Raw genomic sequence first — 83,828 nt, 5'->3', positions numbered from 1 at the left:
AGTGGGAGCAGGCCGCCGTGGCCGAACGCGAGCCCGGCGAGCAGGTAGAACGGGATCGGCGAGATCCCGATCCGAGCCGCGAGGTGTCCGATGATGCCGAGGCAGAACAGGACACCGCCGAGCTCGATGAAGACGGATGCGATGTCATGCACGCGGTCGCCCCTTCCGTGTCAGGTCAGCCGGTGCGGAACAGGTCGGCGACGGCGGCGGTGTTCTCCGGGGTCCCGACGACCACCACGACGTCGTCGGGGGCGAACAGGAAGTCCGGACGAGGCGAGGCGAGAACCTCCTGGTCACGCACCACCGCGACGATCGACGCCCCGGTACGGGTCCGCGCCTGCGTGTCGCCCAAGGACCGGCCCGCGTACGGAGAGTCCGCCGAGATCCGAATCCGCTCACCCACCAGGCCCGCGAACACCTTGTTCAGATTCGCCAGCTTCTCCACGATGTGCGGCGCCCCCAGCAACTCCGAGAGCACGTCGCCCTCCTCCGCGGTCAACGCGACCGAGTCCGCGACCGCGTCGGGGTCGTGCGCGTCGTAGATCACCAGCTCGCGGCGGCCCTTGTGATGCGACACCACCCCCACCCGACGCCCAGCCCGGGTCGTGAACTCATGCCGCAACCCGATCCCGGGCAGCGCGGTCTCCTCGATCTCCACCGGTTCGCCCTTCATCGGCGCTCAGCAGCCGTGCTCGTCGCGGAGACCTCGGCGCCGGGGGTCGGTCTGAGCACAGCGCCGCCGCCGAGCAGCGGCTTGGTCAGCAGGCCGTCGGCGGCCCGGTCGGCAGGGCCGCCGGTCGTCCGGTCAGCGGGGCCGCCGGCCGGAGGCAACGGCAGCCCTTCGCGGAACGACTTCCCCTCCGGGGTGTAGCGAACGGGCCGCGACAGCGAACCCGGGCCGAACCGGCGAAGATCCCTGCGCTGGTCACGCAGGACCACGATCGCGGGCACGGCGAACAGACAACCGAGAAGCAGGACCGCGATCAGCACACGGCCCCATTCGAGTCCTGAGTGCAAGATTTTCCTCCATGACGATGCGCCTGGACGGCCGCCCGTCATGGACGGACAGCACCAGGCAAGGCGTGGGTGGCCGCATCAGGGCCCGCGCGGCGGGAGGTCGCGCGTCAGCCGACGCGGCTACGACGGCCCGACCCTCGAACGGTCGGCCGGCAGGTGAGCGTGGAAGGGCGCACAGCGCGCGACAGGACGTCGCCCGCGGCGGCAGCACGCCGTCAGCGTCTCGTGACACCGAATGGCGTCGCTCGCGCGGAATCCGGGCACAGCCGGACGCGCGGCAGGTCAATCTGCGGGGCGACGCCCGTCAGCAGGCAGCGGCCCGCGCCAGGCTGGCGGGTGGGCCACGGGCACCCGGCACGCCGGTGCGCTGATCCGGCCGGCCACCACGACCGACGCGTCGCCGCCACCAGACGTAGCCGGGCAGCAGGAGCGCGAGGAGCTCGGCCGCGACGGCCGAGGCGCCCGGGTGATCCTGGGCCAGCTTCGCCGACACCGCCGAGCGGCCGTCCACGCGGGGAAAGACCACATCCGCCCGGGCCCCGGGGCCCGGGACCGTGGAGACGACAGCCAGCGCCCGGTCCGAGACACCCATACCGGAACCAGCCCTGCTCGCGTCCGCGCCCCACAGGCCGACCACGAGCAACGCCACCATCCAGAGCGCGCCGAAACCCCGGCGCCGGATGGTGACCATTCGCCCAGGATAAACCAGGCCGCGACGCACAGACACGGACCGCGAAGTCCGGCGGGGGTCCCAGCCGGCCGCCCGTCAGGGCAGGGCGGCGGCCTTGCGGAGCAGGACTGACCGTTCGTGGGTGTTGCGGCACAGCCGGGCGGCGAGGGTCAGCTCCGCGCGGGCCTCGTCGGTCCGGCCGAGCCGGGTGAGCAGCTCGCCGCGGACGCTCGGGAGCAGGTGGGACCCCGACAGCCGGTCGGAGGCGACCAGCTCGTCCACCATCTCCAGCGCCTCCTGCGGCCCGTGCGCCATGGCGACGGCGACGGCCCGGTTGAGCTCGACGACCGGCGAGGGTGCCACCCGGCCGAGCGCCTCGTAGAGCAGCACGACGCGTTCCCAGTCGGTGTCCGGGACGGACGACGCCGACGCGTGGCAGGCGGCGATCGCGGCCTGCAGCCCGTAGGGCCCGAGGCCGCGCCCGACCGCCGAGGCACGGGCGAGCGCGGCCCGGCCGCGCCGGATCGCGGAGCGGTCCCACAGCCGACGGTCCTGGTCCGCCAGGAGCACCGGCTCGCCGTCGGGCCCGGTGCGCGCAGGGAAACGCGCCGCCGTGAGCTCGCACAGGGCGAGCAGGCCGAAGACCTCCGGTTCGTCGGGCAGCAGCGCGGACAGCATCCGGGCCAGCCGGATCGACTCGTGGGCGAGCTCGGGACGCAGCAGCCGGTCGCCGGCCGTGGCCGTCGAGCCCTCGGTGAAGATCACATACAGCACGCTCAGGACGCCACCGAGCCGCTCGCGCCGTTGCTCGGCCGGTGGCAGCTCGAACGGCACTCCGGCCGCGGCGATCGTCTTCTTCGCCCGGGTGATCCGCGCCTGGATGGTCGGCACGGGGACGAGGAACGCCCGGGCGATCTCCTCCGTGCCCAGGCCGCCGACCGCGCGCAGCGTCAGGGCCGCGCGGGCTTCGGGCGAGAGCACCGGGTGGCAGGAGATGAACATCAGGGCGAGCGTGTCGTCGTCGATCCGGTCGGGGTCCCAGGGCAGGTCATCGGACCGGCCGTGGGGTGTCGCGCCGGCGTTGGCCTCGCCTTCGGTGAGCTCCCTGGCGAAGGTGGCGTAGCGCTCGTCGAGGGCCGACCTGCGGCGGAAGCTGTCGATGGCACGGCGCCGCGCGGTCGCGAGCAGCCAGCCCACCGGGTTCGCCGGCGCCCCGTCGCGGGACCAGCTGACCAGGGCCTCCGTCAGGGCCTCCTGGGCGACGTCCTCGGCGAGGGCGAAGTCGCCGGTGTAGCGGGCGAGCGCGGCGACGATGCGTGGGGACTCGATCCGCCAGACGGCCTCGACGGCCCGCCGAGCGGACTCGCTCGGCGGGCCGTCGGTCGCCGCGGGCATCAGACCTGGCCGGTCCGCTCGCGCCACGCCAGCTCCTTGATGACCCACTCGTTGTCCTGCGGGAACTCGTCGATGGTCGGCACCCGGCGGATCTCGCACTTCGAGCCGGTCATCGCCGGCAGGCGCCTGGCCCACTCGACCGCGTCCGCCTTCGAGGCGACATCGATGACGTAGAAGCCGCCGAACAGCTCCTTCGTCTCGCCGTACGGGCCATCGGTGACCACCGGCGTCTCGCCGCTGAAGTCGACCACCACACCCTGGCTGGGGTCGTCCAGGCCCTCGGCGGCGACCAGCACCCCGGCCTTGATCATCTCCTCGTTGAACCGGCCGACCTTCTCCAGCATCTCCTCGAACGGGGTCGCCATCATCTGCGCCACGGCCTCGTCGGTGGAGCGCATGATCAACATGTATCGGGGCATCGCTGTCTCCCGTGATCTCGGGGCCGCCGCTCGACCCGCTCACCCGTAGGTCGAATGGCATCGCCCCGGATCGACACGCGCAACTCAGCGCGGCCGGCGAGTTCGTGTCTCCCGGGGACCGGGGGCGCGGCTAGGCCTTGCGGGCGACAGCTCCGTGGCTGCCGATCGGCCGCGGGCTGGTGCCGGGCTCGGGCCGCCACAGCGGGGTGGACACCACACCGGGCTCGACGAGGTCGAGCCCGTCGAAGTACCTGGCGATCTGCGCGGGTGTCCGCGGGTAGTACGGGTCGCCGGCCTCCTTGCGGCGCCGCGCGGCCTCGATCGCCCCCTGGGCTTCCTCGGCGCTGGCGATCGTGCCGTCGTTGACGACCAGGTAGCTGCCGGCGGGAACCGCGTCGACCAGCCTGGTCACGATCTCGCACGCCTCGTCGGTGTCGGCGACGTTGCCCAGCACGCCGAGCATCATCAGCCCGATTGGCCGGGTGAAGTCGAGGACGTCGCCGGCCGCCGCGAGGATCGTCCTGGGGTCGCGGACGTCAGCCTCGACGTAGGCGGTCACGCCCTGTGGAGTGCTGGTCAGCAGGGCGCGGGCGTGGACCAGGACCAGTGGGTCCCGGTCGACGTAGACGACGCGGGCGTCCGGAGCGATGGACTGCGCGACCTCGTGGGTGTTGCCCGCCGTGGGCAGGCCGGTGCCGATGTCGAGGAACTGGCGGATGCCCACCTCCCCGGCCAGGAAGCGCACCACGCGGGCGAGGAAGCCGCGCGACTCACGGGCGACGTCGATGATCTCCGGGTAGACCTCGCGGACCTGCTCCCCGACCACCCGGTCGACCGGGTAGTTGTCCTTGCCGCCCAGCCAGTAGTTCCACACCCGCGCCGAATGCGGCACGGTGGTGTCCAGGAGGGGCAATGGGGCCTTGTCCGAACCAGGTACCGCGTTAGCCGCCACTCGCACTCCCCGGAACAAACCGCCTCGCCAGCCTGCCCACCGTAGACCATCCGGGAACGGAGGAAGCGGCGGCGCCGCCACGTGTTCCGCGCGGAGACTCCGGCCGGTCGGGATTGTTCACCGCCCAGCCCGCGAGCTACTGGACCCTGGACAGCGGCAGCCGCACGGGCGGCGGGAGCGGTGCCCGCACGGGGTTGGCCTGGAACGACTGGAGCATGAGGGCGGCGAAGCGCCGGGAGGCCGCCACCCGCATCCCGACGGACTCGGCCCTGATGCCCTCGTTCGCCATCAGCGCCAGGCTGATGTCCTCCAGCACGAAGTCGTCCCGCAGGAATCCCGCCGCCTTCGCGCGCCGAACGAGCTCGATCAGCATCCGCAGGGCACGGTCGCGGTCGGCGGCGAACTCGGCCGTCTGGGGCAGCCGCGAGGTGAACGCGCGGGCGAAACCCCGGTCGAGGGCGTGCAGCTCCATGAGCTTCTCGATCACCAGGGCGAACCCGCGCCACGGGTCGTCGGCTGCGAGCCCCTCGTCGACGATCGCCGAGCACAGCGCCATCTGCTCGGCGAAGGCCGCGGCCTCCAGCGCCTCCTTGGTCGGGAAGTGCCGGTAGACGGTCGCGACGCCGACCCCGGCGCGCCGGGCGATCTCCCGGATGGGCACGTCGAGGCCCTCGGCGGCGAACGCGGCGCGGGCGACCGCGAGGATGCGCCCGCGGTTGTCGCGGGCGTCCGAACGCAGCGTCGCTCTCACTTGGACCGTCATCGCTCTCACTTTAGCCAAACGGACGGGGTGCTCCGTTACGGTCGGCCGGACCGCAGCAGATCGAGGACCAGCAGCAGCTCAAGGACCAGAGGTCCAGAACCGGAGACGACCGTGAAGGCAGTAGCGATCCAGGCGTTCGGAGACCCCGAGGGGCTCGCCGTCGTAGATCTCCCCGACCCGAGTCCGGCCGAGGGTCAGGTGCTGATCGCCATCGAGGCGATCGGGGTCGGCGGCGTCGACGCCGTGATCCGCAGCGGGGCCGTCGCCGCCTACGGCTTCCAGCAGGGTCACATCCTCGGCGGCGAGATCGCGGGCACCGTCGCCGCGGTCGGGGACGGCGTCGACCCCGCCTGGGTCGGGCGGCGGGTGTGGGCGTTCCTCGGGCTCGGCGGCGGCTACGCCGAGCTCGCCGTCGCGCCGGTCGAGGCCCTGATCCCCCTTTCTACGGATATGTCGGCCGTCGACGCGGTGACGCTCGGGACCTCGGGACGGGTGGCCCACTTCGGGCTGCGGCACGCCCACTTCGCGCCGGGCGAGTCCCTGCTCGTGCGCGGCGCGGCCGGCGGCATCGGGGTCATGACCGTCCAGCTCGCGGCGCAGGCGGGAGCGGGCGCGATCGCGGTCACGACGTCGTCGCCCGAGCGTGGAGCGCGGCTGCGCGCGCTCGGCGCGACCCACGTGCTGGACCGCGCCGGGGTGGGAGCCCACGACGCGCCGGCCGGCTATGACGTCATCATCGACGTCATAGCCGGCCGGGACCTGCCGTCGTTCTTCGCGCGGCTCAACCCGAACGGGCGCCTGGTGGCCGTCGGAGCGGTCGCCGGTGACCCGCCGGCGGACTTCGGCCTGCCGATGTTCGCGGCCTTCCAGAAGTCGCTGTCGTTCGCCACCTTCAGCGCGAACACCGTGCCCGAGCCCGACCAGCTCGCGGTGACCGCCGAGCTGTTCACCACCGCGGCCCGCGGCGAGCTGCGCTCGGTGGTCCACGAGACGCTGCCCCTGGAGAAGGCCGTCCTGGCCCACCAGAAGATGGCAGCCGGCGAGGTGTTCGGCCGGATCGTGCTACTGACCTGACCGACGAGGTCGGCGCGCCGGCATGATCGCGGTTTTGGCCCTGACGTGGTCGCAAAACCGCCACGGCTACGACCACACGAGTGCCAAAACGGCGATCTTGCTGCTCTCCGGGCGAGGCGCGAGCAGGCGAATCCGCGCTAGTTCACCGGAATAGTTGGAATTTGGGTCGCCTTGTAGCCAGGGGCGCGTGAGCAGCGCTGGCTCCGTCCGACCACGACAGGAATGAGGACGTCCATGTCCGAGGCCCCCGTCATCTCCCGGACCACCGAGCCCGCGTACGCCAGCCCCACCGACGTGGCGACCCACGGCCCCTACACGATCAGGCGGGACCCGGCGGACACCCGGCCGCTGTACCGGTTCACCGGGCGGATCACCGCGGACGGGTCGAGCGGGTTCCCTGCCGAGCCGGGCCGCTACCACCTCTACTCCGGCTGGTTCTGCCCGTGGGCGCAGCGTGTCCTGCTGCAGCGCGCCCTGCACGGCCTCGAAGACGTCATCAGCCTTTCCTACGTCGACAACACCCGCGACGCCCGTGGCTGGGGGTTCCGCGAGACGTACGGGCCTGACCCGGTCAACGGCTTCACCCTGCTGCGCGACGCCTACGACGCGACCGAGCCGGGCTTCGACGGTCACGTCTCCGTCCCGACCCTGTGGGACCGCGAGACCCGCCAGGTCGTCTCGAACGACTTCGTCAGCCTGGGGATCGACGTGGCCACCCAGTTCGGCCAGTGGTCGACCGGTGCCGACACCTATCCCGAGCACCTGCGCGCGGAGATCGCCGAGCTCGACGGGTGGATCGGGCCGGCGGTGAACCAGGGCACGCATCGGGCGGCGCACGACGAGGCGGTCCGCGCGACGCTGCTGGACGCGTTCGCGCGGCTCGACGCCCGGCTCGCCGACGCCGACTACCTGGTCGGCGGCCAGCTGACCGAGGCCGACGTGCGGCTGTGGGTGTCCCTGGTCCGTTACCGCGGCCGCGTCGGCGACCTGGCGACCCTGCCGCCGCTGTCCGACTACCCGCGGCTGTGGGCCTACGCCCGCGCCCTCTACCAGCTCCCCGCGTTCCGCGCGACGACCGACTTCTCCACCTTCAGCGAGCCCGCCGCCGTCCTGACCGACTGGGACGTCGCGCCCGCCGCGTAGGCGACACGCCCAGGCGCGGGCTGGCCACCGTCCCCGCGCCTGGGCGAGCCCGGCTCAGTGCACGCCAAGGTCTCAGTGCACGCCAAGGTCTCAGTGCACGCCAAGGTCGGCGCCGAGGTCGAGGTCCGCCAGGAACCGCTCGAAGGTCCGCGGGTCGGCGCCGGTCAGCTCGCGCACCGTCGGGGTGACCGCGGCCAGGCTCCCGTCGGCGATCTCGTCCCACAGCTCGGCCACGTCGGCGGCGAACGACGCGGGAACGCCCTGCGCGACGAGCCGGGCCGTCATCTCGTGCGGTGGCAGCTCCAGCGACCCGACCGGCCGGCCGAACGCGGCCGACAGCCTGGCGGCGATCTCCGCCTGGGTCAGTGCCTCGGGACCCGTCAGCACGAAGGTTCCGCGAGCGGGCTGGGCGCCGGTCAGCAGCACGGCAGCGCACGCGGCGATGTCGTAGCAGTCGATGTACGACACCCGGGCGCCGCCGGCGATGCCGAGCAGGTCGCCGTTCTCGCTGAACGCGCCGGCGCCGGTCAGGAAGTTCTGCATGAACCCGCCCGGTTGCAGCACCGCCGACGCGACCGGCGCCGCCGCCAGGTGCTGCTCGATCTCCCAGTGCGCGCCGGCGGCGAGCTTGGCGCCCTGGCGCGCGCCCCAGACCGACACCTTGACGATCGCCTGAACGCCGGCCGCGACCGCCAGGTCGATCGCGGTGATCTGCTGGGCGACCATCGGCTGCCGCGGGCCGGCGGTGGGGACCGCGCCGGCGCCGTTGAGGAACAGGCGGTCCACCCCGACCAGCGCCGCCGCGACCGAGTCCGGGTCGTCGAAGTCGCCGGTCACGACGTCGCAGCCGAGCTCCCGGCCCTTCGCCTCGTCGCGCGCCATCGCCCGGAACGGCACGTCGAGCTCCTGCAGGCGCCGCACCAGCCTCGTGCCGATGGACCCCGTCGCGCCGGTAATGAGGATCATGTCGCGCTCTCCGCTTCGGTAATCTGAGGGTGCCTCGAGAAAGGATATTGAGGGTGCCTCGACTTAACAAGACGCGGGGCGGTCCGCGATGACCGGCGGCCCGCCGACCCGGCGGCGCGCGCCACGCGCCGATGCCCGGCGCAACGCCGAGCTGCTGCTCGCCGCGGCCGACGCCGAGTTCCGGGAACGCGGGGTCGACGCGCCGCTCGAACACATCGCCCGGCGGGCCGGCGTCGCGATCGGCACGCTCTACAGCCACTTCCCGAACCGCCGCGCGCTGCTCGGGGCGCTGCTGCGCGACCGCAACGAGGAGCTGTTCACCCGCGGCGCCGAGCTGCTCGCCGCGCCAGCGCTCCCTGGAACCCCGCGCGACGCGGGCGAGGCGCTCACGGCGTGGATGCGGATGGTCGTCGAGCACGCCGCCGCCTACCAGGGCCTGGCCAGCGTGCTCGTCGACGGCGTCGGCGACGAGGCGTCGGAGCTGCACGCCAGCTGCGTGCGGATGGACGCCATCGGCGAGCGCCTGGTGGAGCAGGCCCGCGCGGCCGGCCGCATCCGCGCCGACGTCGCGGGTCGCGACGTCTTCGCGCTGATGAACGCGGCCGCGTGGCTACGGGAGCACGGATCGCCCGAGCAGGCCGATCGCCTGCTGGAATTCACGGCTGCCGGTATGGGCCTTCCGCCGGCCGAGGTCAGGCCGTGAGCCCAGCAGCGTTACCCACTACATCTATGGGAAAAGTAGGAGTACGCTGCCCACCATGCCGCCGTCCCCAGTCCTCCGCCGTGGCCTCGCGCCGCTCGGCGCGGGATCTGCGCTGGTGGCGGTCCCGCTGACCAGCCGACGCGCCGTCGACCTGATGCGGGTCGCCAGCCGCCTCTGTCGCTGACCAACCGCGACAGCCGGCCGGCTCCGGGAGCCAGCCGGACCGCCTCCGCTCAGATCCTGAGGCTGCGACGCAGGACGTCCAGCCACGCGCGACGACGCGATACCGCCACCTCACCGCCGCCCTGCGCGACGGCGTGTCGTGGGCGCCGGACCCATTCGGGCATCCGTCACGGACCCACTCTCGACCCGTCCCGAACGTGAAGAGGGCTCGGCATGCTCAACCAGATACACAGCCTCGGAAAGCTCGTGCGGGCTCCGGTCGGCCGTCCCCCAGCCTCGGCACTCGGTGTCGCGCCCTCGTCGAGACCGCTGTCGGACAGGTTCGGGGTCGAGGTGCGCGGCCTCGATCTCGCCAGTGCCACCGCCGAGGACACCTCGTCGCTGCGCGGGCTCCTGCTTCGCCACGGCGTCGTGGCCGTCCCGGACCAGATCCTCGACCCGGACCAGCACATCGCGCTGGCCGCCAGGTTCGGCCGGGTGACGCCGTCGAGCGCGGTCATCCCGGGTCTCAACCGGGCGTATCCACAGATCAAGGTCATCGACAGCCGCAGGTGGGACGGCAGCCTCGACGCCTGGCACAGCGTCATGCAGTACATGCCGGAGCCGGCCGCGGTGCTGGTGCTCTACCTGCGGGTCGCCCCGCCCGGCGGGACCACGCTGCGGTGGCTGTCCCGGGAGTCCGCCTACGACGCCCTCGACCCGGACCTCAAGGCCCGGTTGCGCGGGGTACGCGGGGTGCACCACGCCCCAGCCCTGGACGAGTACCTTCGCGCGTTCGGTCCTGGCCGCTGGAACGGGCGCACGATCACCCGGGTCGATCCGGTCGAGCACCCGGTCGTACGCGTTCACCCGGAGACGGGCCGGCTCGGCCTGTTCATCGACCCCTGGAGCACGCAGGCCCTCGTCGGCGTGCCCGCGGCGCAGGGCCGGCGGCTGCTGGACCGCCTGGTCGACCACCTGACCAGCCCGCAGCACGAGGCCTCCTATCCGGCGGAGCCGGGGACGGTCGTGCTGGTCGACATGAGGTCGACGCTGATGCGGGCGACCGACGCGCCGGGCCCGCGCATCCTGCACCGGGTGGGGGTCTACGACGTGCGCCCAGCCGAACCGGTGGACGACCGTTGGTGACGGCCTCTCCCGATCTCGATACTGGTCGGGTGGCCCGCACCGATCCGAACACCGTCCAGTCCGTGCTGCGGGCGGCGAGCCTGCTCGACTGCTTCGCCGACGGCCAGCGGGACAGGACCCTGACGGAGCTCGCCTCAGCCACCGGGCTGACGACCAGCACGGCGTATCGCCTGCTGCGGACGCTCACCCAGGCTGGGCTGCTCTGGCGCGAGCCTCAGTCGGAGCGCTACCTGCCCGGTCCGTCCCTGCTGCGGCTGGCCCGGTCCGTGCTGGACGGCGGGGACGTCGCCAGCACCCGCGAGGTGGTCGAAAGCCTGGGCGTGCGGACCGGGCTCCCGGTCACACTGGCCGTTCGGGTCGACGGCGAGGTCGCGGCCGTCCTGGGCGCGGCCGGCGACGGTTCCGGCCTGCCTGACCCGCGGGGGCTGCCGCGCCTGCCGCTGCACGCGACCGCGCTCGGGAAGGTGCTGCTCGCCTACGCGGCACCCGACGGCGGACGGGTGGCGGACGGGACCGCGCGCGGGGCGTCCGGCTCCCTGTCACGGTTCACGGACGCGACGATCGACTCGGCCGAGGATCTCGCGGCGGAGCTGGACCGCACCGTCGCCAGGGCCTACGCGTTGGAAGACCTTGAGTACCAGGCGGACCAGCGGGGCGTCGCCGTCCCGGTCCGGGGCGAGGACGGGCGGGTGGTCGCGGCCCTCGGCGTGGTCGGCACGACCCGGTCGCTCCCGCTGGACGCCATGGCGCGGCTCGGCCTCGAACTCGCGGCGGCGGCGGGCGCGCTCAGCCTGCCGCGCTCCCTCGTCCCCGGCCGGCCGGCAGGCCTCGCGAGCCCGGCCACGCCGTAAGTCCACTCGATCAGTGGTTTTTGCCGCATCGCGGGAATTAGGTCTTTACCGGCGCTCGCACAGCAGGTAGCGTGGATCTCAGAAGGAGGCCATTGTGACCGTCGACCGCGACTTGACGTCGCAGGACCGCCGCCGCGCTCATACCGGAGCGCCGCGGCCATCCGGTCGCGTCCTTCTTCTGACCAGACGACGCCATGTCGATCTCATGCGCAACAGTGGCGCAGTCTGTCCGTAGCATTTAGCTCACGTTTTCGGCGGGCCCCGCAGGCCCGGCCCCTCTGACTGCTTCCGGGCCCGATTTTCTCGGTCATCGGTAGCTGGCTGGAGCGCCCAGAACCTGCGCACCGCCGCGCCCTTCGACGCGCGGGATTCCCCGGAACGCGGTCCTTTCGCCAACGGTCTCCGCGGTTCCGGCGACCTTTTCCTGTCATTCCGTCATGCGGTGACGGCTGTTACCCGCGTGCGGTTCACGCTGCCCAGAAAGAGAACGCCATGGACCTCGGACTGACCGACAAACGCGCCATCGTGACCGGCGCGAGCCAGGGCATCGGACTGGCGATCGCGCACGCCCTGGCGGCGGAAGGCGTCGACCTCGTGCTGGCCGCGCGCTCGGCCGACAAGCTGGAACGCGCCGCCGAGCAGGTGGCCGAACGCCACGGCCGCAAGGTGTTCGCCGTGGCGACCGACACCGGCGACGACGAGTCGGTCCGCCGCCTCGTCGACGAGACCGTGCAACGGCTCGGCGGCGTCGACATCCTGGTCAACAACGCCTCGAACCAGACCGCGGGCTACCCGTTCCCGCCGCTGGCCGAGACCACCGACGAGGCGTTCTGGGCCGACGTGAACATCAAGGTCGTCGGCTACCTGCGGACCAGCCGGGCCGTCGCGCCGCTCCTGACCGCGCAGGGCTGGGGCCGGATCATCAACATCAGCGGCCTGGGCGCCCGGCAGACGCACTCGATCGTGCGCACCATCCGCAACGTCAGCGTCGCCGCGCTGACCAAGAACCTCGCCGACGAGCTCGGCCCGCACGGGGTGAACGTGACGGTCGTCCACCCCGGGGCGACCCGCACCGAGACCAACGCGGCGCTGCTCGCCGACGCGGCCGGCGCCGGCGCGGACGCGAGCCCGGACAGCATCCGGCGGGCGGTCAACACGTCGATCGGCCGGATCGTCGAGGCCCACGAGGTCGCCGACGTCGTCGCGTTCCTGGCCTCGCCCCGCAGCGTGAGCATCACCGGCGACGCGATCGCGGCCGGCGGCGGCCTCGTCGGCTCCGTCTACTACTGAGCCGGCGAGCCGATGACCCCCCGATCCACCTCCCCCACGGCGACGCCCGGAGCAGGCAGATGACGACCTTGGAAACGTTCGACGCGCCCGGTGCGGTCGCCGCTCCGGTGGCGCCGCGGTCCGCCGAGCTGCGCAGCCTCCTCACGCGGCTCGCGGCCGGGGAACCCGACCGCGAGCACGACGCCCGGCCGCCCTGGGAGCAGTTCGCCCTGATCCGCCAGGCGCGCCTGGGCGCGTTGCGGCTGCCGGCCGCGTGGGGCGGCGGCGGGGCCTCGATCCGTGAGCTGTTCGAGACCGTGCTCGACCTGGGCGCGGCCGACCCGAACATCGCGCAGAGCCTGCGCAACCACTTCCTGATCACCGAGGGCCGGCTGCGCGCCGCGGCCGGCGCCGAGGACCCACTGCTGGCCAAGGTGCTCGGCGGCGCTCTGTTCGGGGCCTCGTCGTCCGAGCCGGGCACGCCCAACATCGGCCAGCGGGAGCAGGCCCATTCCACGGTCGTAACGCCCGACGCCGACGGCTTCCGGCTGGACGGCACGAAGGTCTACAGCACGGGGAACCTGTACGCGGACTTCATCGTGGTCTCCGCCGGTACGGCCGACGGCGCCAATACGCAGGTGGTCGTCCCGGCCGACCGCGACGGGGTGATCCACGAGGACGACTGGGACGGGATCGGCCAACGGCTCACCGGGAGCGGCACCACCCGGTTCGCCGGTGTGCGTCTGCATCCGGAGGACTTCCTGTCCGGCCAGGACGCCTGGTCGGACAAGGGCTCGGCGTATCCGGCGACGTTTCCGCAGCTGTGGCTCACGACGGTCATCGCGGGAATTCTGCGCCAGGTCGCGCAGGACGCGGCGGCCCTCGTCCGGGACCGGGTGCGAACCTTTTATCACGCGCCGGCTGAGCGGCCCGTCGACGACCCGATCCTGCAGGAGACGGTCGGTTATATCGCCAGCGCGGCCTATGCGGCCGAGGCTCTCGTGCTCGATGCCGCGGACACGTTGGACGCCTCCGTGGCGGCCATTCTGGCCGGTGACGGAAATCCCGACCTGGACGCCGCCGCCGCGCTGAAGGCCGCGAAAGCGAAGGTCGTGATCGACGAACTGGCACAACGCGCCGCGACGGCCCTCTTCGACGCTGGTGGTGCCACGGCCGCCCGCCGCGGCGGGCATTTCGACCGGCACTGGCGCAACATTCGCACGCTCGCCTCGCACAATCCGCGCAGCTACAAGGCGCAGCGGATCGGCGCCCATCTGATCAGCGGAACACCGCTGCCCAACGGCGCCTACTTCTAGCCAGATCTCTTTCCACCAGGAGAAGTGCAAATGACGGGCTCGGCCATTTCGGCGGAAGACCTCCACACCCTGCTGGGCGCAAGCAGCGAGTTCGCCCTGCTCGACGTCCGGGACGCCCGCGTCACCTCGGAGCGCGGCTCCATCCTGCTCGGGGTCGCCGCTCCACTCGGCGTCCTGGAGACCAGGATCGACGCCCTGGTCCCCCGCCGCTCGACGCCGGTCGTCGTGTACGACAGCGGCGACGAGGGCCTGGCGGCGCGGGCCGCGCGGCGCCTCGCCGAGCTGGGCTACTCCGACGTACGGCCGCTCGACGGCGGGCTGCACGCCTGGGCCGACGCGGGCTACAAGGTGCACACCGGCGGCGACCACGTGGTCGGGCAGGCGTTCGGCGAGTTCGTCGAGGACGTCTACAAGACCCCGCACGTCACGGTCGCCGAGCTGCTGGCGGCGCAGGCCGAGGGCCGCGACGTCGTCATCCTCGACAGCCGGCCGCTGGAGGAGTTCCGGGTCCACAGCCTGCCGGGCGGCACGTCCATCCCGGGCGCCGAGCTCGTCTACCGCGTCGACGAGGTCGTCGCCTCGCCGGACGCGCTGGTCGTCGTCAACTGCGCCGGGCGCACCCGCAGCATCATCGGCGCCCAGACGCTCATCAACGCCGGGCTGCCCAACCGGGTCGTCGCGCTGGAGGGCGGCACCCAGTCCTGGATCCTCGAAGGGCACACCCTCGACCACGGCAAGGTCTCGGCCGCGCCGCCCCCGCGGCCGGCGAACGTCGACGTCGCGCGGACCCGGGCCCGCCACGTCGCCGAGCGCTTCGGCATCCCGACCATCGACGGCCCGACGCTGCGCCGGTTCCAGTCCGAGGGTGAAGAACGCTCGGTGTACCTGCTCGACGTCCGGCCGCGCGAGGAGTTCGAGGCCGGCCACCTGCCGGGCTCGCTGCCGGCGCCGAGCTGGGATCTCGCGCCGTGGGTCTTCCGGCACGTCGGCACGCACAACGCCCGCATCGTGCTGGTCGACGGGCCGGACCTGGTGCGCGCCACCGTCGCGGCCTCCTGGGTCACCCAGATCGGCTGGGGCGAGGTGTTCGTCACCAGCACGGACTCCGGCGAGGAGCTGGAGACCGGCCCGGTCGCGCCGGTCGTGCTCGGGCTCGGCGAGGTCGACCTGGTCGACGCGGGTTCGCTGCGCGACGCCCTCGGTTCGGCCACGGCTCCCCTGGTCGTGGACCTGGCGCCGAGCACCGGGTACCTGGCGGGTCACCTGCCGGGCGCCGTGTTCGCCCCGCGCGCCCGCCTGGCCGACGCGGCGGCGGCGCTGTCCGGCGACGGCGCCGTCGTGCTGACCTCCCCGGACGGCGTCGTCGCCCGCCTGGCGGCGCCCGAGCTCGCCGCCGTCACCGACCGGCCGGTCACGGTCCTGGCCGGCGGAACCGCGGCCTGGGCAGCGGCCGGATTCCCGGTAGAGGCCGGCGACGGGCATTTCGTGGCTCCCGCCGAGGACGCGATTCGCCACGGCTGGTTCGAATCCGACCCCGAGCGCCAGAAGGAGGGTTTCCGACGCTACCTGGCCTGGGAGATCGGCCTCGTCGCCGAGCTGCGCGAGGACGACACCGTCCCGTTCAGGACCTTTCTCTAGCCGTCATCTACAGCCCTCATCCACGAGACCGGTAAGGAGCACTGCCGTGACCGTGACCACCGCTCAGAACCTTGAGATCCGCCCCCTGAACGCGGCGTTCGGCGCCGAGATCACCGGGGTGGACCTCAGCGGACCACTGGATGCCGAGACCGTGGCCGCGCTGCGCCAGGCGTGGCTCGACCACCAGGTCGTCTTCTTTCCCGAGCAGCACCTCACCATCGACCAGCAGGTCGCCTTCGCCCGCCGGTTCGGCGAGCTCACGGCGCCGAGCGCGATCCTCGCCCCCGTGGACGAGGACCACCGGGAGGTCGTCGCCTTCGACAGCCGCGAGTTCCGGGAGGAGTACGTCAAGGTCGGCCGGCACCACGGCTGGCACGTCGACATCACCTTCCAGGCGACGCCGCCGGCTGGCTCGGTCTTCAACATCGTCAAGCTCCCCCCGGTGGGCGGCGCGACGCTGTTCGCCTCGGCTCAGGCCGCCTACGACACGCTGAGCCCGTCGATCCGCGCGCTGCTCGACGGCCTCGTCGCGATCCACTCCTTCGGCCGGCCGAGCCGCGCCGGCGGCGGGATCAGCGCCACCGGCGTGTGGGAGGACGAGCGGGTCGACGGCGGCTTCGTCGAGCATCCCGTGGTCGCCGTCCACCCCGAGACCGGCCGCAAGGGCCTTTTCGTCAACCCGGGATTCACCCGCGCGATCAAGGGCCTTTCTCCACGGGAAAACGCGGCTCTGCTTGAGCTGCTCTACGACCACACCCTCGATATCGACAACATCATCCAGTACCGCTGGAAGAACGGTGGCGTCGGTTTCTGGGACAACCGGGCTATCTGGCACCGGCGCGCCGACGATTTCGACCCCGACGCGGTGCGCATCGTCCACCGCGTGCAGCTGCGAGGCAGCGCCCCTACCGGCCCTGACCCGGCGGAACGTACGAAGAATCTCTCCCACAGCATTTAGCAACTCGAAAGGGAAACATCGTGAAGGGCTTCACCAGCAGGCTCGCCCGCAACAGACGGGGTGTCGTTATCCTCGTCGCCCTCAGCCTCGGGCTCACCGCGGCGGCCTGCTCCAGCTCGGGGGGCTCCGCCGCGACCCCGGCCAAGTCGGGCACGGCCGCGGTGGCGACTCCCGACCTGAGCAAGGTGACCCTGCGGCTGGGTCAGATCACCGCCAGCGAGTCGGCCCAGATCAAGGCCTCGGGAATCTTCGACGACACGCCGTACAAGGTCTCGTGGTCGACGTTCGCCGGTCCGGCCCCGATGATGACCGCCCTGTTGGCGAACGCGATCGACGCGGGCGTGAACTTCGGTGACGTCTCGGTCACCCTGGCCAACGCGAACGGTTCGACGCCGTGGACCGCCGAGAACGCGCCGGCCAAGACGATCGGCGTCCTGGCCACCACCTACCCGATCTACGAGACCATCGCGACGACGAAGTCCGGCATCACCAGCCTCGCCGACATCAAGGGCAAGCGGTACGCCTACAACAACGGCGGCAACATCCAGGCCCAGTACCTGCTGGACCTCAAGAAGGCCGGTCTGACGCCCGACGACGTGACGCCGATCGTCATCCAGGCCGCGACGCAGGGCAGCACCTTCGCGGCCGGCGCCACCGACGTCCTGAGCACCTCGACGTCCGTCGCCGTCCCCTTCATCGCGGAGGGAACCGCCCGGGTCATCGCCACGCAGGACGACATCGGCCTGCCTGGGCTCAACGCGTTCGTGGCCAGCACGAAGGCCCTGAAGGACCCGGCGAAGCGGGCCGCGTTCTCCGACGTGCTCACCCGCCTCACGAAGTTCTACGCCTGGTACCCGAAGAACCTGCCGGCCCTCGCCAAGCTGTCGGAGACGGTCGGGAACGTGCCGGCGAAGTACTCGCTGGAAGAGGCCAAGGCCATCGGCAGCTACCTGACCCCGACCACGCCGGAGATCATCGCCAAGGAGCAGGCCCTCGCTGACCTGCTCGTCGAAGGCGGCGTCATCAAGACGAAGGTCGACGTCAGCGCCCAGTATGACCAGTCGTTCAACGCGGTCATCTCAGCCGGGAACGCGGCGAACGGCGTGCCGCAGCCAACCAGCTGACCCATCCCGGCGAGAGGCCGTCCGCCCACGGACGGGCGGCCTCTCGCCGGGCACTCGCCTTTCCCGTCCGTTCACAGGCAGAGGTAAGCGATGCCCTCGCATCCCATCGCGGTCAATCCCGCGCCCGCGCCGGCGAGCCCGGCAGTCGAACCCGAACAGTTGTCGCCGCCCCTGCGCCCGCCCGCCACCGCCCCACCGGCCAACTCCCCACCGGCCACCGCCCCGCCGGCCCCTGCCGGCGGCAGCCGCGACCTCAGCCGGTCCGCGCCGGCCGCGGGCGACCGCAAGGGCGGCTCGCGCCTGCGCGGCCTGCGCCGCGCGCTGCGGCTCGCGGTCCCGATCGCCGTCCTGGCGGCCTGGGCGGCCGGCTCCGAGACGGGCCTGATTCCCGCGCGCATCCTCGACTCGCCGCCGACCGTCGTCGACGCGCTCGGCCACCTGATCTCCACCCACCAGTTGCAGGACGCGCTGTCGATCTCCCTGCGCCGCGCCGGGGTCGGCCTGGCCGTCGGGCTCGCCGTCGGGCTCGTGTTCGGGCTAATCACGGGCCTCAGCCGGCTCGGCGAGGAGCTGCTCGACGCCACGATGCAAATGGTCCGGATGATCCCGTTCCTGGCCATCACGCCGCTCGTCGTCGTGTGGTTCGGCATCGGCGAGACGGCGAAGACCGTGCTGATCGCGTTCGCCTGCACGTTCCCGATCTACCTGAACACCTATGCCGCCGTCCGGGCGATCGACCCGAAGCTGATCGAGGCGGCCCGCGTCTTCGGTGTCCGCGGCTTCGCGCTGACCCGGCGCATCATCATTCCGAACGCGATGCCCGGAATACTCGTCGGGCTCCGGTACTCGATGGGCGTCTCCATTCTCGCCCTCATCGCGGCCGAGCAGATCAACGCCGACTCCGGTCTCGGCTACCTGGTCGGGAACGCGCAGGACGCCTTCCGCAACGACATCATTCTCGCCCTGCTCCTCGTCTACACGGTGCTCGGGCTTTTCATCGACCTTTTCGTGCGGATCCTGGAGAGAGTGCTGCTGCCATGGCGAGCCACGGTGGTGAGCGCGTGACGACGACAGTGGAAGCGCCGTCGACCACCCATTCGGTCCATATCCGGGGCGCGGCGAAGTCGTTCGGTGACAAGCGGGTTCTCACAGATTTCGACCTCGACATCGCCCCTGGCGAGTTCGTCGCCCTGCTCGGCGCCTCCGGCAGCGGCAAGAGCACGCTACTGAAGATCCTCTGCGAGCTGGAGACGGTCGACGACGGCACCATCCACGTCCCGGCTGCCTGCTCGGTGGTCTTCCAGGAGCCCCGCCTCATTCCCTCGATGCCGGTCTGGAAGAACGTCGTCCTCGGCCGGCCCAAGGCGCTCGCGTCGCGCTCCGCCGCGAACGACGCCCTGGCCGAGGTGGGCCTGGCCGACCACGCCGACGACTGGCCGCGCACCCTGTCCGGCGGCGAGGCCCAGCGGGTCGCGCTGGCCAGGGCGCTCGTGCGGGAACCCAAGCTGCTGCTGCTCGACGAGCCGTTCGCCGCCCTCGACGCGCTGACGAGGATCCGGATGCACAGCCTGGTCGCCCAGCTCTGCACCCGGCACAACCCATCGGTCCTGCTCGTCACGCACGACATCGACGAGGCGATCCTGCTCGCCGACCGCGTCGCGGTGCTCAAGGCGGGCCACAAGAGCCTCGACCTACCCGTCGACATCCCCCGTCCGCGCACCCGCGGCGGCGGCGCCTTCGAGGACCTGCGCCGGACGCTGCTGACCGAGATCGGTGTCAGCACCGGGCCCGACTCCCCGACCGACGAAACGAGCCGGTGATGACCTCCGACGACCGCGAGCTGCACCTCAACGTCAACATCCTCGACGCCGGCAAGCACCCGGGCGCCTGGCGGTTCCAGGACGATCCCCGGTCGTTCCTCGACATCGACTACTTCACGGAGATAGCCCGGCTGGCCGAGCGCGGCACGTTCGACGCCGTCTTCCTCTCCGACGGCGTCGCACTGATCTCCGAACCGGCCGAGAAGCCCTGGCAGGCGCTGGAGCCGACGGTCCTTCTCGCCGCGCTCGCCCGGACCACCGAGCACGTCGGCCTCATCGGCACCGCGTCGACGACGTTCAACGACCCGTTCAACCTGGCCCGCCGGTTCTCGTCGCTGGACCACATCAGCCGGGGCCGCGCCGCGCTCAACGTCGTCACCTCTTTCTCGCCGCGGGCCGCCGCGAACTTCGGCGTCCACGAGGTGCCGGACCACGAGGCCCGGTACGGCCGGGCGGAGGAGTTCGTCGACGTCCTGACCAAGCTCTGGGACAGCTGGGACGACGACGCGATCGTCGCCGACCAGGAATCCGACGTGTTCGCCGACGCGGCCCGGCTGCGCCCGATCCACCACGAGGGAGAGCATTTCTCCGTTCGCGGCCCACTCAACGTGCCCCGCTCGCCGCAGGGCCGCCCGGTGCTGGTGCAGGCAGGCTCGTCCGAGACCGGGAAACGCTTCGCGGCCCGGATCGCCGACGTGGTGTTCACCGCGCAGACCACCCATCGGGAAGCGGTCGACTTCTATGCGGACATGAAGCGCCGCGCCCGGATTTTCGGGCGCGAGCCGGCTCAGCTGGTGATTCTTCCCGGGCTGTTCCCGATCATCGGTTCGACCGAGGCGGAGGCGTTCGCCCGCAAGGCCGAGCTGGACGCGCTGTTCCCGTATGACCTGGAGCTGCCCCGGCTGGCCGCGCAGCTCGGCCTCGACTCCGCCGATGTCCACCTTGACCGCGAGCTTCCCTACGACCTGCTCGCCGACGTGGGCCAGTTCGCCGGTTCCCGGGGCTTCTTCGAGGCCACCGTGAACCTCGCCCGCGACCGCGGCTACACCGTTCGCGAGCTCCTGCTCAGCAACGGCGGTGGCCACCGCCAGGTGGTCGGCTCTCCGGAACAGATCGTCGACAGCATCGAGCACTGGTTCCGCAGCCGGGCCGCCGACGGCTTCAACCTCAACTTCGACGTCTTCCCGTCCGGGCTGGAATCCTTCGTCGAGCACGTCACCCCCGAACTGCGCCGTCGCGGGCTCTTCCGTTCCGAATACACCGGAAACACCCTGCGCCACCATCTCGGCCTCCCCCACCCGGCCAGCCAGTACGCGAAGTGAGGCCGGTCCTGGTGGACTGACGGAGACCAGCCGGCCCGATCCCTGGCTGCTAAAGTGATCGCTAACATGTCAGGACTGGCCGAGGGCCCGCCCGAGGGCTCAACAGAGGTCGAGACCGAGGGCGAGGCTCGGGATCGCCCGGCGGCGCGGCGACCGCCGGGGATGACCGATGTCGCCCGGCTGGCCGGCGTGTCACACCAGACGGTCTCGCGGGTGCTGAACGACCACCCGAACGTCAAGGAGCAGACGCGGCTGCGGGTGCGCGCGGCGATGGAGCAGCTCGGGTACCGGCCGAACCGGGCCGCCCGGGCGCTGGTCACCGGCCGCTCGCACGTCGTCGGGATCGTCGCGCAGAACACGGCGCTGTACGGGCCGACGGCGGTGCTCACCGCCGTCGAGCGGGCGGTGAGCGCGGACGGTTTCGCCGTCGGCGTGGCCAGTGTGCCGGTGCTCGACCGGTCGTCGATCGTCGACGCGGTCACCCGGCTGCTGGAGCAGCGAGTGGCCGGGATCGTGGTGATCGCGCCGGTCAGGTCGGCGAACGAGGCGCTGGACGACGTTCCGGACGACCTGCCGCTGGTGGTCATCGACGGTGACCCGGCTCGCCCGCGGCGGTTGGTGACCGTCGACCAGCGGCTCGGCGCCCGGCTGGCGACGCAGTGCCTGCTGGCAGCCGGGCATGAGACGGTCTGGCACGTGTCCGGGCCAGCGGACTGGTTCGACAGCGCCGAGCGGGTGGCCGGCTGGCGACAGGCACTGCTCGATGCCGGCGCCGAGGTACCGCCGGTCATCACCGCGAACTGGTCACTGGACTCCGGGTACGAGGCGGGGCAGCTGCTCGCGGGGATGCCGCGGGCGCGCGCGGTCTTCGCCGCCAACGATCATCTGGCACTGGGGATCATGAAGGCGCTGCGCGAGGCCGGGCGGTCGGTGCCCCGCGACGTGAGCGTCGTGGGGTTCGACGACATCCCGGAGGCGGGCTACGTCAGCCCGGCGCTGACGACCGTCCGCCCGGACTTCGAGGCCGTCGCCGCCCAGGCCGTGCGCCTGCTACGGGCCCAGATGGACAGCCCGCCGGCGGACGGGCTGCCGCGTCTCGCGCCGATCCCGCCCTGCCTGGTGGAGCGCGAGAGCGTCGCCCCACCGCGCCGCGTGGCCGGCGCGAGGCCGCGCGCCGCAGCGGCGCGCCGCCCCGGCGACCAGTAGATCGCCGTCCCGATCCGCTCGCCGGCGGCCCCTTGACGCCCGAAATGTTAGCGCTAACATCCTGACTGTCCGGTTCCCGCCCGGCCATCCATCCGTCGGCGTGAACTGCTCATTCCGTGTGCCGGTGCCGGCATTTCCCCTGGGACGAGGCTGTATGTCGTTGCCCGCGCTTTCCCCGGCGCTGCCCACGTTGTCCGGCGCCACCGTCTGGTTCCTCACCGGAAGCCAGCACCTGTACGGGCCCGAGACGCTCGACCAGGTCGCCGCGCAGTCGCGCCACATCGCCGCCGGACTGGACGGCGACACCACGATCCCGGCGCAGGTCGTCTGGCAGCCGGTCCTGACCGACGCTGACGCCATCGCCGACGCCTGCCAGCGGGCCAACGCGGACCCGTCGTGCGTCGGGGTGATCGCCTGGATGCACACGTTCTCCCCGGCGAAAATGTGGATCCGCGGGCTGGAGGCGCTGGACAAGCCGCTGCTGCACCTGCACACCCAGGCGAACCAGGCGCTTCCCTGGGACAGCCTCGACATGGACTTCATGAACCTGAACCAGGCCGCCCACGGCGACCGCGAGTTCGGCTACATCCAGACCCGGCTGCGCCTGCCCAGGGTGACCGTCGTCGGGCATGTGGACGACGCCCACACCCGCCACCGCGTCGGGGCCTGGGCCCGGGTCGCGATCGCCAGGGCCGACCTGCGCGGCATGCGCCTGGTCCGGTTCGGCGACAACATGCGCGGTGTGGCCGTGACCGAGGGCGACAAGGTCGCGGCGGAGATCCGGTTCGGCGTCGCCGTGAACACGTACTCGGTCAACGACCTGGTCGCGGTGGTGGACGCGGTCGGCGACGCGGCGATCGACGCGCTGGTCGAGGTCTACGACGAGCTGTACGACGTCGCCCCCGAGCTACGCGCCGGCGGCCCGCGCCACGCTGCGCTGCGCTACGCGGCCCGGGTCGAGGCCGGGCTGCGCCACTTCCTCACCGACGGTGGCTACCGGGCGTTCACGACCAACTTCGAGGACCTCGGTGGGTTGCGCCAGCTCCCGGGTCTCGCGGTGCAGCGGCTGATGGCGGACGGCTACGGCTTCGGCGGCGAGGGCGATTGGAAGACCGCCCTGCTGCTGCGGGCCGTCAAGACGATGGGCGCCGGCCTGCCCGGCGGCACGTCGTTCATGGAGGACTACACCTACCACCTGGGCCCCGGACCGCAACGCATCCTCGGCGCCCACATGCTGGAGGTCTGCCCGACCATCTCCGCCGCCCGTCCCAAGGCTGAGATCCACCCGCTGAGCATCGGCGGCCGCGAGGACCCGGTCCGGCTGCGCTTCACCGCCGCGCCGGGGCCGGGCGTCGTCGTCGGCCTGTGTGACCTGGGCGACCGGTTCCGGATGATCGCCAACGCCATCGACGTCGTGGAGCCAGACCACGAGCTGCCCAGGCTTCCGGTGGCCTGCGCGGTCTGGACGCCTCGGCCGACCCTGGCGACGTCCGCCGAGTGCTGGCTGACGGCCGGCGGCCCGCACCACACCGTCCTGAGCACCGCCGTGGACGTCGACATGGTGGAGATGTTCGCCGGCATGACCGGCACCGAGCTCGCGCTCATCGACGCGGACACCACGGTCCGTTCCTTCGTCGGCGACCTGCGGCTGAACGACCTGCACTTCCGGCTCGACCGCCACCGGTAGGCCAACCCCCGCACGACCCTGGACGACCGCACGACCCTGGACGAGGAGCCTCATGACCACCACCGCCGGGCCCGCCGCGGCCGACGCGTGCGTCGTCGGCATCGACTTCGGCACCCTGTCCGGCCGCGCCAGCGTGATCCGGGTCCGCGACGGTCAGGAGCTGGCGACCGCCGTGCACGCCTACCCCGACGGCGTGATCGACACCCGGCTGCCGGGCGGGCGGACGCTGCCGCCCGACTGGGCGTTGCAGAACCCGCGCGACTGGATCGCCGTCCTCGCCACCGCCGTCCCCGCCGCCGTGCGCGACGCGGGCGTCGACCCCGCCCAGATCATCGGGATCGGTACCGACTTCACCGCCTGCACGGTGCTCCCGACGACCGCGGACGGCACGCCGCTGTGCGAGCTGCCCGGCTACGGCGACCGGCCGCACGCCTGGCCCAAGCTGTGGAAACACCACGCCGCCCAGCCGCACGCGGACAGGATCAACGCCCTCGCCCACGCCCGCCGCGAGCCCTGGATCACCCGCTACGGCGGGAAGATCTCCAGCGAGTGGCAGGTCGCCAAGGCCCTGCAGGTCCTCGAGGAGGACCCGGAGGTCTACGCGGCCACCGAGCGCTGGATCGAGGCCGCCGACTGGATCGTCTGGCAGCTCACCGGCGTCGAGACCCGCAACGCCTGCACCGCCGGCTACAAGGGGATCCTCCAGGACGGCGCCTACCCGAGCCCCGGCTTCTTCGCGGCGCTCAACCCGGCGTTCGCCGACTATGCGGAGACCCGCCTGTCCACCGAGTTGCTCCCGCTCGGCGCGCCCGCCGGACGCCTGACCGACCGCGCCGCCCGGTGGACGGGCCTGCCCGCCGGCGGCGTCGTGGCGGCCGGCAACGTGGACGCCCACGTCAGCGCCCCAGCGGTCGGGGTCACCGAACCCGGCCACCTGCTCGCGGTGATGGGCACGTCCACCTGCCACGTCATGTCCGCTGACACCCTGGCCGAGGTGCCCGGGATGTGCGGCGTCGTCGACGGCGGCATCATCGCCGGCCGCTACGGCTACGAGGCCGGCCAGTCCGGCGTCGGCGACCTGTTCGCCTGGTGGACCGAGCACCACGTCCCCGACTCCTACCGCGAAGCGGCCCAGGCCGCGGGGATCTCCCTGCACCAGCACCTGACGGCGCTCACCGCCGACTACCCGGTCGGCGCCCACGGCCTGCTCGCGCTGGACTGGATGAACGGCAACCGGTCGATCCTCGTCGACCACACGCTGTCCGGCGTGATCGTCGGCCTGACCCTGGCGTCCCGTCCCGAGCACGTCTACCGGGCGCTGCTGGAGGCCACCGCCTTCGGCACCCGCCGCATCCTCGACGCCTTCCACGACGCCGGCGTCCCCGTGGAGGAGTTCTACGCCGCCGGCGGACTGACCCAGAACACCACCCTCATGCAGCTCTACGCCGACGTGCTCGGCTACCCCATCCACATCGCGGCGACCGGCCAGGCCCCGGCGCTCGGCTCCGCCATCCACGCGGCTGTCGCCGCCGGCGCCTACCCCGACGTCCCGGCCGCCGCGGCCGTCATGGGCCGGGTGCACCGCGACGCCTACCGGCCTGACCCCGCCCGGCACGCCGCCTACACCCGCCTCTACGCCGACTACCGCACTCTGCACGACTACTTCGGCGGCCCGGGGACCGCGTCCGCCGGGGTCATGCGCCGGCTGCGCGGGATGCGCGACGCGGCCAGCCGTGAGCCCGCGCCGGGCTCGCCTTCTCCCGGTACGGCCGGCCGCCGGGAACCGACCACCCTGACGGGAGACCCGCGATGAGCGCCCAGCCCCACTGGCCCGGCGTCGCCGAAGCCCGCGAGCGGCTCGTCGAGCTGCACCTGTCCCTCGTCGACAACGGCCTGGTCGCCTGGACCTCCGGCAACGTCTCGGCCCGTGCCCGCGGCGCCGACGGCCGGGAGGTCATGGTGATCAAGCCGTCGGGCATCGACTACGCCGCGCTGAGCGCCGCGACGATGGTCGTCTGCGACCTGCACGGCGCCGTGCTCGATGGCGGGCTCAGCCCGTCCAGCGACACCGCCGCGCACGCCTACGTCTACCGCCACCGTCCCGACGTCGGCGGCGTCGTGCACACCCACTCCCCCTACGCCTGCGCGTGGGCCGCCCGCCACGAGCCGATCCCCTGCGTGCTGTCCGCGATGGCCGACGAGTTCGGCGGGCCCATCCCCGTCGGCCCGCTGTCCGCCATCGGCGACGACTCCATCGGCCGCGGCATCGTCGACACCCTCGACGGCCACCGTTCCCCCGCCGTGCTGATGGCCAACCACGGTGTCTTCACCATCGGCCCCGACGCCCGCTCCGCCGTCAAGGCCGCCGTCATGTGCGAGGACGTCGCCCGCAGCGCCCATTACGCCCACCAGCTCGGCATCCCCAAGGCGATTCCCCCGGACATGGTCGACCGGCTCTACAACCGCTACCAGAACGCCTACGGCCAACACGACCAGCCGACCCCGTCCGGCTGAGCGGCGCGGCCGCTCGGTTCAGCAGCCGCGCAGCTGGGTGGTCGAGGTCCTGGTCGTGTCCAGGTTGAGATGGTCGGCCTCCGCGGTGACCTCGACGCCGGCCGAGGTCGTTCTCGCCTCGGTCAGCCGCAGGTCCATCGGCAGCCCGGACAGCGGCACGTCGACCGTCAGGGTCCGCACCGCGCCGGCGGGGATGCTCAGGGCACCCAGGCCGTCGACTCCCAGCGCGGTCGGCGCGATCGTGAGCCGGTTGTCCAGGACGGTGGCCCGCACGTCGCCGAACACCTTGACCTGTCCGACGATCGGCACGTCGACCGGCGCCGAGACCCGCATGCCGTTCTTGGCCGCGGCCAGCCGGACGTCTCCCGGCTGGCCGGCGAGATAGGCGTTCAGGTCCGCGTAGGTCAGCTTTACGGTGCCGACCACCCGATCGATCGGCATCGTCGTCACGTCGTTGCTGATCAGCTTGCGCAGCGGCAGGTGCGCGCCACGGACATGCAGGTCGATGTCATCGACACACAGGCCGGAGGCGGCGACCCGATGAATCTGAAGCCCGATGTCCTTGTAGTTCCCCGCCACGACCTGCGTCAGGAACGGGAAACCGCCGACGGAGGCCTCGGGCTTCGTCGGCAGCTGCTGGCTCTTCTGGACCTGGCTGACCATCTGCGACGCGGCGAGGTGAGCCGCCACCCGGTCCACCACGGCGAGACCCACCAGCTGCAGAACCAGGAAGGCCACCAGAATCCGCCGCCAAGGGCGTCGGCGGCCGATTCTCCCGGGCGTCCCCGAGCTCTCAGGCGAGGTCGCCGCGAACGTCGGCGGTCGGGACTTGCCTGACAGCTCTTCTTCCTGCGCGTAGCTCACGTCGTGAGGGCTCCGTCTCTCATCGCCGGACCCCCACTCGTCCCCGAGCCGGCGACGGAACTTCCTCCGAGCGCGAGACAGCGGTGACAGGCGGCGCCCGAGGGGCCGATCCGATCTGCCTCACCAGGCTCTCCGGACCAACCCCCCGCGTCGTCCTCTCCCCGCAGGCATTCCCGACTACCACGAACGCGGTACCTCACGCCGCCCCGACGGCTGCGCCCATTCGGCCGCTGGGACAGGGCAACGGGTACGGCTCGCGGCCACCGCGCCGGTCATGATCGCCGTTTTGGCCCTGGGGCGGTCGTAAAACGCCATCGGCACGACCATCCCAGGGCCAAAACCGTGATCAAGGTGACGCGGCGGGCGGGGGACGCGTCTGCATCGGACCTCGCTCAGGATCGAGAACAACAATCGCCAGGCGTATTCCCCCGCAGGCCACCGCAAACCACACTTTCTCGCGTCAAGGAAGGTCTGCGTCCCCACCCAGGTTGGCGATCATGCGTCGCAGGACGTTGAGCGCGGCGACGTACTCATGCGAGGCGATACCGTCGTGGAGCTGCGCCTGCGCCCGGTGAGCGCGGTCCGCCGCCCGGGTCCGCCCCGCCTCGCCTGCCTCCGTGAGGACGAAGGTCTCGGCCTGGGTCCGCGTCATCCAGCCCCGGTCGAGCAGATCATCGATTACGCCGTCGAAATCGATGTCGAGATCGTCGAACGGCGCGAGCCGGTGGGTGAGGGTCGCACGGTCCCACCTCGCCGCCTCGCCGGCGACGTGATTGAGAATCCACCAGTGCGGTTGGGTGAGCCCCTCGGTCGCCAGATCCGCGCGGATCCTTCCGACGACTCTTCGGTAGGTCTCACCGCTCCAGTACCCGATCGGCTGCGCCGCCAGCGCCTCGTGCGGATAGGCCCTGAGCTCCGCGACCACGGCAGTCCTCCCTCCGACGCGCCGAAGGGCGTTTTCGACGCCCGACAGCAGGATCCTGACCCCGCGCGGTGACGCTAGGACCTCCACCGAGGTTGAGGTCAAGAAGACCAGGTCGCGGGGTCGGCACGGACCGCCGGACCCGGCGCAGGGCCACTCGCGGCGGCCAGCAGCCCAAGAAGAAGACGATCGAGCCGCCGGGGGCGGGTTGTCAGAGCCGGGCCGCCCGCGGGGCGGTGACCGAGCGGCGGCATAGTGTGGCTGTGCCGCGCTGGTCTCACAACTGGTCTCACAACGCCTACTACCAGCGGCTGCTGCTGCGCCAGCTGCCGCGGCCCTGCAGCCGGGTGCTCGACGTCGGCTGTGGCGCCGGAGGGTTCGCAGCCCGGCTCGCCGAGCGCAGCGAGCAGGTCGACGCCGTCGACCGCTTCGCACCGATGATCGAGCAGGCGAGGCTAAGCACCCCCGACAACGTCCACTGCGTGGTCGCGGACGTGCTGACCGACCCGCTGCCAGCCAAGGACTACGACGCGATCGTCTCGATCAGCGCACTGCACCACATGCCGCTGCCGGAAGCGCTTCCGGTGCTCGCGGCCGCCCTGCGGCCCGGCGGGGTCCTCGCCGCCGTCGCCCTCCCCCGCCTGGACCTGCGCCACGAATGGCCCGTCGAGTTCGTCGCGGCCATCGCGCACCACTCGCTCGGCGTCGTCTTTCTCGCGAACAGGCTGCTGCGGGGCACCAGCCTGTTCGCGCACGAACATCACAGCCGCACGGGCATGCCCGTCGTCATGAACCCGCCACTGACCACGCGAGAGGTCGCGCGCCAGGCCGCCGCCGTCCTGCCCGGCGCGCGAGTCCGACGGCTTCTGTTCTGGCGCTACCTCCTGATCTGGGAGAAACCGCTCCTCGACGCCAGCGGCCCGGCCACACCTCAGTCGTCGCCGACGCCCGAATAGCGCCAGATCGCGCGCTGCCCGTCAGGCTTCGGGAATGGCGCGGCCGAATGCTTCGAGGGTGATGTCCTCGGGCGCTGGGCCGCCGCGCACGCCGGTGTTCAGCTCGTCGAGCGCGTCGAGCTGGCCGGGGGTGAGATCGAAGTCGAACACGGCGAAGTTCTCGGCGATGCGGGCGGGCTTGACCGACTTCGGAATCACCGACCGGCCCTGCTGCAGGCCCCAGCGCAGCATGACCTGTGCGGGGGTCCTGCCGTGCTCGGCGGCGATCGCGGTGATGGTCGGGTCGTCCAGCGTGCTGCTGAGCCCGCCCTTGGTCCGGTAGAAGGTGATGCCACCGAGGGGCGACCACGCCTGGGTGAGGACGCCGTGCTTGGCGTCGGCGGCCTGGACGTCGGGCTGGGTGAAGTACGGGTGGATCTCGACCTGGTTGACCGCCGGCACGATCTCGGTCGCCGCCAGCAGGCGGTCGAGATGGTCGGGCATGAAGTTGCTGACGCCGATGGCGCGGACCTTCCCGTCGGCCAACAGCTTCTCCAACGCCTGGTAGGCGGCGATGGTCCGTTCGAACGCCGACGGCAGCGCCTGGTGCAGGATGAACAGGTCGATGACGTCGACGCCGAGCTTGGCGGCGCTCTTGTCGAACGCGTGCAGTGTCTGCTCGTAGCCGAAGTCGGAGATCCAGACCTTCGTCTCGATGAACACCTCCGACCGGTCGACGCCCGAGCCGGCGATGGCCTGTCCGACCTCCCGTTCGTTGAAGTAGGCGGCGGCGGTATCGACGTGCCGGTACCCGGTCTCCAACGCCGCCCGGACCGCGGCGATGGTCTCGGCTGGCGGGGTCTGGAAGACACCGAAGCCGAGCGCGGGCATCTCGACACCGTTGTTGAGGGTGAACGTCGGAACAGTCATGACGAGCCTTCTTTCACTAGAAAAGCGCGACGCGGACGGCCTCGGCCGCGGGGATCAGGCGTTGGCGGCACGCGAGGGCGCACCAGCCGGGTCGTCGTCGCGCGACGAGACTCCGCCCGCCGGGGTGTGGCCGTCGGCCCAGCTGGCCAGGAACCGCAGTGCCTCCTGCGCCGGGGAGTCCGGCGCGGCCGTGTAGACGAACAGGTTCAGGCCGGCGTCGCCCGGCAGCGCGAACGCCTGGAAGGCGAGCTCGATCTCGCCGACGACCGGGTGGCGCAGCTTCTTCGTGCCCGAGGTGTGGTGCCGCACGTTGTGCGACGCCCACCGGACGCGGAACTCCTCGCTGCGGGTGGACAGCTCCCCGACCAGGTCCGACAGCGGCTTGTCGTAGGGGTGGCGGCCGGCCTCGATCCGCAGGCCCGCGACGATGTCATGGGCGGCCTTGGGCCAGTCGACGAAGAAGTCCCGCGCCTTCGGGTTGAGGAACGTGAACCGCGCGAGGTTCGGCGGCTGGACCGTCTCGGCGTGGACGTCGCTGTACAGCGCGTAGGCGAGCCGGTTGGACGCGAGAATGTCACGGCGTCCGTTGCGCACGTCCGCAGGCGCGTCGGTGATCGCGTCGAGCACCTGCTGGATCCCAGCCGGCACCCGGGCCCGAGTGGCGCTCGCCCCGGACCGGGCGGACGCGGTCAGGTTGGCGGTACGGGCCAGGTCGAACAGGTGGTCCCGCTCGGCGTCGTCGAGCCGCAGCGCGCCGGCCACCGCGTTGAGCACGGACTCGGAGACCCCGACGAGGTTCCCGCGCTCCAGGCGGGTGTAGTAGGCGACGCTGACACCGGCGAGGGCCGCGACCTCCTCCCGGCGCAGGCCGGGCACCCGGCGGTTGGCGCCGAACGCGGCCAGCCCCGCCTGCCGCGGGGACAGCCGCGCTCGACGCGAGGTCAGGAACTCGCGCACCTCACCGCGGTGATCACTGGAGTTGCCTGTCATGGTTCGACGGTAGGCGCGGGCACGGCCGCGCGGGAGTCACCGCTGGTACCCCTCACGGCCGTGTCACCCACAACGCCGCCGAGGATCACCCCCGCCAAGCCCTACGCGACGGCCTGCTCCCGGCAGTAGGAGCGGTAGGTCGGCGACGAGCGCAGCAGCGAGGAATGCGTGCCGATGTCGTCGACTCGGCCATGTTCGACGACGACGATCTGGTCGGCCTTCCGGACGGTCGCGATGCGATGGGCGATGACGAGGGACGTCCTGCCGGCGAGCAGCCGGTCGAGGGCGCCGAGCACCAGGCGCTCGCCGGACGCGTCGAGCGCGCTGGTCGCCTCGTCCAGGACCACGATGGCCGGGTCCTTCAGCATGACCCGGGCGATGGCGAGGCGTTGGCGCTGGCCGCCGGAGAGGGTCACGCCGCGTTCGCCGAGCTCGGTCTCGATGCCGTCGTCCCAGGTCCGGACGAACTCCCAGGCGTTCGCCGCTTCCAGGGCCGTCATGATCTCCTCGTCGCTGGCCGCCGGCTTGGCCAGTCGCAGGTTGCGCGCCAGCGAGCCGCTGACCAGCACGGAGTCCTGGAACACGACACCGATGGCGGCGCGCACCGAGGCCTGGGTGACCTCGCGCAGATCGCGGCCGTCGATCGTCACGCGGCCGCCGGTCGGGTCGAAGAACCGAAGGAGCAGCTGGGCGACGGTGGACTTCCCCGCCCCGGACGGACCGACGAGCGCGGTCGTCTGGCCGGGCTCGATCGTCAGGTCGAACTGGTCGAGGACCAGGCGTGACTCCCGTCCCGGGTAGGCGAACGAGACCCGCTCGAAGGCGACGCCACCTCGGGTGACCGTCAGCGCGGGGGCCTGGGGTCGGTCGGCCACGGCGGGCCGTTCGTCGAGCAGCTCCGCGGTGCGCTCGCTGGCGGCCGTGCCGGCCAGTACCTCCGGCAGGGTCGTCATGACCGCCGTCAGCGCGGTCGACCCGCGCATCCAGAAGCCCCAGATGGCGACGACGTCGCCGATCTCCAGCGTTCCGGTCGCCGACCGCCAGGCCCCGACGAACAGGAGCAGGAAGGGCGCGACGAACGAGAGGTGGAAGCCGAGCGGGTCGGCGTAGCGATGTTGGAGCCGCGCGAAGGTCTCCGAGCCGGCGCGAATCCGCTCGGTACCGTCGCGGACCTGGCCCAGGGCGTGGTCCTCGGCGTTGAACGCCTTGAGGAGCGCGTTCACGCCCAGCATCTCGGCGAGCGTCCCGGAGGTCCGGCCGAGTTCGTCCCTGATGTCGCGGGTGTGGCGGCGCAGCCGTGGGAGGACCAGCAGCGTCCACACGACGGCCACGGCGAGCAGCCCGACCGCGAGCAGCGCCATCCACGGGTCGACCCACGCGATGAGCCCCACCGAGATGAGCAGCAGCGCCACCGCCCACCACAGCGTCAGACCCTGCCAGACCGCCAGTTCCAGCCGCTCGGTGTCCTGGTTGATCAGGGCGGCGATGTCGCCGACGTGGGAGCGGTGGAAGAAGTCCATCGACAGGCGCTGCACATGCCCGTACAGGGCGCCCCGCAGGTTGTTGGCCCACCGCGCCGCGCCACGGCGGGTCCAGGTGTGCGCGAGGTACGCCGCGACGAGAAAGGTCCCGGCGATGGCGACCGCGCCCAGCGCCGGTCCCTGCCAGCCGGTGCGGACGAACTGGTGCGGGTCATGCTGGATGCGGTTGAGGACGACCCGGAACACGGCGGGGGTGAGGCTCTGCGCGACGGCGTCGACGAGAATGAGCACGTAGCCGCCGACGAGGAGCCAGGCTCCGTCGCCAGCGTGCGCGAACAGGGTGCGCAGCGCGGCAGGCCGCGCCGCGTCGTTACGTGCCATCGGCGTTTTCGCGGGACGCGGTCATGGCCGGGAGCCCTGTTCGAGAAGAAGTCGGGACACCCGTTCGCGCAGTTCGGAGAGCGCCTGGCTGCCGCCGGCGGCCGGCTCCCGCGGCGCGAGCGAGAAGCCGGTGTACATGACGCGGCGTTCCTCAAGGAGCGGCGGGGTCGACTCGTGCAGCGTGCAGCTCAGGTGCACGGTGACATCTCCCGGTTCGGTCGGGACGGCGACGACGGGCAGGTAGGGCCTGGACTTGGCGATCTCCACGGGCATCAGCACCCGGTGGGAGCCCGCGACGACGCGTAGCTGCCCGTTCGCCTCGCCGCTGGCGGTGACAGCGATACCCACGACGGTGCCGGAACACTGGTAGGCGTGCCGGCCGAAATGGCAGTCCCGGTGGAAGCTCACGTCCGACGCGCCGGCCACGACGTCGCGAGGCTTGATCAGCGCCTCCAGGCCACGGCCGCCAGTCTTGCGGACGAGGTCGTCGTCGCCGGCCAACGTGCGGCGCAGCTGGTCCCAGCGGTCACCGCTCAGGATCGCCGCGGTCGTCGGCGACCTGTCGACGAACTCCTGGAGCCGGACGCAGCGACGGGTTCCGTCGGCCACGGTCGCCCACCAGGACCGGCCGTCACCCTCGCGGTAGTCCGGGAGCGCGCGGTCGATCTCGTCCGAGACCTTCCGCATGTCGGCCGGGTCCAGCCAGCCGCGCAGATGCAGGAAACCGGTCTCGCGCAGGAAGTGCGCGACGTCCGCCGGGTCGTCGTCCGGGGTGAGCACGCGGCCGAGGTCCAGCGGCGCCCCGTTGCGGTCCAGGAACTCGATCCCGTCGTCCACGACCGGCCAGCCCTCCAGCAGCGTGAGCCACAGGGAGTCCCAGACGGACACGTCCCACTCGCCGCCGTCGCGATAACGCAACTCGCGGGCGGTGATCATCGCGTTGAACGATCGCTGGTTCTGCAACCAGTCGGATAACGCGTCCCCGTCGAGCGTCACCACGAGCGCGCCGGGCGCGACCCCGGGCGAGACGGTCAGCGTCCCGCCGCCGGCGGCGAACGACCAGGAACCGGCACCAGTCTCGATGGCGAGCGGCGGCGCGCCGAACGCCTCGATTCCGCGCGCCACCAGGGCGCCGTGGCGTGCGACAAGATCAGGGAACTCGCCCGCGAGAAAATCCTCCAGCCCCACCTTGCGCAGGTCCGAGTCGAGACGGGTCCGGCGGTCCAGGGCGATCGACATGGTCTACCTCCTCCGTTCGGGCCTGGCGGGCGGTGCGGCGGCGGCCGTGCGGCCCGCCGGAACGCCTCGCCAGATTCCATCAATATAGATGCATCGCTCTTGCTGGAACAGTGGATCGACGAAACTTGCCCGCTCTAGCTAGCCGCTGGTAGCTTCACCGTCACACTAGCGGGCGCTAGTTGTAACCGGATCTTCGCACGAGGACCACGGGAAAACCGCCGTCGGCCGTCAGCGGCCCGACGTCCAGCGACGAACAGGGCAGGCGATGAGAGCGATCCGGCTGCGCACCGAGTACCTGACCGAGCCGCTCGGCCTGGGGATCACCGCGCCCCGCCTCTACTGGAACGCGGACGGCGGCCTGCGGCAGACGGCCTACCAGGTCGTCGCGCGCCGCGGCGGCGAGACGGTGTGGGACACCGGCAAGGTCGCCTCGTCACGCATGACCCACGTCCGCTACGAGGGCGTCCCGCTGGGCAGCCGCGATCGCGTGGACTGGTCGGTCGTGCTCTGGGACGAGGCCGACGTCGCGGGACCGCCCGCCGAGTCGTGGTTCGAGCTGGGACTGCTCGACCCGGCCGACTGGACGGCCGAGTGGATCACCGGTGACTACACGCCCGAACGCGACGTTCGCTACCCGGTCGACCACTTCCGTCGCGACTTCCGCGTACGGGAGCCGGTCCTGGCCGCCCGCCTGTACATCACCGCGGCAGGCGTCTACGAGGTCTCGCTGAACGGCGAGCCGGTCAGCGAGGTCCGTCTCGCTCCCGGTGCCACCGACTACCGCCACCGCCTGCACTACCAGACCTTCGACGTGACGAGCCTGCTCGGCGAGGACAACGTGCTGGAGGTGCGGCTCGCCGACGGCTGGTATCGCGGGTCGCTCGGCGCGTTCGGGGTCACGCACGTGTTCGGCCGCGAGACCAAGCTGCTGGTACAGCTGGAGCTGACGTATCCGGACGGCTCCACGGAGACCGTCAGCAGCGATGACCGGTTCCGGTGGAGCGACGACGGCCCGGTGCGGTTCGCCGACCTGCAGGACGGCGAGGTCTACGACGCCAGGCTCTCGCCGAGCTACTCAGGCCAGGCCCGGGTCACGACCGAGGCGATGATCCCCACCGCGGCCGACAACGTCATGCCGTCCGAGCACGAGCGATTCCCCGCCCGACTGCTGACGACCCCGAGCGGGGCGCGCGTCCTCGACTTCGGGCAGAACCTGGCCGGGTTCGTCGCCTTCACGGTCTCGGGACGTGCGGGCCAGCGGCTCACCCTGCGGCTGGGCGAGATCCTCGACGAGACCGGCGAGTTCACCCAGCGGAACTTCCAGCTACGCAAGCCCGTGAACGAGTTCGGCCGCGACGTCGAGATCCTCCTCATCACCGGCCAGGAGAGCGAGATCAAGGGCGAGCTGCAGCCCACGCCCAAGCAGGAGATCGTTTTCACCGCCAGCGGCGGCACCGACCACTACGTGACCCGCTTCGCCGTCTTCGGGTTCCGCTACGCCCTCGTCGAGACCGACCTCGACCTCGACCCGGCGGACTTCGGGGCGATCGCGGTGTACTCCGCCATGGAGCAGACCGGAACGTTCGTCACCTCGCACGAGGGAATCAACCGGTTCCTGGAGAACACCCGGTGGAGCATGAAGGGCAACTTCCTCGACGTGCCCACGGACTGCCCGACCCGTGAGCGTCTCGGCTGGACCGGCGACGCCCAGGTCTTCTTCGACACGGCCGCCTACCTGATGGACGTCGGCGCGTTCTTCCGCAAATGGCTGCGGGATGTCCGCGACGGGCAGCTCGCCGACGGGAAGCTGTCGGCCGTCATCCCCTACAACGGCGCCTCGATGCTCTATGACACCACCGGCAGCTCCGTCGGGTGGGCCGACGCGGTCGTGCTCATCCCCTACCGGTACTGGAAGCGCTACGGCGACGAGAGCATCCTGCACGACTGCTACGACGCGATGCGCCGCTACGCGATGTTCATGATCACGAACGCCGGCCCGATCGACCCCGAGGCCGCCGCCGACAACCCGCACGCGCAATACCTGTACGAGAAGGGCGTGCACCTCGGCGACTGGCTGGAGGCGGCCGAGTTCCGCGATCCGTCCCCCGGCCGCACGCCGATGCCCGAAGAGGCGACGGCCTATCTGCACTACACGATGACGCACCTGGCCGAGATCGCGACCGTGCTCGGCGAGACCGCGGACGCGGACCTGTTCGCCGAGTACGCCCAGGGCGCGAAGGCGGCCTACACGCACCAGTTCCTGCGCGACGGCACTCTCGACACCGACCGGCAGGCGAAGCTCGTGCGCCCCCTCGCGCTGGGCCTCGCCGACGGCGACGTGAGGCGCCGCCTGCAGGACCGGCTCGTGCAGGCGGTGAAGAACCGGGACTTCCACGTCAACACCGGTTTTCTGTCGACGCCGTTCGTGCTGCCGACGCTCACCGCGGCCGGTCACCCCGATCTCGCCTACCGGATGCTGGAGAACGAGGACGCGCCGAGCTGGCTCGCCGAGGTCAGGGCGGGCGCGACGACCGTCTGGGAGGACTGGGAGGGCAAGGAAAGCCGGAACCACTACTCCCCCGGCGCCGTCTGCCAGTGGCTGTTCGACACGGTCGCCGGCCTGCGCGTCACCGGGGAGAACCACTTCACCATCGCCCCGGTGCCGGGCGGCAGCCTGACGTCCGCGCGAGCTACGTACACCAGCGTCTACGGCACGGTGGCGAGCGCCTGGACCCGAACCGGCACGGACATCCAGCTGACGGTGACCCTTCCACCGAACACCACCGCCGACGTGCGGCTACCGAACGGCACGGAACACGTCGTTGGCCCCGGAACTCACGAATACACGGCCTGAAGGCGCATCGATCGGCGCCCAGGGCGCTCCGGCCAGCGCGTCCGGGTCGCCTACAGCGAAGTGAGCGCCGTTTTCGCCCTCAGGTGGTCGTGAATCGGTTCTTTTCACAACCATTCGAGGGCGAAAACGGCGATCACGTTCGGGGGTCGGAACGTTCTCGGTCCGCCTGGGTCAGCCGCGTCGGGCCGGCATCTCGAAGCCGGTGAGGATGACGGCGTTGCAGTCGGCGGCGGCCCACCGCAGGGGCTTCGCCTTCTCGTAGCCGGCCGAGTCGTACCAGGCCTGGGCGGCTTCGACCGACGCGAACTCGACGAGCACGGTCCGGTTTCCGTGCCAGGTGCCTTCGAGCAGCTGGGGCTCCGTGTCGACGGCGAGCACCCTGGCACCGCTTTCGATCATCGACGGCGCCGACGCCCGGCCGTAGGCCTCCATGCCGGCCGGGTCCTTGATGGCTTCCGTGAGCAGGACGTAGCCCTTGGCCATCCGTGTTCCTCCGGTGTCCTGATATCTGAATGTTGTGCGGTTAGAGCAGGTGGTTAGGGCAGTGGTTCGGCGACGCGGTCGAGTACGGCGTCGGCGCCGTCGATGACGTTCGGCTGGTGCCAGATCTCGACGCACATCGCGGCCATGATGAGCGAGTGCACGAGCTGCAGCAGATGCCGGGCGTCGTCGGGCAGATCGTCGAGCGGGAACTTGTCGCAGTACCCGAGCGCGTCCGCGACGCGCGGGAACGCGGCGTTGTAGAAGGCCTCAAGCTCGGCCATGGTGCTGGCCATACGGCGCGCGTAGCGTTCCGGCTCGGTCGCCAGGCACCAGGTCGCGGCGAACGGTTCCAGGTCGGCGAAGTCGGCGGGAAGAACGGCCTCGGTCATCGCGTCACACTCCCGCCTTCTCACGCTGGTAGCCGTCGACCCAGCTGGCGACCGAGTTGTGGAAGTGGCGGACCAGCAGTTCCTGGTCGTTGAGCGGGAAGTCGTCGCGGACGGCCCGCGAGGCGAGGCCCTGCTGGGTGCCGACGAGCATTCCGGCGTCCTGGAGCGCGAACTCCTTGAACATGACGACGGCGCATTCCTGGGCGGCGCGGTCGCTGGCATTCTTCGCGGGCGGGAAGAACAGGGAGCCCTCGAAGCGGTGGCTTTCGTGTGACGTCGGCCAGTAGCGGTAGAGCATGTACCAGCCGGTCTGCCAGATCAGGATCTCCATGTTCGGGAAGATCTGGAAGTTGCTCATCTGCCAGGCCTTGATCCCGCCGGGGTTCACGCCGGGCAGGTCGTCACCGAGGTCGGGCTCGTTCCACGGGCCGAACAGCCCGCTGCGGGTCGCGATCTCGATCGGGTACTGGTAGTCGGCGGGCCAGCGCCGGCGCGGCGCCCCCGAGGTGGCGACCATCCGGTGCGGCCCGTCGAGGTTGTAGTACGGCGCCTCGAACCCGGGCATCTTCGGCCGCGCCGTGGGGGTCGCCTCCTGGGAGTGCAGGACCGGTACGTGGTAGTACTCCTGGAACGCGTCCAGGAAGATCTTCCAGTTGCACCGGATGTCGGCGGTGAAGTCGTACCGCTCGGTCAGCGCGTCGAACGGATACCCGGTCAGCTCGGTGACCATCGAACCCAGGAAATCCTGGAGCGGCTCGGGATACTTGGCCAGGTTGATGAAGATGAAACCCGCCCAGACCTCGCAGGCCACCGGGATCAGTCCGTAGTCGGCCTTGTCGAGGTCGAAGAACTCACCCTCCTGCTGGACGAAGGTGAGCTTCCCGGTCAGGTCGTAACGCCAGCCGTGGTACTTGCAGGTGAACGCCCGGCAGGAGCCGGCGGTCTCCTCGCGGGGGTAGTCGTTCCACATCAGCTTGTTGCCGCGGTGGCGGCAGACGTTGTGGAACGCCCTTACCTCGCCGGTCAGGTCCCGAACCACGAGGAGCGAGGTCGCCGCGACCTCGATCTCCTTCGTGAAGTAGCTGCCCGGGCGGGGCACGTCCTCGACGCGCCCGACGTTCAGCCAGGCCCGCTTGAAGATCGCCTCACTCTCGGCCTGGTAGAACTCGGGCGAGATGCAGTCCTCGTAGGAGAGCACGCCCGTCCCGACTCCGGGAAAGTGCTCGGTCCAGCTTCCCTCGGCGGGCTTGGGATACAGAGCCATCGCGGACCTCCTCCGATCTCGGCTGGTCAGACCACCGGCTCGGCGGTGACGGTCAGGTACGCGGCGCCGCTGTCGGGCACCCGGGCCTGCTTCCAGACCTCGACCGGGAACGAGACCATGACCAGCGACTGCATGAGCTGCAGCAGCGTGCGGACGTCCTCGGGCAGGTCGTCGTACGGGTGCTTGTCGCAGTAGACGATCGCCTCCTCCAGACGGGCGAACGCCGCGTCGTAGAAGGTCTGCATGTCCTCCAGGGAGGTGGCCAGCCGGCGGGCGTAGCGCTCGGACTCGGTGGGCAGCGCCCAGTCCAGGTACGGCTCCAGGTCGGAGAACTCAGCGGGAAGCGGCATCGGTGTACTCCTTGACGCGGTCACCGACGACCTTGTGCAGGTGCCGGAGCAGGATTTCCTGGTCGCAAAGCGGGAACTCGGAGACGACGCGGGACGCGAGCATCGACTGCGTCGCTTCCAGGGTGTTGCCGTCCTGGAGCGCGTACTCCTTGAACGTGACGGTCGCCAGCTCCTGGGCCAGCCGCTCCCGGGCGCTCTTCGCGGGCACGAAGTAGAGGTTCGCCTCGAACTGGTGGCGGTCGACCGCGGTCGGCCAGTAGTTGTAGGTCAGGTACCAGCCGGGCGCCCAGAACAGCAGCGTGAAGTTCGGGAAGAACTCGAACGAGTCGGTGCCCCACGACGGCGACCGGGACGGGTTGATCGAGGGCGGCAGCGGGTCCAGGCCGTCGATCGGGGGCCGGTCCCATGGGCCGAACAGGCCGCTGCGCAGTGCCCGCTCGATCGGCTTGACCATGGACGGGTCCTTGGGCGGGGCCATGCCGCCCCAGGAGGACACCATCGAGTGCGGGCTGCGCAGCTCGTAGTGCAGCGCCTCGAACCCGTAGCCGACGAGCTTCTCGGCCTCGTTCTTCACCGCCTGCTTATGGTGCAGCACCGGGGCGTGGTAGAACTCCGCGAACGCGTCGATGAACAGCTTCCAGTTGCTGCCCACCTCGGCCTTGTAGGTGTAGACCGAGGTCATCTCGTGGAACGGGTACCCCTCGATGCCCTTCGCCAGGTCACCGAGGTACTCGGTCAGGCTTTCCTGGGGCTCCAGATTGATGAAGATGAAGCCTTCCCAGACGTCGCAGGGGACCTCCTTGAGGCCGTACTGCTCCTTGTCGACGTCGAAGAACTCGCCCTCCTGCTGGATGAAGGTCAGCTTCCCGGTCAGGTCGTAGCGCCAGGCGTGGTACTTGCAGATGAACTGCCGGCACACACCGGACGACTCCTCACCGGGGAAGTCGTTCCAGACCAGCTTGTTGCCCCGGTGCCGGCAGACGTTGTGGAAGGCGCGGATCGTGCCGTCCGCTCCCTTCACCACGATCAGCGAGGTGTCGAGGACGGCCAGCTCCTTGGTGAAGTAGCTGCCCGTGCGCGGGACCTGCTCGACCCGGCCGACGTTCAGCCAGGAGCGGCGGAAGATGGCGACTCGCTCCTTCTCGTAGAAGGCCGGGTCGACGGAGTCGGTGTAGTCCACGGGTGCCGTTCCCAGCTCGGGGTAATGCTGGGTCCAGCTCCCCGCCGAGGGCTTGGCGAAATGGGGCACGGGCTTCTCTCCTCTACGAGGTCGGCGACAGCCTTGACGGCCGCGCGGCGGGTCGAAGGTCAGACCGTCGCCGGCAGCGGTGCTGGCTGGGCGACCATGAACGCGGTCAGTTCCCGAACGATGTCCGGCCCGGACGGGGTGTAGATGACCTCGGAGAAGCCGGCCGTCCCGAGGCGCGTCAGGCTCTTCGCGATGCGCGCGGGGTCGCCGATCATCATCCTGGTGTCGATGTGGTCGAGCAGGCCGCGGTCACGTTCGGTCAGGTGGGTTACGTGGCCTTCGAACGTGAGGAGGTGGCGTTCCTCCTCGGGAGCGAGCGCTTCGAGTGCCTCGCGCCAGGCCTGGCCGCCGGGCATGGCGTCGACCGCTGCCGCGCCGCCGCGGGCGTAGGCGTTGTGCCAGTCGACGATCCGCCAGGGCCCGACGGCTTCGCGGACGCGGTCCGATCCGGGGCTCTCTCCCGGGTCCAGCGCGGTGCCGGAAAGGATGGTCGCGGTCGGCAGCGTGGCGTGGGGTGGGCCGATCACGCCGTCGGCCAGCTCGGTGGCCAGGGCCGTGCCGCGGGGGCCGAAGACGCTCAGCCACAGCGGAACCTCGATCGGGCGCTGTGCCGCGAGGCCGTCGGCGTGCAGCATCCGGACCGGTTTCCCGTCCACGACGGCCGTCTCGCCGGCCAGCAGTGCGCGCAGCGCGGTCACGTAGGCGCCGAGCGCGTCGAGGGTCATCGGGCGCTGGCCGACGGTGAGGCGGGCGGTGAAGCCGGTGCCGAAGCAGGCGAGGAACCTGCCCTCGGAGATCCGGGCGAGGGTCGCGACCGCGCTGGCCATCGCCATGACCGAGCGCTGCTGGGGAATCAGGACGGCGGTCCCCAGCCCGATCTGGGTCGTGCGCTGCGCGGCCAGAGCCAGGTGGACGAAGGGGTCCTCCCACAGCGGCGCCGAGTCGTAGATCCAGACCCGGGCATAGCCGAGCTGTTCGGCCAGCACCGCGAGGTCCGCGAAGTCCGGCCCCGGCGGTAAACCGCAGGACAGTGCGATGCCAGGCTTTTCGAAGCCCATAGCGAGATCCCTTCCACACGGCGGCGGGCGGCGGCACGGTGCACCGCGGCGGCCCGCGGCCCCGGCCTCGGCGCCGGTTGACAGTCGGGGTCCGAGGGCGTCTCGCCTCCGGACCGGCGGTCCGCTTACCGCTACGATACGGACCGGCGGTCCACGGGGCAACCGTCGCGACGAAAGAGCCGTCACGGCCGGAACAGCGCGACCCGTCCCGATCGGGTCCCGGTAGGCGAGGGCCCGCGGTCGACCGCCGCGCGGCCGGTGCGGCAACCGCGCGGCCGGTGCCGCGGCCTCGCAGCCGGTGCGGCGGCCGGCAAGGTCCGCCCGACGCCTTGATCGCTGTTTTCGCCCTCTGGTGGCTGCGAAACAGCGCCGAACACGACCATCAGAGGGCCGAAACGGCGATCACCGGAGGCCAGGGTCGGGGGAACCTCGTCGGAGGTGGCGCTCGCCGTCGTCGGCGCCCGGCAGTGTTCGCGAGTAGCCCACACCAGGCCCCATCTGGTACATGTACGCGGTGACTAGCGCGCACTAGCCCACTCATCACGTGAACCGGAAGGCCGGACGATGCCGCCGAACGACGCCTCAGAACACGTGTCGCAGCGCGAGGTGCGCACGTCAGCCCAGGAACTGGCCTAGTGCACCCGCCGGCCCCTTACCCGCCGGGTGGAGAGCCGTCTGACACTCCCCCGCCGTCGCACCGGCGGTTCGACCCGCTGCGGGGCAGGTGGATTCTGGTGTCCGCCGGCCGGGATCGACGGCCGTGGTCCGGTGACAGTCAGGCTGTCAGCCCGCCAGAGGTCGCGAGCCACGACGCGACGTGCCCGCTGTGCCCCGGCAACCTCCGCAACCTCGGCAATCCGGGCGACCGTGCCGGATCCGAGATCCGGAATCCCGCCTACGTCGGCCCGCACGTGTTCGCCAACGACTTCCCGGCCCTGCGGCCCGACGCCGACCGTCCTCCCACTGAGCAGGACCGGCGCGCGGCGTCCACGCCCACAGCCGGCGGCCTCGATGTCGGCGAGCTGCTGCGGTCCGAGCCGGAGGCTGGTGTCTGCCGGGTGCTGTGCTTCGGCCCGCGCCATGACCGGCACCTCGCCGCGATGTCCGACGGCGAGCTGGGCGCGGTCGTCGACACGTGGATCGACCAGGCCACCGAACTCGGCCGGCAGTGGCGGTGGGTCCAGATCTTCGAGAACCGGGGTGCCGCGATGGGGGCCTCCAGCCCGCATCCGCACGGCCAGGTCTGGGCCAGCGCCTCGCTGCCCGACGAGCCCGCCGCCGAGGACGCCCGCCAGCTCGACTACCTGCGCCGACACGGCCGACGCCTGCTGGTCGACTACGCCGAGGTCGAACGCGCCAAAGACGAACGGGTCGTGGCCGCGAACAGTGACTGGCTCGCGGTCGTGCCGTACTGGGCCGTCTGGCCGTTCGAGACCATGCTCGTCCCCGTCCGCCCCGTCGCGAGCCTCCCGGAGCTGGACCACGAACTGCGAGGCAGCCTAGTCGCGATCATCCGGGCCTTGCTGGCGGCCTACGACGGTCTGTTCGGGGTGCCGTTCCCGTACTCGATGGGCTGGCACGGCGCGCCTGGGCCCACAGGCGCGGACTCGACCCAAACCCGGTCGGGCGCGCGGGACCACTGGCAGCTGCACGCGCACTTCTATCCGCCGCTGCTCCGGTCGGCCTCCGTCCGGAAGTTCCTCGTCGGCTACGAGATGCTCGCCGGCGCCCAGCGCGACATCACCCCGGAGCGGGCGGCGGCGATGCTGCGCGCCGTCGCGAGGTCGTCGTGACGGCCGAGGCTCCGGACGCCGCGCGGCGGGCCGTGGCGGCGTTCGTCGAAACCTTCGGCGCCGCGCCCCGCTATCTGGTGCGCTCGCCGGGCCGGGTGAACCTGATCGGCGAGCACACCGACTACAACGACGGGCTCTGCCTGCCGGTGGCCGTCGGCCTGGAGCTGTGCCTCGCGTTCAGCCCGGCGGAGCCGACGGATGAGGCTGCCGCCCTCATCGAGGTGTTCTCCGAGGATCGCGATGCGCCGGCACGCGTTCACCTGCCGCCACCCGTGCTGTCCGCGTCCGGTCCGCCAGGCCGGGCGGCGCGGGCGCAGGCCGGCTGGACCGGGTACGTCGAGGGCGTGGTCGCGGCCATGGGGTCCGCCGCGGGCGCAGGCGCGTCCCAAGCAGGCGCGGACGCGTCCCGAGGGTGGTTCGGGACGCTGGCCAGCGACCTGCCGGCCGGGGCGGGGCTGTCGTCGTCCGCCGCCCTGGAGCTCGCCGTCGCCCGCGCCTGCGCGGTCACCTGGCGGCAGGACTGGGACCCGGTCGAGGCGGCCAGGCTTGCCCACCGGGCGGAGAACCACTGGGTGGGCGCCGCGACCGGGCTGCTCGACCAGCTGGCCTGCGCCACCTCGACGGCCGGCCACGCACTGCGGATCGACTTCCGCGACCTCACGACGCTCCCGGTCGCGGTGCCGGACTCGGTGGTCGTGGCGATCGTGGACACCGGTACCCGCCGTGACCTGGTGACCAGCGCCTACGGCCAACGCCGCGCCGAATGCGAGCGCGCCGCCGCCCGGCTCGGCGTCGACAGCCTGCGCGACCTCGCGGACCGCCTGCCCGCCGACGCGGCGGACCGCCTCGATCCGGTGGAGCTGCGCCGGGCTCGGCACATCGTCACCGAGAACACCCGGGTCCAGGAGGTCGTCGCCGCGCTGCTGCGATCGGACCTCGCGCACGCCGGGGCGGTGCTGCTCGACGGTCACCGGTCCCTGCGCGACGACTTCGAGGTCTGCGGCCCCGAGCTCGACGCGGCCGTCGCCGCCTGCCGCACCGCTCCAGGCTGCCACGGCGCCCGGATGACCGGCGGCGGCTTCGCCGGCTGCGTCATCGCGCTGATCGACGCCCGTTCGGCCGACACGTTCACCGAGGCGGTCCTCCGTGGCTATCGCGCCGCGACCGGACGGGACGGCGTCGTTCACCTCTGCCGGCCGGTCGGCGGGACCTCGCTGATTCCCGTCCAGGAGCACCTGCCGCGCACCACCAACGATTCGACGAAGGAGAGCGGCCAAGAATGACCGTGAACGTGGCCGGCCTGGCCGCCGTCCAGCCGTGGGACGCGCCCGAGCTCGTCTCCTGGAATCGCGTGCCGATGCACGCGATGCCGCATCCCGAGCGGCTCGTTCTGGACGGCGTCTGGGATTTTCAGCTGCTGCCCGACCCACGCGCCGAACGTTCCGAGCAGTGGCGGCCGGTCGAGGTGCCGGGTCTGTGGACGATGCGGGACAGCGGGGATCGTCCGCAGTACACGAACGTCGTCCTGCCGTTCGACGCCCCCTATCCGCACCCGCCGGAGGCGAATCCGACCGGGGTCTACCGGCGGCAGTTCACCGCGGGCGACTGGGTGGGTCGGCGGGTCGTCCTGCACGTCGGCGCGGCGGAGAGCGTGCTGCTGGTGCGGCTGAACGGCGACGACGTCGGGTTCAGCAAGGACTCGCACCTCGCGGCCGAGTTCGACGTCACCGGATTCGTCCGGCCGGGCGCGAACGACCTGGAGCTGACGGTCGTGAAATGGTCGGACGCCACCTACGTCGAGGACCAGGACCAGTGGTGGCACGGCGGCATCGCCCGCTCGGTGTACCTCTACACCACCGCCCCCACCTACCTGGCCGACCTCCAGGCGGTGGCCGACTTCGACGCGACGACGGCGACGGGCGGCCTGCGGCTTGACGTGACCGTCGGCGGCTCCGGGGAGCCCGCCCCCGGCTGGACGGTACGCACCCGCCTCGTCAGTCTGTTCGAACCGGCGCCGCTGGGCGTCCCGGGCGGAAGCGCCGGAGCGGGCGTTCCGCAGGGCAGCTCCGGCTCCGGGTACCCGGAGCAGCCGCCGCCTTCGGTGATCCCCGCCGGCCTGCTGGATCTGCTGTCGCTGTCCGCGTCGGGAGCGCCGCTGTCCGCCGAGCAGCGGACGAGAGCGCGCCGGATGCAGGACCGCGCGCTGCCGCCCCGGACCGGCCTCGTGCGTTTCGAGAGCGAGGGCCTCGCGGTCACGCCGTGGTCGGCCGAGAACCCGTCCCTGTATCCGCTGGAGGTCGAGCTCGTCGCCCCGGACGGCGCGGTCGTCGAGCAGGTGACAGTCCGGGTCGGTTTCCGGCGGGTCGAGATCCGCGGCCGGGACCTGCTGGTCAACGGCGGTCGGGTCTGGATTCAGGGCGTGAACCGGCACGACTTCAACGCGCGGACCGGCCGAGTCATCACCGAGGAGCAGCTCCGCGCCGAGCTGCGCCTGCTCAAGACGTTCAACGTCAACGCGGTCCGCACTTCCCACTACCCGAACGACCCGCGTTTCCTCGACCTGTGCGACGAGTACGGCCTGTACGTCGTGGCCGAGGCGAACATCGAGGCCCACGCCTTTCCCGGGACGGTCAGCGCCGACCCGCGCTACCTCGGGGCGTTCGTCGACCGGGTGTCCCGCATGGTGCTCCGCGACAAGAACCATCCCTCGGTGCTGCTCTGGTCACTCGGCAACGAGAGTGGCTACGGCCCCAACCACGACGCCGCCGCCGGCTGGACCCGTCGGTACGACCCGACCCGGCCGCTGCACTACGAAGGGGCGATCAACGACGACTGGTTCGGCGGCCACCACGCCAGCGACGTCGTCTGCCCCATGTACCCCGTCCCCGACGCGCTGCGCGCCTACGCGGCGCACCCCGACGCGGACCGGCCGGTCATTCTCTGCGAGTACGCCTACTCGCAGGGCAACTCCACCGGCGGGCTCGGCGCCTACTGGGACCTGTTCGAATCCACCCCCGGCCTGCAGGGCGGATTCATCTGGGAGCTCTACGACCACGGCCTCGACCCCGACGGCGACGGCCGGTTCCGCTACGGCGGGGACTTCGGCGACCAGCCCAACGACGGCATCATCTGCATCAACGGCGTCCTGTTCTCCGACGGCAGTCCGAAGCCCGCCTTCCACGAGGCGCGCCACCTGTTCGCTCCCGTCCGCGCCCTGTCCGGCCCGGACGAAGCCCGGCTCGGACGCGTACGGCTGAAGAACCGGCAGACCTTCGAGGACCTGTCCCGATTCCGCCTTGCGCTGCAGGTCGACCGGGTCGACGGGCCCGGCGAGCAGTTCCTGGTCGCGCCACCGGAAATCCCCGCCGGCGGGGAGGGCCGTCTCGATCTTCCCGCGGCCGTCGTCGAGCAGCTCGCCCGGCCGGACGCCGTCGCGCTCACCCTCATCGTCCTGCTCGCCGAAACCACCCCGTGGGCCGAGGAGGGCACCGAACTCGCCCGTCTTCAGGTCCCGCTCGACCGGGCCCTGCCTGCACGGACCGAAACGCGTCCCGCCACCGGCGTGGTGACTCTGGACGGCGACGGCCTGCTGCTCCACCCCGCCCTCAGCGCCCCGCCCGTGTTGTCGTTCTGGCGGGCGCCGACCGACAACGACGCGTCCTTCCCCCTGGACTCCAGGTTCGTGCGGACCGGCCTGTTCCGCGTCACCCGCACCTTGATCGACCACAAGGTCACCGGGTCGACCGCGGCGATCGTCAGCCGCTACACGGCCGCCTACGGCGCGGTGATCGAACACCAGCAGCAGATCACCGCCCTGTCGGACACCACCTTCCGGTTCGACGAGCACGTGGTCCTGCCCCCGGAGCTGGACGACGTTCCGCGGCTGGGCATCGTCTTCGCCACCGTCCCCGGGTACGAGCACCTGAGCTGGCTCGGCCTCGGACCCCACGAGACCTACCCGGACCGCAAGCGATCAGGGCTGCTCGGCCGGTGGACCGCCCAGGTCGGCGACCTGTTCGTGCCCTACCTGCTCCCGCAGGAGAACGGCGGCAGGGCTGACGTCCGCGAACTCACCCTCACCGGACCCGACGGCCACCGGATCACCGTCAGCCCCGACCGACCCATGCAGCTGAACGTCTCGCATTTCCGGGCCAGCGACCTTGAGGCTGCCCGACACGTCTGGGAGCTCACCCCACGCGGCGAGACCTTCGTCCACCTCGACCTCGCCCACCGGGGTCTCGGCACCGCGGCCCTCGGCCCCGACACGCTCCCCCAGCACCGGATCTCCGCCGGCGAGTACCACTGGACCTGGTGCCTCGAGTTCGCCGACCCGCGGAACTGACGACCGGCAGCGGCGGCCGGAACACCGTGGAGTTGGTGATCCGGCCGCCGCGAGGCCGGTCTATGACTGCCGGCGGCCGATGACCTCACGCAGATCGTCGTCGATCTCGATGTCGAACGAACTGATCATGTAGGCCAGCGTCTCGTACGCACCCACCGTGAAGATCACATCCAGGATCTGCTTGACCTCAAGCTTCTCGACCAGAACCGTCCAGGTCCCGTCGCCGATCCTGCCGTCGACGATCAGCTCATCCACCGCCCGCAGGATCGCCGCGTCCAGCGGGTCCCACAGCGGCGCGTCCGGCCCGAGCGCGATCCGCTGGATCTCCTCATCCGACAGGCCCGCGTCCCGCGCGATGAACGTGTGCTGCAGCCACTCGTAGCCCGCCTTGCGCAGCGCCGAGACCCGCAGCACGATCAGCTCGCGCTGACGGTCGGACAGCGTGCTCGTCGACAGGATGTGCCCGTTGAACGTGAAGAACGCCTGCGCCAACGTCGTGTGATGCGCATAGACCCCGAGCGTGTTCAGAGCCTTCGAACGGCCCTCCGGCGACAGCCGGGCGGGCGTGCCCGGCGGCTCCAGCGCAGCCAGCACCTGCCGCATCTCCTTCGGCCACTGCTTGAGCGGAAGCGGCTCGATGCGTGCCATGCGATGTCCCCTTGTCGATGATCGACGTCAGCTTTGGGCGGGTTCCGCCTGGAGTGTGGCGATCAGATCGGCCTCCAGGCCGGGAGCGCTGGCGGAGAAGTACTCCAGCAGGGCGCGCAGGTTGGGCAGGGATGGTTCGGACCCGCTGTTGGCGCCGGCGAACTGCGGGAGATGTCTGCCGATCACCTCATGGAGCCGGGGCCAGAGCACGTCGTCGGCGAACAGCTCCTTGAGCGGCGTGTCCAGGGAGTAGGCGCGCGGCGCTGGGACCGGAATCTCGTAGCGCCACTGATGGGTTCCCGGCCCGACCGAGTCCGTCAGCTGGTCGGGGTGATCAGGCAGCACGACGTCGGCGGCCGTGTCCGGCGGGACGGTGGCGTCGAGCGACACGGACCCGGTGGGTTCCAGCCGCCACGCGACGCGTACCTGCCCGTGAGGCGTGTCGTGCACGAGCGTGGCGTGGGTGAGACCGCCGCCGGGCCTCGGGGCGATCCGCATGCGCCGGTAGCCGGGTTCGGTGGAGGAAAGGCCGCCGACGACGCGGTGCAGCCAGTCGGCGATCGCGCCGAGGGCGTAGTGGTTGAGCGAGGTCATGCCGGTGTCGTTGAGCGTGCCGTCCGGCTGGATCGCGTCCCAGCGCTCCCAGACGGTGGTCGCGCCCTGCGTCACGGGATAGAGGAAGGACGGGCATTCGGTCCGCAGCAGCAGCCGGTAGGCGGTGTCGAGCTGGTCGGTGCGGCTGAGGGCGTGCCCAACCAGGGGCGTTCCGGCGAATCCGGTGCTGATCCGGTACTCGGCCTTGGTGACCAGGTCGGCGAGGCGGCGCCCGGCGTGGGCCTGTTGGGCCGGGTCCAGGAGGTCGAAGCAGATCGCCAGCGCGTAGGCGGTGACGGTGTCGTTCGCGACCAGGCCGGCGGGGGTGACCCACTCGTCGCGGAACGCCCCGCGAACACGCTCGTGCAGCGCCGAATAGCGCTCGGCGTCGCCGGCGTGGCCCAGTACCTCGGCCGTCCGCGCCAGCTGCCAACTCACCTGGCTGAGGTAGGCGTTCGCGACTAGGTAGGGGTCCGTCTTGCCGCCGGCCGGGTTGTTCGGGGGTGCGTCCGGGTCGAGCCAGTCGCCGAACTGGAACCCGGTGCTCCACAGGCCCCGCTCGTCCAGCCTGGTCGCCACGCTGTCGACGAAGGCGCGCATGGACCCGTACTGGCGGGTGAGGATCCCCGCGTCTCCATACTGCTGGTACAGCGCCCACGGGAGGCTGACCGCGACGTCGCCCCACAGCGCGGTCGGTGTCGAGATCGGCATCCCGCCGACGTCCGGGACCACCAGCGGCACATGGCCCTGCGCGCGTTGGTCGGCGGCGAGGTCGGTGAGCCACGAGCCCAGCATGGCGCTCACGTCGTAGAGGAAGGCCGCCGTCGGGGCGAAGGCGTTGAGGTCGCCGGTCCACCCGAGCCGTTCGTCGCGCTGCGGGCAGTCGGTCGGCACGCCGACGAAGTTGCCGCGCATGGACCAGACGACGTTGCGGTGCAGCTGGTTCACCAGCTCGTTCGAGGTCTCGAACCAGCCGGTGCGGCGCAGGTCCGTATGGATGACCACGGCCGTCAGCGCGCCCGCGTCCAGCCCGCCGGGCCAGCCCTCGACGTCGACATAGCGGAAGCCGTGGAAGGTGAAACGCGGTTCCCAGGTCTCCGGGCCGCCGCCGCGCAGGACGTACCGATCGGTCGCGAGCGCCGTGCGGTTGGTCCGGAAGTCGGCCTCGCAGTCGATCAGCGTCTCGGCGTGCCGCAGGGTGAGGACGGTGCCGGCCTCGCCACGCACGGTCAGCCGGACCCAGCCGGACAGGTTCTGGCCGAAGTCGACGACCGTCCGCCCGGCCGGGGTCGTGAGGACCTCGACCGCGGGCAGTTCCTGCACCCGTCGGATCGGCGGCGCGCTCGGGGCGACCAACGTGGTCAGGTCACGGTCGACCACGTCGACCGGCGACCAGCCCGAGTCGTCGAAGCCCGGCTCGGACCAGCCGGCCGGCTCGCGGCGGGCGTCGAACGTCTCGCCGTCGTAGAGGCTGTCCGCGAGGATCGCCCCGGTGCCCGCCCGCCAGTCGGCGCCGCTGCCGACGACGTCCACACAGTCGCCGTAGTCGAGCTCGAGCTGCGCGAAACCGGCGGGCCGATCCGCCCAGACGGACCGCTTGCCCTCCTCCCAGGTCAGCCTGCCCACGGCCCAGCCCTCGCCGAGGATCAGGCCCAGCGCGTTGGCACCCGCTGCCAGCAGGTCCGTGACGTCGTGGCTGCTGACGACCAGTCGGTGACGATAGGACGTCCAGCCCGGGGCGAGGACCTCGTCGCCCACCCGGGTGCCGTTCACGTGCGCCTCGACCAGGCCCAGCGCGGTCACGCGCAGCGTCGCTCTCCGTAAACCGCGACCCACGGCGAACTCACGGCGCAGGTAAGGCGCCGGCCTCGACGCCGCCGGCGGGCGGGAGCCGTCGGTGGGAGACGTTATGAAGGCAGCCTGCCAAGGTTCGGTCACGTGACCTCGATCTTCAACGGATCCCATCGACACCACTCCACTAGCGAGGAGCGACGCTAACGGCGGGAACTAGTGCGCGCAAGTACCAGGCGTCCGGCCGCCGAACCGGTCGGCCACCTCCGACGTGACCCCACTCAATCACTCTAGGTGACGATCGGCTCCACTTGCCCGCGCTAGTATCAGACTGCTAGCCTTCACCAGAGCCTCTAATACGCGTTAGTTCCGTGCCGCGCCCGGCACTCCACCGCCAGTCGCCGGGTTTTCGAACCGAGCTTCCGGACCGCTAAAGAGGCGCGTCAAGGGCGATTCTTGCTGCTTACCTGCCCACGCGGGCTCGCCCGCCCGCAAGGGGCCTTGAGAACGAGCCAACGAGAAGGGCGATCACCATGATTCGTTGGGGTGTGGTCGGGCCGGGCGAGATCGCGGCCGGATTCGCGGAAGCGATGCGACTGGTCGACGACGGGGAGATCAGGGCGGTCGCGTCGCGGTCCGTCGAGCGCGCGACGGCCTTTGGTGACAAGTACGAGATTCCGGCCAGATATGGCAGCTACGACGCGCTGGCCGCCGACCCCGACGTCGATGTCGTCTACGTCGCGACCCCGGCGTCGCGGCACGAGCAGGACACCATCGCTTTCCTGGAGGCTGGCAAGCACGTCCTCTGCGAGAAGCCGTTCGCGCTGAATGCCGCGCAGGCCCAGCGGATGGCCGCACTGGCCCGGGCGCGCGGGCTGTTCCTGATGGAGGCGATCTGGAGTCGTTTCCTGCCGGCCTACCGCTCGCTCGCGGACGTTCTCGCCAGCGGACGCATCGGCCAGCCGCTGCTGGTGGAGGCGGACTTCGGAATGCGGTGGCCGTTGCGGCGAGAGGAGCGCCTCTTCGACCCGGAACGTGGCGGCGGCGCGCTGCTCGACCTCGGCATCTACCCGGTCCAGTTGTGCTCACTCGTGCTCGGCAAACCGGAGCAGGTCAGCGCGGTCGGTGTCATCGGCGAGACCGGGGTAGACGAGCAGGTCGCGGCGGTCCTCTGTTATCCCGGCGGCACGCTCGGCGTCGTCAAGGCGGCGATTCGGGTAACGCTGAACTGCACGGCGCGGATCGCCGGTACCGACGGGTCGATTGACATCCCGGCGTTCATGCACTGTCCGACTTCCCTCACCGTCAATACTCGTCCCGGCGGGGCCGAGAAAATCGACGGCTCGCACGAGGGCAACGGGCTGCAGTTCGAGATCGCCGAAGTGCACCGCTGCCTCGGCGCCGGACTGACCGAGAGCCCGGTGATACCACTGGACGAAACGATCAGCATCGCCACCACTCTTGACGCCATCAGCGCCCAGATACCGGCGAGCCCGGCGCGTGCGCTCTCACCGACTCCCGTTCGCACAGAAGCGTCCGATGAGCGGAAGACCCGATGAACCCTCCGCCGTCGCACCGGTCGCTGCTCGAGTTCTACGCGGACCCCGACTCCGGTAGCTGGGAGGAGGTCGGCTACGTCCCTTATCCGCTCGGCCCGCCGGCACCCGACGCACCGACTGTTCCTCGCCCGCGGACGAAAGCGCTCGCCGAACTGCGCGCACACTACGACGCGATCGTCGTGGGAAGCGGGGCCGGCGGCGGCGTCGCCGCTTTCGTGCTGACGGCCGCCGGAGCGTCCGTCCTCATCGTCGAACGCGGTCAGTGGTACGGCGCGCGCGACCTCGAGCCCGACCACATCCGCAACCACCGGTTCTTCCTCGGGGGCGATCTCGACACGCCCCCTGGGCACCCGCGGGCGGTACTGGGTGACGACGGTGAGATCGCCGTCGATTCCACCGACGGCCGCTACCACCACAACGCGATCACCGTAGGGGGTGGTACGCGGTTCTTCGGCGCCCAGGCCTGGCGGTTCCGCCCTGAGGACTTCCGTATGGCGTCTCTGTATGGCGTCCCAGACGGTTCCGCGCTCGCGGACTGGCCGATTGGCTACGACGACCTCGAACCGTTCTACGACCAGGTCGAATGGAAACTCGGAGTGGCCGGCCATCCGCACACCGACGACGGGCACCGGCAACGCGACTATCCGATGCCGCCGTTTCCGCCGACCGCCCAGGCCGCGCTTCTCGCGGCAGGCGCCGCCAAGCTCGGGTGGCCGACGGGACCGGCGCCGCTACTGCTGAACACCCAGCCCCGTGCCGGCCGGGCCGCGTGTATCCGCTGCGGGATGTGTGTCGGCTTCACCTGCCCCGTCGACGCCCGCAACGGCACCCACCGACCACCTCGGCCTGCCCGTGGCCCGATTCGAGGGCCTCCACCACGCCGAGGACCTCCGAACGGTCGCGTTCCTCACCGACCGAGCCGAGGAATGGCTGCGCGCATCCGGCGCGGGCAAGACCTGGCAGATAGGACCGATGAAGGAAAGGACACTCTCCGGAGGCCAGCACCAGGCCGGCACCGCGCGGATGGCCGACTCGCCCCGCTACGGCGCGACCGACCCGTTCGGCAGAGTCTGGGGAACGGACCGCGTCTACGTCGCCGACGCGAGCCTCCACGTCACCAACGGCGGCGCCAACCCCGAACTCACGATCATGGCGCTCGCGTGGCGCACGGCCGCGCACATCGCCGCCGGCGGATGACCTGCCAGGCCAGGCCGGCGGCCGCGTCTCCGGAGCCGCCGCGAGGGGCGGCCGGGGGCAGGGTCGTTCCCGGGACGAGGTGCGCCTACGCGGTCTCCCCCGCCACGCCGACCGCGTCGAGGACGTCCGCCTCGTCGTTGTGGCTGTGGGTGAAGCCTAGGTCGCGTTCGATCCGCACCGTGGCCTCCGATCGATAGGCGAGGATGTAGGCCCGCCGGAAGCCGTCGGTGGTGTTGCCGCCCGAACCGTGCATCACGCGTTCGTTGTGCACGGTGCAGTCGCCACGGCCGATCGGGGTGGGCACGACGTCGTCGCCGGGGCGAAGCTCGGTCCCGAGGGCGTGCGACTCGCCGCGGCCGCCGAACACCGGCGCGTGCGCGCGCAGCTGTCCTTCATGCGTCGTCGCCGGTACGAAGCGCATGCAGCCGTTAGCGAGGGTGGACTCGTCTACGGCCAGCCAGAAGGTCGCGGTGCGCCGGTCCTCGGTGGGCGGCCAGTAGGCCATGTCCTGGTGCCAGGCGAACACCGCGTCGGTCTTGTGGGGCTGCTTCGCGAGCAGCTGGTCGTAGTCGATGGTCATGCCGTCGCCGCACAGCTGCCGGGCGATGTCCGCGGTCCGGCGTTCGTAGACGTTGTCGCGCCAGGCCGGGAAGTACCGGCGGGGCAGCATGACGTTGACGATCGAGTAGTCGGACGGGTCGCGGCCGTAGTCGCCGGCCATGTCGCAGTAGTCCTTGCCGGGCACCTCGATCTCGCGGCGCAGGAACCGGTCGTAGACGACCTCAAGTTCGTCGAGCTCGGCCGCGGTGAGGACCCCGGACAGGTGGACGAAGCCGTCCTCGGCGAACCGCCGCCGGTCCTCGGCGTCGACCACGTACCTGCCGTCGTCGGCCAGTCGGCCCATGTGTCCTCCTCAGGAAGGTCCGCTGCCGCAGCGTAGGAGGTTTTGTTCGACTATGCAATAAAGTCGGCGGATGGCCCTGCCCGCGCATGCCGAGTCCCGGCGGCGCAACCTCGCCGCCGTCCTTCGCCTGCTCCACGAGCGAGGACCGCTGCGCCAGGTCGAGATCAGCGACACGGTCGCCGTCAGCCGCGGCACCGGCATCTCCCTGATCGAGGAGCTGCTCGATCTCGGGCTGCTGGTCGACGCCACCCCCACGGCGCGGGGTACCCGGGGACGGCCCTCTCCGCTCATAGTCGCGTCCGAGGACGTCGTCGCGGTCGCCGCCGAGATCGCCGCCGACACCGCGCGCGTGGACCTGGTGACGCTCGGCGGCTCGATCCAGGTCGCGGAGAGCCTCCCGATCGCCCCGTCCGCCCTCGGCCCCGAAAAGACGCTGCGACGCGTCGTGTCCGCGGTCAGCGACCTGCTCGCGGCGCGCCCGGCGCTGCGGGTCGCCGGCGTCGCCGTCGCCGTGCACGGGGCCGTCGACAGCCAGCGGCGGATCGTGTTCGCGCCGAACCTCGGCTGGGAGGGCGCGGACCTCGCCCCGATCGACGCGCTGCTGCGCGACGCCCTCCCACGCCAGGCCATCCGGCCGGTCGTCGTCGGCAACGACGCCGACCTGGGCGCGCTCGGCGAGCAGCGACGAGGCGCCGGACGCGACTACGCCGACTTCCTCTACCTGTCGGCCGAGCGCGGCATCGGCGGCGGTCTCGTCGCCGGCGGCGCGGTGGTTCTCGGGAGCAACGGCCTCGCCGGCGAGGTCGGGCACCTCAAGGTCGCGGGCGCCACCAGCCCCTGCGGATGCGGGCAGCGTGGCTGCTGGGAGACCGAGATCGGCACCGCGGCCCTCAGCCGGAAGGCGCCGGCAACGTCGAGCGACGTGCTGCTGGCGCGGGCCCAGTCAGGCGACCACTGGGCGGTCGACGTGGTCGAGGACGTCGCGACCTGGCTCGGGTACGGGCTCGGCCTCCTCATCCCGGTCCTGCAGCCCGGCGCTGTGGTACTCGGCGGCCATCTGGCGAGGATCGCGGCGCTCGCCCCTTCCGCTGTCGACCGCGCGATCCACGAGACCTGTCCCCCACGGCTCGCCATGGGCGTCACGATCGTGCCGAGCCGGCTCGGCACGGACTCCGCCCTGATCGGCGCGGCCGAGCTCGCCCTCGGCCCGCTGCTGGACGACCCCGGCTCGCTGTGGGGTCAGCCGCCGCGTGGGCGGTAGTCGAGAGCGTCGATCAGCTGCCAGACGGCTCGTGGACGGGAGTAGCCCGCGTTGCGGTAAGCGGTCAGATCGTTGGAGAACCAGCCGTCCGGGGGGTCGAACGCGTAGCCGTTGTCGGCGACGTCGTAGATCTGGTAGGCGACCGCCTCGCCCATCCGCAGGGCGCTTTTCGCCAGGTCCGTGTCGCCGCGTTTCTTCGCCGTGTAGACGTAGGCCGCGGCCGCCATGTAGTTGGTTCCGATCCAGACCTCGGGTATCTCCGACACGATGTGGGTCATGTCGAGCTTGAAGGGCTTGAGATCCTCGTCCAGGAAGTTGACGGCGCCCATGGAGTGGCCGGTGGCGTCCTTCGAGCTCAGGAAGGCGTCCAGCGTGCTCTTCATGTGTATCTGGGCGTGTTCGAGGTTGATCAGGTCGGGCAGGCCGAGCTGGGCGGCGATTCCCTGGGCGAAGAACGAGTCGAGGAAGACGACGTCCGGGGGCTGGACCGGCTTGAAGGTGTTGAACCTGGTCCCCTCGCGCCCGGCGATGCCGCCAGTTCCGTCGCAGAATCGGTAGCGCCGGGTGGCCGGGTTCCAGAACGTCTTCTCGAACTCCGCCTTGGCCAGCGACAGCTCCTGTTCGAGCGCGTGCTGGGTGTCGACCGAGGCCTCCGCGACGCCGAGCTTGCGGGCGATCGGCGCGAGCGTGACCAGGATCTGGAGCGAAAGCAGGTAGAGCTGGCTGTTGTAGATCCCGTGACCGTCGACCGGAACCTGGTCGTAGGTGTTGGCGGCACTTTCCGAGGGCGGGTCGAGCGGCAGATGCGAGCCGACCAGGCGGAAGGCCTGTGTGTATTTCAGGGTCTTGAGCATGGGCGCGAAACCATAGGTCACCAGGGTGGCGTCCTGGGTCTGCTTGTACAGGGCGTAGGCCCGGTAGATCACCTTGTGTGGACAGTCCCGGTAGAAGTCTCCACCCGTGCCGAGACCGGTTGGGGCCGTCGGAAGGTTTCCCTGCTGTGGTGGCTGCATGCCCGTCACAGCCTGACGTGACAGATACGGGCCGGAGGTGAACGGAATGTTCTCGGGGATCGCTCCGTACGGACTCTGCTCGATCGACTGGAGCCAGGCCAGGACGCGGCCGCGCTCCAGGTTGGGGAAGAGCTTCGTGTAGGAGAGGTAGCCGTAGCTGTCGACGTCCATCTCCTCGGCCGCCGTGTCGCCGCCGCTGGAGCAGTTGATCGTGCCGAAGAGGTGGAGGCCCGGTATCTCGGACCCGAGGCGAGGGCCGCCCGCGGCGAGCTGCTGGGTGGTCTTCACGAGGCCGGACTCCCAGAAGGACGTCATGAAGACCATCTGGTAGAGCTCGTTCAGGGCCGCCTTCCGCAGCCAGACGGGATACCTGGAGCTGCTCGCGATCGGTGTCCACCAGTTCTCGACCGCGGTGAAGGAGCCGTCGCGCCGAGCCAGCTCCCGGTTGGCGATCGTGAAGCTCTGCTTGAAGGGGTACGAGCCGGCGACGTAGTCGTTGGTCGGCGTCTCCTTCCCGCCGAGGAACGCCGTGTACCGGCGCATCCAGGTGGTCTGGCCGCCCCTGTTGTCCGTGTACTGCACCTGTGGGAAGTCCCAGGACAGGGCGAACGGGATGGCGTCGACGCGCCCGGCGCGAGGGTCACGGACACAGCCACCGCCCCAGCCGAGTTCGACGTCTCGATCGCCCGGTTCGGCAGGTCCCCGCGGGTGCCGGCGGCCGAGAACAGCTTGTAGATGTCGCTGCCGTCCCCGTTGGCGTCCCCGACGAGACGTAGCTGACGGTCTGTCCCGGCGCTGGGAGTGCCGCGATGGTCCACTCCGAGGAGGCGGCGTCGACCGTGTTGGCTGGGTCGTCGGCTCCTAGCGTCAGGCCTGCGACGCCGGAGCGCTGGTCCCGGGTGAACCGGGTGTACAGGCCTTGGCGGACGGTCGCCGGTGTGGTGTTCACCTGCGGCGCCGCGTTGGGGAACGTGAACATGACCGAAAGCTGAGCCGGCTGCGACGACGGGTTCTTCAGGAGCACATCGAAGAAGGCGACCGGCATGGAGGTCCGCTCGTCCTCGTGCGCCACGATCGGCGACCAGAACCGGAGCGACACGTCAGAGGTGACGGCGTTCCTGAAGTTCAGCCAGCCAAAGGGGAACAGCGCCCCATACGTTCCGTCGCCGGGCCGCAGCTGGTTCCAGGCCGGGAGGACCGAGCCGAACTTGCGCTGCACCGCGACGTTGTCGTGTGGCGTCGTCAGCGTTCGCACCGTCGGAGCCTGCCCGGCGACCTGCTCGCGGACGTGGAACGCCGCCTGCGGCAGAATTCGCTGCTCCCACCACATGTCCTGGGCGCCGCCGAAGTCCCACGGCCCGAACGTCCCGAACAGGTTGTACATGAAGGAGCCGGCACCGACCCCGCCCAGCGGAATACCCAGCCCCGGCACGCTGAGGCCGTTCCCGGCCGCGAAGCCCCGCGTCAGGTCGCTTTCCGGGCCCCCAGCGCACTGCTGGTCATCAATCGCCGAACAGATGCCCCCCGGTGCCTCGCCGAACGTCCGCACGAAGGCGGCCTCAGGGATCTCCCAGCTGCTCGGCGCCGGGGGGACCTTACGTTCCCGGTCGCAGGAAAGCAGCGAGAGGCCCCCACCGGCGGCTGCGAGTGCCGCGGCTCCGTAGACGCCTCGGCCTACGAAGGATCTTCTCGTCATCGGCCGCGGGGTAGGCATGAGCTATCGCTCCTCGAAATGCTTCGGTTGCGTCGGATGTCGGCGCTGGCCCGGGTCGATCGGCGCCACGACCGTGAGCTGTGCAGGGCTGAGGAACGCTGGAGCGTCAACCGGCCCGCGCCGGCCCCGGCCAGGACACGCATGTTGTTCGCCGACGCGCTCGCGGCCGTCCACGAGGTCGCAAAAATTGGGGCCCGGCATCGCGCCAGGAGAGTGCTCCGGTCGGCGGCTGGAACGGCGGCGAAGCCACCGCGCCTCCGCCCAGCTAGCACGCATTAGCGAGCTGGCGCAGAACCTAGCATCGCGATTTCGACGCGCGCAAGCCGGCCGGGCCCTCGACTTTGCCGGCCTACGGCGACCAGCGGCAGGGCGCCTCCAGCCCTTCCCAAGAAGCACTAGCACGCGCTACGGTCGCCGCCTACCCTAACTCGACCTATACGTCTAGTATCCGTGGCCCCCGGGGATGGTTCCGATGAGCTCGCTGACCGTAGGTCACACCCCGTCAGGTCCCGGCCGGAGCCGAGCGGCGGGCCGGCAGGCACCGTTCCCGACGGTGGCACTCGTGGCGTAGCCCGTGCCAAATAGACCGTCATTCTCGTCGCCACAGCACCTAGCGGAGGAAACATGGCCTTGGCCAGGTATCCAGGCGGCCGCGGCGCGTCCACGCCGCGCCCAGACCCCTTAGCGGGGCTTCGCCAGACCGCCCGATTACTTCCGTCGCTGGCAGCGATCTCAGCGCTGCTGGCGGCCGCCCTGACCGCCTGCGGGTCGAGCGGCGGTTCCAGCGCCTCCTCGTCCACGCCGCCACCCCAGCCGGTCCGGGCTGACACCGGACGGGCGCTGCAGATCAGCAGCGCACCGACCACAGGCCCAGCCTGCACGACGACCGCCGCCGGCGCCCTGCTGGTAACGGCGGCCTGCGTCGATCCGAAACTCAATCAGCCTTACGTCGACAAGGACGAGCACCGGACCGTCACCGACCCACAGTCCAAGGTCTCGGTCGATATCCGCTACGTGCACGGCGGCTTCACAGGCACGAACTCGAAGTTCTCGTTCTACTTCCCGGCGAAGTACCAGGGCCGGTTCTTCGAGTTCACCTACCCGACCATCTCGTTCGAGGACGCGCAGCCCGCGAACGTCGTCTTCGCCGCCCTCAACAACGCCTATGTGGTATCGACGAACAATGACGGCGGCCTGCCGAAGGCCGGCGAGCTCGGCGCATACCGGACCGACGCGGCGTCGGCGAAGTTCTCCCGGGTCGTGGCCGCGCAGGTGTACGCCGACTCCAGCCACCCCCGCGGCTACATCTACGGCCCCAGCGGGGGCGGCTACCAGACGATCGGCGCGTTGGAGAACACGGACGGCGTCTGGGACGGCGGCGTGCCCACCGTGCCCGGGACCCCGAACTCGATCCCGTCGAACATGACCAGCGAGCTGCTCGCGCTGCGCGTCCTGCGGGACAAGCTTCCGCGGATCGCCGACGCCATGGAGCCCGGCGGGAGCGGCAACCCCTATGCCGGCCTGGACGCCGATCAGCAGTCGGCGCTTCGCGAGGTCTCCCGGCTCGGCTTCCCGCTGCGCGGCTGGTGGGACTACGCGAACCTCAACGGAGGCGCCTACTTCGAGGTGGCCGGCGGCATCCGCATCGTCGACCCGACCTACGCGGACGACTTCTGGAGCAAGCTCGGCTACGCGGGCTCCGAACCGTCGGTGCGGGCCGCCCGCGTCCAGGCGGACACGACCGTCTCGGCGGTTGTCGGTTCACCGGTCACCGGCCTGACTCTCACCCAGATGCCGGCCGGGGACCTCAGCTACGCGGATCTCGTCATTACCAGCGGCGCCGCGGCCGGCAAGACGCTCTCCGTCCAGGCCGCGAAGGGCAGCGACGTCACCCTCGTGACCGGTGCGGACGCCTCGGTGACCGCTGCCATCCGCCCGGGTGACCACGTGCGGCTGGACAACTCGTGGACGATCGCGCTCGAGTACTACCCGCGCTATCAGGTTCCGTCGCCCGACATGTACGGCTGGAACCAGTACCGCGACGCCGCCGGCAAACCGCTCTACCCCCAACGCACGGCTCTCACGGGTGCCGTCTTCACCACGGCGACCTCCGGCTCACTCTCGACCGGCGCCTTCCACGGCAAGATGATCATGCTGGGTGACGTGATGGACGCCGAGGCCTACGCCTGGTCGGCGGACTGGTACCGCCAGCGGGTGCAGGCCAGGCAGGGCGCTCGGATGAACGACGACTACCGCATCTGGTACCTGGACAACGCCGGCCACACCGGCCCACCGACCACGAGCTCCCTGGACCACCTCGTCAGTTACGGGGGCGAGGTCGAGCAGGCACTCCTCGACCTGGACGCCTGGGTCGCCGACGGCACCCCGCCGCCGGCCAGCACCGGCTACCACGTCGACGCCGACACGCAGGTCCAGCTCGCTCCCGCCGCGGCGCAGCGCCAGGGCGTCCAGCCGCTCGTCAGCCTGAACATCACCAAGGTCGGCGACAAGACCCTCACGCCTGCTGTCACGGCGGTCGCCGCGCCGGGCCAGAAGGTCAGCCTCACCGCGCACGCACAGGTGCCGTCACGCGCAGGAGAGATCTCCAAGGTCGAGTGGGACTTCGACAGCACCGGGAAGTTCGCGGACGGCACCAAGGTCGACAAGCCCACGGCTGACCTGACCGTGAGCACCTCGCACACCTTCACGACGCCGGGAACGTACTTCGCGGTCGTGCGGGTCACGGCCCAACGCGACGGCGACCAGAAAACGCCCTTCACCCTGATCCAGAACCTCGCGCGGGTCCGCATCGTCGTGAAGTGACAGCCCTAGGCCGGCGATGGTGCCGGCAGCTGGAGGAGCAAGATGCACAAGATCGGTAAGAGGTTATGGCTCTTGTTGGCGACGATCACCGCCGTAGTAGTCGCCGTCATTCTGGCCTCACCCACCTGGGCTTCCGGTGGCAAGTCCCCGTCGGGGGCACAGGACCTGTACGTCGACTGCTCGCGGGCGGCCAATGGGTCCGGCTCCCACAAGCAGCCATTTAACACTGTGGCATCCGTCAACGCTGTCACGCTCACGCCCGGTGCGAACGTGCTGTTCAAGCGAGGGTCAACCTGCGTCGGCGTACTGGCCCCCCACGGGAGCGGAGCGCCAGGGCGGCCAGTCGTGTTCAGCGCCTATGGCGACGCTCGCGGCGCGCGGCCGGCCATCACCGCCGACGCGAGCGGGACGGCGGCGATTCAGCTGGCGGATATGTCCGACGTCGTAGTCCAGGATCTTTCGCTCAGCAACCCGGTCGGTCCGACGACCGCACAGCGCCAAGGCATCCTGGTCACCGCTTCGACGGGGGTCGTCCGAGACGTCCTGGTCCAGCGCCTCTGGGTGCACAACGTCGTGGCGACTACCCGGAACCAGGCAAACGGCAGCGGCGGCATCATCTTCACGGCCCGCGGTTCTCATTTCGAGGGTGTCACGATCCAGGACAACACCGTCACCGACTCCGCGAACGCCGGCATCTCGGTCCTGGGAGGTGGCACCGCACGTCCGGCCGCCGACCAGCCCTGGCCAGACGCGTCGACGAAGGTGCTAGTCACCCGGAACGTCGTCACGCGAGTCCAAGGCAACGGGATCGTCGTGTTCGGCTCCGAGGCGCCGGTGTCATCCTGGAACAAGGTGAGCTACGCCGCGATGGCCAACCGGGACTACCTGGACTTCACCAACCGGGTGTGCAACGTCGGCCTCTGGTTCTTCGATTCCAACAATGGGCTGGCCGAGCACAACGAGGTGTCGCACACCGTCTTCAAGGGCGCCAACGCCGTGACCAACGGCTGCGACGGCGAGGCCTTCGACATCGACTGGAACCAAGACGGCACCGTCTTCCAGTACAACTACAGCCACGACAACGAAGGAAGCTTCGTCCTCATCTGCGCGACCACCTCCCCGCACCGCGGCGCGATCCGGTACAACCTGAGCGTCAACGATGGGTCCGTATACGCGGTGGCACCTTGCGAGAACGCCCTCGACCCGGCCAAGTACAATGCGGATGGCATCAGCATCTACAACAATACCTTCGTGTCACCGGCCCCGAGGTTCGCGGTCGAGGACGACCAGGAGGTGGCGAAGCAGGTGATACCTTTCCTTGGAACGCTCGACTTCAGGAACAACATTCTCTACGCCACCGCCCCTGTCCCCGCCGACAACTACTTCGCCTGCGGGACGAACTGTTCGAACAACCTGTTCTACGGCATGCCGACGTACGGTGCCGCCGCCCTGCAGGCAGACCCCCAGTTCGTCGCACCGAACGTCCGTGGTACAGGGATGGCAGTACCGAGAGCGTTCTCGCTTCGACCGAAGTCGCCCGCCGCCTGCGCCGGCGCGGCCCTAGCTCCCGTGACGGTTCCAGCGTCGGCAGCAAGGACCGACTTCTTCGGACATCGCGTTCAGAACCCGCCGAGCGTCGGATTCGCCGAGAGCCAGTGCCGGCCGTCAGGGGGAGGCCAACCGCAGAAGTAGGCCAGTCCAGAACGGGCTGACGGCCGAGGTGAGACCGCGCTCAGGTAGCCGACGCGTTCGAGACGCTCCATGACGTGAGAACGCGGCAGTGTGAAACGGCCGGGCCCAGTGGGCCCGGGCGGTTGGCGCCGGGGCTTAAGTCTGGCAGGAGGCGGCGGGCCGCGGCTACCTACCAGCCGGGCGGACCAGCCAGGAGAAGGCCGCCTCATCCCCCGACCTGGACGAGGTGGCAACGCCCTGAACTCCGTGCCCGCGACCACGGGCCGCCGCGGCGACCAGGCCCGACGAGGGCACCGGCCGCCCCGCCCCCACCTGGAGGTACAGCCATGACGTTCGGCCGCACATCCCGGGTCCAGGAGGCCTTGGACCACCCCGAGGCCCGCGCCGTGCTCGAACGAGCGCTGCCAGGGCTGGCTGACCATCCGTCCCTCGACATGATCCGAGGATTACCCATCCGCGTCCTCATCGACCGCCTCGCGGCGACCGCGGACGACGAGGCCAAAGCCGCGCGGCTGTGGGAGGAACTCGCCGCGATCGAGACGCCCGCCACGCCGGACGTCGAGGCGCCCGCGATCCTGCCACGGTCCGACTACGAGAGCGATCTGGTCGTCGAGGGGTCCGCGGCCACGACCTTCCCTCGTTCAGCCTCGAAATGGTCGACCTTCGAGATCCGGATCGCGGGCCCGTCGCACGGCAACCCCTTCACCGATGTCGAGCTCACCGCACTGTTCGACACCGACGGTCACACGACAGAGGTCGATGGCTTCTACGACGGCGACGGCCAGTGGGTCCTCCGGTTCCTCCCGGAGGCCACCGGACGCTGGAGCTTCCGGACCACGTCCACCGCCCGTAGCCTCCACGCTCTCACCGGTGAGTTCGAGGTCAGCGAGGCCCTCGCGGGAGACCACGGCCCCGTCCGCGCCGACGGCTTCCACTTCGCCCACGCCGACGGCACGCGACACACCCCGCTCGGCACCACCGCCTACGCCTGGATCCACCAGCCGGCCGACGTCCGGGCAGCGACCCTGCGCACCCTGGCGAGCGCGCCGTTCACCAAGCTGCGCATGACCGTGTTCCCCAAGGGCTACCTCTACAACTCGAACGAGCCGGAGCTCTTCCCCTTCGCGGGCGACAGCACCGGCGGGTTCGACCACACCCGGTTCAACCCCGCGTTCTTCCGGCACCTCGAGGCCACCATCGTCGAGCTCGGGCAGCTGGGCATCGAGGCCGACGTCATCCTGTTCCACCCGTACGACCGGTGGGGATTCGCCGACCTCGGGCGCGCCGCGGACGACCGCTACGTCCAGTACGTCGTCCGGCGCCTGTCAGCGATCCCGAACGTCTGGTGGTCGATGGCCAACGAATACGACCTCATCGCCGCGAAGACCGAGTCGGACTGGGAACGGCTGGCCGCGGTCGTCCGCGCCAACGACCCCGTTCGACACCTCCAGTCGATCCACAACGGACTCACCTTCTACGACCAGTCGCGCGAGTGGATCACCCACGCGAGCGTCCAACGGACCGACACCTACCGCACCGCCGAGAACGTCGACGAGTGGCGGCGCACCTGGGGAAAGCCCGTCGTCGTCGACGAGTGCGGATACGAGGGGAACCTCGAGTACTCCTGGGGAAACATCTCCGGCCAGGAGCTGACGCGCCGCTTCTGGGAGGGCGCGGTCCGCGGCGGGTACGTCGGCCACGGCGAAACCTACTACCGTGACGACGAGCAGATCTGGTGGGCCAAGGGCGGCCTGCTCACCGGCGAGTCCCCGGCCCGTATTCAGTTCCTCCGGAGAATCATCGAGGAAGCACCCGGAGGCGTACTCGAGCCACTCGCTCGCGGCGACGCACCACAGGCGGGAATCGCAGGGGAATTCTATCTCACCTACTTCGGGTTCAACCGCCCCTACTTCTACGATGCGACGCTTCCGGCCGGGAAGGAGTACCGCGTCGACGTCATAGACACCTGGAACATGACGATCGACCCGCTGCCCGCGACCTACCGAGACCGAGTCCGGGTCGACCTGCCGAGCCGCGAGTACCTCGCGGTCCGTGTCGTCGCCGTCGACAGACCCGCCGAGCCGGGCACCCACGCGGCCTAGACGGCCACCGACGCACCTCGGCCGAACCCGCGTCGTCGTGCGGCAACAGGCGAGGCCGTCGGGCTGGCCGGCAACCAGCGCAGCCGTCCAGGCTGGTTGCCGGCCAGCCTCACAGGTGCGCTGGAACCTGGGACGCCCCGCTTACGGTTCCACCTTGTCCGCGTCGTCGCCCGGCAGCGGGTAGGCGACATAGGAGAAGCGGGTCGAGTCGGGGCTCCAACTGTTCACGTTCAGGGTGCCCTGGCCGCCGCGGATCTGCGCCATCGTCCGCGGTGAGGACCAGTCAGGGAGCGCGACAGACCGCAGCTCGACCCAGCGGTCGGCGGGGTGATCGCCGGAGTCCCGCTGGTAGGCGAGATAGGCGGCGCGCCGGCCGTCGGGTGAGAAGTGCGGAAACCAGTGGTCCGCCGCCTCGTCGAAGGTCACGCGCTCGTCCTCGGTCGCGTCAGGGCGCATGCGCGCGATCTGCATGTGACCGTCGAACCGTTCGGTCGTGTAGTAGACCCATTCGCCGTCAGGGGTGAACTCGGGGCCGTTCGCGTTCTCCAAGGGGGTGAGCCTCCTGCGGTTGGTACCGTCGGCGGACATCATGAAGATCCCCGTCTTGGTGACCTCGTAGTTGGCGCGGACCTCCGCCTCGATGTAGGAGAGCTGTGTGCCGTCCGGACTTGCTCCGTGTGCGAAATAGAGCGTTCGCGGGTCGTTTCGCGAGAAGGTCAACGGAACCGCCAGCCCACCGCGGATCGGTGCCCGGTAGATGTTCCAGTCGTTGCAGGAAAGGTAGATGTGTGTTCCGTCCGCGTCCGGAATGTGGTCGTTGTTGAGGTCGGGTACGCCCTCGAACGCGATCGGAGTGAGGTCGCCGTCGAACCGGTATTCCCAGAGCTTCCCGTCGGCGTTGACGAGCATGAGCTCGGGTTCGACCCAGTTCGGGGCCTCGAACAGGAGGTCGTGGCGTTCATAGAGCAGGGTCTGCTTGCCTGTCTCGGTGTCCGCCACCCAGAGCTGGCTTCGCTGGCCGGGGCGTAACCTGCGAGGTTCCACCGTTGCCTCCTCGTCGTCAGTGCGCTGCCGCGGCGCCTCGGCCCGTCGCCGCCTGTAGGGACGCGAACACGTCGTCGATCATTCGGAAGACGCCGATGGTGTCGTCAGCGGAGTGCAGTGGGTGCTCGAGGAGGCCGTCGTCGATGGCCCCGATCACAGCTCGGAGCATGGGGACATACCCGTTGCCCTCGAGTTCGAAATGTTCCCTGGCCGGGTCGGATATGATCTTTTCCCAGCCGTCCGCGTGGATTTCCAGGTCAGCGCTGTTCCAGAAGGGACTGTTGATCGTGATCCAGCCGCGGGTCCCGCTCACGGTCGCGGTCAGCTCCATGAACTCCACCATGGAACTGGAACATTGGGCGTAGGTGCCGTTCGTGAAAGCGACTGTCATGTGCTCGGTCGTGTCCAGGCCGTTGTCGAGCAGGGTCCCCGCCGCCGCGACACTGCTGTGTGCGCCCAGGGCGCAGTAGGCGAACGTCAACGGGTAGATCCCCTGGTCGAGGAGAGCTCCGCCGCTGCGCTGGGGGTCCCACTTGCTGGCGAACTCCTTCGGGAACGGCATCCCATAGCTCGCCCGAGCGGCAGTCACCTCTCCGATGCGGCCCCCGCGTATCTCCTGGAGCAGGTGTTGGAAGGCCGGGTTGAATTTCATCCACATGCCCTCCATGAGAAACACGTGGTGCTCGCGCGCGGTGTCGAACAGGGCCGCGGCGTCGCGCGCGTTCGTTGCCATCGGCTTTTCGACCAGCACGTGCTTGCCGGCGGTCAAAGCCCGTCGGGTCAGCTCGACGTGGGTGCTGATGGGTGCGGCGAGATAGATGACGTCGATGAGCGGGTCATTGATGACAGCTTCGAAGTCCGACGTCGAGGCCGCGATGCCGTGTTCAGCCGCGAACTCTTGTGCTTTGAGCCCGTCCCGGCTGTAGACAAGGGTGATCTCCGCGCCTTCGCACCGCTGCAGGTCCGGCACCACCGTGTGCGAGATCTGCCCGGTTCCGACGATCGCCCATGTCTGTGTCGTCATCGAGACGTCCGTTCCTTTGGTCATCGGGTCGATGAAAGTAGCGAGGGTGGGGCTCGCGCTACGTGGGGATCGCGGTCTACTCGGGGATCGCGGCTTTACTCATGCCCCAGTGCGAGAGCACGGTGCGTGGGTCCTCCGCATCGGCGGCCGGCGCGTCCGGGAGTTCGAGTGGGCTGCGGGTGAACCGGGGTGCGGGCGCGGGCTGCCAGACGCCGGCGCGCTCGACGAGCGTCCCGCGGGCGGCGAGCTGAGGATTCGCGGGCGCCTCGGCCCAGGTGAGAACAGGTGCCACGCAGGCGTCGGTGCCGGCGAACGCCGCCGTCCATTCGTCTCGGGTGCGTTCGGCAAACCGCGCGCTCAGGGCCGCACGTACCTCGGCCAGGCCGTCGGGGTCGTTCGGTGCGGGCAGGGCGGCGGCGTCGATCCCGAGGACCCGCAACAACTCCGCGTAGAACTGCGGTTCCAGCGCGCCGACCGCCATCCAGCGGTCGTCCGCCGTGGCGTAGACGTCGTAGTTCGGCTGACCTGTGTCGAGGCGATTGCCGCCGCGCTTCTCGTTCCAGAGACCACGCGCGAGCTGACCGAGAACGTAGGTCGTCAGATGGGCCGTCCCGTCGACGATCGCCGCGTCGATGACGTCTCCTTGCCCGGAGGTCTGGCGTTCGAGAAGCGCGGCCAGCACGCCGATGACAAGGAAGAGTGACCCGCCGGCGAAGTCACCGAGCAGGTTGATCGGCGGCTGCGGCGGGCCGCCCGCACGGCCGATCCCGTGGAGCGCGCCGGTGACGGCGATGTAGGTGATGTCGTGTCCCGCCGCCTGCGCCCACGGGCCGTCCTGGCCCCAGCCGGTCATCCGCGCGTAGACGAGCCGCGGGTTTCGCCGCCTGCAGACGTCCGGGCCGACGCCGAGGCGCTCGGCTACTCCTGGCCGGTAGGGCTCGATGAGGACGTCGGCGCGCTCGCACAGCGCGAGGAACGCCTCGCGGTCGGCCGCCTTCTTGAGGTCGAGGACGGTTCGCCTGCGGCCACGGAGAATCACGGGCTCGGCGACGTCACGGGCCTGACCGGGGCGCTCGACGCGGAGGACCTCCGCACCGAGGTCCGCCAGCACCATCGCCGCGTAGGGGCCGGGACCAATGCCCGCCAGTTCGAGAACGCGGATGCCGTGCAACGGGCCGCTGGTCGAATCGGCCATGAGGCTGTCCCTTCACCATGAGAACGAGACTCCGAAGGTCCGCACAGGACGTCAAAGCGGGTGTCGCGCTCGCGGACGCGTGTTACCGGCTTCGGATGGTTGACAGCACCCGGGGCGGAATAGTGCCGGTGCTACGGATTGAGCGCGGCAGCGAGCCGGCGCCACTGCTCCCGCGGAAACGCCCGGGGGTCGGCCGTAAGGACCTGCACCGCGACGTGATCGGCGCCGGCCGCGTGATGCTCTTCGACCCGACGCCGGATCGCGTCCTCGTCGCCCCAGGCGATCAGGGCGTCAAAGATGCGGTCGCTCACCGACGCCACCTCCTCGGGGGCGAACCCCAACCGGACCAGGTTCCCGGCGTAGTTGGGACGCGCGAGATAGCCGCGGAGCCAGTCCGTTCCGATTGCCCGCGCCTCATCAGCGCCGCCGCAGAGGATCACCGTCTGCTCGGGCAGGACGAGTGGACCCGCGCCGAGAAGCTCGCGAGCACGCCGGGTGTGCTCCGGCGTGACCAGGTAGGGATGGGTGCCGCGAGCGCGCTCGCCCGCGAGTTGGAGCATCTTCGGCCCCAACGCGGCAAGAACCCGGCCGGTCGGCGGGACTGGCCGCTCGGCCGTGTCCAGCGCGTCGAGAAAGCCTTTCATCGCTGTCAGCGGCGTCTGGCGGTTGGGCTCGGCGAGGTCGGCCGCCGGGCCGTGACCGACTCCGATACCCACCAGGAACCGATCACCGTGGGCGGCGGACAGCGCCGCGTGGGCGGCCGCCGTCTCCGCGGGAGTGTGCAGCCACAGGTTCATCACCCCGGTGCCGACGACGATTCGGCGGGTCGCGGCCAACAGGTGTCCGACCGAGTCGAAGACGGGCCCTCCACCGTCGGGAACCCACACCGCGGCGAAACCCAGGTCTTCGAGCTCGGCGGCGGCCTCAGCGGCCTCAGCCTGGTCGCCGTAGCGCAGATGCACGCTCCAGACGCCCACACCGGGCAGATCCATCACGCCTCCCTCCCGCACGAGACCCGTCGACGGTTCGGACCGCCGGTCCGGATCGAGTCCGGCGCTAACCGTACCAGCGGTCCGCTACCGGTCGGCGGGCAGTTCTCACCCGGCTGTCGCCCGCACGGGTCCTCCCGGGTTCCGGCTGCTCAGCCGGTGCTGCCGTCGGCGCAGACCCGCTCGCGGACGACCTGAAACGCGGAGCCGTCCGGTGCTACTTGGACGAAGGCGTTGCAGTTCAGCGGCTTGCCCGAGTAGTCGCGGAGGTCGATGGGAGTGATGAGCCCGTCCGCGTCGTAGGAGGAGACGCCGCGCAGGGCCTTGATGAACCCTTCGCGGGTCGGGCAGGGCCCGGCCAGGTCGAGCCCGCGCAGGAACAGGTCGGTGTCGATGTAGGTGAACATCGCGAACTGCTGATCGGTGGCGCCGGCCTCTGGCGCGTAGCGCGCCATCGCGGCCTGGTAGCGCTCCATCGCGGGGCCGCCCGCCTCGAACGGGCGGAAGTACGAGGGCATGGACACCCCGGCGAGCGTGCGGCCCTCCGAGGCCAGCAGGCTGCGGTCATAGCCCGTCAGCACGACACTGACCGCGAGGTGTGCGCCCGCGGCGCGGGTGGCCTGCACGACCTGGGCGAAGTCATCCGGCGCGGTGATGCCGAGCAGCGCGTCGGCACCGAAACTCATGATCTTGCTGACCGCGTGAGCGGGGGTACCGAGCGCGGGCGTGAAGGAAACCGCCTCGACCGCACTGATTCCCGCGGCCTGCAAGCCCCGCTCATACGCCAGAGTGTTCTCGGAGGTCACCTCGGAGGCGTCCCCGGTGACGATGGCGACCCTGGTGGCATGGGACGTCCGGAGGTACTGGCCGACGACCACCTGCGAAGTCCCGTAGATGGACGAGAACATGTTCTGGCGCCCAGCCCAGGCGGGCTCGATGGCGATTCCGGCGACGGGCACGTTCTGCCTGGTCAGGCCGTCCATGGCGTCCCCGAGCGAGGCGCTGGCCGTCACCAGGCCGAAGACCTTCTGCTGCTGGACCAGATCCTCGGCCGCGAGCGCCGTTACCGTGGCCTGCCCCTCGTCGTCGCGCCATTCATAGGTGATCTTTCGTCCGTGCACACCGCCCTGCTCGTTCGCGAGGCCGATTCTCGCGTCGAGACCGGCCCGGGCCGCGGACAGCGTAGAGCCGGAGGAGCCCGAGTCTGGATAGACAAAACCCAGCTTCACCTGGCTGGGCGTGACGCCGGGCGCGTCGCACGCCCCATTCGCCGCGCTGACGCCGCCTGGCGAGGCGCAGCTCGTCGCGACGGCGAGGAGGAGCGCGGCCGCTGAACCTAATAAAATGCGTGGTGTACGCAGGAGCATGTCTTTCCCTCAACTATGGAAAGGGGCCCCAGCAGTACGCCCAGCCCCGATCAGGCGTGGCCGACCCACCCGGAGGACGGCCTCGTTGGAAAGCCGCGACGGCATGGCGGCTCATACGCACTCCGGCCCGCTACGGGTGCCGGGTACGTGCTGGTCGCGCACGCTACCAAGGGAAACTAGAGCGCGCAAACCCGATGCCGCCAAAAGCCACAGAAAATCCGGAGCGTTCAGCGGCTTCATACCACAGGTGATCGCCCGCTCGTCGGTACCGAGGTAACTCGCGCTCACTCGGCCTATCCCTTGGTGGGGGCCAGTGGGTGCCATTCGCCGGGCCAGTGCTCGGTGCCTGCCACGCGTAGTTGACGTTCGGCCAGCCGCCAGCCGTCCACGGTCCGCACCGCGACGTCGTGGTAGTAGCCCCAGACCCGAGGCGTGGCGCCCTGTGGCGCCTGGTGCCAGGCGTAGACCGAGGTGAGAACGACGGCGCGGTCGTTGCCGTCGAAGGTCACGAGGACGTTCGCGTTGTGATGGCTGGTGGCGAGAAAGCCCCGCGGGTCGGTGCTGTCGCCGAACATCGCCCGCAGCGCCGGTCGGCCGTGCCGCGCCGGGCCGACGGCCGGTCCGTAGTCGACGACGCAGTCCTCGGTGAACAGGTCCGCGAGCTGGTCGTGGAGCCGGTGGTCGACGAGGTAGGAGTAGCGATGAACCAGGTCGACGATCTCGTCCTTGTCCAGGAGGCGGCGTAGCGCCCGCTCGGAGTCGCCCGCGAGCGTGGCTCCGCCGGCGGGGAGGTTCGAGACGCGGTCCTCGACGAACACCAGCCGGCTCCTGTAACGGTCGAACAGCGACTCCTCGTCCGCGACGATGGCCGCGACGCGTTCGGGCTGGCGGCGAAGGCCGTCCTCGACGGCGGTGAACGCGGCCAGGTCGTCGTACCAGAGCTCGGTGATGACGTCGTACTCGGGCTCGGCCACCTCGTCTCCGAACAGGAGGTGTCCGCCGGGGTGCAGGTAGTGCCGCTCATAGCGCCGTAGCGTGGTGGCGTTCCGCTCCGCGGCCGGGACGTGGCCACTCTCGTAGCGGTCGATGAACTCCGCCAGCGAAAGCCCCGGTCTGCGCTTCAGCAGCAGCATCACTTTCAACATCGCCCTGTTCTTCCCCTCGAATTTTCGGCCGGGCGTGACCCCCGCAACGGTGCACGCGGCGCGGGTCAGGTCGTGGTGAGGCCGGCTCCTACCTCGCGCAGCTTGCTGTTGCGCCATTCGAGGAGCCCGGTGGCGGGATGGAAGATCTCGTAGGCCGCCGGGTCGAGGACGGTGTCCAGGTGGTCGCGCAGCGATTCGGCCGTCAGGTCGAGGTCGCAGAATCCCTGGGTGGTCGCGAGGAACTGGAAGGACGTGTGCCCCCCACAGGTGTCGAGGATCTCGCCGGACAGCGGGCACTGTTCGTGCGCGAGAAACGCGACGACGGGCGCGACGATGTCCGGGCGAAGATAGCGGCGCCACCAGTTCTCGCCTTCACTGCGAACGACGTCCGGCCGGTTCTCGTCGGTCGGGGCGAAGAAGCCCTCCATCATCCGGGTGTAGGCCGCGACGCCGAGTGCGTTCGACCGGATGCCGTGCTCGGCTCCTTCGATCGAGAGCACCCGCGACAGCCCCACCAGACCGGTCTTCGCCGCGCCGTAGTGGGCAAGGTTGGGTGTTCCGCCCAGTGCCGCCTGCGAGGTGATGAAGACCAGCCGGCCGTAGCCGGCCGCCTGCATGTGCGGCCATACCGCCTTGGCCATGAGGAAGCCGCCGTCGAGGTGGACCGAGAGGAGCCGGCGGTACTGCTCATACGTCAGCTCGGCGAACGGCGCGTAGGTGACCGTCCCGGCATTGTGGACGAGCACGTCGATCCGGCCGAAGGCGTCGAGCGCGGTCCGCGCGATCGCCGCCGCCCCCTCCTCGGTGGTGACACTGTCGCTGCTCGCGACCGCCTCCCCGCCGGCTGCCCGGATCTCCGCCACGACCTCCTCGGCGACGGCCGACGACGATCCCGACCCGTCGAGCGCGGCGCCGAGGTCGTTGACGACGACCCTGGCGCCGCGGCCGGCGAGCTCCAGACAGTGCGCCCGCCCCATCCCCCGCCCGCCGCCGGTCACGATGGCCACCCGTCCGTCGAACCGCATCGCTTCCATGTGTCTCCCTCGTGAGGGCCTGTGGGCGGGCTGGGCAGAGGCCGGGGTCGACGACCCGGGCGCCTCCGGGGACCGAGCGGTCACCACTGCCGGTCCAGGCCCCAGCGAAATCCTTCGGCGTGGCGGCTCGTGTAGTCAGGATCGGCGTAGATGTAGTTCCGCGCGATCAGGCCGTCGCGAATCTCGAAGACGCTGCAGAACCGGCCGCCGGGCGTCACGGCACCCTGCCATTTCGAGCCTTCCGAGTCGTGCCCGTACGTTGTGCCTTCCACGACGACCCGCGATCCGTTCTCAAGGAACGTCATCGTCTCCTGGTCGTGCAGGACGTAGACCGAGTCCCGCAGGCCGGCGGCGAACGCGATGAACTCCGCCTTGCCATGGCCGACACCGTGCTTGGGGAAGAAGAACTCGACGTCCTCGGTGAACAGGTCGAGCACGTCTGCACTTCGGGCGTCGCCGCGGCGGAAGTACTCCTTCACGACCGCCACGTTCGGAGAATCAGCCGTCTCCGGTGCGCCTGCCGCTGGGAAACGGGCTTTCAGCCAGCGGACGATCAGGTTTCCGGCCTCGACGATGGGAGCTTCCCGTGGCTCGGTCCGCGCGAGTCCATAGTGATTGGCGTCGACGTGGCCGAGTTCCCTGTCCTCGGCGCCCGCCCGGTCGAAGATGCTCCGCGCCTCGTGCGGCAGGATTCCGGCGTCCGCGTCGAAGCTGATGACGAGCGTGGGCTCGGTGACGTTCGTGATGTTCGCGAGGACCGAGGCCCGGGTCGCCTGGCCGGACCACGTCGACAGCCAGCCTTCGGGCGTCATGACCGACGCGAAGCCGCCGAGCTTGTAGTTCGCGGTGTGCGGGTCGGGACCCAGCAGTGTGCTGATCGTCCGGTGGGACCGATCGATCGACAGGTCCGTGTAGCTCGGGTTCGCCGCCACGCGCGCGATCGTGAGATAGCGCGATGTGGTGGCCAGGCGGGTGATGTGCAGCTGCTCGTCGAGCGGCCGGTCACGGAAGTCCCACCTGGCCATCAGCTCGCGGTAGCGGCGGCGGCGGGCGATGTCCTGCCGGGCTACGGCGTCCAGTCGCGTAACGCGGGCCCGCTGCGCGGCCCGGTACCGCTCGACGAACTCCGGCGAGTAGCTGCTGACCTCGGGTGGCCTGCGGTAGCCGTTGGCCGGGTTGTACATGTCCAGCGTCGGATCGCACGACAACGGGTCGTTCTCGTCGATGACGGAAGGGTCGAGGTTGTCGAGCGCGAAGGCTCCTTCACCGATGTGGGCGGCCAGCAGAATCAGGCCGTCGGCCGGCGGGAGGTCGATCGTGTTGAGGTCATAGGGATCACCGGCCGGTGTCGCGGTGAGGCGGCCTGGAGGTTTGGTGGTGGCCTGGGCCTGGTAGAAGGTCGAGAGGCTGCCACCACCGCTGTTCCCACAGAGCAGTACCTTCTCGAACCCCTGCCGGCGCAGGTAGCCGATCTGGGCTGCCAGGTCGGCGAGAAGGTACTCGTGGACGCAGTCGATGTCGTTGCCGAGATTGCGCCCCTGGCCGCCGAAGGCCGCGTACCCCGCCGCCACCAGCGACGGGATCAGGTAGTGGCAGCTGAAGTCGGCGCGAGGGTGATTGAAAACGACGACCGTGGTCTCGGGTCCCCGGCGGTAGAGAATTCCGCGCGAGTGGGCGCCGTCGGCGGCCTGTAACCGCACGATCGTCTCGTTCGTGCCTTCAGGTAGGACGAGATCCGTCGAACCCCACCAGGTCGACGGCTGAATGCCGGGCGCGGTCTCGTCGTCACGGCGGGCGAACCCGTGCAGGAACGTGCTCCTGCCCGCGAACGTCGGTGGGGTCTGACTCAATGCGGGCTCCTTCGTGGCCTTACCGGCGACGTAAGTCGTTGTTCGGCGTGCGGTCGCCGCTCAGCCACCGCGACAGGGTCACGCGGGCCGTCTCGGCCTGCCACGCGCCGAGGGCGGCCGCGTCGTCGGGATCCCTGGTGAACTCCAGCACCAGGCCATCCGGATCGTGCACGTAGAGGGATTGGCAGTACCCGTGGTCGATCTCGAACGGAGCGAACCCCGCGGCCGTCAGCCGCTCTCGCATCCGCTCCTGCTCGTCCCCGCTCACCGCGACGGCGGGATGGAAGAAACCGGTCTGCGTCCGCGCCTTGTAGGCCTCGTAGACGTCCTCGTCCGCGAAGGCGAAGAACGCGAGCGCGCAGCCGTCACCCAGGCCGAAGAACGTGTGACAGAACTCGATCGTCCGGCCGGGGAACTCCGAGAACTCGCCGGCCTCCGCCCAGACGGCCATCAGCGGCAGCCCGACGACGTCCTCATAGAAACGACGGGTCGCGTCCTGGTCCTTGACGACGTAAGCGATGTGGTGCATGCGCCGCAGGCGCGTTCGAGTGTTCTCCAGATCGCCCGAAGGCCTAGTCGTCGTCACCCACGACCTCCCAGTCCATTCGCCGACCGCCATCGCGGCCGCGTCGCCATGTCGCCGCTCACCTGCCAGCGGCCGCCCGTGGGTGGGGGACCCCGAGGTCGGCGTCGAGGTAGCGCAGCGCGAGGTGGGCGCGGGCGGCGTCGAGGGTGCGCATCACCGAGACGGACTCCGCGAGCGGCATGACGTCGCTGTCCAGCTGCCCGGCCCGCAGCCGGTCGTGCACATGGCGGATCTGGTGGTGCAGGCCGCCGCCGGGCCCGCTGCCGCCCAGATGCCCGGAGTCCGCGTTGTCGCTGGCCGCCGGCAGGTGCAGCCGTTGGGTGCCGGACCGGCCCCGCAGCACCAGCTCGTCCGGGCAGTGCATGAACGCGGGCAGCTCGATGCTTCCGTCGGAACCGAAGATCCTGGCGGTGCAGCCGAGGCTGACCCGCAGCGACGCGCGAGCGATCGCCACCGCGCCCTGCCGGTAGTTCATGAGGACGGCGACATGCTCGTCGACTCCGGCGGAGCCCCGCTCGCCGAGCGCGCTTACCCGGTCGGGTTCGCCGAGCAGCATGCTGGCCAGCGAGACCGGGTAGACGCCCAGGTCGAGAAGGGCGCCGTCGCCCTCGGCCGGATCGAACAGGCGGTGGCCCGCCAACGAGGGAAACCGCAGGCCGAAATCACCGTCGACCCCGAGAACGGTGCCGATCGAGCCGGCGGCTACCAGCTCCCGCAGCCGCACGTAGGCCGGCAGGAAACGGCTCCACATCGCCTCCATCAGGAACCGGCCCTGCTCGCGAGCCGTCGCCACCATCTCGCCGGCCTGGGCGGCGTCCACGGCGAACGGCTTCTCGCACAGCACCCCGCGCCCGGCGTTCAGGAACAGCACTGTGTGACGGTGGTGGTGGGACGAGGGCGTGGCCACGTAGACGAGGTCGACGCCGTCGTCCGCCGCGAGCTCCTCGTAGGAGCCGTACCTCCGTCGCCGCGGCACGCCGAACCGGGCGCCGAGGTCCTCCACCGCCACCGGATCGCGGGACCCGACGGCCACCAGCTCAGCGTCGGGCACCCGGCCGAGGGCCACGGCGAACCCATGAGCGACCTCGCCGGCGCCGGCGATGGCCCACCGGAGCGACATCGCAGATCCTCCCGGTGGACGCAGGTGCACTGTCGGAAACCGTCGTCGACGGCGGCTGGCGGCACGGGTCACGGCTGCGGCCGCCGACCTGGCGCCGGCGCCAGCGACAATCAGAGTCCGAACCCGCAATCTCGGACCGCCGGTCCGCTTAGTGGATACGATACGGACCGGCGGTCCGACTGGCAACCGTCGCCACCGAAGAGGAGCTGCGCTGATGACTGCCGGCCGGGAACGAGCCGACGCCGCGCGCAACCGGGAGGCCATCCTGACCGCGGCGGCCGACCTGTTCGACCGCACGGACGCCGGCACGGTGTCGATGAACGACATCGCCGAGGCCGCCGGCGTCGGCAAGGGCACCCTCTTCCGCAGGTTCAGCGACCGCGGCGCGCTGATCGAGGCAGTGCTCGCCCGCCGGGCCACCGCACTGCTCCGCAGCGAGAAGGACCCGACACCGGCGAACGACCCCACCGAACCCGGTCCGGCGCTGCTGGCCTATCTCGACGACCTGCTCGACTTTGTCTGGGCGAACCGCTCGCTCATCCGGGCGCTCGACCACAGCGGCCCGAACGGCTACTACACCAGCCCCGCGAGCCGGCACTGGACCGCCGAGCTCACCCGACGCGTCGCCGCCGCGCGCCCGGGCGTGGACGCCGACTACTTCGGCCACATCCTCTACACCGCCGTACGCGCCGACGCCGTCGACTACCTGCACACCGCCCGCGGTATGCCGCTGGACCGGATCCGCGCCGGCCTGCACGCGCTCGCCCTCCCGGCCCACGCCGAACAGCCAGCCAGGATCTGACCCCCACCGGCCGAACGTGCGTGGCCAGGTGGGCGGGAGGTCGCCCTGCGCGTCGCCTGCCGGCCTCTACGGCCGTCACTTGCGCGCGCTAGTTCTCGCTGTTAGCGTGAGCGGCTCATCGTGGGAGGCAGCGTGACCTCAGAGACTGACGGCGAGCGGAGCCTGACGCCCTTCGCCGGTTGGGTCCGGTTCCTGGAGACGACGAGCCCCGAGCTGATCGCCGAGCGCCTGCCGCCGGTGCCGGATACCGCGGCCCTCACGGCGCACTATCCGGAGCTGGGCCGGGTCGAGGTCACCGAGGTGGTCATCGACGGCCCCGGAGGGATGCCGGCCCGGCTGTACCGGGAACCGGGTCCCACGACGGGCTCGGCGCTGGTCTGGGTACATGGCGGCGCCTTCGTCACCGGCGACCTGGACATGCCGGAGGCGAACTGGGTCGGCCTGACCCTCGCGTCGCGGGGCGTCCCGGTGCTTTCGGTCGAGTACCGCAAATGCCTGCGCGGCGTTCACTTCCCGGCTCCGTCCGACGACCTCCTCGCCGCGTGGCTGTGGGCGGTCGAGAACGCCGGGGATCTGGGCGCCGAACCAGCGGGACTGCATCTGGGTGGGGCCAGCGCGGGCGGGAACCTGGCCGCCGGGGTGACCAAGCGGCTTCGGGACGGCGCCGGGCCCCTGTCCGCCTCACTGCTGCTCGCGTACAGCGTGCTGCACGCGCACCTGCCCGCGGCGAGCGCGGATCTCAGCGCCAAGACAGCCGCGCTGGCAGATCTCTTCCTCACCCCGGACATGAGCGAGGAGATCGATCTGAACTACGTCGGCGCCGCCGAGCGACTGACGGATCCCTACGCCTTCCCCGCCAACGGCGACGTCGCCGGCCAGCCGCCGGTGTACGTGCTGAACTCGGACGCGGACTTCCTGCGCGCCTCGGGAGAGGCCTACGCGGCGCAGCTGGCCACGGCGAGCGTCCCGGTGCGGGTCGAGTTCGAGCCCGGCTCCCGCCACGGCCATCTGAACGAGCCGTTCACGCCGGCCGGCGAACGCAGCCTGGACCGGCTCACCGCCTGGCTCACCTCTCCCCTGGCGATCTAAGCTCCTGCCGCTCCAAGTCCCGAACCTGATCACAGTTTTGGCCCTGACGTGGTCGCACGAAGGCCCGATTCACGACCAGTAGGACCCTGCTGGCCATCCGGAGCCTGGCTGCGCGTCGCCTTGATCGCCGTTTTGGCCCTCGGATGGTCGTGACAGGCGCATTCTTACGACCACCCCAGGGCCCAAACGGCGATCATGACCGGTGCGGGGGCCCACGATCCAGGGTCCCGACACCGCGCGTCGCCTTCACGATCACCGGGAGGCCTGGATCAGACTTCCGTCATACCTCCTGGTCGACCACGGACGAGACTCGCCACCATCACGTAGGCCTCACCTAGACTCCGGGCCCAAATTAGCCAGCAGGGTTCACCAGAGGGCGAAAACGGCGATCACTCCCCCGATGCCGACCTTCGCGATCGGCACCGGTCAAGCCGCGGGCCTCAGACCAGGGCTTGGTAGGCGAAGCGGGTGAGGGTGGCGTCGGCGGCCAGGGCTTCGACGCCGATGACACGGCCGGTGAAGCCGCCGGCGACCTCGGTGGAGAGGTAGCGGCCGTCGACCGTGGCGAGCAGGCAGAACTCGCCGTCGCGCAGGTATCCCAGCTCGAGCTGGTCGGGGCCGGCGCGGAACGTGGCGGCGTCGGCGTGCGCTACCGCTCGGATGGCGAGTGCGTCGCCGGTCCCGATCCCGGTGACGGTTGCGAGGATCTGGTTGAGCGGACCGACGACCATCCGGGCAGCGAGGCCATCCGCGCGCCTCTCCACGGCGACCCAGTGCGCGTCGTCGATCCGGACGGTCAGGCAGGCATCGCCGTCGGAGAGGTCGGCGGTGGCCAACCAATGGGGGTCGCGGGCACGCACGGCCAGCAGGCGATCGGCCGCGTCGGACGTCCTGCCCGCGGCCATGACGAGCCCGCCGCCGGGGCGGTGGCGGGTGAACGTCCGGGGATCGGTCCCAGGCGAGATCCAGCGAGGGTGCAGCGTCGGCGCGCGGAACTCGTCGGTGAACGCGTTGTCCCGGACCGGCACCGCGAACCGGTCCTCCACGACGACCGGCCAGCCGTCGGCCCAGTCGAGGCCGGTCAGGAAGGACTCCCGGCCGTTGACGTGCCACAGGGGGAAGGTGCCCCGCGGGCGTACGCCGAGGTGCACCATCGCCCACTCGCCGCTGGAAAGCTCGACCAGGTCGGCGTGGCCGGTGCTCTGGACCGGGTGCTCGGTGCCGCCGCGGGTGAGGATCGGATTGGCGGGGTTACCGGTGAACGGACCGGTGATGGCACGCGAGCGCGCGATCGACACGGCGTGCCCCCGGTCGGTGCCGCCCTCGGCGATAACGAGGTACCACCAGCCGTCCCGCCGGAACAGGTGCGGTCCCTCGGGGTGGGCGAGGCCCGTTCCGCTCCAGACTGCGCGCGGCTCGGAGAGCAGCTTCCCGCTGTCGGGGTCGACGGCCGCCTGCGTGATCTGCCCGGGGAAACACCACGTCAGATAGCAGGTGCCGTCCTCGTCCCAGGCCAGATCGGGGTCGATCCCGACCGCGCCGCCGGTGTAGACCGGGTCGGTCCAGTCGCCGGCCGGGTCGTCCGCCTGGACGATCAGGTGGCCCCGGCGGACGTCGGCGAAGTTCGTCGTCGTCAGCCAGAACCGCCCGTCGTGGTGGCGCAGGGTCGGCGCGAAGATCCCTGTGCTCGCCGACGCGAGGCCCGGGGCCACGTGCAGCTGGCTGGGGCGGTCGAGCACGTTGCCGATCTGCTCCCAGCTGACGAGGTCGGTGCTGTGGAAGATCGGCACTCCGGGGAAGTACTCGAAGCTCGACGTCACGAGGAAGTAGTCGCCGTCGACCCGGCAGATCGAGGGATCGGGGTAGAAGCCGGGCAGGATCGGGTTGACGTTCACGACTTCCCCCCAGGGCGCATGTCGCCATACTAGCGCGCGCTACCGCGCTGGTGGCGCGCCATCAGGGACAGTCACCCGCTTTTAGTGCCACTTCCGGCAAGGTTCGCCCGTTTCGGCATTCCATGATCGCCGTTTCGGCCCTCCGGTGGTCGCTGCCGGGTCCTACTCATTGGCGTTGGGACATATATGGCGTGCGTCACACGGCTTGCTCCTCGTCCGGGACCCTTAGCGCTGCTACCTGCGCAAGCGGAACGCCGAAGCAACCTGTGGGGTGCGCTCCTACGCTGGGTGTGGCGGGACGTAGGTGGTGGCTGGTCGCCGGTCGGGGTCTGAGGGGACGGGTCTCGTGCGATTGACGATCTTGCACGTGTCGGGTTGTCCCGGTGCACGGACGTTGCGCGATCGGCTTGGGGGTCTGATCGGCGCCGGTGATGTGCTGACGGTGCGGGTGGTCGATCGTGAGGACGTGGCGCGCGAGGTGGGCATGGCCGGTTCGCCGACGCTGCTGGTTGATGGTGTAGATCCGTTTGCCGGGCCTGGCTGTTCGGTGGGTCTGTCGTGTCGGCTGTATCGCGACGCGTCCGGCCACCTGGCGGGCTCGCCGTCGGTGGCGCAGCTTCGCGAGGTGCTTGGCCGGGCCGCTGCGACGGGCCACTCCGACCGATAGATCATCTGTCAACATGGGTTGACAGATGTGGGTGGTGGGCTGACCCTTCTGGCATGACGGATGTGACGCGGCTGGCCGCTGTCGCTGCGGCGGCTGATGATCCTGGGACGGGTCTGGCGGCGGTCGCGGCGCTGCGGGGCCTGATGGACCAGTTGGAGGCGATGCACGTGGCCGCTGCCCGGGAGCTGGACTGGAGTTGGGAACAGATCGCGCGGGCGCTGGGGGTGACCCGTCAGGCGGTGCACCGCAAGTACGTGACACGGGCGCTGCCGGGTGGGAAGCGGTCATGAGGCGGCGCCGGGATGGCAGGGGTGGGCCGGTCGGGCGGCCGGCGGGTGTCGTGGTCGACGCTGCTCGCGCGCAGGCGATGGCGGATCGGCATAGCTACGTCGGCGTGGAACATCTGCTGATCGCGTTGACGGGAGACTGGGCCGGGCCGGTGTCGGAGCTGCTCGCCCGGTTCGGCGTGACCGAGGTGCGGGCGCGGGACGCGGTGCGGCGGGTGGTCGAGGATGGGCGGGGCGATGGGCCGCGCTGGGATGACGCGACGCTGCTCGCGTCACTCGGTATCGACCTGGACGACGTCCGCCGCACGGTCGCGGATCGGTTCGGCGCTGACGCGGTCGAGCGGCTTTACGCCACCAAAGCGGGATGGAACCTTCGGCGGACAGGACCGCTGTGTGGGCCTGGGCTAAGTCCGCAGTTCAAACAGACCCTCGCCCAGGTCGTAGGCCCGTGCTGGGACAGCACCCCGTCGCACTTCCACGAACGGCTAATACTGTCCGCGCTGGACGTGTCCAGTGGCGGCCTGGCGGCGGCACTCGACGGGTTGGAGGTGCCGGTCGCGGCGCTTCGCGTCGCCCTCGACGGGCAGGTCAGGCTAGCTGGCTGACGTCCACGACGCCATGCTGATAGTCAGCCAACGGGGCCGGCGGCCGAGACAGGGAGTGTCGTGGAGTTCCTGAGTACCGAAGACCCGACGGCGGTCGCCGCGGTGGCCGCGATCCACGCCGGGGACGTCGCCGGGCTGGCCGCGCTCCTGCGGGAGCATCCGACGCTGGTTGAGGTGGCGCTGGGTGAGCCGGGGATGTCGCGGTCGCTGGTGCATGTGGCGACGGACTGGCCGGGGCACTATCCCAACGGGGCCGATACGGTGCGGGCTCTCGTGGCGGCGGGCGCGGACGTCAACGCCAGGTTCACGGGGCCGCACACAGAGACCCCGCTGCACTGGGCGGCCAGTAGCGATGACGTCGCCGTACTGGACGCGCTGCTCGACGCGGGCGCGGACATCGAATCCGACGGCGCCGCAATCGGCGGGGGTACGCCGTTGGATGACGCGGTGGCGTTCGGTCAGTGGAACGTGGCCCGGCGGCTGGTCGAACGCGGCGCAAAGGCCAGAATCTGGCACGATGCCGCGCTGGGCGCGGTCGACCGGCTGGCCGCGTTCTTCGACGGACCGGTCCCGCCGAGTGCCGACGATGTCACGCACGCGCTGTGGAGTGCGTGTCATGGCGGTCAGCAGGAGACAGCCGCGTATCTGTTGGACCGTGGCGGCGATATCAACTGGATCGGTTACGACGACCTGACGCCACTGGGCGCGGCGGAACGCGAGGGAGCGCACGACCTGGCGACGTGGCTACGCGGCAGAGGTGCGCGCAACACCAGCGAACTACCAGCCGCACAAGACCTCGACTCGCAGCAGTAGCGATCGTCTCGCCGGTCGCTCGGCTCGCGCATCGGGATCTCGTGGGCCTGGTGGGCGTTGCGCTCGGGGGTTCGGTGCTCGGGTAGTGCGCGTATCGAGATGGAGCGGCGGTCTGAGACTGTCGGATAGTCGCCGGGCTTTTTCGTGAGCGGGCCGTATTCCCATTCGATGATCGTTAAGATTGATATCGGGATATGGCCCTAAGTTTGATGTTGTCCACGGCGATTCCAGGGGACTTTACGGCGATTTCCGTGGATCTTCTCGGGCATTGACCCATGCCGGGGTTCCGCGAATGGACTGACTTTCCCGTCGGCCTGGTTTAGAATGGTGGCAGATCGATAATTGAATAGGCGGCCCGGGACGGTGGTGGAACACCAATCCCGGGCCTGTCGGGTAGCCGGGGGCATCTCAGCCCCCGGCTCCCACAGATCCCCGCATGACAGTCTCCCGTCACGGGGCTCTTCTCATCCGGCCATCCAGGCGTTTCGTTCCCACGCCCAGTGCGCGAACAGTCCACGGTCACGTTCTACGACCATCTTCCACCACACCCTGGCGCGTTTGTATCCCCGCAGCCGCTTGTATTTCTTCTGGGCCCATTTCATCAGGTAGGCGTTGATGCGCCTGAGCAGGCGGTTCATCTCGCGCCGGTTGAACCGGCCCCAGTAGTTCATCCAACCCCGCACGATCGGGTTCATCATGTGCGCGAGGTCGTCCAGGGTCGAACCGGTGCGCTGGTGGATCCGCCAGGAGCGGATCTCGGCGCTCTTGGCCTTCAGCGCGTCTTCGCTAATCGCGGGGTCGAACGAGGTGAAGATCCGCCCCGTCCTGGTGTTCCGCTGTCTGCGGGGACGGAAGGTGTACCCGAGGAACGTGAACGCGGTGTACTCATGCGTTCCGCGCCTGTTGCTGTCCTTGCAGTACACCACTCTAGTCTTGGCCGGATGCAGACGCAGTCCGACCTCCTCCAGCCTTCGGCCGATCGCCACGCACACCTGCTCGGCCTGGCGCCGAGTCACGCAGTGCGCCACCGCGTCGTCCACATAGCGCTCGTAGGGCACACCGGGGAACTCCCGGGCCAGCCATAAATCGAGCGCGTAGTGCAGGAAAACGTTGGCGAGCACCGGTGACACCGCGGAGCCCTGTGGGGCAATACCGCTAATTTAAGCGGCTCGGATGATGTTGATAACTGGCGGGTTCGGGTATGTTGTGCAGGTGTCCGTCCGTCGCTTGGCACGGTAGGCATGGACGTGTATGCGTTTCACGGCTCGGGGGTTTCGGCGGTGTCGTCGCGGTTCGTTCGGCCGGTCACGTATCTCTTGGATCGTCTCGATGAGTGCCTCGGCCAGGTGTTGAGGGGGAAAAACCCGCCTGCCGGG

The 83,828-nt window shown here is 70.5% G+C and carries 72 protein-coding genes and 1 pseudogene; 35 read left to right on the top strand and 38 right to left on the bottom strand.

Annotation, left to right across the window (positions count from 1 at the left end; all coding sequences use genetic code 11):
• From I6A60_RS43590 to I6A60_RS17330, 8 genes and pseudogenes are all read right to left on the bottom strand, one after another.
• Positions 1–152 (bottom strand): annotated as a pseudogene (locus I6A60_RS43590) (cation:proton antiporter); the annotation flags it as partial.
• Between the two features lie 23 nt (positions 153–175).
• On the bottom strand, positions 176–658 hold the full coding sequence (locus tag I6A60_RS17360) for a cation:proton antiporter regulatory subunit (RefSeq protein ID WP_203055652.1): 483 nt from the start codon (positions 656–658) through the stop codon (positions 176–178).
• Positions 659–669: 11 nt separating this feature from the next.
• Complete coding sequence (locus I6A60_RS17355; protein WP_203017279.1) at positions 670–1,017, bottom strand: hypothetical protein; 348 nt, start codon at positions 1,015–1,017, stop codon at positions 670–672.
• 304 nt (positions 1,018–1,321) lie between these two features.
• Positions 1,322–1,708 (bottom strand): hypothetical protein, encoded by a 387-nt coding sequence (locus I6A60_RS17350; RefSeq protein ID WP_203017284.1) that lies wholly within the window; start codon positions 1,706–1,708, stop codon positions 1,322–1,324.
• A gap of 75 nt (positions 1,709–1,783) precedes the next feature.
• Positions 1,784–3,082 carry an RNA polymerase sigma factor gene (locus tag I6A60_RS17345; RefSeq protein ID WP_203055651.1) on the bottom strand — a complete coding sequence of 433 codons (1,299 nt, stop codon included), beginning with the start codon at positions 3,080–3,082 and terminating at the stop codon, positions 1,784–1,786.
• Positions 3,082–3,501 carry a YciI family protein gene (locus I6A60_RS17340; protein WP_203021592.1) on the bottom strand — a complete coding sequence of 140 codons (420 nt, stop codon included), beginning with the start codon at positions 3,499–3,501 and terminating at the stop codon, positions 3,082–3,084. The genes I6A60_RS17345 and I6A60_RS17340 overlap by 1 nt, the downstream gene beginning before the upstream one ends.
• A 130-nt stretch (positions 3,502–3,631) precedes the next feature.
• Positions 3,632–4,453 carry an SAM-dependent methyltransferase gene (locus tag I6A60_RS17335; protein WP_203021593.1) on the bottom strand — a complete coding sequence of 274 codons (822 nt, stop codon included), beginning with the start codon at positions 4,451–4,453 and terminating at the stop codon, positions 3,632–3,634.
• Between the two features lie 136 nt (positions 4,454–4,589).
• The gene (locus tag I6A60_RS17330) at positions 4,590–5,216 is read right to left on the bottom strand and encodes a TetR/AcrR family transcriptional regulator (protein WP_203021594.1); all 627 of its coding nucleotides are present in this window, start codon (positions 5,214–5,216) and stop codon (positions 4,590–4,592) included.
• A gap of 111 nt (positions 5,217–5,327) precedes the next feature.
• Between I6A60_RS17330 and I6A60_RS17325 the strand changes: the two genes are divergently transcribed.
• Both I6A60_RS17325 and I6A60_RS17320 read left to right on the top strand, forming a co-directional pair.
• The gene (locus tag I6A60_RS17325; RefSeq protein WP_203021595.1) at positions 5,328–6,290 is read left to right on the top strand and encodes a zinc-binding dehydrogenase; all 963 of its coding nucleotides are present in this window, start codon (positions 5,328–5,330) and stop codon (positions 6,288–6,290) included.
• A gap of 234 nt (positions 6,291–6,524) precedes the next feature.
• Complete coding sequence (locus I6A60_RS17320; protein WP_203021596.1) at positions 6,525–7,433, top strand: glutathione S-transferase C-terminal domain-containing protein; 909 nt, start codon at positions 6,525–6,527, stop codon at positions 7,431–7,433.
• A gap of 90 nt (positions 7,434–7,523) precedes the next feature.
• Here I6A60_RS17320 and I6A60_RS17315 read toward each other — a convergent pair whose 3' ends face one another.
• On the bottom strand, positions 7,524–8,399 hold the full coding sequence (locus I6A60_RS17315; protein ID WP_203021597.1) for an NmrA family NAD(P)-binding protein: 876 nt from the start codon (positions 8,397–8,399) through the stop codon (positions 7,524–7,526).
• An 88-nt stretch (positions 8,400–8,487) separates the two neighbouring features.
• On the opposite strand from I6A60_RS17315, the gene I6A60_RS17310 reads away from it, so the two are divergent.
• The 16 genes from I6A60_RS17310 (at position 8,488) to I6A60_RS17240 (ending at position 26,118) form a co-directional block, all read left to right on the top strand.
• Positions 8,488–9,102 (top strand): TetR/AcrR family transcriptional regulator, encoded by a 615-nt coding sequence (locus I6A60_RS17310; protein WP_203021598.1) that lies wholly within the window; start codon positions 8,488–8,490, stop codon positions 9,100–9,102.
• A 396-nt stretch (positions 9,103–9,498) separates the two neighbouring features.
• Positions 9,499–10,413: a TauD/TfdA family dioxygenase gene (locus I6A60_RS17305; protein ID WP_203021599.1), complete on the top strand. Its 915-nt coding sequence runs from the start codon at positions 9,499–9,501 to the stop codon at positions 10,411–10,413.
• A 29-nt stretch (positions 10,414–10,442) separates the two neighbouring features.
• A complete protein-coding gene (locus tag I6A60_RS17300; protein WP_203021600.1) occupies positions 10,443–11,264 on the top strand; it encodes an IclR family transcriptional regulator in 822 nt (273 codons plus the stop codon).
• Positions 11,265–11,358: 94 nt separating this feature from the next.
• On the top strand, positions 11,359–11,499 hold the full coding sequence (locus I6A60_RS44050) for a putative leader peptide (protein ID WP_374113381.1): 141 nt from the start codon (positions 11,359–11,361) through the stop codon (positions 11,497–11,499).
• 257 nt (positions 11,500–11,756) lie between these two features.
• The gene (locus I6A60_RS17295; RefSeq protein WP_203021601.1) at positions 11,757–12,554 is read left to right on the top strand and encodes an SDR family NAD(P)-dependent oxidoreductase; all 798 of its coding nucleotides are present in this window, start codon (positions 11,757–11,759) and stop codon (positions 12,552–12,554) included.
• Positions 12,555–12,613: 59 nt separating this feature from the next.
• Entirely contained in the window at positions 12,614–13,849 is a 1,236-nt protein-coding gene (locus tag I6A60_RS17290; protein WP_203042351.1) for an acyl-CoA dehydrogenase family protein, read from the top strand.
• A 30-nt stretch (positions 13,850–13,879) separates the two neighbouring features.
• Entirely contained in the window at positions 13,880–15,487 is a 1,608-nt protein-coding gene (locus tag I6A60_RS17285) for a rhodanese-like domain-containing protein (RefSeq protein WP_203021603.1), read from the top strand.
• A 46-nt stretch (positions 15,488–15,533) separates the two neighbouring features.
• Positions 15,534–16,445: a TauD/TfdA family dioxygenase gene (locus tag I6A60_RS17280; RefSeq protein ID WP_203021604.1), complete on the top strand. Its 912-nt coding sequence runs from the start codon at positions 15,534–15,536 to the stop codon at positions 16,443–16,445.
• Positions 16,446–16,465: 20 nt separating this feature from the next.
• Positions 16,466–17,569, top strand: a complete 1,104-nt coding sequence (locus I6A60_RS17275; RefSeq protein WP_203021605.1) for an ABC transporter substrate-binding protein — start codon at positions 16,466–16,468, stop codon at positions 17,567–17,569.
• A 90-nt stretch (positions 17,570–17,659) separates the two neighbouring features.
• Positions 17,660–18,634 (top strand): ABC transporter permease, encoded by a 975-nt coding sequence (locus I6A60_RS17270; protein ID WP_203023493.1) that lies wholly within the window; start codon positions 17,660–17,662, stop codon positions 18,632–18,634.
• Positions 18,607–19,389: an ABC transporter ATP-binding protein gene (locus I6A60_RS17265; RefSeq protein WP_203023492.1), complete on the top strand. Its 783-nt coding sequence runs from the start codon at positions 18,607–18,609 to the stop codon at positions 19,387–19,389. Before I6A60_RS17270 ends, I6A60_RS17265 begins: the two co-directional genes overlap by 28 nt.
• Positions 19,389–20,711 carry an LLM class flavin-dependent oxidoreductase gene (locus tag I6A60_RS17260; RefSeq protein ID WP_203023491.1) on the top strand — a complete coding sequence of 441 codons (1,323 nt, stop codon included), beginning with the start codon at positions 19,389–19,391 and terminating at the stop codon, positions 20,709–20,711. The genes I6A60_RS17265 and I6A60_RS17260 overlap by 1 nt, the downstream gene beginning before the upstream one ends.
• Positions 20,712–20,873: 162 nt before the next feature.
• A complete protein-coding gene (locus I6A60_RS17255; RefSeq protein WP_203023495.1) occupies positions 20,874–21,917 on the top strand; it encodes a LacI family DNA-binding transcriptional regulator in 1,044 nt (347 codons plus the stop codon).
• 154 nt (positions 21,918–22,071) lie between these two features.
• A complete protein-coding gene (gene araA / locus I6A60_RS17250) occupies positions 22,072–23,604 on the top strand; it encodes an L-arabinose isomerase (protein WP_203023490.1) in 1,533 nt (510 codons plus the stop codon).
• A 52-nt stretch (positions 23,605–23,656) separates the two neighbouring features.
• Positions 23,657–25,417 carry a ribulokinase gene (gene araB / locus I6A60_RS17245; RefSeq protein ID WP_203023489.1) on the top strand — a complete coding sequence of 587 codons (1,761 nt, stop codon included), beginning with the start codon at positions 23,657–23,659 and terminating at the stop codon, positions 25,415–25,417.
• Positions 25,414–26,118, top strand: coding sequence for an L-ribulose-5-phosphate 4-epimerase (locus tag I6A60_RS17240; protein WP_203023488.1), 705 nt, complete (start codon positions 25,414–25,416; stop codon positions 26,116–26,118). The genes araB and I6A60_RS17240 overlap by 4 nt, the downstream gene beginning before the upstream one ends.
• 18 nt (positions 26,119–26,136) lie before the next feature.
• Here the strand turns inward: I6A60_RS17240 and I6A60_RS17235 are convergent, their stop codons facing one another.
• The gene (locus I6A60_RS17235; RefSeq protein WP_203023494.1) at positions 26,137–26,856 is read right to left on the bottom strand and encodes a DUF2993 domain-containing protein; all 720 of its coding nucleotides are present in this window, start codon (positions 26,854–26,856) and stop codon (positions 26,137–26,139) included.
• A gap of 586 nt (positions 26,857–27,442) precedes the next feature.
• Positions 27,443–27,907, bottom strand: a complete 465-nt coding sequence (locus I6A60_RS17230) for a MarR family winged helix-turn-helix transcriptional regulator (RefSeq protein ID WP_203023487.1) — start codon at positions 27,905–27,907, stop codon at positions 27,443–27,445.
• A 260-nt stretch (positions 27,908–28,167) separates the two neighbouring features.
• On the opposite strand from I6A60_RS17230, the gene I6A60_RS17225 reads away from it, so the two are divergent.
• Positions 28,168–28,860 carry a class I SAM-dependent methyltransferase gene (locus I6A60_RS17225; protein WP_307873733.1) on the top strand — a complete coding sequence of 231 codons (693 nt, stop codon included), beginning with the start codon at positions 28,168–28,170 and terminating at the stop codon, positions 28,858–28,860.
• Between the two features lie 21 nt (positions 28,861–28,881).
• On the opposite strand, the gene I6A60_RS17220 is transcribed toward I6A60_RS17225, so the two are convergent.
• From I6A60_RS17220 to I6A60_RS17205, 4 genes are all read right to left on the bottom strand, one after another.
• Positions 28,882–29,769: an aldo/keto reductase gene (locus I6A60_RS17220; RefSeq protein ID WP_203023485.1), complete on the bottom strand. Its 888-nt coding sequence runs from the start codon at positions 29,767–29,769 to the stop codon at positions 28,882–28,884.
• A 54-nt stretch (positions 29,770–29,823) separates the two neighbouring features.
• On the bottom strand, positions 29,824–30,759 hold the full coding sequence (locus tag I6A60_RS17215; RefSeq protein WP_203023484.1) for a helix-turn-helix transcriptional regulator: 936 nt from the start codon (positions 30,757–30,759) through the stop codon (positions 29,824–29,826).
• 101 nt (positions 30,760–30,860) lie between these two features.
• Positions 30,861–32,621 carry an ABC transporter ATP-binding protein gene (locus I6A60_RS17210; RefSeq protein ID WP_203023483.1) on the bottom strand — a complete coding sequence of 587 codons (1,761 nt, stop codon included), beginning with the start codon at positions 32,619–32,621 and terminating at the stop codon, positions 30,861–30,863.
• Positions 32,622–32,642: 21 nt separating this feature from the next.
• Entirely contained in the window at positions 32,643–33,860 is a 1,218-nt protein-coding gene (locus I6A60_RS17205; RefSeq protein ID WP_203023482.1) for a phytanoyl-CoA dioxygenase family protein, read from the bottom strand.
• Positions 33,861–34,125: 265 nt separating this feature from the next.
• Here I6A60_RS17205 and I6A60_RS17200 point away from each other — a divergent pair, with 265 nt between their 5' ends.
• Entirely contained in the window at positions 34,126–36,714 is a 2,589-nt protein-coding gene (locus tag I6A60_RS17200; protein ID WP_203023481.1) for a family 78 glycoside hydrolase catalytic domain, read from the top strand.
• 171 nt (positions 36,715–36,885) lie between these two features.
• Here the strand turns inward: I6A60_RS17200 and I6A60_RS17195 are convergent, their stop codons facing one another.
• From I6A60_RS17195 to I6A60_RS17170, 6 genes are read right to left on the bottom strand one after another with little or no spacing between them, the layout of a single operon-like run.
• Positions 36,886–37,197 carry a DUF1330 domain-containing protein gene (locus I6A60_RS17195; RefSeq protein ID WP_013424582.1) on the bottom strand — a complete coding sequence of 104 codons (312 nt, stop codon included), beginning with the start codon at positions 37,195–37,197 and terminating at the stop codon, positions 36,886–36,888.
• A gap of 53 nt (positions 37,198–37,250) precedes the next feature.
• A complete protein-coding gene (locus I6A60_RS17190) occupies positions 37,251–37,586 on the bottom strand; it encodes a hypothetical protein (RefSeq protein WP_203023480.1) in 336 nt (111 codons plus the stop codon).
• 4 nt (positions 37,587–37,590) lie between these two features.
• Positions 37,591–38,850 carry an aromatic ring-hydroxylating dioxygenase subunit alpha gene (locus tag I6A60_RS17185; RefSeq protein ID WP_203023479.1) on the bottom strand — a complete coding sequence of 420 codons (1,260 nt, stop codon included), beginning with the start codon at positions 38,848–38,850 and terminating at the stop codon, positions 37,591–37,593.
• A gap of 26 nt (positions 38,851–38,876) precedes the next feature.
• The gene (locus I6A60_RS17180; protein WP_203023478.1) at positions 38,877–39,200 is read right to left on the bottom strand and encodes a hypothetical protein; all 324 of its coding nucleotides are present in this window, start codon (positions 39,198–39,200) and stop codon (positions 38,877–38,879) included.
• Positions 39,184–40,449 carry an aromatic ring-hydroxylating dioxygenase subunit alpha gene (locus I6A60_RS17175; protein ID WP_203023477.1) on the bottom strand — a complete coding sequence of 422 codons (1,266 nt, stop codon included), beginning with the start codon at positions 40,447–40,449 and terminating at the stop codon, positions 39,184–39,186. The genes I6A60_RS17180 and I6A60_RS17175 overlap by 17 nt, the downstream gene beginning before the upstream one ends.
• 59 nt (positions 40,450–40,508) lie before the next feature.
• Positions 40,509–41,507: an LLM class flavin-dependent oxidoreductase gene (locus tag I6A60_RS17170; protein ID WP_203023476.1), complete on the bottom strand. Its 999-nt coding sequence runs from the start codon at positions 41,505–41,507 to the stop codon at positions 40,509–40,511.
• Positions 41,508–42,142: 635 nt separating this feature from the next.
• Here I6A60_RS17170 and I6A60_RS17165 point away from each other — a divergent pair.
• Genes I6A60_RS17165 through I6A60_RS17155 form a run of 3 tightly spaced genes read left to right on the top strand, consistent with a single transcriptional unit; the run spans position 42,143 to position 47,642 of the window.
• The gene (locus I6A60_RS17165; protein WP_203023475.1) at positions 42,143–43,300 is read left to right on the top strand and encodes a UDP-glucose--hexose-1-phosphate uridylyltransferase; all 1,158 of its coding nucleotides are present in this window, start codon (positions 42,143–42,145) and stop codon (positions 43,298–43,300) included.
• Positions 43,297–44,583, top strand: coding sequence for a galactokinase (gene galK / locus I6A60_RS17160; RefSeq protein WP_203023474.1), 1,287 nt, complete (start codon positions 43,297–43,299; stop codon positions 44,581–44,583). Before I6A60_RS17165 ends, galK begins: the two co-directional genes overlap by 4 nt.
• Positions 44,580–47,642, top strand: a complete 3,063-nt coding sequence (locus tag I6A60_RS17155) for a glycoside hydrolase family 2 TIM barrel-domain containing protein (RefSeq protein ID WP_203023473.1) — start codon at positions 44,580–44,582, stop codon at positions 47,640–47,642. Before galK ends, I6A60_RS17155 begins: the two co-directional genes overlap by 4 nt.
• A gap of 60 nt (positions 47,643–47,702) precedes the next feature.
• Here the strand turns inward: I6A60_RS17155 and I6A60_RS17150 are convergent, their stop codons facing one another.
• Both I6A60_RS17150 and I6A60_RS17145 read right to left on the bottom strand, forming a co-directional pair.
• Positions 47,703–48,290, bottom strand: a complete 588-nt coding sequence (locus I6A60_RS17150) for a carboxymuconolactone decarboxylase family protein (protein WP_203023472.1) — start codon at positions 48,288–48,290, stop codon at positions 47,703–47,705.
• A 27-nt stretch (positions 48,291–48,317) separates the two neighbouring features.
• Positions 48,318–50,849, bottom strand: coding sequence for an alpha-L-rhamnosidase (locus tag I6A60_RS17145; protein WP_238435618.1), 2,532 nt, complete (start codon positions 50,847–50,849; stop codon positions 48,318–48,320).
• A gap of 359 nt (positions 50,850–51,208) precedes the next feature.
• On the opposite strand from I6A60_RS17145, the gene I6A60_RS17140 reads away from it, so the two are divergent.
• Both I6A60_RS17140 and I6A60_RS17135 read left to right on the top strand, forming a co-directional pair.
• Positions 51,209–52,234 carry a Gfo/Idh/MocA family protein gene (locus I6A60_RS17140; protein ID WP_238435617.1) on the top strand — a complete coding sequence of 342 codons (1,026 nt, stop codon included), beginning with the start codon at positions 51,209–51,211 and terminating at the stop codon, positions 52,232–52,234.
• A 789-nt stretch (positions 52,235–53,023) separates the two neighbouring features.
• Positions 53,024–53,431, top strand: a complete 408-nt coding sequence (locus tag I6A60_RS17135; protein ID WP_203023470.1) for a GMC family oxidoreductase — start codon at positions 53,024–53,026, stop codon at positions 53,429–53,431.
• Positions 53,432–53,516: 85 nt separating this feature from the next.
• On the opposite strand, the gene I6A60_RS17130 is transcribed toward I6A60_RS17135, so the two are convergent.
• Complete coding sequence (locus I6A60_RS17130) at positions 53,517–54,335, bottom strand: phytanoyl-CoA dioxygenase family protein (RefSeq protein ID WP_203023469.1); 819 nt, start codon at positions 54,333–54,335, stop codon at positions 53,517–53,519.
• A 70-nt stretch (positions 54,336–54,405) separates the two neighbouring features.
• Here I6A60_RS17130 and I6A60_RS17125 point away from each other — a divergent pair, with 70 nt between their 5' ends.
• Positions 54,406–55,596: an ROK family protein gene (locus I6A60_RS17125; protein ID WP_203042353.1), complete on the top strand. Its 1,191-nt coding sequence runs from the start codon at positions 54,406–54,408 to the stop codon at positions 55,594–55,596.
• On the opposite strand, the gene I6A60_RS17120 is transcribed toward I6A60_RS17125, so the two are convergent.
• Together I6A60_RS17120 and I6A60_RS17115 are read right to left on the bottom strand one after the other, a co-directional pair.
• Positions 55,575–57,191, bottom strand: coding sequence for a GH116 family glycosyl hydrolase (locus tag I6A60_RS17120; RefSeq protein WP_203023824.1), 1,617 nt, complete (start codon positions 57,189–57,191; stop codon positions 55,575–55,577). The two genes, I6A60_RS17125 and I6A60_RS17120, sit on opposite strands and share 22 nt — an antisense overlap.
• 58 nt (positions 57,192–57,249) lie before the next feature.
• Positions 57,250–58,305, bottom strand: coding sequence for a GH116 family glycosyl-hydrolase (locus tag I6A60_RS17115; protein WP_203023823.1), 1,056 nt, complete (start codon positions 58,303–58,305; stop codon positions 57,250–57,252).
• Between the two features lie 642 nt (positions 58,306–58,947).
• On the opposite strand from I6A60_RS17115, the gene I6A60_RS17110 reads away from it, so the two are divergent.
• The 3 genes from I6A60_RS17110 to I6A60_RS17100 all read left to right on the top strand — a co-directional run bounded on the left by I6A60_RS17110 (position 58,948) and on the right by I6A60_RS17100 (position 64,940).
• Positions 58,948–61,146 (top strand): PKD domain-containing protein, encoded by a 2,199-nt coding sequence (locus I6A60_RS17110; RefSeq protein ID WP_238435616.1) that lies wholly within the window; start codon positions 58,948–58,950, stop codon positions 61,144–61,146.
• Positions 61,147–61,491: 345 nt separating this feature from the next.
• Positions 61,492–62,838: a right-handed parallel beta-helix repeat-containing protein gene (locus tag I6A60_RS17105; protein WP_203055650.1), complete on the top strand. Its 1,347-nt coding sequence runs from the start codon at positions 61,492–61,494 to the stop codon at positions 62,836–62,838.
• Between the two features lie 326 nt (positions 62,839–63,164).
• Positions 63,165–64,940, top strand: coding sequence for a DUF5605 domain-containing protein (locus I6A60_RS17100; protein ID WP_203023863.1), 1,776 nt, complete (start codon positions 63,165–63,167; stop codon positions 64,938–64,940).
• A gap of 141 nt (positions 64,941–65,081) precedes the next feature.
• On the opposite strand, the gene I6A60_RS17095 is transcribed toward I6A60_RS17100, so the two are convergent.
• From I6A60_RS17095 to I6A60_RS17050, 10 genes are all read right to left on the bottom strand, one after another.
• Positions 65,082–65,984: a PD40 domain-containing protein gene (locus I6A60_RS17095; RefSeq protein ID WP_203023862.1), complete on the bottom strand. Its 903-nt coding sequence runs from the start codon at positions 65,982–65,984 to the stop codon at positions 65,082–65,084.
• Positions 65,985–66,000: 16 nt separating this feature from the next.
• A complete protein-coding gene (locus I6A60_RS17090; RefSeq protein WP_203042354.1) occupies positions 66,001–67,032 on the bottom strand; it encodes a Gfo/Idh/MocA family protein in 1,032 nt (343 codons plus the stop codon).
• 52 nt (positions 67,033–67,084) lie between these two features.
• Entirely contained in the window at positions 67,085–68,203 is a 1,119-nt protein-coding gene (locus I6A60_RS17085) for a CaiB/BaiF CoA-transferase family protein (RefSeq protein WP_203023860.1), read from the bottom strand.
• 131 nt (positions 68,204–68,334) lie between these two features.
• Complete coding sequence (locus I6A60_RS17080) at positions 68,335–69,195, bottom strand: TIGR03620 family F420-dependent LLM class oxidoreductase (RefSeq protein ID WP_203023859.1); 861 nt, start codon at positions 69,193–69,195, stop codon at positions 68,335–68,337.
• Positions 69,196–69,344: 149 nt separating this feature from the next.
• Positions 69,345–70,559, bottom strand: coding sequence for an ABC transporter substrate-binding protein (locus I6A60_RS17075; protein WP_203023858.1), 1,215 nt, complete (start codon positions 70,557–70,559; stop codon positions 69,345–69,347).
• A gap of 293 nt (positions 70,560–70,852) precedes the next feature.
• The gene (locus I6A60_RS41755; RefSeq protein ID WP_238435615.1) at positions 70,853–71,704 is read right to left on the bottom strand and encodes a nuclear transport factor 2 family protein; all 852 of its coding nucleotides are present in this window, start codon (positions 71,702–71,704) and stop codon (positions 70,853–70,855) included.
• Positions 71,705–71,769: 65 nt separating this feature from the next.
• The gene (locus I6A60_RS17065; protein WP_203023857.1) at positions 71,770–72,738 is read right to left on the bottom strand and encodes an SDR family NAD(P)-dependent oxidoreductase; all 969 of its coding nucleotides are present in this window, start codon (positions 72,736–72,738) and stop codon (positions 71,770–71,772) included.
• Between the two features lie 80 nt (positions 72,739–72,818).
• Positions 72,819–74,588, bottom strand: a complete 1,770-nt coding sequence (locus I6A60_RS17060; RefSeq protein ID WP_203023856.1) for a nuclear transport factor 2 family protein — start codon at positions 74,586–74,588, stop codon at positions 72,819–72,821.
• Between the two features lie 19 nt (positions 74,589–74,607).
• Entirely contained in the window at positions 74,608–75,117 is a 510-nt protein-coding gene (locus tag I6A60_RS17055; protein WP_203023855.1) for a VOC family protein, read from the bottom strand.
• A 115-nt stretch (positions 75,118–75,232) separates the two neighbouring features.
• Positions 75,233–76,294, bottom strand: coding sequence for a Gfo/Idh/MocA family protein (locus I6A60_RS17050; RefSeq protein WP_203023854.1), 1,062 nt, complete (start codon positions 76,292–76,294; stop codon positions 75,233–75,235).
• A gap of 214 nt (positions 76,295–76,508) precedes the next feature.
• Between I6A60_RS17050 and I6A60_RS17045 the strand changes: the two genes are divergently transcribed.
• Entirely contained in the window at positions 76,509–77,096 is a 588-nt protein-coding gene (locus I6A60_RS17045; protein ID WP_203023853.1) for a TetR/AcrR family transcriptional regulator, read from the top strand.
• Positions 77,097–77,228: 132 nt separating this feature from the next.
• Complete coding sequence (locus I6A60_RS17040; protein WP_203023852.1) at positions 77,229–78,185, top strand: alpha/beta hydrolase; 957 nt, start codon at positions 77,229–77,231, stop codon at positions 78,183–78,185.
• A 440-nt stretch (positions 78,186–78,625) separates the two neighbouring features.
• Here I6A60_RS17040 and I6A60_RS17035 read toward each other — a convergent pair whose 3' ends face one another.
• Positions 78,626–80,080, bottom strand: a complete 1,455-nt coding sequence (locus tag I6A60_RS17035; protein ID WP_203023851.1) for a glycoside hydrolase family 43 protein — start codon at positions 80,078–80,080, stop codon at positions 78,626–78,628.
• Between the two features lie 346 nt (positions 80,081–80,426).
• Here I6A60_RS17035 and I6A60_RS17030 point away from each other — a divergent pair, with 346 nt between their 5' ends.
• The 4 genes from I6A60_RS17030 to I6A60_RS17015 are packed head-to-tail and all read left to right on the top strand — an operon-like array spanning position 80,427 to position 82,452.
• Positions 80,427–80,747: a thioredoxin family protein gene (locus I6A60_RS17030; RefSeq protein ID WP_203023850.1), complete on the top strand. Its 321-nt coding sequence runs from the start codon at positions 80,427–80,429 to the stop codon at positions 80,745–80,747.
• A gap of 53 nt (positions 80,748–80,800) precedes the next feature.
• Positions 80,801–81,037, top strand: coding sequence for a helix-turn-helix domain-containing protein (locus I6A60_RS17025; RefSeq protein ID WP_203023849.1), 237 nt, complete (start codon positions 80,801–80,803; stop codon positions 81,035–81,037).
• Positions 81,034–81,639, top strand: a complete 606-nt coding sequence (locus I6A60_RS17020) for a Clp protease N-terminal domain-containing protein (RefSeq protein ID WP_307873732.1) — start codon at positions 81,034–81,036, stop codon at positions 81,637–81,639. The genes I6A60_RS17025 and I6A60_RS17020 overlap by 4 nt, the downstream gene beginning before the upstream one ends.
• Positions 81,640–81,699: 60 nt before the next feature.
• Positions 81,700–82,452: an ankyrin repeat domain-containing protein gene (locus tag I6A60_RS17015; protein ID WP_203023847.1), complete on the top strand. Its 753-nt coding sequence runs from the start codon at positions 81,700–81,702 to the stop codon at positions 82,450–82,452.
• Positions 82,453–82,916: 464 nt separating this feature from the next.
• Here I6A60_RS17015 and I6A60_RS43585 read toward each other — a convergent pair whose 3' ends face one another.
• A complete protein-coding gene (locus I6A60_RS43585; RefSeq protein WP_203018261.1) occupies positions 82,917–83,603 on the bottom strand; it encodes a group II intron maturase-specific domain-containing protein in 687 nt (228 codons plus the stop codon).
• Between the last annotated feature and the right edge of the window lie 225 nt (positions 83,604–83,828).

Source organism: Frankia sp. AgB1.9, assembly GCF_016786355.1.
GTDB lineage: Bacteria > Actinomycetota > Actinomycetes > Frankiales > Frankiaceae > Pseudofrankia.
This window is presented reverse-complemented; position numbering and strand designations above follow the sequence as displayed.

Bases quoted from the DNA above. Each gene is read 5' to 3' on its own strand.
- I6A60_RS17350 (WP_203017284.1), bottom strand. From the start codon at position 1,708: ATGGTCACCATCCGGCGCCGGGGTTTCGGCGCGCTCTGGATGGTGGCG.
- I6A60_RS17345 (WP_203055651.1), bottom strand. From the start codon at position 3,082: ATGCCCGCGGCGACCGACGGCCCGCCGAGCGAGTCCGCTCGGCGGGCC.
- I6A60_RS17340 (WP_203021592.1), bottom strand. From the start codon at position 3,501: ATGCCCCGATACATGTTGATCATGCGCTCCACCGACGAGGCCGTGGCG.
- I6A60_RS17330 (WP_203021594.1), bottom strand. From the start codon at position 5,216: ATGACGGTCCAAGTGAGAGCGACGCTGCGTTCGGACGCCCGCGACAAC.
- I6A60_RS17320 (WP_203021596.1), top strand. From the start codon at position 6,525: ATGTCCGAGGCCCCCGTCATCTCCCGGACCACCGAGCCCGCGTACGCC.
- I6A60_RS17315 (WP_203021597.1), bottom strand. From the start codon at position 8,399: ATGATCCTCATTACCGGCGCGACGGGGTCCATCGGCACGAGGCTGGTG.
- I6A60_RS17310 (WP_203021598.1), top strand. From the start codon at position 8,488: ATGACCGGCGGCCCGCCGACCCGGCGGCGCGCGCCACGCGCCGATGCC.
- I6A60_RS17305 (WP_203021599.1), top strand. From the start codon at position 9,499: ATGCTCAACCAGATACACAGCCTCGGAAAGCTCGTGCGGGCTCCGGTC.
- I6A60_RS17295 (WP_203021601.1), top strand. From the start codon at position 11,757: ATGGACCTCGGACTGACCGACAAACGCGCCATCGTGACCGGCGCGAGC.
- I6A60_RS17290 (WP_203042351.1), top strand. From the start codon at position 12,614: ATGACGACCTTGGAAACGTTCGACGCGCCCGGTGCGGTCGCCGCTCCG.
- I6A60_RS17285 (WP_203021603.1), top strand. From the start codon at position 13,880: ATGACGGGCTCGGCCATTTCGGCGGAAGACCTCCACACCCTGCTGGGC.
- I6A60_RS17270 (WP_203023493.1), top strand. From the start codon at position 17,660: ATGCCCTCGCATCCCATCGCGGTCAATCCCGCGCCCGCGCCGGCGAGC.
- I6A60_RS17265 (WP_203023492.1), top strand. From the start codon at position 18,607: ATGGCGAGCCACGGTGGTGAGCGCGTGACGACGACAGTGGAAGCGCCG.
- I6A60_RS17260 (WP_203023491.1), top strand. From the start codon at position 19,389: ATGACCTCCGACGACCGCGAGCTGCACCTCAACGTCAACATCCTCGAC.
- I6A60_RS17255 (WP_203023495.1), top strand. From the start codon at position 20,874: ATGACCGATGTCGCCCGGCTGGCCGGCGTGTCACACCAGACGGTCTCG.
- araA (WP_203023490.1), top strand. From the start codon at position 22,072: ATGTCGTTGCCCGCGCTTTCCCCGGCGCTGCCCACGTTGTCCGGCGCC.
- araB (WP_203023489.1), top strand. From the start codon at position 23,657: ATGACCACCACCGCCGGGCCCGCCGCGGCCGACGCGTGCGTCGTCGGC.
- I6A60_RS17240 (WP_203023488.1), top strand. From the start codon at position 25,414: ATGAGCGCCCAGCCCCACTGGCCCGGCGTCGCCGAAGCCCGCGAGCGG.
- I6A60_RS17220 (WP_203023485.1), bottom strand. From the start codon at position 29,769: ATGACTGTTCCGACGTTCACCCTCAACAACGGTGTCGAGATGCCCGCG.
- I6A60_RS17215 (WP_203023484.1), bottom strand. From the start codon at position 30,759: ATGACAGGCAACTCCAGTGATCACCGCGGTGAGGTGCGCGAGTTCCTG.
- I6A60_RS17210 (WP_203023483.1), bottom strand. From the start codon at position 32,621: ATGGCACGTAACGACGCGGCGCGGCCTGCCGCGCTGCGCACCCTGTTC.
- I6A60_RS17205 (WP_203023482.1), bottom strand. From the start codon at position 33,860: ATGTCGATCGCCCTGGACCGCCGGACCCGTCTCGACTCGGACCTGCGC.
- I6A60_RS17200 (WP_203023481.1), top strand. From the start codon at position 34,126: ATGAGAGCGATCCGGCTGCGCACCGAGTACCTGACCGAGCCGCTCGGC.
- I6A60_RS17195 (WP_013424582.1), bottom strand. From the start codon at position 37,197: ATGGCCAAGGGCTACGTCCTGCTCACGGAAGCCATCAAGGACCCGGCC.
- I6A60_RS17190 (WP_203023480.1), bottom strand. From the start codon at position 37,586: ATGACCGAGGCCGTTCTTCCCGCCGACTTCGCCGACCTGGAACCGTTC.
- I6A60_RS17185 (WP_203023479.1), bottom strand. From the start codon at position 38,850: ATGGCTCTGTATCCCAAGCCCGCCGAGGGAAGCTGGACCGAGCACTTT.
- I6A60_RS17180 (WP_203023478.1), bottom strand. From the start codon at position 39,200: ATGCCGCTTCCCGCTGAGTTCTCCGACCTGGAGCCGTACCTGGACTGG.
- I6A60_RS17170 (WP_203023476.1), bottom strand. From the start codon at position 41,507: ATGGGCTTCGAAAAGCCTGGCATCGCACTGTCCTGCGGTTTACCGCCG.
- I6A60_RS17155 (WP_203023473.1), top strand. From the start codon at position 44,580: ATGACCGTGAACGTGGCCGGCCTGGCCGCCGTCCAGCCGTGGGACGCG.
- I6A60_RS17150 (WP_203023472.1), bottom strand. From the start codon at position 48,290: ATGGCACGCATCGAGCCGCTTCCGCTCAAGCAGTGGCCGAAGGAGATG.
- I6A60_RS17145 (WP_238435618.1), bottom strand. From the start codon at position 50,849: ATGGGATCCGTTGAAGATCGAGGTCACGTGACCGAACCTTGGCAGGCT.
- I6A60_RS17140 (WP_238435617.1), top strand. From the start codon at position 51,209: ATGATTCGTTGGGGTGTGGTCGGGCCGGGCGAGATCGCGGCCGGATTC.
- I6A60_RS17130 (WP_203023469.1), bottom strand. From the start codon at position 54,335: ATGGGCCGACTGGCCGACGACGGCAGGTACGTGGTCGACGCCGAGGAC.
- I6A60_RS17125 (WP_203042353.1), top strand. From the start codon at position 54,406: ATGGCCCTGCCCGCGCATGCCGAGTCCCGGCGGCGCAACCTCGCCGCC.
- I6A60_RS17115 (WP_203023823.1), bottom strand. From the start codon at position 58,305: ATGACGAGAAGATCCTTCGTAGGCCGAGGCGTCTACGGAGCCGCGGCA.
- I6A60_RS17110 (WP_238435616.1), top strand. From the start codon at position 58,948: ATGGCCTTGGCCAGGTATCCAGGCGGCCGCGGCGCGTCCACGCCGCGC.
- I6A60_RS17100 (WP_203023863.1), top strand. From the start codon at position 63,165: ATGACGTTCGGCCGCACATCCCGGGTCCAGGAGGCCTTGGACCACCCC.
- I6A60_RS17090 (WP_203042354.1), bottom strand. From the start codon at position 67,032: ATGACCAAAGGAACGGACGTCTCGATGACGACACAGACATGGGCGATC.
- I6A60_RS17085 (WP_203023860.1), bottom strand. From the start codon at position 68,203: ATGGCCGATTCGACCAGCGGCCCGTTGCACGGCATCCGCGTTCTCGAA.
- I6A60_RS17080 (WP_203023859.1), bottom strand. From the start codon at position 69,195: ATGGATCTGCCCGGTGTGGGCGTCTGGAGCGTGCATCTGCGCTACGGC.
- I6A60_RS17075 (WP_203023858.1), bottom strand. From the start codon at position 70,559: ATGCTCCTGCGTACACCACGCATTTTATTAGGTTCAGCGGCCGCGCTC.
- I6A60_RS41755 (WP_238435615.1), bottom strand. From the start codon at position 71,704: ATGTTGAAAGTGATGCTGCTGCTGAAGCGCAGACCGGGGCTTTCGCTG.
- I6A60_RS17065 (WP_203023857.1), bottom strand. From the start codon at position 72,738: ATGGAAGCGATGCGGTTCGACGGACGGGTGGCCATCGTGACCGGCGGC.
- I6A60_RS17055 (WP_203023855.1), bottom strand. From the start codon at position 75,117: ATGCACCACATCGCTTACGTCGTCAAGGACCAGGACGCGACCCGTCGT.
- I6A60_RS17050 (WP_203023854.1), bottom strand. From the start codon at position 76,294: ATGTCGCTCCGGTGGGCCATCGCCGGCGCCGGCGAGGTCGCTCATGGG.
- I6A60_RS17045 (WP_203023853.1), top strand. From the start codon at position 76,509: ATGACTGCCGGCCGGGAACGAGCCGACGCCGCGCGCAACCGGGAGGCC.
- I6A60_RS17025 (WP_203023849.1), top strand. From the start codon at position 80,801: ATGACGGATGTGACGCGGCTGGCCGCTGTCGCTGCGGCGGCTGATGAT.
- I6A60_RS17020 (WP_307873732.1), top strand. From the start codon at position 81,034: ATGAGGCGGCGCCGGGATGGCAGGGGTGGGCCGGTCGGGCGGCCGGCG.